This window comes from Fibrobacter sp. UWEL (assembly GCF_900142535.1).
Lineage (GTDB): Bacteria > Fibrobacterota > Fibrobacteria > Fibrobacterales > Fibrobacteraceae > Fibrobacter.
The window spans coordinates 115,343-230,685 of the sequence record NZ_FRBE01000001.1; the positions used below are offsets into that span (position 1 = coordinate 115,343).

Here is a 115,343-nt window from a genome sequence, read left to right on the forward strand (position 1 = left end):
GACGAAAGAGGCCTACGAGGCAGTTTTGCCTGCAGACTGTTATCCTGAGCGAATACCCGCATGTCATCCTGAGCAAGCGAAGCGCGTCGAAGGATCTAGCCTCCGCTTGGTCATAGACTTGGGTAATCCTCGAAATGCGGAGCCTTCCGTAGGGAATATTCCCGGCGTGCAGTATGTTTGCGTGGACAATCTGGAAAAGATTGTTTCTGAAAATCGTCGTCTTCGCCTGATTGAACTGGAAGCGGCCCAGAAGATTCTCCAGGAAGGAATTGATGAATTCCTCCAGTGGTATCGTATGGATGAAGTGGCCAAGCAAGTCAACATCCAGGCTGAAAAGATGATGCAGATGGCTGAGGCTGAATCAGAAAAACTGGTTCGTTCCTTGCAGGACATTTCCGCAGAAGACCGCGATCGCATCCAGATGATGTTTGAACGTTTCGCCAAGAAAATGGCCAGCGAATACCTCTATAAGGTGAAGGATAAGAATACTCCCGAAGATGTTCAGAAGTATTTGGAATGCCTTGGCAGAGTGTCATCCTGAGCGAAGTCGAAGGATCTAAAATGAAATTAAGAATTGCAACTCGAAAAAGTGCTTTAGCTCTGGCTCAGACTACTCAGGCCGCCGATGAAATCGTTGCCGTGAATCGTTCCTTGGACGGAGCCTGCGCTGACCTCACCTATGAACTAGTGTCCATGACCACAGAGGGCGACCGTCGTCTGGACAAGTCCCTGGCAAGTTTTGGCGGTAAGGGTGTATTCATCAAGGAACTTGAAGTTGCTCTTTTGGAAGGTCGTGCCGATATTGCTATCCATAGCTTAAAGGATATGCCCGCGGAAGTGCTGCCCCAGTTTAAGCTGGCTGCGGTTCTCAAGCGCGAAGACCCGCGAGATGCATTTTTGGCACGGGGCGGTAAAGACGGAGTCCGCTTTATGGACCTGCCCGCAGGAGCGAAGGTGGGTACCGGAAGCATTCGCCGTGTGGTCCAACTGAAGGCTTTGCGTCCCGATTTGGAATACGTTCCTATTCGTGGTAACATCCAGACTCGCATTTCAAAACTTGCTGAGTTGGATGGTGTAGTTCTTGCCGCAGCGGGTCTGAACCGTATGGGCCTTGCGGATCAGGTGACAGAATATTTTGATACAGACAAGATGCTTCCCGCCAGCGGTCAGGGCATTCTCGCTATTGAAACCCTCAAGGATTACGCGGCATCAATTCTCTCCCGCGTGAACCACGTTCCTACCTACTGCATTGCTGTTGCTGAAATGGCATTCCTGAAGGCTTTGGATGCGGGCTGTCAGTTCCCGGTGGCAAGCTTTGCGGAGTTTGAGGCGGGGACGGAAACTGCCTGCGGCAATTCTAGCGTCTTGAAAATCCGCGGTATTTACTGGGACGAATCTAGTCAGCGTCTTCTAAAAGCTGAAGATTCTATTTCCCTGGATTTGTCTGCTGAAACGGCCTTGCAGAACGCAAAATCATTAGGCGTCTCATTAGCTGAAAAAATCAAATCCCAGCTTTAATAAAAAAGGCTTCTACTTTTGTAGAAGCCTTTCTCTTGTTGCGTCTTATTTGTAACAGGGAATTTGACAAACAGGTTCACCTTCCTTGGCGTCGGTGGATAATTCGCCGGGGGCAAAGCTGCTGTAGTATTCGTAGAGATTTTCTTCCTTCAGGTTAGAATCGCTTTGGCTAGGCTTTCCGATAAGGTTTACCTTTGAAATAGAACTGCGAATCTTGAAGTTGGAACCATCGGACTGGCGTTCTGCATGGAAGAAGTGTATGTAATGAACACTACTGTCTTTCCACGCACCCTTTTCGTCGACCTTTGTGACGCAAGAATCCAGCATGGGGTCACCTTCGTGGCATCCGTGTGAATTCACTGCCAGATAGTCCATGCGGATGGTTCCGGTGGCAGGGAGATGAGTTCCGCCCAGATCTACGGCAAGAACGCCGTCAACGAAAATCCACATATCGTCATCGCCTGTGAACTGGAATATTTCGTTCGCATCCTTGTGATATTCAAAGGGGATGAAGCCCATGATGGTGAAGCCGTAGTTACGTAAATGGCTTATTCCAAAAGGAGATGTCATCGCTGCTTTAAAGGCCGCATCTTTATTTTTGGGGCCTCCATTGGTTTGCCAGAACTTACAAAGATCTGATGTACTTTTTCCTAAGAAATCCGTTTGAGAGGATGCGTACAGATAATTGTAGGGTGGACAGTTAATAGAAAGGGATTGAGGACCATATTGGTCTAAGCCGGGTTTAGATTCGATAAAATAAAAGTTTCCATCGTCTGAAACAGAATCCAGAGGGAAGAAACCTCCGTTATTCCAGTCCTTGCGAATCTCAACATATTTGGGGTCTAATGCAGACTGGCTTAAAACCATCGTGGTATTGGAACTCTTGTTGACGGATCCTTCATCGTGGAACCAATGATCAAAATATTCATTGTCGCAGGCAAGACGATTCCTTTCGATTTCAGGGCTGTAAAAATCAATTTCACCGTCTTCACTGTGCTTAAATTGCAACTGCTGCTTGACCATACCTGGTGTGATATAGACCGGTTTGGACCAAACGTGAACTTGGCAAATCTTGGAACAGGATTTCTCGCTATCGGGAGCGGAGATGTCCCAGGATTCCGCATTATCGGAACACAACTCCGCCGCTGAACCGCGCATTTTTTCTAAACCAAGAGGGTTTAATTCGGGATCTTGAGTGCATCGGGCAAATTCGCCATACCATGCGTACCCTTGTGCAGAACTGATGTTTGCGAGGTAGGCGGGAAGGGTTGTTGTTGCTCCGGATGGGGTCATGATTTCCTTGGGATATCCTTCAGAACCCATTGCCAAACCAAGTGCAGGTGATTGGACACTGCCGCATCCGTAGGTTGTATTGTCGTTTCGACGGCCTAACCACTCCGCATTTCCTAGATAAGAATCTAGCCATGTGTTGATTCCAAATCTTTCGTCTTTACCCATGCTGACTAAAGCTTCTTCCGTGAAGTTCTCGAAGTCCGGATGATTGACTTCAAAATCTCTGATGATGATGTCAAACTCCTGATCAGTATCGTTTGTTACGATTGCCAAAGGTGTTTTTTTGGAAAGATTCTTACTTGCTTGTGCGTAGGGGAATGTCTCGGAATTGTATGGTAGCAATTCTAGACCTTGAGCACATGCTTGGTCCTTGGACGCGCTTGTGGACTTTTTTCTAAATTTCGTCGTGAAATGAAGAATTACGGCAAAGTTTACTTGATTGGTGCTGGTCCTGGTGATCCGGGGTTGTTCACCCTGAAGGGCAAGGCTATTTTGGAAAAGGCTGAGGTGGTTGTCTATGACCGCCTGGTTTCTCCTGCGATTTTGGCCATGTGCAATGATAAGGCGCAAATGGTGGATGTGGGCAAGATGCCGACCCATCACAAGGTGAAACAGTCAGAGATTAATAAACTGCTGGTGAAGTTCGCCCAGGAAAATCCGGGTGCGACCATCGCACGTTTGAAGGGTGGCGATCCCTTTGTGTTTGGCCGTGGCGGCGAAGAATGTTTGGAACTGGTGGAAGCCGGCGTCGAATTCGAAGTAGTGCCTGGTGTAACCGCTGGAATCTCTGTGCCGGCCTATGCAGGAATTCCCGTGACCCATCGTGGAGTTGCCACAAGCTTGCATATTATCACCGGACATGAAAAAGATGAGAGACTTGCTTGTCATCCTGAGCAAGCGCAGAATAATGCGTGTCATCCTGAGCAAGCGAAGCGCGTCGAAGGATCTTCTGTCTCGGGCTTGGATTTTCCGGCTCTTGCCAAGTGCCCGGGGACCTTGGTGTTCTACATGGGCATTTCCAACATGGATTTTATTGCCCGCCGTCTTATGGAATGTGGCAAGGATCCTAAGACCCCTCTGGCATTTATTGAAAAGGGTACCACTCCTTACCAGCGTACTGTTTCCTGTACCTTGGAAACTGCGGGGGAGACTATCGTCCGTGAAAAAGTGGTTGCTCCGGCTATCACCATTATGGGTGATGTTGTTGAACTGGGCTCCTCCTTGGCTTGGCGCAAGAATCTGCCGCTGTCTGGCAAACGTTTGGTTATTACTCGCGCCGCAAAACAGGCTGGCGGTATTGCTTCGAAACTGAGTGCACTGGGCGCCGAAGTCATCGAAACCCCCATGATTGAAACTGCCACATGTCATCCTGTAGTCTCCATATGTCATCCTGAGCGCAGCGCGCAGCGCGAAGTCGAAGGATCTAGCAGAGTGGATTTCGCAGATCTCGCAAACTTCGATATCCTGGCATTCACCAGCACCAACGGGGTGGATTCTTTCTTTGAATCTTTGTTCAAGGCCGGCTTGGATATTCGTGTCCTTGCTGGAAAGAAGATTGCAAGTGTTGGTAAGATTACCGAAAAGAAATTGCTGGAACGTGGCATTCGCTGCGATTACGTTCCTGAAGACCATACCGGCGAAGGCCTGGGTAAACTCCTCGCTGAAAAGTGTGGCGACGCAAGAATCCTCCTCCTTCAGGGCAATCTGGCAGATGATACCTTGTTGAAACTTCTCCCGAAAGCAACTCGCTGGGTGGTATACGAGACGTTGCCTGTGGCAACAATGCCCGACTGGAAACGTGAAGCCGTTGCAACCGCCGACGCCGTTGTCTTCGCAAGCTCCAGTGCCGTGGAAAACTTTGTTAAGACTGTGGGTTGCCATTGCGAAACTGTTCTAACACAGGAATCTCGTAATTCGTATCTCATACCTCGTATCTGCTTCTCCATCGGCCGCCTTACCTCCGCCACAGCCAAGAAGTATGGTTTTGAAGTAATCGAAAGTGAAGAAACCACCATGGATTCTCTGGTGAAAAAAATCGGGGAATATTTCGCGGTATGAAAGTCGTCCTGATTATTGCCCATAACTGCATTCAACCCGGTGCATTCCGCGGTTTCGAGGCTGTGTTGGATGGCCTTCGCAAGAACATGCCCGGGGCGCGCATTGCAAGCACCAGCCTTGTGGATTTAGATAACGATCTTCGAGCCATCTTGCGTGAGGATGTGGAATCCGTAACTTTACTGCCGTATCTTCTTTTGAATGGCCGTCATTCCAAAGGGGATATCCCCGCCATTGTTGCTGATGCCCAGAAGGATTTCCCGCAGATTCCCATGACTCTTCTGCCGCCCTTGGGTGAATGGGATGGTTTCCCCGATATGGTGGTGAACCATGTTTGCAAGGTGAACCAGAGTGCTGAACCCCGACGTCATTCTGAGCGCCCCTCCCAATGTCATCCTGAACGTAGTGAAGGATCTCGCAGTTCCCTCTTCGCCATTGAAATGAATCTTGAGGGCAAGAACGTTCTCGTGGTTGGCGGCGGCCGCATCGCCCTCCGTAAGGTAAAAACGTTGTTACCCACAGGAGCCCACATTACCGTAGTGGCCCCGCTGTTTGATCCCGAATTCCATGCTCTTGTATCTAATAGTTCGGCAGGCTCACCAACCTTAGATAAGGTCCCTGAGCTCAGCCGAAGGGCCTGTTTCTCGTCTCTCGTTTTATTAGAACGCACTTACGAAACCTTGGATTTGCGGGGTGTTTCCATGGTGTTTATCTGCACCGACCAGCCGGCGGTAAATGCCCAGGTCAGCAATGATGCTCGTGCCCGCCGTATTTTGGTGAACAATGCCTGCGATTATCTTGATGGTGATTTTATTGTGCCTGCCCGAATGGACTTTGGCGAAAATATCACTGTCACCGTTTCCACCCAAGGCAAGGCCCCCAGCCTAGCTAAGAAACTGAAACAGAAAATCCAAACCGACTGGTCTACAGAACTGACCCAAATCGAAAAAGAATTTATAACTCATAACTCGTAATTTATAACTCATAATTCATCATTCATAACTCGTAACTCTTATGATCGTCCGTCCTCGTCGTTTACGCCGTAATGCCACCATCCGCAATATGATTGCGGAAACTTCCGTTTCTCCCGATTGCCTCGTTTATCCCATGTTCGTGGTAGAAGGGGAGGGCATCAAGGAAGAAATTTCTTCCATGCCCAACCAGTACCGTTTCAGCATCGATGAATTGCTGAAGGAAATCGAAACCTTCGGACCTCTGGGTCTTAAGTCTGTGCTTCTGTTCGGCATCCCGGACCATAAGGATGAAATGGCTACGGAAGCTTATGATGAAGACGGTATTGTGCAACGTGCAACCCGCGCCATCAAGGCCAAGTTCCCTGAAATCTATGTGATTTGCGACGTGTGCCTTTGCGAATACATGAGCCATGGTCACTGCGGTATCATCAAGGACTGCGATGTGGATAATGACCCCACCTTGGAACTGCTGGCAAAGACTGCTGTTTCTCAGGCTTCTGCTGGTGCAGACATGGTGGCTCCCAGCGACATGATGGACGGTCACATCACCGCCATCCGTGAAGCTTTGGACGAAGCTGGTTTTACCAATACTCCCATTATGGGTTACAGCGCCAAGTTCGCCAGCGCCTACTACGGCCCCTTCCGCGATGCAGCCGACTCCGCTCCTCATTTCGGTAACCGCAAGTCTTACCAGATGGACGTTCGCAACATTCGCGAAGCCATGCACGAAGTGGAATTGGACTTGGAAGAAGGTGCAGACATTGTCATGGTGAAGCCGGGCCTTGCTTTCTTGGACGTGCTCCGCGGTGCTGCAGAAATCAGCAACGTTCCCGTAGCTGTCTATAACGTGAGCGGTGAATACTCCATGGTCAAGGCCGCCGGTAAGATGGGCTGGATTGATGAAGACGCCATCATTCGAGAAAACATGATCGCTTTCAAGCGCGCCGGTGCCGATATCATCATCACGTATCATGCCAAGGAAATCTTGGAAAAGAATTTACTTGGGTAAATTCTCAATCTTGGAACGCCTGGTGAAACATCAGGTGTTTTTTCTTTCTTCTAGAATGTTGGATTAGGCTAACTTTTTCTATATTTGCCATCGATGCATCAAGAGTCCGTAATTAGAAGAATTGTTTCCTCGGTGAAGGTTCTTGATGTGGTGCTGTTTTGCGGAATTGTTGTAGCGGCACTTTGGCTGACCTTAGACAATCTTAAAGCCTCGGGCGATAGGATTGTGGTTCATGCAGGCGACCGGATGTATGAATTTAGCCTTAAGGAAGATGGTGTCCACAAGGTTCAGGGGCCTTTAGGTGAAACGGTCATCGAAATAAGGAATGGCCGGGCCCGCATCGTTGACTCCCCTTGTCCCAACAAGATTTGCATCCGTCAGGGTTTTGCGCACCCTCTTGTTTGCCTCCCTAATAAGATTGTTGTGGATGTAGAGGATTCGGAGGGCTTTGATGCGGTTGCGCGATAGGAACTACATTGCCTATCTGGGGGCGTTGACGCTTCTGTTCTCTTATGCTGAAATGTTCCTGCCTCGCACGGTGCCCTTCTTTAGGCTGGGGCTTGGAAATACCGTGGTCTTGTTGGCTTTCGGTTTGGATTTCCCGGCGTTTTTAGTTTTGCTCTTGATCAAGGCGGTGGCCTCTTCGTTGATGGCGGGTACCTTGTTTTCGCCCTTCTTTATTTTATCCCTTGCGCAGTCCGTGGCTTCGGGCGTTGTGATGTACGGGCTTTTTTACGGGACCCGTCGGATTCAAAAGTTCATCAGTCTTTATGGAATTTCCATGGTGGGGGCGGTGGCTAGCTCCCTGGTGCAAATCCTGTTGGCCAGTCTCTATTTGGGGGCGGGTTCCTATGCCTTGCTCGGCCCCATGATGCTCTTTTCCCTTTTCGCCAGTATCCTGACGGCGTTCCTAGCTCTACATTTGCATATTCCGAATCAAGCGCCTGTAATTTTGGAATCCGGTGAAAAACGGAAATCTCATTCGCCTTATAAAGTTTGGGGAATTGTTGCCGCTATTTGCGTTATGGCTGTGTTCACCTTGATGCAAAGTAATCTGATGGTGCTTGGAATCTGCCTAGGAATAAGTCTTGTGTTCCAAAAAATCTCTGGACGGCGGATCCTTTTGATGCCTCACATAACGCTCTGGATTTTTGTGTTGATTGCCAACATTCTGTCTCCCTCGGGCCGGGTGGTTTATAGCCTGGGACAATTCAACATTACCGAAGGGGCTTTGCTGACTGGCTTGAATCAAGCGTTAAAACTATCTGCAGTTTCAGCCTTGTCACAATGTGCAGCCAGTTTGCGTCCGGCTGGCGATTCTATCATTGCCTTGTCCCTCAAGTATTTTAGAGGCCTGAGCGATGTTCTTCGAAAGTCTCCCGGCAATATCTTCAAGAAGATTCGCTTGGCTTTAGCCGCCACACAAATTGAAGAATAATAACTTAAAGTGCTGCCGAATGTATTTTTAGTTTGTATATTTTGACTATTCTAATCCGCATACGTGCTGGCAAGTTTAACTCTCTGCTTGATGTTCGCGGCACGGGCTTTTTTTAATGCCCGCACAAAGCCGCAGGGTTCCTGGGTAAGCGCTACCTGGACAATTGACGTAGAGCACCTACAAACATTTTTCCCCATAACGGGTATTTTAACTGTTTGCGACAGAGTGCTCTCGCGTTTGTGACGAAGCGGAAAAGGCCGCCTTTCGGTGTTTTGAGACTCTCTTTTGCAGACGCAACAAGAGAATTCAAATGAATCGCGAAGAGTTTGCAAATCTTCTGAAAAATATTAAGAATGTACATGATAAGGGCGGAACGCCCGAGGATCTGGACGCATTCCTTCTGCCTTATGCCAACCGCAATGTTTACTTTTACAATGACGCTTGCGTCAAGAAGATCCTGGCCAGTCAGGAGAATATTCCCCTCACTGTGGATCTTGTGAACGCGTCCCTGGATTTGAAGGGGAGTGATTGTTTTGAGTGTCCTTCCCTGAGTAATCCTTATATTCCTGGGGAACTGGGTATCAAGAGTGTGGAACCGGATATTCTGCTGAGAAAGTCTCATCCTGTTTTTTGCGGGACGAAGCGGCCTGATGATGTGGTTTCTGTGGAGTTCCAGCACAATGGTGGTTCTATTTTTAGTGACCGGCTGATGCTTTACGTGGCACGCCATACCAGTCGGATGGTTGCTCCTGGTGATGTGGGGCCCCTTGACAATCTCAATCTGATTAGTTTTCAGCATTTTGATACGTACCCTTGGGAAGTATGTCGGGACTACCGTTATACCATCAAGATGAGGACCCAGAACAATCTTGTGTATTACAATAAGCAGACTATTACTCTCGTGGAAGTGAAGAAGTTTTTGGATCATGCAGATTATTTCGTGGATGATGATAGTCGCTTGGCCCAGTGGCTTCGTGTCATTGATGCCTTGAACCGCGAAGATGATGATGCTTTTGCCAAGTATGCGGGTGACCCCATTTTCCAGGCCTTGCATAAGTCCGTCAAATTGTGTAACTTTGACAGTGGATATTTGCTCAAGGAGTCTAAGCATATGACTGACATCGCCTACGAAAAGTATATTGCTGCTGAGGAAGGCCGTGCTGAGGGCCGTGAAGCGGGCCTTGCAGAAGGTCGTGCAGAAGGTCGTGCAGAAGGTCGTGCAGAAGGTCGTGAAGCTGGTCTTGCTGAGGGGTCTGCCGCAAAAAGTCGGGAGATGGCAAAAAGGATGCTTTTGGCCCATGAACCTGAAGACAAGATTGTCGCCTACACAGGTCTTTCTGTTGAAGAGATACGTCAGATTAAGTAAGGTGGCTCAAAATACATAATGATAAGCCTGGGGCAAGAGTGCCTCGGGCTTTACTATTTAAAGTCGCATTTCTTTGATGCAAAAAAAAGAACCTCCCGCCTGGAGTACTTATTAGGCAGGAGGTTCCGTTCTCGATTCGTAATGTCTTAGGTCTTATTCTGCGGAGCTGGAGGATGCCGGTTCCGGTTCTGCAGCTTCGGAAGAAGAGGAGGCAGGTGCTGCTTCAAACTTGACCTTTACAGTTGTAAGGGCCTGCAAGCCAGTAGCATCTTCGAACTTGAAGGTGAATTCGCCTCCTGCGGCAGGAAGGATGCTGGAATCAAAGACAATGTAAGGTGTAGTTGCAGAGAATGTGCCGCCATTTGCAATGGTTGTGTAATTGACGTTTCTGCCCTCGGTGACGCCGTAAGCGGTGAGCTTCAGGGTGGCCGCGCTGTTGACTGCGTCCACATTGAAGATTGCGGTTTCGCCTACGGTAAAGGTAACGCCTTCTGTAGTGAAATCGCTGATGGTTGTAGTATTGCCGCGGGGGCCCGGAGTAACAGTGACGTTACCCTTGCCTGCAGTTACACTGGCGCGGAAGGGGAGGAACATGTCGGTGTTCAAGGATACGTTGTGATTATCTTTGACAAAGTAAGTCACCTTGGTAATGCGCTTGCCGCTGAGTCCTGCAAACTGTTCGTAGGGAGGTACGCAGTTGTGGGGTTCTGTGAATTTGCTAGTGCTAAAGGCAAATTCGCGAGTCTGCAGCCAGATATGGCCAGAAGGAATTAGGCCGTACTTGTCGCCGAATTCATCTTCAATTACGACAGCCTGGATGTTGTCTGTGGTAACTTCGAATACGTCGGCAGCGGCGAACTCAACCATGTAGTGGCCCCAGGCGGAGGCTGCATTGAGAATGGCAGTAGACGGAGTGCGGTTGGATACTGCACCATAAGTTTTACTGATGGAACCGTCTGCATTTATGACCTTATAGTTTACAGGAGCCTTTGCATCGTCAGACCATGTGGCAGCCTTTACCAACTTGTAAAGATCGCTGGCGTCGCTTTCGGAACCATTGGCCATGACATCTTCGTAAAGAGCCTTGTTGATGGCTACGTCAACTTTGAGCAAACCCTTGAATTCGGTTGTTTCACCAACGATTTCGGTATTTGCTTGCAAGAATCTAGCGCCCTTTTGTGTGGTGGCGCTGGTAAATGCATCGTAGCCGTCCATCACTATAGATGCGCTGGGGGCCTTGAAGATTCCCTGGGTGGCGCTCATTTCGCCGTCTACGTCGTTAACTTCGCCATAGAAGAACTGTGCGAAGCTTAAATCTACAGTACCGTACATCAAGTCGGCAACAGGCGCTTCCTTGATCACTTCCACATCAATTGTGTCGTGGATGGTATCCTTCACCACGATGGTTGTCTTTACGGTGTCCATGGTCTTGATGACTTCGGTGGCGGATACGGTGTCATAGACCGTAACCACTTCGGTAACCTTGATGGTGTCGGGAACCTTGATGATTTCGGAAACCTTGACGGTGTCCTGTTCCTTGACAACTTCTGTAACCAGCAGAGTGTCGGTTACGGAAATTTCGTTTCCTTCGGAATCGTAATACTTGGTTACATCGTCACCGCAGGCGGTTAGACCGAATGTTAAGGCAGCAACAAAGCCTGCCGTTCTAAGTGCTAGAACGCTTTTTTTCATGTTTTCTCCGGATGTGAGGTTGTTTTACTTTTGGATAATCGTTTTGCTCTTGATTTGGTGGGTGAGTGTTAAAACGTCCTTGAGCCCATCGGTGTATGCGATGGTATGATCGTTCATGGTCAGGATCATTTGGAAACTTTCGTGATTGTTCTTCCAGAATTCAATGGCCTTATCTTTGCCCATGACGAATAGGCTTGTGGATAAGGCGTCGGCGTATAGCCCTGATTCGGCAACGATGGTGACCGAAGCTAATTCGTTTTCTACAGGTCGTCCTGTGTGTCCGTCAAAAATATGGATAAAACGCTTGCCGTTTTGTTCAAAGTAACGCTCGTATCCACCGCTTGTAATGACAGCCTTGTTGCAGACTGCGATGCCTCCAAGGGGCGCATCTCCCCAGGGGTTGTTAACGCCGACTTTCCATGGTTTGCCATCGGACTTGCATCCTAATGTCTGTACGTTTCCGCCAAAGTCTAAAATAGCGGAAGTAATGCCTTTTGATTTCATCATTTGGATTGCGCGATCACCGGCGAATCCTTTGCCAACGGCGCCCATGTCCATCATCATCCCTTTTTTCATTTGGATTGTGGCTGCTCCGGATTCGTCTTTCTCTGAAATCGTGACCATCGTGAAGTCGGTAAGGGTAAGGGCTTCTGCGATTTCGGGAGCCGAGGGAACCCTATACTTTTCGGTGGTGAAACCCCATAAATGAACGATGGGGTAGAGCGTTGGGTTAAAGGCTCCGTCTGTTTTCTGGGCCATGTTTAGGGAAAAAAGGAATAGTTTGGCGAATTCCGGTGGAATGGTGATGGACTTTTCTTCGCCACTGTTATCATGATTGAACTTGTAAATAAGGCTGCTTTCTTTTGTGGTAGAAAGGTTTGCCTCGAGACCTGCGATTATTGATGCAACGGAATCGTTGACCGCATCTGATTTTGGACCGTAACTCTTCAAGGTCATGAATGTGTTCATGGCTTCGAATGATTTTGCTGATGTCTTGAATTCCTGTGTGTTCGTAGAATCATCTTTTGAACAGGCGAAAAACATAGAACAGCAAAGAATTATGGCAAGTAGTCGAGTCAAGTTTTCCTTTTTGTATTTTAGATGTGGCTAATATAGTAAGTTTAAGCTAACTTTTAAAGATGTGCGGACTGAAAAAGTTAGAAAAAACTAATTTTGTAAGATTGGAGGGGCGATTATATGTGATGTTTTTGCAAAAACTCTAACATCTTTTCTACCTTTCCCATTATGAATCATTCTATTAGTGAAAAACTGTTTGCTGAAGCAAAGTCCCTGATGCCTGGTGGCGTCAATAGTCCTGTTCGCGCTTTTGGTAACGTGGGGGCGACTCCTCCGTTTATCGCCCGCGCCAAGGGCAGTCATATTTATGATGTGGACGGCAACGACTATGTGGATTACGTGGGCTCCTGGGGCCCCATGATGTTGGGCCATGCCCATGATTCCGTGATCAAGGCTGTGGCAGAAACAGCTCAGAATGGTTTGAGTTTTGGCGCGCCCTGCGGTCTGGAATCGGAACTGGCAAAGCTTGTGATGGAGCTGGTGCCCAGCATCGAAATGATTCGTATGGTGAACTCCGGTACGGAAGCTACCATGAGCGCCATCCGCGCTGCCCGCGGTTTTACCGGCCGCGATAAGATTATCAAGTTTGAAGGCTGCTACCACGGTCACAGCGACAGTTTGCTCATTAAGGCTGGCTCCGGCATGTTGACCACGGGCAAACCCAGCAGCAAGGGCGTTCCCGCAGACCTTGCCAAGTACACTTTGACGCTCCAGTACAATGACGTGGCCCAGGTTCGCGAAACCTTTGATGCCATCGGTGACGAAATCGCCGGCGTCATTGTGGAACCTGTGGCTGGCAACATGGGTGTTGTCCCTGCCACCAAGGAATTCCTCCAGACTCTTTCCGACGAAACCAAGAAGCACGGCGCCCTCCTGATTGTTGATGAAGTCATGACTGGTTTCCGCGTGGGCATTCATTGCGCACAGGGCCTGTATGGCATTAAGCCTGACTTGACCACTTTCGGTAAAATCATTGGTGGCGGCATGCCCGTTGGTGCTTACGGCGGTCGCCTGGATGTGATGCAGCAGATTGCTCCCTTGGGCGGAATCTATCAGGCAGGCACCTTGTCTGGAAATCCTGTTGCCATGGCAGCAGGCCTTGCCACCATGCGCGAGCTTAGCGGCAATCCCGAACATTATGTCCGTGCCGAACGTTCGACGACGAACCTGCTAAAGGGTCTCAAGGACGCAGCCGTTGAAGCGGGCCTCCCTATGACCACCAATCAGGTGGGTTCCATGGGTTGCGTCTTCTTCACCGAAGGTCCTGTAAACTGCTTTGCCGATGTTCAGAAGTCTGACTTGGAACTGTTCCGCAAGTACTTCCTGGGAATGCTTGACGAAGGCATTTACCTGGCCCCCAGCCAGTTCGAAGCCATCTTCGTCAGCTCCGCCCACACCGATGAAGACATCAACAAGACCATCGCCGCCGCCCGCAAGGTACTGAAGTCTTTATAAGTTTATATTTGAAGTAGTTTGGTTCGTTTTTGATGAAAAGTGTTTTTTATATCATTGTGCTTTTGCTTTTGTCTAGTTGCGCCACCATTATGAATGGTGGTGAAAAACAGCTGCATTTCCACTCAGACGAACCTCGAACTAAGATTAGTGTCTCGGCGCAGCATGCATTTCCTGTAACAGGAAAGGACGACGTTGCTATAAAAGTCAAGAAAGGCGATGTGATGGTCCTTGCCGAAAAAACAGGGTGCGAACCTAGATCGATTACGGTTCAATCCTCATTTTCGGGTGGTTGGTACATTTTAGGTAATCTCTTCTCTTTTGTTTACTTTGGTTGGATTTTTGATCCCATCCTAGGTGGAAGTTGGTATTATGACCAAAAGAGTTTTGATGTAACTCCGGATTGTGGTGGACATTCCTATTCAGAATCTGATGATGCTTGGAATCAATCCTTAATTGAGGATGATGAAGTTGCTCCTCCTGTGAATAAGAAAAAATTGAAGAAAAATAAGCAACCTGTTACGGTTCCTAAAGAACCAGCCCCTGTTCAGGTAGAATATCCAACCACATACGTGGCTGTTCTAGAAACAGTTTCTGGAGCGGATCTTTTGGACCATAATTCCAAACTGTTCTTGACAGATGTTATGCGTGATGCCGCCAGCCGAGCCCTTCCTGCAAAGCAGGGCTTTGTGGTTATGACACGCGAAAATATCAACGTAATGCTTCCTCCTGGTAAATCTCTTGAAGAATGCGAAGGTAGTTGCCTTGCTGAAACCGGCCGAAATATTGCTGCTGACTTTGTTGCTCAAGCTCGGATAGGGAAGTTTGCTAATTTCTTGACCATTACCGTGGAATTGTACGAGACGAAGTCCAGTAAATTGATTTCTAGCATTACTGCAAGAGCTTCTGATGAGGAACAATTGCTTGTAGAAATTGAAAATCACGCTGAAGAATTATTTGGCAAAGTTATAGAAAACAGATAGTTGCGTAATCAAATTTGCATAATCCCCACAAGGTGCTGAAGTCTTTGTAAGTGTCATCCCTTCGGCAAGCTCAGGGCAGGCTCTGAGCGGAGTGCGTAGCACAAAGTCGAAGGATCTAGTGGTCTGATAGTATAAATCTATAGCCTTCTCTATAAACATTGTATAACTTTGAGCCTTGCCCTCGGTATAGGCTCTTTCTATTTTTTGCGCCCGAAAAATTCACCCCGCAGGGGAGGTCAATGATGGAAAAGCGAACAAGTATTTTCTCCAATGCAATCATCTGGTTTGGCGTTGCCATTTCCGTTTCTGAAATCGTTTGCGGTATCGAAATCGGTGAGGCGGCCAAACTGAGTGATATCTGGTTCCCGCTGGTGCTGGGCCACGTTCTGGGTGGCATCATGCTTTACTTTGTGGGCCTGATTGGTGCCCGCGTTCGTGTGAACGCCATGGAAACTACCGCTTCCACTTTCGGCAAGTACGGTTCCAAATTCTTCGCCATCTTGAATCTCACTCAGCTTATTGGCTGGATTGCCGTGCTGAATGCTCAGGGTGCCATGGCCTTGGCTGGCTTGAATCTTCCTATTTCGTTCCCGGTGACTTGCGTAATTCTAGCTGTGCTTATTGCGGCTTGGGTTTTTGTTGGCCTGCGTAAGACTGCGAAGATTACCACGGTGGTCATGGGACTGTTGGCAGTTCTTCTGGTGGTGCTTACTGCAAAGCTTTTCGGTGTGGATGCAGCCGCTGCCTCCCACGCAGCTGCACCTGCTCATCAGTTTGGCTTTTGGACTATTTTCGAGATTTCCATCGCCATGCCTCTTTCCTGGCTGCCGGTGATTTCTGACTACACCAAGGATGTGGAAAAGCCTGTTCCAGCAACCATCGCTTCCGCCGTGGCTTATACTTTGGCCAGCCTCTGGATGTACTTCATTGGTCTGCAGATTGCTGGCCTTGGCCTGGGTGTTGAAAACGGTATTGCCCAGGCCATTCTCCTGGCTGGCATCGGTATTCCGGGTATTATTATCGTGGCCCTTTCTACAGTGACCACCAACTTCCTTGCTGCAAACTCTGCAGGCGAATCTGCCAAGGCCATCTTTAGCAAGTTGAATCCCAAGGTGGGTGGCGTTGTGGTTTGCGTCTTGAGCACCATTCTTGCCATCTGGGGCATTGTGGATCACTACATCAGCTTCCTCTACCTCATTGCCGCCGTATTTGCTCCCATGGCTGCGGTGCTTCTGGTTTCTTACTTCTTTGTGAAGGAACACCTGGACCAGAAGGGCTTCTGGATTTGGAACTTGATTTCCTGGGCAGTTGGCTTTGCTGTTTATGAAATTGCTGTGAACACCGGCGTGGATTGGATTGGTCCTACCATCCTGGCTGTCGCGGTTTCTGCGGCTCTGTCCTTTGCCGCAAAGCTAAAAAAATAACTAGCGGATAAATCCTGCGGACTATTTCATTGCTCTTTCAAAAATGTTTGAAAGGGCAATTTTTTATATTTGGGCGGTAATAAAAAGAGGATGACCATGATCGTTTCTTGGATGACCACCAATAAGTGTAACTTGACCTGTAAGCATTGCTACCAGAATGCTGGTGATACAAGGGCTCGTGAGCTTACTACAGAAGAAGGCCATAAGCTCATTGATGAAATCAAAAAGGCTGGTTTCAAGATCATGATTTTCAGTGGTGGCGAACCCATGACTCGCCCCGATATTGTGGAATTGGTGGAACATGCATCCCGCGTGGGCCTTCGTCCAGTATTTGGAACCAACGGCACAATGATTACTGCAGAAATGGCCCAGAACCTGAAGAAGGCTGGTGCCATGGCTATGGGTATTAGCATCGATAGTATTGATCCTGGTCGTCACAATAAGTTCCGTGGTTTGGATAATGCTTTTGAATTGACCTTGGCTGGCATTGAAAATTGCAAGGCCGCTGGTTTGCCCTTCCAGATTCACACTACCATCATGGACTGGAACCAGGGTGAAATCCTTGAAATTATGGACTGGGTCAAGGAAATCGGGGCTGTGAACCATCAGATCTTTTTCCTGGTGCCTGTTGGTCGCGGTAAGGAAATTGCGGATCACGCCCTTCATGTGGCTGAATATGAAAAACTGCTCCGCTCCATTATGGAGAAGAGCCGCACCTTGGGTATTCCGGTGAAGCCCACTTGTGCTCCTCAGTTCCTGCGTATTGCAGACCAGCTGGATGTAAAGACTCGCTACACTCGCGGTTGTCTTGCTGGTTTGGATTATTGCATTATTAACCCGGTGGGAGAGGTTCGTCCCTGCGCCTATATGACGGAAGTTGCTGGCGACGTGCATGAAACTCCCTTTGATGAAATCTGGGCTAATGCTGAAGTTTTCAAGAAACTCCGCACCAAGGCGTACGAAGGCTTCTGCGGTAAGTGTAAGTATAACGATCGTTGCGGTGGCTGTCGCGCACGCGCTGCCTATTATCACGATGGCGACTATATGCACGAAGATAACAACTGCGCTTACGGTCGTGGCGTAAAGTAATTAGAGGAAACGATGGCTGACGTAAAAGAAGATGAAATTTCTGAACTCCGTGAAAAGGACCGTGAGCATGATTCCCGCCTGGATTCCTTGACCGCACAAAACCAGACCCAGGATTTTAAACTGAAGTCTCAGATTGCCAAGGACAAGGAACACGATTTCCGTCTGGATTCTCTTGTGAACAAGAACGGAGCCCAGGATGCGGAAATCCATCGCCAAGCGGTGAAAGACGAAGAACATGACATTAAGTTCCAGAATCTGGAAGCCCGTTGCAATGCCATGGAAAAACAGATTCGTCACTTGATGAAGATGCTTCCTGAACATGTTCAACTGGATGAAATTCCCGAAGAGAATCCTAAGGGGAAGGTTTCTCCCGCGGCCATTGCTGCTCTTGTGTGTGGTGTAGCTGCCTTGATTCTTTCTGTAGTGAACCTTCTTGTTTGATCGGGTGGTTGCTTATGGACGACCTGAAAAAAGTAGGCGACATCGACCCGATGGAAATTGCAGCCAAACTGTTGGCGGAAGAGGATGAACGCTTTATGCGGCTGGCTCTTCGAGAAGCCCAGCAGGCTTTCGATGAAAAGGAAATTCCCATCGGCTGTGTCATCGTGAAGGATGGGGTAGTGATCGGTAAAGGTCACAACCAGATCGAGATGCTGAAAGATGCTACCGCCCACGCAGAAATCCTTACCATCGGTACGGCTGCGGGTGCTCTGGATAACTGGCGTCTGGATGGCTGTACTTTGTATGTAACGCTGGAACCTTGCCCGATGTGCGCCGGGGCTATTCTCAATAGTCGCGTTTCCCGTGTGGTTTACGGCTCTCCCGATACACGCTTTGGTGGCTGCGGAACGACCATCGACGTTATTACAGATAACGCATTAAAACGTCCTGTTCCTGTTACAGGAGGCGTACTTGCCGATGAATGTCTAGGAATACTGAAGGCCTTTTTCCAGCGGATGCGCCTAGAAAAAGGTGACTCTGGTAAAAAAGCCTAATTCAGGGGTCTCTCGGAACATCGGGAGACCTTGTTTTTTATAGTCTTTGCTACATTTTAGCCATGACTTTTATTAAATATCTCGCCAGCTCTGCTGCACTGTTTTGTTTATGTTCCTGTGATAGCGACCAGTACGTTCTTGCTTTCAATACGGAAAACGCACCGGTTCAAACTTATCACCTTGAGTCCAACCTGAATTCCATTCTTCCTATGGATTCTACCACCACTTCTCCGGAAGCGATGAACACACACCTGCAGGTCCGTGCCTCCAATAGCATGCTGACCTCTTACGACGATGGTTCGGCAAAGTTTGAACTGAAGGTGGACTCTGTGGACTACAAGTCCGACAAGCGTACCGTGGAAGAATTCCGCGAAATGGAAAAGGCTGTCTCCACCGAAAATTTCCAGTACAAGATGGCTAAGGATGGCATGATCAGTTCCGCCATTCTGGAAGATTCCTTGACCTTGGGTTCCGAGGCCTTGAATCTGGTCCGTCTGTTCCTCAAGATTCAGCCCATCCTTCCGGGTAAGGCTGTTGCCGTGGGTGAAACCTGGGAACGTCCCACCGAAATTCCGGGTCGTAACGGCAATACCACCGTCTACAAGACTTTCACCTTCCAGGACTACTACATTCACGATGGCGTCCAGATGGCTCGCGTCGGCATGAACCTGAAGTATCGGGAAACCGCTGATTCCACTTCCGACGTGCTGATGGAAAGCAATGGCTTCATCCTGGGCTCTGGCGATATTCTTTTCGATATTACCCACGGCGTTCTGGTGAACGCAAGCATTGAACTGTCTGGTGACTTGAAGATGAACGATATCGTGTCCGGAAGCATCATTCCTGATATGCATGTCATCCAGAAGATTAAGCTGAGGAGCGAATTTTAATGCGTTTTGCAAAGTTGACTAGCTGTTTTGCTGGGCTTCTTGCCCTGGCCTCTTTTGCCGTCGCTGGCGAAAGACCTTTCCCGCAGGTAGAAAACGGCAAGGTTTCCTTACTTGCTTCTGAAAGCCCGTACCTGTTGGAAATGGGTGTGGTGTTTTCCGCCAAGGATACTTTGGACATTGAACCTGGGGTGACCGTCCTTATGGGCGAGTATGCCAAGATTACCTTCCGTGGTACGGTTCGCATCCAGGGTTCCGAAGAAAAGCCCGTTGTGTTCCGTAGCCAGAATCCTTCCTTTAGCTGGAACGGCATTCATTTCATTTCTCTGAATCGCCCCTTCGAAGTAAAGAACCTGCTGGTGGAAAATGCTTTCCGCAATACGGTTTTCCGCTCTAAGGGCATTTTCGAAAACGTTCGTTTCGTGAACAACTACTATGGACTCTGGCTGGACGAAGCTCCGGAAATTTTCCTGTCCCGCTGCGAATTCGTTCGCAACCGCTTTGCTCTTTCCGCACGCGCAAGTAAGGCTATCTCTGCTGAAACCAAGATTTCCAATAACGTCTATGGTCTTTATCTGGAAGCTGGTGGCCAGTTTGAAGGGGATCAGTCTCTCGTGAAGAACAACCTGGAATCTGATGTCCGTAAGGAATCCGAAGAACTGGCAAGCCAGAACAAGCGCGTAAACCGCTCTATCTGGCAGCGTATCGAAACTGCATTCTAGGAGCCTAAGTGCAAGATTCCTTCCGCAGATCCATTCGTAAGATGACGGGCAATAGCGTCCGTCTGAACGTGCGCCCGAACCGTTCATCCATGGTGGCAAATTTGTCACAGTCCATGATGGTGACGTGGTCTATCGTTCTTTACGAACATCTGGATGCCATGCTGAACGATCCTACGGCAAATGTGGGATCCTCGGAATTGATTTCCTACAGTGAAACTGCATGGAAACTTGCTGATGCTAGCTTCCCTCAGATCATTGCAGATGCCAATAAGCTTTACGATGAATTCCGCACGAAGTGGATTCAACGTTTTTCCACCGAAGAAGTGACTCGCTTGCTTCTGGAAGGTGGAGACTTCCTCCAGCATGATGAAGAAAAGGGCTGGACGCTTACCGTCAAGAATAACAAGCAGGACATTAACGCTTTCTATTCCGCTACCATCCATTTGCTGGTCAGTGACGCAGAACCGCTCTTTGTCCGTATGCACGGTCGCGTGATGCAACTGCAGGAAAAGCTTTGCAAGTACTGGCATGGGGAGTCCGCTGTGGATGCGGTTTCCAAACTCTTGCCCAGTCTTGAAGCGTCCCTCAGGGATAAGGAAAACGCTATGGTGGTATCCTTGCGTGGTTCCTTGAACGCTCTGGCCAAGAAACGTTTTGCGGCAGCCTTTGCAACAAAGGGAACCGGACACTACTACACGTCGGCGGCGTCCTGTGCACGTAATGTGGGACGTTACTGGAATCCCCATTATGCTTACGAAAATGGCTTCCTGGCCTTTACTGATGATTTTTGCGATTATGCCCGCGGGCTTACGATTCAAGTGATTGAATGGTACCAGAGTAAGTGGGCGCTCTTCCTCCGCGGATTTAACCGTGGTCAGTTGAATTTGTTTGAAACAGTGGCCTCTCCTAAGGCCTAAGCAGGTGAAAAATGAAGAATACATTCACATCCGTCTTGTTGTTAACTGTTGTGGGCCTTGCTGTTCTGGTGGCAGGCGCTAGTTATTTTGGCGCACCGCTGTTTGGCTGGATGATCATGATCGCCATCTTCGTGGTGTTCATCTTGGAACAGGTCGTCGCCCTCAAGAAGATTAAGCAGGTGGCTGCAGAAAATGAAGTTCTTGAAACTAGCAAACATCGCGGCATTTACGGCATCTCTGGCGATGGCGTTGTGGCAAAACGCATTGCTCTTGCCAAGAGCCTCCTGAATAAGAAAATCCGTCTGGATTCTCCCATCGCCTACGAAGTGCTGAATAACAACGTGGATATCAAGGTTCCCCGCAGTTCCGGCGGTACGGTGATTCTCCTTGGCTTGATGGGTACCTTCTTCGGTCTCATGGCGTCCATCGCTACAGCAGGTGGCGCTATGGATACTACCACACAGGGAACTCTGGATACCATCCAGCACTTGTTCCAGAACATGAAGGGTATCTTCGGTACTTCTCTTTGCGGCTTGTTTGCTGCCTTGATCTTGAATGCAACCCGCAGTTTGATGATTTCCGCCCGTGATAACTTTATGGCTCGTTTGGATGCCTTGACCTTGAATATGCAGGGTGATGTGTCCGAAGAAGAATCTGACAAGACGGGTCTGGAACGTTTGTTCGAAAGTGTGGAAAAGAATCTCGCCGCTGTAACTGCTTCCGTTCAGGAAGGCCTTACGGGTGTTGTCAATAAGGTAGGGGAGGAACTGTCCGCAACTACCGCCAAGATGAACGATAGCGTTTCTGCTTCCGTGGATCAGGTTTCTGCAAGTGTGAACGCTTCCGTCCAGAAGGTTTCCGCAGAAATGTCCGCTTCCGTCAAGACCTTGAATGAATCTCTCGCTTCTGCCATGAGCGGCATGAACGATGCTGTGAAGGATCTGGGTGGTTCTGTCAGTGCATCCATTTCTACCGCCTTCGCTCCTATGGAGAACAGTGTGAAGGCTCTGTCTGCTTCTGTGGAATCCATTCCCTCTAAGCTGGACGAAAAGCTGAACGGTCTTTCTGCAGCTCTGGATTCCGGCTTGGGTGACATTGCTGGTGGCGTAAAGGCAGGCCTCAATGGTGTGGCAGATGATGTGAAGTCCGCCTTGAGTGATGTTTCCGGCAGCGTCTACGATGGCCTCTATAAGGTCAGCGAATCTGCTCAGAACTCTCTGGCTGATTCCTCCAGCAGCATTGCAGAATCCATTGCGGATCAGGTCAAGCAGTCCAACGAACAGTGGAATGAATTCATGCAGCGTCTGGAAGAACGCGCTACCTCCAATGTGGATGCACAGCGTGAAGGTCTGGAAACTCTCAAGAATGTCGCCCTTCAGGTGGCTGAAAAGGCTCAGGCCGGTTCTGCAGAACTTTCCGCTTCCGTCTCCGAAAAGCTGGGTACTCTTTCCAACGACATTCTGGCTGCCTTCCAGAAACTTTCCGAAACCTCTTCCGTATTGTTGGAAGCCCAGAAGGCTCTCACGGAAAGTATCGACAACCGTGTGGTCAAGGAAAAGGAAGCTACCGACGCTCTTGGCGGAAACATTGTGGAAACCGCAGAACTCATGCGTGTGAACCAGTCCGAACTGAGCGCTAACTTGGAAATGCTCCGCGCCGGTCTGGAAACCATCCTCGAAAAGCTCAGCGGTGATACCGCCGAACGTGACGAAGAAGAAAACTTCATCGAACACTTGAACCAGTCTCTGGAAGCCTTCCACGAACGCGCCAGCGAAGTGCTTATGGAAAATGCGGTCAAGACTCAGGAAATCCTCCTGGAAGTCCTGGAACAGACCCAGCGTGTGGGCCACTCCGCTTCTGTTGCATCCTCCGCAAGTTCCGAAGAATCCAAGGTCGAGGAATAATCTATGCGTTTCAAGAGAGACGAAAACAGCAATCCCTGGATGGCCTATACCGACTTAGGTGTAGCCCTGGTTTCGCTGTTCATTCTGGCTTTCGTAGCTATGGCTACCCTCAAGGAACAGAAGGCAGAAGACTTGACCCGTACCGAAGAAGAAGTGCTGAGCTGTCAGGAAGAAATGCGAAAGATTGCGGCTGAACGTAATGCCCTTCTTTCCAAGAGCTTGCAGACTTCTATTGAGGCAGGCCTTATCGCTCTTGAAGGTGGTAAGATTCAGATTCAGGCCCAGTTCCTGTTTCCTATCAATGGCGCAGACTTGACCAACGAAGGCGTTAGCGTGATTCGCGGAATCAGCAAGGGTCTTCTGGAAGCCATGGATTCTACAGACGTCATCATGGTTAGTGGCTTTACGGATGATACTCCCATCAAGTCTAAGTCCTATACCAACTGGAACCTTTCTACGGAACGTGCGGTCAATGTGGTGAAGACTTTGATTAAGGAAGGTTTCCCGCCGGAACGCCTGTTCGCCGCAGGCTTTGGCGAACACCAGCCCAAGTATCCCAACGATACGGAAGAACATCGTCGCTTGAACCGTCGTGTAGAAATTGGCGTGACCCCGCTCCAGATGATGGAAAAGTCTAACTAGGTTTGTGTAGATGCAGGCTCGTCTTGAAACATTGAAACAGTCCATTGATGCTATCCGCAAGAGCGGAAAGCTTCCTCACTGGCGTATGGTTTATGCAGACAACCTGCTGAATCGTGCCGGTGAATATGTGGCTGTGGATCGTCTGCCCGAAGCAAAAATGGTGGCCGATAAGCTGGACCGCTGGATTTCTACCCACACGCCTAAGGTGGAGTCCAGTAATCGCTTTGCTGAAAATCCCATGGTCTTCTGGAATGCAGAAATCCTGGGTGGCATTTCTGAACGCATTAAGAAAACTCTGAACGAAAAGCGTGCCCTCGTTCCCAATACGGAACGAGAAACGATTTTACGCCGTTTGAACCTGGTAGAAAGCTGGGTGAAAGAGGGTAACGTCCTGGCGGCTCACGAAGAACTTCTTTCCCTTCGTGGTGCTTTAATTTCCCGTTTGCGTCGAAGCTATCGTGCTCGCCTGGTTGCTGTTGATTTGTACCAGGGGAATGTGGTTCAGCCTGCAGGTAGCCTGGTGGGCCTGTACAATGCCCGCCATACTTTGGAAGAAACCTTCCATGTGGTGGGTGAACGCGATCCCATTTGGGTCGAAGACTTCCTGGAAATCTATAACGACCTGTTCCGCATCGTGGAACGCCTGGTGCCTCAGGATAAGAAGTAACTCCTCAAAAAGAATTTGCAGCTTTGTTGACGTGCAAAAGCTATTCCTACAAAAATACTTGTAGGTCTTTTTGTGTGCCAAAACACTTTTAACAAAAATATTTGTAGGTCTATTAGTGTGCAAAAGCGCTTCCAACAAATTTCAAACCCAAGAATAGCCGGGGTAGTTGCTTGTTATGCGGACTGCTTGAAAGACCTTGGACAGATTGTTCCCGATCGGCCGGCGCTACCATTGAATAAACTGCATAAAGCCCGAATTGAAGCTTACAACAATTGCCATAAGGCCCTGGAATCATTGAAAGGTTTTGTTTCTCATAGTGAAAATCCCTGGTTTGAGCCCTTGGATAATGCCTTTCGGCGGTCTCTGTATCGAGTTCAAGTATCCCTTGCAAGGTCAATTTTAGATAATGCTTTCGCGGTGGCGTCTTCCGTCCCGTGGAATGAAAAGGATCTGTTCTCCTTGAATTCCCGCATGGAACAATTTATTGCCTTGAGCAGGGATTGCCACCAATGGGAACGTTTCAATGTGGAAGCGAAACGCGTCCGAAAGAGTAAGAACCATATGGCAGCCCGTAGAAATTGCGTTGTTGTTTATAGGTGCATTCTGGAACTGGCAAAAAACTATTCGGTCCAGGGAGACAAAGAGTGCTCGGAATTTCTCTCCTGGCTAAAGACTGCATCGCATACTACAGATGAATGCACAGGCCGTAGCTAGAAATAACCATCTCCTAAAAACAATGAAAAAACGCCATACGAATCAATCGTACGGCGTTTTTATTAAAGTTCCTTGATTTCCTCAGGAGAGAGACCTGTAATTTCAGCGATATCCTTGATGGCGTAGCCCTTATCGCGGAAACCCTTGGCCAATTCCTTGTTCTTGGAATCTGCTCCCTCGGCAAGTCCTTCCTTGAGTCCCTTCTTGTAGCGAATGTTGAGTTCCTGTTCCAGAGTCATATAAGCCTTCCTTGCTGCGGGGTCCATGCGGTACTTTTCGACCAGCTTGTGGATGCGCTTCATCTTTTCGGATTCGCACTTCTTGGTGGCGAAATACTGCATGTATTCGCGAGTTGCCTCGTCGTCCATTTCGGAGTACTTCTTAAAGATATAATAATTCTTGTAGCAGAGGTCTCCCATCAAAATATTCGGGTCAGATTCCTCGCGGTTCTGGAACTTGTAAACGGGCTTTCCCTTCTTGAAAATGTCGGAAGGGCAGATGAACAGGATGTACTGTTCCTGGAGTTCCTCGTAGTCTGCGCCCTTGGCCAGGGCGTCCAAATCACACATCCCCTGATAATAACGTGCCCGCTTGGGAAGTTCCCCGGTATTCTCCATCTGCAGTTCGATATCAAACTGCCGGCCCACCTTAGTCGCGCCACCAGCGCCAGAAATGTCCTCGCGAACATGCACGTCAAAACGGACGCTCTTGTGGAAGGGATCCTCCTGGGACGCAGCCTCCGAAACAACGGAAATCTTATCAATGTTGACCTTCAGAACGTCCTGCAGGAAATCTCTGGCCACGTCCACATTGCTGAACACCTTCGTAAACATGAAGTTGTCCGTGATGTCCAGCTCCTCATAGGGCTTCATTTTGTATTCACTCATTATACCTCCGAGTAAAAAATGGTTTTACTCCTAACACGCTTTTTTGGAGGCGTTTGAATGGATTATTTTTGAAATATTTTGTTTACGTAATGAAAAAGGCCGCGATTCAATCGCGACCCTTTTCTAGATCTTAGCAGGAGCCTTTTGACTTAAGCCTTTTTAAACTTCCTAAGCAATGCTTCTGCCTTTGTGAACTGCTGCTTTACAGACTTGGGACCGGTACCACCTTCGATGTTACGGCGGCTTACGCTGTATTCGAAAGTCAGGGTCTTCTTCATCTTCTGCACATCGGGAACGCCGGCGGCTGCCCAAGATTCGTCGGACAGGTCCGTGAATTCTTTACCCTGGCGGGCGGCTTCGCCCACAAGGCTACCAACCACATGGTGAGCGTCACGGAACGGAACGCCTGCTTCTACCAAAAGGTCAGCCAGGTCGGTAGCCAGCAGCGCCGGCAGCATCTTGGCTTCCATCTTGTCGAAGTTGAAGCGTGCGGATTCCAGAGCTTCCTTCATCACGCGGAGAATCACCTTCACGTTGTGAACGCTGTCGAATACGGGTTCCTTGTCTTCCTGCAGGTCGCGGCTATAAGAAAGCGGTGCGCCCTTTGCAAGAGTGTACATAGCGGTGAAGTTGCCCAGCATACGGCCAGACTTACCGCGGATCAATTCCATGGAGTCCGGGTTCTTCTTCTGGGGCATCATGGAGGAGCCGCTGCTGAATGCATCGTGCAAAGTGAGGAAACCGAATTCGCTGGTGCTCCAGTTTACGAAATCTTCGGCGTAACGGCTCATGGTGTTTGCGATGATGGCGAGGTCGGCGTTGAATTCCAGCATCATGTCGCGGTGGCTTACTGCGTCGATGGAGTTGGGGCTTACATCCTTAAAGCCAAGTTCAGCAGCCACGAGAGCGCGGTGGTAGGGGAATGCGGAACCAGCCATGGCGCCGCTACCCAGCGGCAGCTGAGAATGCAATTCCAGGAAGTTGTCCAAGCGCTTAACGTCGCGGCTAACTGCGAAGAACATGCTCATGAGGTAATGGCTGAAGTAAATGGGCTGAGCCTGCTGCAAGTGAGTGTAGCCCGGCATCAGCTTGCCGAAGTACTTCTTGGAAAGATCCAGTACCACGTCCATCAATTCGATTTCCAGGGCGCGGATTTCTGCAGCACGGTGACGCATGTAAAGCTTGAAGTCGGTGCAGACCTGGTCATTGCGGCTACGACCGGTGTGAATCTTCTTGCCCAGGGCGCCGATGCGTTCGGTAAGCACGCGTTCCACAGCCATGTGGATGTCTTCGTCGGAAGGCTGCCACAGGTTCTTGCCTGCGTGGTAGTCGTCCAGAATGGTCTTGAGACCGTCGCAAATCTTCTTGTATTCTGCCTTGGTCAGCACGCCGGATTCAACCAAACCTTTGCCGTGACCGATGCTGCCTTCGATGTCTTCTTCAATGAGTTCTGCGTCGAAGTGGAGGCTGAAGGACAGATCCACCATGGACTGGGCCATACCGCTAGCGAAGCGGCCGGTCCACATGTTGGTCTGGGTTCCCTTCTTGGATTCTTTCTTTGCAGCGGGCTTTGCTGCAGCTTTAGAAGACTTTGCCATAAGATGTTCCTTAAAATACAGGTCTAAACTTTTACGGGGTAAATATAGAAAAGCGAGCCCCTAATTTACATCAAAGCGTATTTCAGCACGAATAGAATGCTGAGAATTCCCATGACGTAGTTTACACGCTTGCGCTTGCCGGTCAGCAGATTAATCACCGTGTAGCTTACCACACCCAGCATAATGCCGTCGGAAATGGAGTAGGTGAGGGGCATGCCTGCAATGCAGATGAATGCGGGGATGGCTTCACCGTAACTGCTGAAGTTAATCTTCACCACAGAGCTTACCATGTAGAAGCCCACAATCATCAATGCCGGAGCTGTGGCAAAACTAGGAACTGCAAGGAAAATGGGAGCCAGCAGAATGGATGCCAGGAACAAGCCCGCAGCGCCAACAGAAGTAAGACCGGTACGTCCGCCTGCAGCAACGCCGGAAGCGCTTTCCACGTAAGTGGTGGTGGTGGATGTGCCGAGAATTGCGCCAGCAGAAGTGGCGATAGAGTCTGCGCACAAAGCTCCGTTAATGCGGGAAAGCTTGCCATCCTTCAGGAATCCGCCCTTCATGGAAACGCCAATGAGGGTGCCCAGGGTGTCAAACAAATCCACGAAGAAGAATGCAAACATCACTACGAAGAAATCCAGAGAAGTCACCAGAGACCATCCCTGTCCAACGACCGCACCGCCCTGGGTGTGAGTCCAGGAACCGGAATTGAAAAGTGCACCGAAGGTAATGCCAAATTCGCTGAAGGTATTGCCCAGATCGCTAAAGTAGTTTCCAAAACGGGGAACGATGGAGAAGAATCCTGCAGCGGGATTGGGTGTGTAAATGCCCACCAGTTCAGAAATAATACCCAGGAACCATGTGGCGAAAATGCCCAGCAGGATGGCTGCCTTCACCTTCTTCACCACCATAACGGCGGTCAGGACGGTGCCAATCAGTGCCAGCAATGCCCAGATACCTGTAGTATGGAAATCGCTATTATGGAAGCTTACCATGCCCACCAAAGTCGCGTCATTATTGACAATCACCTTGGCGCCCTGTAAGGCGATAAACGTAATGAACAAGCCGATACCTACCGCAACAGCAGTCTTCAGCGAGATGGGAATGCTATTGAAGATTGCGCGACGAACAGGAGTCAGGGACAGAATCAAGAAAATCAAACCTTCCACAAATACAGCCAGCAAGGCGAACTGCCAGCTATATCCCATGGTGAGCACCACGGTATAGCTAAAGAAGGCGTTCAGGCCCAGACCCGGAGCCAGCACGAAGGGATAGTTACTGAAAAATGCCATGAGAAGAGAACCCAGGGCTGCAGCCAACGCTGTTGCCAGGAAGATGCCTCCCTTAGGCATGCCGGAAGCGGAAAGAATTCCTGGGTTCACAGCCAGAATGTAGGCCATGGTCATGAAGGTTGTAAGACCGGCCAGCATTTCCGTACGGACGTTGGTCTTGTTGTCTGTCAGCTTAAAAAGCTTTTCGACGAGGTTGTTCATTTGGTCCTCCTATCTAATTAATGTCCCGGGAAGTGGGTGAGGCTTTCGATCTTGTAGCCCTTCAGCTTTTCGCGTCCTCCAAGGTCGTCAAGTTCAATAACGAACAGGAACTTTTCTACGGTTCCGCCCAAGGATTCTATGAGCTTGGCGGCCGCTGCGGCGGTTCCACCCGTAGCTAGCAGGTCGTCTACAATAACAACTTTTTGACCCGGCTTGATGGAATCCTTATGGATTTCTATAGAGGCTGAACCATACTCAAGATTATAATCCACGCCAACGGTTTCGCGGGGGAGCTTGCCCTTCTTGCGGACAGGGACGAATGCCTTGGTCTTTAGGGCTGCTAACGAAACTCCAAATAGGAATCCTCTGGCCTCCAATCCTGCAACCACGTCAAAATCAACCCCCTTCAGGGAGCGGGTCAGTGCCTTGAGTGTCAATCTCAGACCTTGTGCATCATCCAGAATTCCTGTGACGTCACGAAATACGATACCCGGCTTTGGAAAATCCGGAATGCTGATGATATAATCTTCAATCTTCTTTGTCATAGTTTTTTCTCGACGGTTGCAATAATCTTGTCTCGTTCGCCGCACCAGTCGGGTGCAATCAGCAGCTCGCTAGGAGATTCCCCGCTGAAGCGTTCAATAGCCACGTCCATCCCGATGATTCTGATCATTTCGGCGACCGCATCGCAGTATTCATCAAATGTCAGGAGCTTGATTTCTCCGTTGCCGAAATCTTCTGCCATGGCGGTTCCCACCACAATGTGCAGGGGATGGATCTTGACGGCGGCCAGGTGCATGTCGCGGACAACCTGTGCGGTATGCTTGAAATCATCCATGGTCTCGCCGGGGAGGCCCACGATTACGTGGGTGGTCACCCACAGCCCTGCTGCCTGGCAACGGGCCACGGCATCCTCAAATTCCTTGAGGGTGTGCCTGCGGTTAATACCTGCCAAAGTCAAGTCATTGGCGGTCTGCAGGCCGATTTCTACGATAATAGGCTTCTTCTTGTTCAGAGCCGCTAAGTAGTCCACCTTTTCCTGTTGCAAACAGTCCGGGCGAGTGCCGATGGCAAGCCCCGCTACTTCCGGATGTTTAATAATCGGGTCGATGATTCCCTTCAGGTGTTCCAGCGGGGCGTGGGTATTGGTATAGGGCTGTAAATAGGCGAGAATACCTGCGTTAGGATATTTTCCTCGAAGCTTGGGAACGAACTTTTCTAGCTGTTCCTGAATACTCACTTTCGCCTGATCGAATACGGGGCTGAAACTGCGGTTGTTGCAGTAGCTGCATCCAGAAAATCCTTTGGTTCCATCCAGATTAGGGCAACTCATACCGCCATTCAGGGGAAGCTTTCGGACCTTGAGATAGTTTGGGAAAATCTCAAGAAGCAAGTCTCGATAAGGTTTGTACTTCATGCATCAAAATTAAATAAAAAATGCTGGATGCAAGTTCCAGCAATAAAAAAATGGGCGAGCCGAAGCCCGCCCAAAATTTCTTTTTCTAACTCAAGATTAGAAAGTCAGCAGCATGCCGAAGTTGCCAACCAGGCCTGCCCATGCAGCAGAGTTCAGCTGATCAGCAATGGATGCTTCCAGAACCAGGTTCTTGTACTGGAAACGGACGCCTGCATTTGCCATGGGAGCGTTGGTGCGCATGGAGAATTCAGAAACGTCGGTCTTGGAAGCCTTGGTTTCAGAGCTGTAGTAGCCCAGGACCTTCCAGTCATAGTTTGCGCCACCATAGAGGATCCAGTTTTCGTTCAGAGTGATTTCTGCGAGAACGTTGGGGGTGGTGTACAGACCGAAGAAGCTTCTGTCGCTAGCAGTTTCATCGAAGAAGATGAGGGGGAGGCGAGTGTTGGTACCGATGAAGACCTGTGCCATATCAGAGCTCAGCACGGGGAATGCAATGTTTGCATAGGGCTGGACTTCGAAGAAGGAGTCGTCGTTGGTGGTTTCGGTAGTGGTGTTGCCTGCTTCAACGATACGTTCGCTAGCCTGACGGAGAATGTTCACACCTACAGACCAGAAGAAGGTCTTGGCGGAAGGACCGTTAGAAATGTTCACGTTCAAGCCAAGATCCCAGTAATCGTTGTCGGTTTCCTGAGCGTCGGTTTCGGTGTCAACTTCGTCCTGGAAGGTGAGCCAGTAGGCATTTGCAGTAAGGTCAAATGCACCCAGGTTCATACCGAACTTCAGGTTGATGACATCGCCAGCACCAGTGGTGGAAACGGAAGTTTCGTTGTCACCGGCTTCGGTGTCTTCCCAAGTCTTGTCCAGAGCGAAGTCTACTGCGAAACCCATGCCGCTAAATGCCATACCGACGGTAACGAGGCCCAGGTTGCGGAGGTTTGCTTCGTCATACTGGGGGAGACCCTTGGTAATATCGACAATGCCAGCTGCAATGCCGTCAAATGCTGCCAAGTAGGTGATGCCACCCTTGGTCAGTGCCAAGGTAGCGGTTTCGCCAGACGGTTCCACATAGAGGAGGTTGCTGCCGTACATCTTGTAGGGAGAAAGCATGTTGCCGCCGATAGTTGCAGCACCAGCTTCGTTACCAACCATGTTGTATGCGTCGCCGTGGAGAACGCTGAATACGCCATTGGGCTGTGCAGCCGGAGCGTCCTGTGCAGTAGCTGCCTGAGCAGGAGCAGATTCCTGTGCCGGGGCAGACTGTGCAGCCGGAGCGGATTCTTCTTCGTATTCGTCGTCTTCGTAGTCCTGAGCGATTGCTGCGGACATGGTCATTGCGGTAGTAAGGGCAATAAGTTTGAAGTTCATATAATCTCCCATAAAAAATCTGGTATTAAATATAGAAAGGGAATAGTGTTTTTTTGTGTATAATTTGAATTAACATGGTAAACTTAATTTCATATTTACTTTATATGAAAAAGAGGACCCGCTTTCGCGAGCCCTCCTAGCAAATTATGTAAAAGAAAAGATTACTTCTTCGGTTCAATCTTTTCCATGCCGCCCATGTACGGACGCAGCACTTCAGGAATCAACAGAGAGCCGTCCTTCTGCTGGTAGTTGTCGCAGATGCCGACCATGACGCGAGGAGTAGCAAGGCCAGAACCGTTCAAGGTGTGGATGAAGGTGTTCTTGCCGTTGATCTTGGTCTTGATGTTTGCGCGACGTGCCTGGTAGTCTTCGAAGTTAGAGCAGGAAGAAACTTCCAACCACTTCTTTTCGACCGGAGCGTAGACTTCAAGGTCGTAGCACTTTGCAGCACCGAAACCGAGGTCGCCCTTGCAGAGAGCCAGACGGTGGTAGGGGAGGCCCAGCTTTTCAAGGAGCATTTCGGCAAAGCGGGTCAGTTCTTCGTGATCTTCGTAGGAGTGTTCCGGATGAGCGAAGTACACCATTTCAACCTTGTTGAACTGGTGGAGGCGCAGGAGACCGCGGGTGTCCTTACCGTAGGAACCAGCTTCACGACGGAAGCAAGCGGAGTATGCGCAAATACGCTTGGGGAGTTCGGATTCCGGAATGACTTCGCCAGAGTAGAGGTTGGTCAGAGGAACTTCTGCAGTGGGGATGAGGAACAGGTCGTCATCCTTGTCGCAGCGGTACATGTCTTCTTCGAACTTGGGGAGCTGACCAGTACCACGCATGGTGTTACGGGTTACCAGGTACGGAGGAGTGAATTCTTCGAAGCCGGCCTTCTGGTGTTCGTCCAGGAAGAACTGGATCAAAGCGCGTTCCAGGCGAGAGCCCAGACCGCGGTAAACGGGGAAACCGGAACCAGAAATCTTTGCGCCGCGTTCGAAGTCGAAAATGCCAAGGCGTTCGCCCAAGGTCTTGTGGTCCACGCGTGCGAAGTCATCGTTCTTGGTGTAGTAGTCAAAGGGAATCGGACCGTCTTTTTCAACCTTGTTGTCGTCGGAATCCTTACCTTCGATGGAGCGGGGAGCGATGTTGGGGACGTGCATGAGCATTTCGGTCTGCTTGTATTCCAGATCCTTCAGCTTCTTGTCCATTTCGTCAATCTTGTTGCCCAGTTCGCGGGTAGCAGCCTGAGCGGCGTCGGCGTTTTCGCCCTTCTTCTTCAGTTCACCGATGAGCTTGGACTGAGCGTTGCGTTCGCTCTTGAGGCGTTCCACTTCGGTGAGGAGGGGGCGGCGTTCTTCGTCGATGGCGAGAACATCGCGCAGGCTCACGGTAGTATACTTCTTTTCAGTTTCAGCAATATAATATTCCGGATTTTCGCGGATCTTCTTAATGTCAAGCATTTTATGCCTCGGTTAGATAAAAATTTTCCCGTGTAATTATAGCAAATTCCTGCAATGTCATCCTCGACCTGATCGAGGATCTAGCATTTTTGTTTATTTGAGGATCACTTTCTGGGTGGTTAAATTTGTTTTTACAATATACACGCCAGGCAGTTTCATCTGGAGTTCAAGGAATCCGTTAGAAACAGAACGTTTTACCAGATTGCCGTTCAGGTCAAATACTTCAACGGTTCCAGATATATGGTTCAGCTGGATGGACTTTCCCTGTACCGTAATTTGTGAATTTGTTCTTAATACGGTGGTCAGGCCGTCTTTACCATCGGAACTGCTACTTGCTAAAGCGGTATTGCTGCTGGAGGATTCCGTGATAACGCTACTAGAAGATTCTAGGGGGCCTGTCATAATGGGCCCGTTCATAATGCTTTCGCCGATGATTTCGGCCATGGCCTTTGCGCCTTCTTCATTGGGATGGACGCTGTCGGCCTGCAGCCATTCACGCTTGTTAAGTAGAGAATGAAGGTCGATTACATTGACGCGCTTCTTCTCTGCCACTTCCTTAATCATGGGGTTGATTACGTTCACGATCGCAGAGTCGGTGATGAACCATCCGAGGTTGTTGGCGTAGGGCTGCAGTGTTACGTAAATCTCGGGCGTATGATTGTTGTGGAGGAAGGTGTCAATAAGGGCTTCGTAGTCCTTTTTCATCTCGGCAATCAGACTTTCGCGAGTATAATTCTTGCCCTGGCTATCCTGCTTGTATTCGTAGAAGTAATAGTTGTAGTTCCCTTCGCTTCCGCTGAAGAAATACTTGCTGTCATTTGTACCCAGTTCAATGATTACGATGTTGGGTTCAAAAGCGTATGCCTTTTTGAATTCGGGCTGTGTCCAGTAAGACTCCTGGGAGGCCTTGTGGAACATCTTGCCGGAGTTTCCATAGTTTTCAACTTGGTAAGTTCCTCCCAGAACGTATTGTAAATGCTGGGGATAGGTGGTTGCGCCGTTCAGCCCGTAGCCGTAGGTAATGCTGTTGCCTACACAGGCAATTCTCGTTTGTGCAGAAGCATTTACTGCAAATAAAGCGGAAATCATTGCGGCTGTTGCAAGAATTTTAAAACCCATACTGAACCTCTCTTTACGGGGAAAGTTAATAAAAAAAGGCCGATTTGGGGTGTTGTAATCCTTTACAATGGTTATTTATTCCGGCTTAGAATATACGGAGCGTTGAGGTATATATTGTAGGCAGGGTGAGAACAAACTGCATAAAGTGCAGCATTAAAAGGAGTGTTAAAATGAAATTTCTTTCCTTATTCTTAGTCGCAGCAACCGCTACTTTCGCACAATGGGGTGGTGGCGGCGGAAAATCTTTAAGCGACTACAAGAAGGTTTCTGTTTCGGGCCGCGATGTCTATGTGTACGCACCGTCTGGCCTTGCTGACAACAGCCCGTTGCTTCTTTCCTTGCATGGCATGGACCAGGATCCTAATTATCAGCAGCAGAATACCCACTGGGAAGCGGTTGCTGACACTGCAGGCTTTGTGGTGGCTTACCCTAAGGGCGGTACCGGCATGAGCACCTGGGACATTCAGGGCGATACGGATACTAAGTGGGTTTCTTCTATTATTGACCAACTTGCCAAGGATTACAAGATTAACACCAATCGTGTCTATCTTTCAGGCTTCTCCATGGGCGGTATGTTCACGTACCATTCCATGAGCAAGATTGCTGATAAGATTGCGGCCTTTGCTCCCTGCTCTGGACCCAACGTGTATGGTGCATCCAAGGCTATGCGCCCCGTACCTATTTTCCATATTCACGGAACCAACGACGATGTGCTGCAATACAGCATGGTCGAGGATTTCCTGAAGAACTATCGCGATCAGTTTAACTGCCCGGCAACGGCTGAAGTCATTAGCAATTATCCCAACAGCGAAAACCAGGGTACCATGTATACTTGGGGCCCCTGCGATGAAGGTGTATATGTGAAGCACCTGAAGCTCCAGGGCCGCGGTCATAGCCCCTCCAAGGCTGATGTTTCCGACATCTGGAACTTTGTGAAGGAATATTCCCTGGACGGTAGTTCTCCTGCCGCAGCGATTGTGGTTCCCACCAACCGTGATACCGTTTTCAATGGCACATTCTCTGACTCCCTGAAGTTGGCTGGCTGGAGCCTGACTGTTCACAGCGGCGAAGGTACCTTCAAGCATTCTGACGGAAAGGCCGAAATCAATGTGACAAAAGCCAGCACCAACGCCTATGACGTTCAGGTGATCCAGAATGGTATGCATTACGAAAAGGGCCAGAGCTACAAGCTGACTTTTGACGCTTCCGCTTCTGCAGCTAGAACCCTTGAAGTGAATCTGGAAAAGGATTCTAGCCCCTTTACTAGCTACCTGGGCGAAGCAAAGACCTTCGACTTGACTACCGCAGCCAAGATTTACGAAATCAAGTTCACCATGACCGAAGATACCGACGAAAACGGTCGCATTTCCTTTAACGCAGGGCTTGCTACCGGTTCCGTGTACATCGACAACGTGAAGATTGAAAAGATTAGCGCCGCCGATGTTAATGGTCCTGGCACGGATGGGATTATAGTAAATCAACTCCTGCTGAACGGCGAAAGAACTTACAGTGTTTACAACCTGAAGGGCGCCTTTGTTTGCAAGTTTAGCACTCGTCTTGACAACATCCAGACGATGCTGAACGCAAAGAACCTCACCAAGGGATTGTATATCGTAAAAAGTGGGGATTTGAACAGAATTTTCTCTGTGAAGTAGAAAAACGATTCGGTCACAAATAACTAAATTATTGGGCGATGAATTACAACTTTAAAATGAAAGTAGTTCCCGCCCTTTTTTGCATTCTAGCCCTGTTTGTTTTGGCTGGATGTTACAGCTTTACCGCTAGTACACTACCCAGCCATATCAAGACGGTAAACATCCACGATGTGGATGATAAGACCATGGATGCAGTCCTTGCCAATGATATCCGTACGGCTGTTCTTGATATGTTCAAGAAGAACGCTGGCGGTGTTCGTGTGGTTAATGGCGAAGCTCATTCTGATTTTGAAATCACGTTGCTGTCCTATACCAATAAGCCTATGGATTATAACAGCAATAGCGATGTGGAAACTTACCGCGTTACCATTCGTGTGGGCGTCAAGTTCTACGATAACGTGAAGGAACGTATCATTTATGAAAATAAGTCCCTTTCCGCAGAAGGAACTTATGATATTCAGGCTAACGAAACCGAAGACCGTCACGGCCAAAAACGCGCCATCGAAAAACTCCAGGACCTCATTATCACTAACGCTTTGGCAAAGTGGTAGCCAGATGTCATCCTGAGCGAAGTCGAAGGATCTAGTTAAATAAAGTCCTTAACAAAAACTTCTTCTTCATTGAGCAGAGCCTCTGTCAGCGTACTTCCCTTATAAGTCAATTTCAGGCTAAAGAAGGGTTCGCCTCGTTCCAGCAAGGCTAAGAAAATCAGGTCCCCATCCCAGTGGGGAAGTTTCGCCACGTCTGCCTTCGGGACCCATTCCAAATTGCCTTCGTCGCATTCTTTCAGGTCTCCCGTCCACTGTGTGGCGGTAAACAGGTGCATGAATTCTGTCTGGTCCATGCCATCGCTAATGAAGGTCACGATGCCGCGATACTTGGGCTTGATCAGCGTTAAGCCGGTCTCTTCCAAGGCCTCTCGCTTAATACAGTTTTCGGGTGATTCCCATTCCTCGAACTTGCCGCCGATACCAATCCATTTGTCCTTATTGATATCGTTCTTCTTCTTTACGCGGTGAAGCAGCAGGTACTTGTCGTCCTGTTCAATATAGCAGAGGGTGGTGTTGATCATGACGCAAATCTAGAAAACAAAATAAGAGGCGGTCAGGGATATTCCTAGACGATAACGGTCCGGATCCATGTCTAGAACGCTGTAACGTCCTTCGATGGCAATGTCAAACTTACTCTGTCTGTAGCTAATATAGGCGGTAAGGCCGGCTTCTATCGCAGACCATTCGTTGTTGTCTCGTACAGGAATCCAGACATCTCTGGCGATGAATTCCTCTATACCGATTCGTACGAATTCGCCAAGGGGTAGCTGCTGGATAAAGGAAACGCCACCTGCAAAAGTAACAAACCATAGAGCCGGTAAATCCCCTAAATCGTCTACATCATAGCGGTCGTCTTTGTCCTCGTACTCTTCGTCATCGTCGTCATCACTAAGGAGACCAATGACGCTTAGAGTTCCAATCAGCCAAGGTGCGGAAATCCATGTACGGACTCCGTAATACTTGTCGCCAAAACCTGCAGTAAAATAAGGTGATGGCAAAAGTCCTGCGCCCCAAGTTAGGCCGTTTTTTGAGAAAAGGTATTCTAGTGAAGCTGGAAAATCCCAGCCATCATCCTTGACTGCGTATTGGGAAAACTCTCCGCGAACAGTAAATGCTTGTCGGCTTTCTCCGGGATACTTTGCGCTACGTTCCGTAGCATCCATGAACGCAGCGGTGCTAGGCGGGTGCATGGTGCAGCCCGTCAACAAGAGTAAAATCGTTATGGATACAAGTAAGTAGCGCATACTTGTAATATAGGAAAATTAGCTCATCACTTGGTTCTTGCCGTTTTCCTTGGCTTTGTATAACAGCTTGTCCGCTCTAATAATCCAAGTATCATACCTATCGCCAGGAGCGTAGTTCGATGCTCCTACCGATATTGTAAAATGAATATCTCCACAGTCTTCTTTAACGGGAGTTCTTTCGACCTCTTTTACCAAACTTTCCAAGATATTCTTGGGATCGTTCTTTCCGCAGATAAGGAATTCTTCACCGCCCCAGCGGCTGATTGCACAGTCCTTGCAAATCTTTTTCATGATTTCTGCCAGCGTTACTAGAACTCGGTCTCCTGCGGCATGACCATATTTGTCATTGATTTTCTTGAAGTTATCAATGTCTAGCATGGCGATCCAGAGCTGTGACGAAGAATCTTTTTCTTCAATGCTTTTTTGAAGGATTGTTCTCATGTTGAAACGATTTGACAACTTCGTCAATGCGTCATAGTTTGCTTGAAATTGAAGTTTCTTTTCGGACTCAATGATAATTCCTGTGGTCAGTTTTGCAAACCCGATTAAAAAACAGCAGACGCTGGTTAGATTGATTCCTAGGAATACAAGAGTGGGTATTCCTTCCACCCTATAGATTGGACCGTTTTTTACTGAATATAGGGAGGATAGTAGGCAGACGATAACGATGATGGCGGAACAGAGGTTTGGTTTAGGGTCTTCTCCACCATATTTTGTTTGCATATACTTGATGTAGTATATCAACGGAATGGTGGAAAGAGAATACAGCTGAAATCCGTAGTCGTAACCAAGGTATATAGTGCAGACTGCCATATAGATGGTCATCATGGCATATATAGACCAGGTTGCCTTAATGAATTGATATTTTTTGATCAATAGGTAATGCGCTAGATAGACTACGCACACAAAGATTGAATAATATACTAGGAACATAGCTCCGATTAAGGAGTAGACTAGCATCATCAATACCACAAGCGACAAGATGACCGTGTTTGTGGCAAAGCTCAACTTCTGAATGTCTTTTATGTTCTTGATCATAATTCTTTTTCTTCAAGAAATATAAAAGAAATCAAAGAAAAAAGACCCATCTTTTGATGGGTCCATATATTAATTTGGATGCTTTTCTGCTAAAAAAGCTTAATGCACTCCATTTCCTTCGGGGACGTCGCAGGTCACTGCCTTGCCGTCGATTTCCAGAGCGATGGCTTCGGCGCCTTCGCCTGCGGTGCAGAACACTTGGCCGTTCTTGACGGAGAGAGCGATCTTTTCGAAATCCTTCAGCTTCAGTTCGCGAGGTTCGCTGGGAGCGATTCCCTTGAACAATGCGCGGTCACCGGGCTTTGCACCTTCGGGCACTGCCACCAGGCGGCACTTGTGGGATTCGGCTTCCAAGTCGCCAGCGAAGAGCATACCTGCGCTCATGATACCGCGAAGCGGTGCGGGCTTCAGGTTTGCGAACAAAAGAATCATGCGATCCTGAAGTTCAGAAGCTTCGTAGCTAGCCTTAAGGCCGGAGCAAACGGTGCGGAGTTCGCCTTCGCCTGCGTCAACCTTGAGAACGTACAGAGAAGTTGCATCCGGATGGTCTGCCACTTCAACGATCTTTGCGGCGCGGAGGTCCATGGCGGCAGGAACGTCAGCTGCGGTCAGCGGCTTGTTCTGCTTGGGCTTCTGCTGCTGTTGCTGCTGCTGGGGCTTCACTTCTTCGTCGATGCGGGGGAACAGGGGCTTGCCTTCGCCGAAGACTTCGCCACCCTTCAACAGACCCCAGACCAGGTCTTCGGCACTTTCGAACTTGGTGCCCAGCATGGTCAGGCCTTCTTCTGCCTTGGTGGGGATTACCGGCCAAAGCATGCAAAGGCTGAGGCGAACAGCTTCTGCTGCCACATAAAGAACGGTTGCCAGCTCATCCTTGAGAGCCGGGTCCTTGGCCAGCTTCCAGGGAGCCTTGATTTCAAAGTAGCGGTTGATGCTACGGACCAAGGTCATGATGTTTTCGATGGACTGGGACAGACGAGCCTGGGGCAGGTCCTGCTTTATGTCTTCGATGACCTTCTTGGCCAAGTTCATCACGTCGTTGGCGGCGTCATCCATAGCGCCTGCAACGGGCAGCTTGCCTTCAAAGTTGGTGAGGACCAGCTTGTGGACTCGGTTCAGAACGTTGCCCAGGTCGTTTGCCAAGTCGGCATTAATGCGACGGACAAAGGAATCGTGGGTGAAGTTTGCGTCCTGGCCAACCACCATTTCGCGGGCCAAGTAGTAGCGGAATGCGTCGTTGCCGTACTTTTCCATGTAGTCCATGGGCTTAACAACGTTACCAGCAGACTTACTCATTTTTTCGCCGCCGTTCACCAGCCACCAGCCGTGAGCCAGAATGTGCTTGGGCAGAGGAATGTCCAGAGCCATCAGCATAGTGGGCCAGTACACGCTATGAGTGGTAAGAATGTCCTTACCGATCAGGTGATAGGTGGCGGGCCAAATGGGAGTGCCATCGGCATAAGTCTTGTGGAAAGCGGTAGATGCGCTTACATAGTTCAAGAGAGCGTCGAACCAAACGTAGGTCACATAGTCCTGGTCGAAAGGCAGAGGAATACCCCAGGAGAGGCGAGCCTTCGGGCGGCTGATGCAAAGGTCGTTCAGGGGCTGACGCAAAAAGCCCAGGATTTCGTTACGACGGTAGTCGGGAACGATCCAGTCCGGGTTGGTGTTCAAGTGATCAATGAGCTGCTGCTGATACTTGCTCATCTTGAAGAAGTAGTTCTTTTCCTTCAGCCATTCCACCGGGCGGTGGCTAATGGGGTCGCACTTGTTTTCGTCCAGTTCGTCTTCAGAGAAGAAACGTTCTTCGCCGACAGAGTACCAGCCTTCGTATTCCTTGGAATAGATTTCGCCCTTGTCCCACAGCTTCTGCAGGCATTCCTGCACATAAGCCTTGTGTTCAGGGTAGGTGGTGCGGATGAAGAAGTCGTTGCAGATGCCCATCTTCTTCCACAGATCTTCGAAACGGTGGTAGTATTCGTCCACATGTTCCTGCGGAGTCACTTCGCGCTTGGCGGCGGCACGCTGCACCTTCTGGCCGTGTTCGTCGGTACCGGTCAGGAAGTAGGTCTGGTATCCAAGAATCTTGTGGAAGCGGGTAAGAATGTCTGCAAGGACGGTGGTGTAGGAATGACCGATATGGGGCGCGTCATTCACATAATAAATCGGAGTAGTAACGTAAAAGTTCTTCATATGGCGCCAAATTTAGCAAAAAAGGGGAGTGGTCTTACTGGTAATATCTGATTTGGTACTTGTATTTCTGGAATTCCTTGAAGTCTCCGGTTTTAGAATCCTTCCTAGAATAGACACTTTCTATAACATTCCCGAAATCATCGGTGGTAATGCGGGTGACCGCATGTAAATTTCCTGCGTAGTCGTAGTATTCTTCACGAACCAGCTTTCCGTCTTCATATTTCAGGAATTTGGTGAATCCTCCAGATATAATCTTGGAAACTCGACCGTCCTCGCCGTATTCGTATTGAGTATGTTCCTGAGTGTCGCTAATGTCGCTGGAATAAACCAGGTCCACAATTTTCCCGTCTTGATTTCGCTGGATGGATTCGTAGGAATAAAGCTTTCCGTTGTAGGACACGCTTCTTTCCTTCACTTTCTTGCCGTCAGAATCGTATGTGAAGGAAACCGCATCTTTCCCGTGGTATTGACCTTCAATTTGGATGGAAGAAATGTTGTGTTGTTCGTTATAGATTCGTTCCAGCTTGTGGGTAAAGGGGTAAATAACCCTCAGATCCTGTGCTTTGCCGGTTTCATCTACGAGAAAACTGATTTTATAGATCGCAGTGGATGTATCCTGTCTGGTGTAATACCAGCGGGTGCCTCCGTCTTCCTTTTTCTGGGAACTTGCGATGATGGAATAATTCTTTTTCGTATAAGCTTCCCTACGTAACAAACGTCCGTCGTCATCTAGTATACTTTTTCTGCTGACAAGTGCTTTGCCCAGCGAATCCTTCACGTTCCACTCGGTTTCTACTTTGTCCTTGTTCCAGACCTTGAAAAAGGATGCTTTAAGATGTTCGGCACCGGCGGAATCGATATGAAATAGCTCTGCACTTAAATTCTCCACGTCTCCTATGAGCGCACGGTTTTCTTGGTCTTGAGGCTCTATGTAAGGCATGACTTTGCCTTGCTCGTCAAGAATGCTGAAAAACGTAAATGCCTTGGCCACTTGTACGTTGGAACATCCGTACAACGAGAAAAGAAGGAAAGCTGTTAAAAGCTTTCCTGCTAAATAAAAAAATGAATGATTGTTCATTTGTTTGTGTTTTAGAAACTGTTTGTATTAAAATTAATGCCAATGTTGAAGAACAAAGCGGGAATGAACTGGATTGGAGAAATTGCAAGACCCAGTTCAAATCGGTTGATTCCGGAGTCCACAAACAGGGATGTCTTGGATTCAATGTACTTCATGCTTTCATTGACCGGAATAGTAATGGCTTCGCGAAAACCATAGGGTGTTTTGCTCTTCATATAGTATTCACCAAACAGTTTAACTCCGTGAATCAGCTTGGTTTCAGCTTCTTCGGTATCGTCGTCAGAATAACTCCAGCGGTTTTCCTTTTCTTTACCTACTGTCGACCAAACGTATGCTCCGTAGCCTGCGCCAAATCCAAGACAGGTGCCGCTTGTGGCGGAACAACGGACTAATCCAAGAGAAACTTCCCAGTTGACGCCCATTTCGAGGAGGCCTTCAATGATTGCGGAGGAGTCACGGAATGCCTTGCTGTCTTCCAGGTAGTTGTCTGTCAGGTAGCCGATATTAAGGCCGACTGTACCGATTAACTCAATTTTTTTGTTGTGGGCAACTGTTCCCCAGGGCATTGCGGAGTACGCTTCCTGGTCGTATTCAAATTTTCCATTCTTGGCGGATTCGTTCAGGGACGGGTATTCTTCCTTGGTAACTACTTGACTCCAGGGTCTTGTAAATTCCTTGAATCCGTGGCCATCGCGGACGAAATCTTTGATTTCATATCCGGAATGGACGATGATGGAGTCTTCCTGGAGAAGAGCGCTTTTTCTGGAAATGCTATGGAGAATTCCATTACCGCCCCAGATCAAGGCGGTGCCATCGTTTACAAACTGGAATCTCTTGCCTTTTCTCGGGTTGATATTGATGGATTCCAGAACTCCGTAACGAAATACAAAACTGAAGTTCCCCGCAATTTCTTCTACTTCATTCTTGATTTTCGTCAGGCTGTCATTTCCAAAGGCTTCGGTTCTCTGTCTTGCCTGCTTCTCGGATTCTGCCTTCACAATATCCATTAGGGGAGAATTGGTGAAAAATCCAGGAGAATAGACGTCCTTGTCGAAAAGATCGGAACATTCTTCCGTCCACTTTTCAAGAATACCCTTTATTTCTGCAGTGTGGTTTTCGTCGAAATGGATAACAAGACTGTCATTTTGATAGTCTGCCTTAAGGTACTGCTCGGGGGCATATTGGGGTAATGCCAGGACGGTGAGTTTCTGGATACATTCGCTGGCGTGAACTTTCAAGTTCATGTTATCCTTCTGGTCTGCCCATACTGCAGATGTCAGAAGGCTAGAGATTGCCATAACTTCAAGAACTCTCTTGAACATGCACATTCCTCCTTTAAAGCGTGCTTTTTTCGGATGGGAAATATAACTTTTTCTAATATTCACCCCGATAACACAAAAGTATTACTTTGTAATTTATGCTGAAATTGTACTTGACCACCTGTCCGGACGACTTTGCCGGTGAATATGACGATATCGAGGAAATGTTCAAGCGGGGTCTTTCCCGTCTTATCCTCAAGAAACGTCGTGGGACCGCCGATGACTATGAACGCTGGCTGTTGTCCTTGCCCATGGAATATCGTGAACGGATTTGGGTGTGGGGTACTCCCGATACGGCGGAACAGCTGGATGTCCGTGGCTGTGTGGCAGAAGCAGGTTCCTTCATGGGGGAGGTTCCCGAGTCCTGGAAACGGGTAAACTGCATTGCCTTCTGCCGATCCCTGGAACAGGTGAAGGATTTACCTGACTGGGTGGCGGGTGCCCTTGTAGGCCCTCTTTATCAGCCTTTTTCCGCCCTAGAACCGATGAATACTCTGGTCTCTAGCGCTTGTGTTTTAGAAGACCTTTCTACAAAACTGTCTGAACTGGGCAACAGAATTCCGCTCATTATGTTTGGTGGAATAGACCAGGATAATTTACAGGATGTGAAAAAACTGCCTGTTTCCGGGGTGTCCATGCTAGGGGGCGTCTGGAACTACGCTGATTCCATAAACGCCTTCATAAAGACCTCCAGAATGGTTTAAAAATCGGGACTGTGCTCTATATCACAGAGCTGTTCTTACTTTTTTCTTCTGCACTTGTGTTTTTTTACGAAAAACGGCAGTTTCCATTCCAAATTGGAATAAAATAGTTTGTCCCATTTCAAAATCTTAACATATATTATGGGCATGGATAGCTCATTTGCTAAGATTCTCGTTATTGACGACACCAAAACCAACATTGAAGTGTTGGAAGGAATCTTGTGCGGTGAATACGACATGTATGTTGCCCTCAACGGCAAAAAGGGCTTGGCTTTGACCGAAAAGGTTAAGCCGGACCTCATTCTCCTGGATGTGATGATGCCGGAAATGGATGGTTATGAGACCCTCCGGCAGATGAAGGCTCGGGGCCTCGTGGATGATACCCCGGTTATTTTCCTTACCGCAAAGGCTGACGCCAAGAGTGAACAGACGGGTCTGGATCTTGGTGCCGTAGACTACATCGTAAAGCCTTTTAATCCGGATCTTGTACGCCTGCGTATTAAAAATCAGCTGGAATTCAAGCATCAGCGTGATCATCTCCACGAACTGGTGGAAGAAAAGACTCTGGATTTACGTAAAACCTTGAAGGTCATGCTTACCAGTCTTGGCGCCTTGGCTGAATATCGCGATACGGATACGGGTGAACACATTAAGCGCACTCAGGTTCTTGTCCAGATGCTTGCTGAAAAGCTGAAGAACCATCCGGACTTTAGCGCTGCTATTCCGAGTAAGGAATATATCGAATTTTATGCAACTGCAGCTCCCTTGCACGATATTGGCAAGGTGGGCATTCCCGATGAAATTCTCCACAAGCCTGCAAAGCTTACGGATGAAGAACGTGAAATCATGAGCAAGCACCCCCAGATGGGCTATGACGTTCTGTCTAACGCTACTCGTGAATTGGCAGATCATCCCCTGGTAAAGATTGCGGCAGAGATTATCCTGAACCATCATGAACGTTGGGATGGCATGGGATACCCGAATAAATTGAAGGGGACTGATATTCCAGTCGGTGCCAGACTGATGGCCGTTGCCGATGTCTATGACGCCCTGGTTTCCCGTAGACCTTATAAGGAACCGTTCCCTCACGAAGTTGCTGTAGCGGAAATCCAGAATGGCCGCGGTACTCAGTTTGATCCCATTGTTGTGGATACCTTTATGGAACTTCAGTCCCAATTGCCCGCTCTTTATGAACGGTTTAAGGACGGGACGATTTAGGGAGCTGTCCCATGACTCATAATCCCTTAAATGACAAGCGTCGTCGCTTGAGATGGCGCATTTCTTTTGTTTATGCCATCCCCATGCTGGTGGCGTCCATCATCTTGGTGGGTTTTTTCTACTTCATGGTCCGCTCCATGTTCGTGACTTCTGCATATTCTTCTGCAGAAAGTAGCCTCAAGAACAAGGTGGTCTATAACGTCGAAAAGCTTTTGACGGACTATGAAAATAATTTCATGGATCTTGCCAAGAAGACCCAGTCCTATAAGGAAGGTATCGTTAAGGGACAGACTGTCAGACAGGTCCTTAGGGACGATGGCGTCATTGATGTCTATTACGGCTCTAGCAAGGGTGATTACTATTCCTCCCGAGCATTGAAGCTGGAAAGTGGTAAGTCCGAATTCCGTACAACAGCCTGGTATCTGGAAGCTGCCCGAAAGAAGGGTCTTGCTTTTACTGGTCCTAACGTCCGTCGTGATCTAGGCAAGATGACCATGACTCTGTCTCATCCTGTCTGGGATAAGAACAAGAAGGTGGCTGCTGTTGTGGCTGAGGATCTGGACTTGCACAAGGTTCGCACGTCCATGGGTTCCCTGGCTCGAGATGAAGGTGGTATCACCTTACTCCTAAGCAAGGAAAACGACAACCTGATTACCTATTTCCCCTATGAAACCAATATGGGTAAGGTGGTTCAGGATACGGTGGAACACCTGCTGGAAATGGTTTCGGGCAGTTTTAGTTCGGATACCTTGAGTGCCGCAGAAGTTCTTCGTTTTGAACGGACTAATGAACATCACCAGCGTATGGTATTCATGGTGGTGAGCTTAAAGAATAAGCCGTTCTATGTGATTCATGCGGCTCAACAGAACCGTATTGTGTCTGGTGTGGAAAACCACATTTACGCATTTATTCTCCTGGTCATCTTTGCTGTGATTATTTTGATGGGAGCGGCAGCCTTCGTGTCCCATATGTTGTTCAGCCGATACATCCAGAGGGACTTGAGCGACAGCGTGAGCTCCAGTAACATGTTCGATACCCTGCTGGGAAGTGATAACTTCAGAATTATCTTGACTAATGATACCTTTGATATTCTCCATGCAAGTGCCTATGTGGTGGACTTCCTTAACGATGGAGAAGATATTAAGGGGCAAATCCTCTTTAAGTATATTGATTCTGACCAATTCAAGAAGTTTGCCCATCGTGTGGCCATGGGCGGTGAAATGCATGCCAGCGAGCGCAAGATTCGCGTGCCTGTGAAGAGCCCCGATGGGGAAGTGGCATGGTGGGGTATCTTCTTCCAGGTGCTGGTGGAAGATAACGGCGAAATGCGTTATCTGTTCATCATTACCGATGAAACCAGCGGTATTCAGAAGGATACGATTCTTGATACCATCATGATGTCTGCGGATCATTCCATTCTGGTGATTTTCGACAGATACTTGAAGGTGACCTACATTTCCAAGCAGCTGGCGGATTTCTTTGGCTGTGAATGGAAATCTCTCATTGGCCTGAAGTTGGATGAACTGAAGGATATTGGCCTGCCGGAAGACATGATTCGTTCCTTGAAGCGTTCCTTCAGTAAGCAGGATCTCTGGAAGGATTCCTTTGAATTGAAGTCCGAAGCACTTCATACTAGTGTATGGTTCCGCGGTGAAGCCTGTACCCTAAAGATGCAGGAAACTCTGGTGGGCTACATGCTTTCCATGATCGACATTTCCGAAGTGGTGGCTGCTCGTGAGATTGCAGAACAGGCAACCCAGGCAAAGAGCGAATTCCTGGCCAACATGAGTCATGAAATCCGTACGCCTATGAATGCCATTATCGGTATGGCTCACTTGACTTCCGAGACCCAGCTGGATGAACACCAACGAGGATTTATTGATCGAATCAGTGCGGCAGCCAAGTCCCTGCTGGGTATTATTAATAATATTCTGGACTTCTCCAAGATTGAAGCCAAGAAGCAGGAACTGGAAATCACTCAGCTGGTCCTTCAGGATGTGCTGGGCGAAGTGGCTGCCCTTGCGGAAGTTCGTATTGCAGGCAAGCCTATCGAGCTGATTGTGGACATTGATCCGGAAATTCCGGAAGTCCTGATGGGTGACCCCCTGCGAATCTCCCAGATCTTTACCAACTTGATTAATAACGCTACCAAGTTTACGGAAAAGGGAAACATTACTCTCCGCGTTGAAATGCTCCAGCGCAATGTCACCAGCGTTAAACTTTCCTTTAGCGTTATTGATACGGGTATCGGTATGACGCCGGAACAGCGCAACCGTCTGTTCAATGCCTTTACTCAGGCGGATGGCTCCACCACACGTAAGTATGGCGGTACCGGTCTTGGCCTGGTTATTTCCAAGTCCCTGGTGGAATTGATGGGCGGCCAGATGGAAGTGGAAAGTACTGCTGGTGTGGGCTCCAGATTCTTCTTTACCATTACTCTGCCGATTGCATCTTCTGCCACTGTTCAGCCCAAGTGGATGGACGTTAATGATTTCAAGGGTAAGAACATCCTTCTGGTGGATGACTGCGCAAACTTGAGAACTGTTCTTCGTCGTTACTTGACCATGTTGCACTGCGTGGTTGAAGAAGCATCCTCTGTGGATGAGGCCCTGGATTTGATTCAAGTTCACGATGAAGCGGGGGAGGATCCTTTCGATTTGTTCCTGGTGGACTACGAAATGCCTATCCTCAACGGGTTTGACTTTGCCCATGGCTTAAACGAAAAGATGGTGAATGTGCCCAAGGTGCTGATGCATCCTATCCACTTTGACGAAAGCGACATGAGCAGGGCTCTGGGCCTTGGGTTCGGTAGTTGTGTTCCCAAACCACTCCAGATGAGCACATTGTTGAGCTCTATGCAGGAAGCCGTGGGTCTTGAGCCTACTTACAAGAAGGCGAAGAAGAAGGAAAAGAGCAAGATTTACTTTAAGGAAGCCAAGATCCTTCTGGTGGAAGATAACCAGATGAACCAGGAACTGGCGGTATCCCTGCTGAATAGCGTTGGCCTGACGGTGGTCGTGGCTAACAACGGTAAGGAATCCCTGGACATGCTGAAGAAGGACGCCTTTGACCTGGTTCTGATGGATATTCAGATGCCTGTCATGGATGGCCTTACTGCCACTAAGGAAATTCGAGCCCGCGAAGATGAATACTTCAAGAAGGTGCCGATTCTCGCCATGAGTGCTCGTGCCTTCCAGAAGGATACGGAAGAATGCTTTGCAGCCGGCATGAATGCCCATATTGTGAAGCCTATTGATCCGTCTCTCCTTTACGAGGAAATGGCCAAGTTCCTGGCAGTTGCTTCTGAAACTCCGTTGATTGCCTCTACTGAATCTGAAAAGGAATCCCTTACACCTGAAGATCGTGAGTTTGTCGCTCAGTTCCAGAAGGTTCGTGATTTCGATGCGGAAACAGGTTTCTATCATGCCAATAGCAGTCGCAGTATCTACCTGAAAATAGTGCAGGGCTTTGTCCGCGATTATAATAACAGCTGTTTCGAACTACGCCGTATGCTGGAAAATCACGACTATGAACCGTGTTCACGTATGGTTCATACCATTAAGGGCTTGTGTGGTACCATTGGCGCCGGGCAGGCACAGAAGCTAGGCTCGGATTTGGAAGAACAGCTTTCCCAGAATAGCTGCAATATGGCTCTCTTTGGTGCATTTGAAAATAGCCTGAAGAATCTGTTGCAGGACTTGCAAGTGGTTCTTGCCAATGTGGTTCAGGAAAATACGGATTCCGCCCCGAAACAGGCTGATCCTGAAGCTCAGGAAAAGCTGCAGGCTGCAGTTGATGCCTTGAAGGATGCCTTGGATAATTGCTCCTCTACCCTTTGTAAGCGCATTCTGGATGATGTGGAATACATTTCCTTCATGCCGGAACAGGAACGCTTGCTGCGTAAACTGAAGGAACAGATTGAGGATTACGACTTCACGGAAGCGGGCGATACTCTGGAAGCTTTGGAAAAAACGCTAGCTTAAAATCTTTGGTTCGCTAATGCAGAACCATTGCAGCCATAAAGGCTAATGCCACGATAATTGCTGCGGCAATTGCGATGGGATTGGCCTTTTTCTTTTTGTTTCCGTTCAGGTCTTCGCCAAACTCGTTCTCGATGATTTCCTCGTAGTCGGGAAGTTCCTCGCCTGCGAACTCTGCACCGTCTTTCCAGCCGGTATTCTTGTCGCTACCGCAGTGGCGGCAGAAGGTGGCGTCGGGCTTGATTTCGGCTCCGCAGTGAGGGCAAAGCATGGTAACGGAATTGTCTTTCATAGCAGTCAATATACAAAAAGCCTTGGCGTTTCTGCCAAGGCTATAGTCTGCGAAGTAAGAATTACAGAATGTATTTCAGGTGCTGCTTCTTTTCTTCGTCGGAAATAACGTCCTTCAGTTCTCCGGTATTGAAGTCATAGCGGTAGATGAACTGCTCGTTCTTGCGGGTCTTGGGGCGGTTCTCGTCCACGACGTCAAAGAAAACGATGGAAGTGTTTTTCATGAATTCGTAGCCGAGAATTCTCTTGCCGGGAATGGAGACTGTCTTTAAGGTTCCCTGGTTCAGATCGTAGAAGTAGAAATCGCCTTCGTCATCCTTGTTCAGGAAACCGTCCTTGTTGGTATCGTTTTCGGTTCCCAGGAAAGTGAGGTAACGCTTTTTACCCAGGCGGAAGTAGTTCAGTTCCCAGCCGGAGAAACGCTTTTCCATGAGAGTCTTGTGGATGCCTGCCTCGCCGTTTTCGTAAACCAGATTCACGAAGTTGGTGGCGTAGAAAACCTTCACGGAAGTGGTGTCGGGGATTTTCTTGGGCTTTGCTATTTCCTTTTTCTCTTCCAAGGCCATGGAGGTAGCCAATGTTTCTTCGCCAGGATCATCAAAAACGACTTCGTCAACACCGCTTTCCATAAACCTGAAACGTTCCGTGAAGCGTTCCGGCTTTTCCATGGTTCTTGCTTCTACAGGAATGACAAATTCCTTCTTGTTGTTATCCAGGATGAACATGTTCTCGTAGGAAATGTATTGCCTGATTTCCTCCTTCTTGGCGTCCTTGGCCGCCTCTTCCTTAGAGAGGCTACCATTATTGCGGTCGTATTCCGGATAGCTCCTGGGCAAAGCCTCGCAGATCATAAAGAATGCCGCCAGGCACATGACAATCAGCGTGGGAATGGAAATGATTGCGAAAACAACGCGGTTATACTTTTGAAGCTTAGACATAAATCCTCCTTTTTTTATCCCTCATAAACTATAAAAGAGCTGATAGGAATGACTCGAATAATGAGTAAAACTTCCGAAACGAAAAAGACCCGCTCTAGCGAGCGGTCTTCCGTGAAAAAAGGTCACTTGGTTAGAAACCAAGTGACCTTTTTGAGAGCGAGTGCTACCGGAGGTTTTATTCACCTGCGATTGTGCACGAGCGGTCTATTACAGCTTGTCGTTAGAACCAAGAACGTCAACGATCTTGTGTTCGTACATCTTCTGCATGTTTTCACGAGCCGGCTTCAGGTACTGACGCGGGTCGAAGTGATCCGGATGTTCGTTGAAGTACTTACGAACAGCAGCGGTCATAGCGAGACGAGAGTCGGAGTCGATGTTGATCTTGCAAACAGCAGACTTAGAAGCCTTGCGGAGCTGTTCTTCAGGAATACCAACAGCGTCCGGCAGACGGCCACCGTTTTCGTTGATGGTCTTAACTTCGTCCTGAGGAACGGAAGAAGAACCGTGGAGAACGATGGGGAAGCCCGGGAGCTGCTTTTCGATAGCTTCGAGAACGTCGAATGCCAGGGGAGGCGGAACCAGGATACCGTCAGCGTTGCGAGTGCACTGTTCCGGCTTGAACTTGTAAGCACCGTGAGAAGTACCGATGGAGATAGCGAGAGAGTCGCAACCAGTACGGGTAGCGAAGTCAACAACTTCTTCCGGCTTGGTGTAGTGAGATTCTTCAGCAACAACTTCGTCTTCAACGCCAGCGAGAACACCGAGTTCAGCTTCGACGGTAACGTCGTGAGCGTGAGCGTATTCAACAACCTTCTTGGTGAGGGCGATGTTTTCTTCGTACGGAAGAGCAGAACCGTCGATCATGACAGAGGAGAAACCGTTGTCAATGCAGTCCTTGCACAGTTCGAAAGAGTCACCGTGGTCGAGGTGGAGAACGATCTGCGGATTTGCGCAGCCCAGTTCCTTGGCGTATTCAACAGCACCCTGAGCCATGTAGCGGAGGATGGTGCCGTTTGCATAGTTACGAGCACCCTTAGAAACCTGCATGATGACCGGAGACTTCTGCTTAACGGAAGCCTGAACGATGGCCTGCATCTGTTCCATGGTGTTGAAGTTGAAAGCCGGGATAGCATAGCCACCAGCAACAGCCTTTGCAAACATTTCCTTGGTGTTAACCAAGCCGAGTTCCTTGTAAGAAACTGCCATTTTGTACCTCTTGTTTTGTTTTTTGGCGACTGACGCCGCCGGTTTAAGATTACGGGCTTCAATTTAGCAAAAAAGCAGCCGTTTGTGAATGTCCTAATTAAAAATTAGTTCACCCTCGGCTGCTTTTTGCGTATTACAATTTGTGAATACTACTTGGCTGCAGGTTCAGCTGCCGGTGCGGGCTGTTCTGCTGCGGGCTTCTGTGCCTGCAGAGCCTTATCCTGGATCACCAGGTCCACGCGACGGTTCTTCTGGCGACCTTCCTTGGTTGCATTGTCTGCAATAGGCATGGTCATACCCAGACCCTTGGCGGTAAGGCGGCTCTCTTCGATGCCCTGATCCACCAGGAACTTCATCACGTTGTCAGCGCGCTGCTGGGACAACTTCATGTTGTGTTCTTCGGAACCAGTGTTGTCGGTGTTTCCTTCGATGGAGACATTGAACTGCTGGTAGACGGAAAGAATACCGGCAACCTTGGCGAGGCTGGTCTTCAGGTCCTGCTTCAAGTCTGCCTTGTTCACGGCAAACAGAATGTCGGACATGGAAAGGATAATACCGCGGGCGTCCTTGGACACCTGGATCATCTTGGACTGAAGTTCGTTCAGCTTGTTCATTGCTTCTGCCTGGCGGGCTTCTGCCTTGGCGCGTTCTTCGGCAAGAGCCTTCTTTTCGGCTTCCAGTGCGGCCTGTTCAGCTTCCAGCTTCTTCTGGAGGTCGGCTTCACGTTCGCCGGCAGCCTTCAGCTTTGCTTCCTGGGCAGCTGCTTCTGCCTGGAACTTTTCCTGGTTCTTCTGCATTTCGGCCTGGAGGCGTGCTTCCTGGTCCTTCATGTTTTTCTTTTCGGCTTCCAGGTCGCTCACCTGACCGCTACGGGCGGTGTTAATCTGTTCCTGAATAGCTTCGATGGAACGGTTGGTGGCTGCACGCTTCTGCCAGTTTTCGGCAATCTTGTTGCGGAGAGTCTGGGTTTCTGCCTGAAGCTTTACGATGGCGGCGTACTTCTGGCAGTTGTCTGCCAGGGCTGGAATGCGGTCGGAATCTTCATCGTCGGCAATGACTGAGAAGAGTTCGTTGTAGACGCCCTGTGCCTGAGCCAGGGTCAATTTTGCAGAAAGTGCGTTTGCAGGAATGGATGCCTTTGCGGAATCAAGTGCTGCCTGGCATTCGTTCAGGGGAGAAGCAAAGCTCATGGATGCTGCCAAAAGGCCCAGAGAAATAATCTTCTTGTTCATTACTTGCCCTCCTTCTTGGTTTCCTTGTCCAGAATGCTCTGGTAGATCAGCTTTCTTTCGACGTCGGCGCGGAGTTCGTTTTCCACCTTTTCGTTTTCCTTCTTGACCTGGTCGCGTTCAGCGGTAGCCAGAGCCAAGCGGACTTCCAGGTCAGCCTGTTCGGCGAGAGCCTGTGCCTGTTCTTCTTCGCCGTCAGCCTGCAGGGCCTTGGCGGAATCAAGCTTCGCTGCTGCACTTGCGGTGGTTGCTGCGTCCAGCTTGCTGTCGTTTGCCAAAGTCATGGTGGCTTCGGCCTGACCGAGGGAACGGGTGGATGTATTCTTATTTCCTGCACAGCCGGTAAGGGCTAAGAGTGCAGTCAATGCAATACTACTAGCGATATACATTGCCTTCATGAGGTCACTCCTTTACTCAAATTTTTGCACTAAAACTACAAATTTTTGTGAATAAAATATCTTACTAGACCCAAAACTTTTTTTACTTGATGTGAAAGATTGTTTATATATATTTACCGAAGGTGTACAGGGCAGGAGTTTTTTATGATTACTAGCAGTTTTCGCTTGATGGGTGGGGTGGTTCTTTCCTCCCTTCTTTTATTTACTTCCAGTGCTTTTGCCAAGGTGGACTATCATTTGAACAAGGTGGATAATCCCTCCGAAGACGAACTGGATGCCTATGCGAAAATCACGGCTGCTATGGATTCTGCGGTGTATATGTACAATAAGTACACCCATATGACCAAGCATATCGAAGTCCACTACAATACTGGAGTGCAGACGGCTGATGCTAGCTACAATGGAACCATGAGGTTCGGCAAGAATCGATCTTACATGAATGTCCGTACGGCGATGCACGAAATGGGGCATACTATGGGGATGGGTACCACCAGCGAATATACCGCCATGCTGAAGGATGGTGTTTTCCAGGGGGAAACCGCCCAGGCCAAGCTTAAGGAACTGACCGGTGACCCAACGGCTGTTCTCAAGGGGGATTCCCAGCATTTCTGGCCCTATGGCTTGAATTATGATTCCGAGTTACACTCTGAAGAGGACTTGATTATCCACTGTCAGGTTGTGGAGGCCATGTACCAGGATATCTTCAAGGAAAAGTTCTACATGGAAGCCCGCGTGAAATACCTTGCAGATGATAAATGTATGGGCATTACCGCCTGTAATGGATTAGAAATGATGGACTGTTCCGCCGAAGGTACGGTGGCGAAAATCTGGAGTGTGGGGGATAATCCTGTCACTTACCGCTTTGAATATGGGGAACGTGTCATTGATATTCCCAATGAATCTACCGCAGCAGGCGTTGTAGCAAGTACGTATACGTGGAACGCCGGTGCGCATCAACGTTATGTCCTTGAAGTTGCACCGGTAAATACGCCCAATGCATTCTACCTGCAGAACTACAAGAGCAAGCTTTATCTGCTTCCCTCGGGCAAGAATGTAGTCCAGGATGAACGGGGCCGCGATATGGAATCTGGAATCTGGGTTCTAACTGAGGTGACCAGCGTGGATCCTGTGGAACCTCCCGCAGATACGACAGAAACACCTGATGTCGTTGCCCGTAAGGTGGGCGTCCATCCCGCAGGAAAACTTTCCCGTCAAAAGTTCGACGCCATGGGCCGTTCCTTGCTGCATGAGCGTAAATTAAACCGTTTCCTGAAGGTGTTTCAGTAAGGAATGCTCGATCTGAAAGGCTTGTTCAATACAGGCCTTTTTTTGTATGTGGACGTTCCTGATAATGATTGTGTGAATGCAAAAAAGCACTTCTCAAAGAGAAGTGCTTTTTAGCGGGATAGACGAGGCTTGAACTCGCAACCTCCGGCGTGACAGGCCGGTGCTCTAACCAAAATTGAGCTACCACCCCAAAATCGTTTCCGATTTTTCGGTAGTGGGCGATAACGGATTCGAACCGCTGACATTCTGCTTGTAAGGCAGACGCTCTGAACCAGCTGAGCTAATCGCCCCTATAAGAATAAAAATCTTTCGATTTTTGCTTCTTGAAGGTTTACTTATCTTCTTTCTTGCCCTTCCAGAGAATTCCCAAAGGAATAATCACCAGGTAGGCGAGGCAGAGAATAAGAGGTGCAACCGTTAAGGAAACCGGGTTTTCCGCAGGACCTGTTGCCAGGCAGAGGAAACCGATGACCAGAAGGACAACGCCAAGAGCAACAAGAAGAAGATTCTTTTTTGTCATGTGTCACCTACCGTTTCACGATTACGAAGCCAAATATACAAACATATGATGTATTGTCAAGGCAAATGGAGCAAAAAACTCAATTTTTTTATAAAAAAAGCGAGACTTTTTAGGTCTCGCTTCTTTTTTTACGTCCAAAGTAGTTTTATCTCTGTCCGGGGTACTTCACGCGAGTGTGGTAGGTTCCGTCCAGACTGTTCAGGAACGCCTTTTCCAGCTTGGAAAGATCCTTGATGGAAAGGTTACTTTCGTTGAACTGACCTTCCATATAGCGACCTTCGATGGTCTTGTGGATCATGGCGCTGAGGGCTTCGGGAGAGGTGTCTGCCATGGAACGGCTGGTGGCTTCGATAATGTCTGCCAGCATGAGGATTGCGGTTTCCTTACTCTGGGGCTTGGGACCCTTGTAGCTGAAGTCTTCGATTTTCACTTCGCCGCCCTTTTCCTTGGCGTTTTCCAGAGCCTTGTGATAGAAGAACTGGATGACGGAGGAACCGTGGTGTTCCTGGATACCGGCAGTAACAAGTTCGGGGAGCTTGTAGTCGTTCTTAGCCATAGTAACGCCTTGTTCCACATGGCCCACGATAATCTTGACAGACTGCTGGGGATCCAGATTGTTGTGGGGGTTCACGCCTTGCTTCTGGTTTTCGGTAAAGTATTCGGGACGCATGGTCTTGCCGATATCGTGGTAAAGGGCCATGACGCGGACCAGCAGGGAATTGGCGCCAATACTGTCTGCCACCTTTTCTGCAAGGTTAGATACCTGAATGCTATGATGGAAGGTGCCGGGTGCCATTTCGGAAATGCGCTTCAGGGCGGGGCGGTTAAAGTCTGACATTTCCATGAGGGTAAGCACAGTGGTAATACCGAAGATCTTTTCCATCAAGTGAATCAGTGCCACGGATGCAAGTGCGGTACAAATCATCACGTTGGCGGCGCCAATAATCAAGTTATGGTAGAATACATCGAAGGAGAGACGGTTACGGAGCAAGAGCATGAGGGCGACTACGGCGGCCATGGTAATGACGCCTGTAAGGATGCCCCACAGGAACTGGACGCGGTAACGCATTCTTGCCAGGGGATAGGTGGTTGCGAAAATCACGGCGAAAGCGCAAATGCCTGCAGCCAAGTCATAACCCGTAAGGATTCCGAAAATGAGGGAGGACATGGTGGTGAATGCAAGGCCTATGCGACGGTCGTAAAGCACTGTTGCAACAACGGGTGCCAACGCAAAGGGGTACAGCCACATGATATCAAAGTTTTCGGAGAAAAGAGGAATTTCTACTTCCAGCTTGGCGATATTTCCAGAGAGGTGATGGACCAGCCAGAATACAATGAGCTGCATGAGGGTAAGAACCATGAGGCTCCACAGCTGGCGGGGATTCTTGAACATACCGCGGGAAGGCGTGAATACGAAGAACACCATGAAGAAAGAAATGATCACAACGAAGATGAGTGCGTTGCCGTAAACTGCGGTAAAGGTTCTGGAGTTTTCTTCTCTCTGCTGCGCAATCTGGAGGGCTTCGATTTTTTCGAGAATGTCCTTGGTGACGGGAGCGCCCTGGGCCACAATTTCCATACCGCGGGGGATCATACCTTTATTGAGGGTCACCTTGCTGCGGGCTTCTGTGCGGCTGGCCTGTGTTTCCTTTTCCAGGTAGTAGACGTTGGGCTGGACGAACAGGAACAAGGTTTCATAGAAGGCGGAAAGCAGTCCCTGGTCTGTGGGGAAGCTGTTCTGGAGTTGTGCGAATGCTTCGTCAATGCGACGCTGCACCGGCTGCACGTTGGCTACTTCCACCGTCACGTTTTCGTTATCCTTCAGGAGGGTGATGTTGGGGCGGGAATAGATGATGTGCTTGACGTTCTGGGATAGATTGTAGTTGCCGATGAACAGCTGGAGTGCAGTTTCATTGGGAGCGATGACCGTATTGGAAACGCCCTTCTGCAACATCTGGTTAAATACGGAAAGCAGGGAGTCGCGGGCCTTGGAGTTTTGGCTCAGGGGCTTAATGGCGGTGGTAGAAATTCTCTGTTTCAGGCTTTCGTAATAGCGACCGGCCTGGCTCACCTTGGTCTGGATGGTAGAGTCGGATCCTTCCGAGTTATTGGCCTGGTTAATCTGATGCTGGAGGCTTCCGTACTGGGCGACCTTCTGCAGGAAGCCTTTCAGTTCGTCATACTGACGCTTGGATTCGTCGGAGTTGTATTCGAAAATGGCGTTCACCTTTTCGGCGGCGCGATTACGTTCCGCTTCAATTTCCTGAGTAGACTTCGGAACTTCGAAATTGAAAGGGGCAATAATGGTACGCGGGCTTGCCTGACCTAAGTGAGGACGTTCCGCCTGGAGGGCGATGTTCTTGTCCGGAAACAGGACAATGGCGGCGATGACAATCAGCGCCCAGCCAATGAGAAGGTGAATCTTCATCTGTTTCTTTTTCATCTTTACAACTCTCTCTACTTGTCTTTTTGCTCGTAGGCCATGAGGATGTCCTTCACCAGGTGATGGCGTAGAACGTCGGTGGCGGTAAAGTTAATTTGTGCGATTCCGGGAATGCCATTCAGAATCTGCATGGCGTGGACGAAACCGGATTTTTGCCCCTTGCCTAGGTCCACCTGGGTGGCGTCACCGGTAATGATGGCCTTGCTGTAAGGACCAAGACGGGTGAGGAACATTTTCATCTGTTCGGGGGTGGTGTTCTGGGCTTCGTCCAGAATAATAAAGGCGCGCTTTAGGGTGCGTCCGCGCATGTAGGCCAGCGGAGCCACTTCAATGGCGCCTGCTTCCTCGTAACGGCGGAGTTTTTCTGCGGGGAGCAGTTCGGATAGGCTGTCCTGGATGGGGCGAAGATAAGGCGCGATCTTTTCCTTCAGGTCGCCGGGCAGGTACCCTAGGGATTCGCCGGCTTCCACTGCCGGGCGGACCAGGCAGATGCGTTCCACTTCATGACGTTCCAGGCTGGCTACAGCCAGAGTGACTGCCAGGAAGGTCTTGCCGGTTCCGGCAGGGCCTTTGGCGAAAATGACGTCATTCTTTTCCACTGCCTTGACCAGTTCTGCTTGTGCAGGGGTCTTTGCGAATACGGAAACGCCCAGACGATTGCGGAAGATGGGGGAGGAAGGAATTTCTTCCCCTTGGACTACCCCTGTCAGTTCTAGAGGTTCCAGGAGTCGTTCCACCTTCTTGGCCGTGATGGGTCTTCCATTTCGGGCTGCAATTTTCAGCTGGTCCAAAACGGCGAAAACGCCGGAAATATCACCATCTTCTCCGGCGATGATGGTAAGACCTGGAAGTCTCGTCTGTATTTCAACGGAAAAACGGCTCTCCAGCAATCGGAAAACCGTTTCATTCTCGCCTGAAATAGTACGTTTCAGGTCGTCTGAAATTGAATAGCGCTGTACTTCGCTCATCAAATTATTCTGCGTCTTCGGCAGTAGACATACCAAGCTTGTTCTTGGCGTCGAAGATTTCCTTACGGAGCTTGTGGTTATCTTCGTTGATAGCGGTAGCTTCCTGTTCGGTCTTCTTCAGCTTATTTTCGTCGATGACTTCCTTAGGAGGTTCCTTCTTCTTCTTTGCAGAGGTCTTGGCACCACCAGAAGTTTCAGCAGCTACATCATCATCATCGTATTCTTCGTCAGAACCGCCGTTAGAACCAGCGCAAGCAGTAAACATTGCAACGGTCATAGTTGCGACGATCAATTTCCAATTTTTAAAAAGAGACATTTATTCAGGCTCCATTCTAGTCTGTGATGGCTAAAATATATATAACTAAATCTTGAATAAATGTAAAATTCATAAAAAAATAGGGCAAATTTGGACAAAATCCCGAACAATTGCCTTTGGATTGCCTAATTTTTGTGCCGTAAGAGGTAAAATCATGTCTGTTTCTCCCTATTCGCAAGTTTTTTTGTCTTCTACCAACTACAATTCCAAGAGCTTGTACAAGAAACGCCGCAAAGCAATGATGAAGGAACTGGATTCCTTCTGCGTTTTTGCTGGAATGCCCCTGGATCCCGGTGGAGAAGAGGCTTTTTCCCAGACTTTTACCCGCTTTATGCAAGAGCCAGCGTTTTTATACCTGACAGGGATTAATCAGGCGGAGTGCTACCTCCTGCTGGATCCGAGAGACGGGGCGGAAATCCTGTTTGTGCCGCCCAAGGACCCTTTCAAGGAATTCTGGAACGGAAAGCGCCTGGGATATCTGGATGGGGACAATGAGGTATCTAAGGTGACGGGCTTCGAGGATGTCCGCCCGGTGGATGAACTGTTCGAGACGATTATTGCGAGAGCCAAGAAGAAACCCTCCTGCGGGCATGCCTACGCCTACTATTTCGAGAAATTTCCGGGAGACCATAACGATCAGTTCCGCAAGGAAATGCAGAAGGCCCTGAAGGGGACGGGTGTTACTCTGAAAAGTGCCGCTTCCATCCACTGGAAGTTGCGCCTGCCTCTGGAAAAGGAACGCATTCTGGATGCTCGTAAGGCGCAGGCCGCGACGGAAGATGCTTTCCGCAAGGTGCTTGGCTCCATGTCTCACTTGACCAACGAACGCCAGCTGGGACTGATGTTGGACTACGAAATGCAGCGCCGCAGTGACGGCGATCTGGCTTTTCCCACCATCGTTGCTGGGGGTGAAAACGCCTGCTGTCTCCACTATGTAAAGAAGGATGAACCTTTAAATAAGGGAGACTTGGTCCTGCTGGATTTTGGTATCCGTATGGGAACCTTGCATAGCGATATTTCCCGCACCATTCCCGTAAATGGCAAGTTCAATCCCCTCCAGAAAATGTTGTACGAAATCGTATTGGACGCTCAGACGGAATACCAGAAGTATGTACGACCGGGCGTATCCTTAAAGGAAATCGGGATGGTTCCTTGGGATTTCATCATGGATGCCTTGGAATCCAGGCTTGTCAAGGGCGCTAAGGGGGCGTATGAACTTCTTTACGATAAGCGCCCTCACGGGGTCAGCCATTTTATAGGCGAACAGATCCATGAAGGCAGTCCTGAATCCAGGTCCCTGGATGTGGTTCTGGAACCGGGAATGCTAATTTCTTGCGAACCTGGCCTATATGGCGAATTTTTCGCAATTATCGGCGGAAAGAAGTACATGGAGAAGATTGGTATCCGTATCGAAGATGATCTTCTCATTACAAAAACCGAATTTGACAATATCTCCTCCAATATTCCTAAATCCGTAGCGGATTTGGAACGGCTAATTCATTAAATCTGGCGAAAAAGCTAAATTTGCGACGCATTCAAGTTTTTTAATGAGGTAACTCATGTGGAAAGTTAAAGGTGCTGTTCGCTACTTTTTGTCCATCCTTGCAACGACCTTTGTGCAGATGGCTGTGTTTATTTACGCCCAGAAGATTCTTTCCGGCTCTTTTGCCGACGCCGCCAGCGGTCAGACCTGGCAGAACTTCATGCTGCAGATTTTCTTCATCGCCCCTTATGTGGTGATGGTCTTCTTCGCAGGTTTCTTCACCAATAAGTTCTCCAAGAATAAGGTGCTGGCCTGGTCTTCACTGATGATGACCGCCTTTATTATCGCCCAGTCGGTGCTTGTGACCTGCGGCGTTCCCCGTGTGGCCTTCTGGCTTTCTATCGGATTGAGCTGTGGCTTTGCCATTCATAGTGCTGCCAAGTACGGTATCGTGAAGGAAATGTTTGGTGTTCGTAACTTGAGCTACGCCAACGCCTTCCTGCAGATCTTTAGCCTGATTGGTTTGATTCTTGCTTCCTGGTTCGTGATTGTGGGTGTGAACTTGATTGATGTGGCCCAGCTGAAGAACTATGAAGCGGTCCACCGCATTACCTCTCATTCTGTAGTGATTCCCTGGATTGTGACAGGCGTTAGTGTTTTGGGTACGGTGGCAAGCTTCCTAGTTCCCAAGGTCAAGTATGAAAACAAGAACGTGAATATGTCCAAGGTGAAGAAGCACCTGAGCCTGGGCTGGCGCGTTCCCACCCTTCGTGCATCCATTATCGCTCTGTCCATGTTCTGGGCCTTGGCTCAGGTGTTCGTCTTGATGTTCCAGGATGTTTCTGGCTCTCATACCATCAATATGATGAGCACCTTTATGCCTTTTGCTGTTGCAGGCCTCATGGTGGGCGCTATCTTTGCCGCTTCCCGCTCCAAGGACTTTATTGAAACGGGCTTTATCCCTATGGGCATGGTGGGCGTGTCCGTGTGCATGTTCTTCGTGCCGTTTTTGGTCCATCCGGCCGCTCTTATTGTACTTTATTCTTTGATTGGCTTCTTCGGCGGTATTTTCCTGGTGCCGGTGAATGCCTTGCTCCAGTACAATACCCGTCCCAATAATTCCGGTTCCGTACTTGCTTTTGCCAACTTGATTCAGGCTGTGGTCCTGATCTTGTTCCTGTTCCTCTACTCCTTCATGGTCCACTATACGGAAATCCGTCCCCAGCTTTATTTCCTGGGTCTGGGTATTATTTCTGCGGTTGTGTTCTTCTGGACCATCTCCAACTTGCCTCAGGCAACGGTCCGTACTCTGCTGCGTCTGGTGTTTAACCGTTATCGCATTCGTGTTCAGGGCGTTCAGAACATTCCTAACGAAGGTCCGGTGCTGTTGGTGGGTAACCATCATAGCTTTATTGACTGGGCCATGATCCAGATGGCATCTCCTCGTCCCTTGTGCATTGCTAGCAATAAGGACCATTTCGAACGTTGGTACCTCCGCGCAATCCTGAAGCGCTTGGGTATGATCCGTATTGACAATCGCCATCCCGCAACCGCCATGGAAAAGATCCATGAGGCTCTTCTTGCGGGTAAGGCTGTGGTGATTTTCCCCACTGGTGAAGTTTCCAAGTCTCCTCATGTGGAACCGTTTAACATTGATTATTCCAAGGCTATTGAAGGTACGGAAGCCTCCATCATCCCGTTCTACATCCAGGGCCTTTGGGGTTCCAACTTCAGCTATAGTGGCTCCGATATGTATGGCGCCTCCTCTGACCGCGCCGTTACCGTAGCCTTCGGTGAATCTATTCCTGCCACCACACCTCCTAACGAGGTTCGTGCTATTGTTCGTAAGGTTTCTATCGACGCCTGGAAGTATGCGGTGGACTATACCCGCCCGATTGCCGACTCCTGGATTCGTACCTGCAAGCGCTATGTGAAGAATGGCCCTGCCATCTATAGCCCCGATGGAGGTCACCTTTCTGGCTTTAAGCTGATGGGTGCCGTGATGGCTTTCCGCGGTCTTCTCAAGAAGAAGCTGGGTAAGAAGGAACAGAATATCGGTATTATGTTGCCGCCTAGCCCTGCGGGTGTCATCGTGAACCTAGCCCTCTGGGTCATGGGTAAGACCAACGTCAACCTGAACTACACTTCCTCTGTAGACAACGTAAAGTTCTGCTGTGACAAGGCGGACGTACAGACCGTGATTACCAGCCGTCAGTTCGTAGAAAAACTGAAGGGCCGCGGTAACGATTATTCCCAGGTGGCTTCCGACAAGGTTCGTTTGTTCTATGCGGAAGACCTGATGAAGGAAATTCCCAAGGCAAAGATTGCCTTCTTCCTGGTCCTGTGCATCATTATGCCGTCCTGGCTCATTCGTATGGTGTTCTGCAAGCGCACCTCCATGAATAGCAATGCGGTAATCGTGTTCAGTTCTGGTTCCGAAGGTACTCCTAAGGGGGTTGAACTGACCCAGCGTAACCTGATGGGCAATATCCAGCAGTTGGCATGTATCTTGAACGTGAGCCGCGGTGACGTGATGCTTTCTGAATTGCCGCTGTTCCATAGCTTTGGCCTGACGGTGACCACCTTGCTGAACTTGACCGAAGGTTGCCCCATTGTGGCGGTTGCTGACCCCACGGACGTGAAGACCATGGCCCGCGTCTGCTGCGAATTCCATGTGTCCCTCATGGTGGCAACGCCTACCTTCCTGAGAGCATTTACGGTTAGCCGCTATGTCCATCCCTTGGTCTTTAAGTCTGTTCGTCTGATTATTGCCGGCGCAGAAGCCATGCGTCCGGAACTGTCTACAGCATTCCGCCTGAAGTTCGGTAAGGAAGTGCTGGAAGGTTACGGCTGTACGGAAACCGCTCCGGTGGCCTCTACCAATACGGAAAACACCTTGATGAATGACTATACCACCTTGCAGGTCAATAACAAGCCTGGTACGGTGGGACCCGCACTTCCGGGCACTCAGTTCCTCATTGTGGATCCGGACACCAATGAACCGCTGCCTACGGGTGAAGCGGGCATGATCTTGATTGGTGGCTGCCAGGTGATGAAGGGCTACCTGAAGGATCCGGATCGTACTAATAGCGCCATCATCGTTAAGGATGGTACTCGCTACTATCGTACCGGCGACAAGGGCTTCCTGGATGAAGACGGCTTCCTGACTATTGTGGACCGCTACAGCCGATTTGCAAAGCTGGGTGGCGAAATGGTGAGCTTGGGTGCTGTGGAAAAGAAGATTCAGGACACCAAGGTTCTGGAAGGTTATGATTACTTGATCACCACCGTTCCCGATGCCGCCAAGGGTGAAAAGATCGTTCTACTCTATCAGGGTGATAAGGAGCCGAAACAGCTTCTCTCTGAATTGCGTTCCGGCGACTTCCCGCCCATTATGTTGCCCTCTGCTGCATTCCCGGTGGAAAAGGTTCCCAAGCTGGGTACCGGCAAGGCGGACTTTACTACCGCCAAGAAGGTGGCTCGCGAATTGATGGGGATTAAGTAAGGGGCCGGAGAATGAAGGGTTTATCACCAATAAGAACTGCTCGCGTGATTGCCGGAGCCTTTGCGATTTCCGGCGGTATCCTGCTGACTGTATGCCTGCTGCTGATGAAACTGCTGGGTTTTCTCCCGATGGCTCAGGGAATGGTCCGCGATGGACTCGCTCTGTACAATAGTTTCTCTGGACGTCTGGCGGTATCCAATATTGCGGGCCACAAGGAATTGCTGGAACAGTTGAACAACATGAAACATTTGCTTCCTTCCGACGCTTTGGTAGGGACGATTCATGTGGTGTTGGTAGTTCTTGTTGTGGTGGCCGCTCTTATTCTTGCCGCTGCCGTACTGGGATTGGTAAGACCTTCCTTGATGATTTCCATTATGCTGAAGATTAAACTCCTTTCCGTGGTGGATGAAAACGGCCAGGAAGAAGTGGATAATGGCATTGCCGTCATGATGGAAAAGCTGGGGAATGTGAAACTGAAAACACTTGCTATTCCCGGCGCTATTGTTGCGGGCCTTGTTGTAGTGGGCTTTAGTATTTATGGTATCTCCAGACTTACTGCTCCCACTCCAGAAGAATTGCTGGTGGATTTGGAACAGAAAGCTACGGAGTACGTGACGGCCCAGAAGGCTTTCTTTGGAAAGAGCAAGAGGATCGGCTACGCAACGGACCTTTCTCTTCCGGAGTCTGCGGAAACGGATGCTTTTGAGTACAAAATAACGGACAACCGTTTTACTGCAACGAACCGCGTTGAATTGTACGGTTGCGCTGTTGGAAACGTCTGGACGGTGTCTTCCTATGCAGATGGCGTGTTCAGCAAGGAACTGAAATTCTCCAGAAAGCCTCCTCAGGATCCTGCATGCGCAAAACTTTTGCCGGACTTTAAGAACGTGGGACGGGCGAGAAAACGCTAGAACCTTGTGGAAATTTCTGAATGAAAAAGACCCGCTGGAGGTAAACTCTAGCGGGCCTTTTCATACCCGGGCCGCGACTCGAACGCGGAGCTAATTCTTAGGAGGAACTCGTTTTATCCCGTTAAACTACCCAGGCAACAACTATGGGCGTCCTACAAGGTAAGATGGCCATAAGCGGAAACAAATATAGTATTATTTTTTTATCTTTTGGTTGTGAATAAAAAATACGTCCCCTTTATTGTGATTTTCTCCCTGCTGCTACTGTTGCCGTTTACGGTGCAGACTGTGGCGGATTTGCGTGGCGAGAAGCGTTTTGTTTCTTTTGATATTTTTAAGGATGTGGTGTACACGCCTTTCAAGAGGGAATCCTCCATGAATGAGGGGGCTGCCAAGCTGGACAATACCTGGCGTAGCGCTCGTGAAGCTATTGCTGGTGGTACTGATGCTGCCGAGGCCTTGGAACCTGTGATTGCGGCTCTTTCTGACTTGGAAGCGGTTGCCTTGACTGTGAATTCTTTTGCCCAGCTGGACTCCGCGGAAGCGGATTACAAGCTCTTGAAAAGTGCGGACACATTGTTGGCTGCTCTGGAAGATGAACCGGAAAGCTTCCCTCAGGTGGATTCTGTCCTGAAGTCTGTAATCAATCGTTTTGGCGAATATTCCCTGGCTCGCATTTTTGGCGGAGTCAAGTATTATGGGATTTGGCAGGGTAAGTATCTGCGCGCTTTTGAAAAGAAGGTGGAAGATGAAAACGCCCTGGTGCTGGCTATGCGCCCTAAGTACCAACTGGCGGTTTGGACGCTTTTCAGTGACCCAGGCGAAAAGGTCGTCCTAGGTGATAAGCAGCAGGAGGGTGATCGCTGGTTATTTTATAGGCAAGATGTGGAATTTCTGGTCCGTCCGTCTCCCTTCGATGTGCGTGCGGCTAAACTGGACAACCCGCTGGAAGCCGTTACTAAGTTCCGCGACCAGCTGAAGGCCAAGGGTGTGGAACTGCTGGTGGTTGTGGTGCCGGGCAAGCCCTCCATCTATCCGGAACGTCTCACGGGCGTCCAGAGCGATTCTTATACTGCAGGACACGGCAAGAAGATGTTGGATACTCTCGCTTCCCTGGGGTTCAACACGGTGGATCTGTATTCCCCCCTGTGGGCGGCTAAGTCAGATGACAACAAGCTGGGCGCACTCTACCTGAATGATGATACCCACTGGACTCCGCGCGGTGCAGAACTTGCCGCCGAAGTGATTGCAAAGAAAGTCCAGCAGATGGGGGAGTCCGGTCTTGATCTGGGTGCCGCTAATATGGATTACGTGACCGCCGATAGCCTGGCGGATCGTATGGGCGATATCGGGGAAATGAGCGGCTTGAACAAGCACAATGTTTTCAAGATCCAGCAGGTGACGGGTCATGTGGTTTCTCAGCAGACAATCACAGAACGCGTGATACCTCGTGTTGATTCCACTGTTGTTGACTCTGGCTCTGTAGCATCTGTAGATACTGCTGCTCGGGATTCTGTGGTATATGACACCACCCGCGTTCCTTTTAAGGATGATTTCCGTAAGGCAAAAATCTTGATTTTGGGTGACAGCTTCAGCCGCATTTACCAGACGGATGCGCCGGTGAACGCTGGCTGGATCGCCCATTTTGCAAAGAACATGAATCGTCCGGTGGCAAGTATCGTCAGCGATGGCGGTGCAAGTACGTTGGTCCGCGAAAAGCTGGCTCGTAAGGCTGGTGTGCTGAAGGGTAAGAAACTCCTCATCTGGGAATTTGTGGAGCGAGACCTGCGCTTCGGAGCCGAAGGCTGGAAGGACGTAGATTTTTAGATATGAATTATGAATTACGAGTTTCGAATTAAGAATCACTAATTACGAACTATTTATTTTGGATTTTTTATGGCAAGACATGGAACTCCCACTCCGGGGCAGGCAATTTTGGAAGGTATCGAATGGCTCAAGATGGACAAGGCTGAATTTGGCCGCCGTCTTGGTGTAACGCCCGAGGTGCTGGAAGCTCTTATTGCTGGTACTCAGACTATTACGCCAGAGCTCGCTTCTGCATTGGAATCTGTAACGGGTAGCCCCGCTGCATACTGGAGAATGCTGGATCGCAAGTCCCGTCAGGCTTCTGCCGCAGCCCCCTCTGAAAACGCTTAAGGTTTTTTATGAATATTGTTGATGCTGTCTCCTACATGTGTGATTTGGCCAAGGGTCAGGCTGAACAGTTTGATGTAATCGCTAGCACCTCTCATTCTGAAGGCTTGTCCGTCTTTCAGGGCAAGGTTCAGAATACTGAAATTTCTGATTCCGTAGGTCTTGGCGTCCGTGTGATTAAGGATGGTCATCCGGGTTATGCCCATACGGAACGTTTGACGAAGGATGCCATTGCCCAGACCTTGAAGGATGCTCTTTGCCACACCCAGTGGACCGAGACCATCGACATTACTTTGCCCAACGCAGTGGAAGTTCCGAATACTTATCCTAACTACAATCCGGCCTTGGAATCCTTGACTCTCCAGCAGATGAAGGATTTCTGTATTGAACTGGAAAAGCTGACCTTTGCAAAGTCCAAGGACATCGAAAACATTCCTTACCTGGGCGCAGACATGAATTCCGCTTCTTCCGTCATTGCCAATAATACGGGCCTGATGTACAAGGGTAAGTCCAATTACGCCGCCGTAGGCGCTGGCGCTGTTGCATCTCGTGATGGAATCAAGAAGCTGGGCAATTACGTGAAGTCCGGTCGTGACTGGAATGAATTCTCCATGGATGAGGTTGCTTCCAAGGCTGCAGAATATGCAACGGAATTGTTTGGTGCCAAGAAGATTGAAGGCGGCAAGATTCCCGTAGTGTTTGATCAGCGTATTTCCGCTCGAATTCTTGGAATGTATACTTCGCCCTTTATCGCAGAAGCCATGCAGAAGGGACAGTCCCGCTTGGCAGGGAAGGAAGGCGAAAAGATCGCCGGCGAAAAGTTCTCCATCATTAACGACCCTATGGGCGATATGTTCCAGCATAAGATTCGCTTTGACTCCGAAGGCTGTGTCGCCAAGCGTGTGGACGTGGTAAAGAATGGAGTGTTCACTAGCGCGCTGTACAATCTGGAAACCGCCGCGAAGGCTGGCTGTGAAACTACGGGTAACGGTTCCCGTGATTTCGGCAGCAAGATGGGGACCTGCTTCAATAACTTGTTGGTACCTCCTGGAACCATGTCTACCGCAGAACTCTTGAAGTTGTTCCCCAAGTGCTTGCTGGTGGTCCGTCTGGAAGGTGGCTCCGGCTGTAACGCTGTAAGCGGTGAACTGTCCATGGGCGCTCACGGTTTCTGGTGCGAGAACGGTGTCATTCAGCATCCGGTGGATGGCGTCACCTTGAGTGGAAACATCTTTGACATCTTCCAGAATATTGTGGAAGTGGGTAATGAATATAAGGATGCCTTCAGCTCCTATCAGGTGCCTGCTCTCGCGGTAAGCGAATTAAGCGTCAGCGTATAAAAAAAGAGCCTTAGGGCTCTTTTTTATTTATGAATTACGAGTTATGAGTTGTGATTCGCTAGTGTGAAAAAGTGCGACTTGATGGTGCTGCACTAGTTTTCTGGCTTTGATGCTTTTTTCTGTTTCTCGCGATAGACTAGAATGATCATCCAGATGATGCCGGCGAGAATCATCAAGCTGCAGAGGGTTTGACCGCGGCTCATGCCAAACAGGTCGTTACGTCCCAGGTGGGCGTCGGACTTGCGGAAGAATTCGATGAAGAAGCGGAACAGACCATAGCCCATGAGATACAGGCAGGGCATCTTATCCTTCAGGAACTGTACCTTGCGGAGGTTATACAAAATCACGAACAGAACAATCCCCTCGAAGGTCATTTCGTAAAGTTGGCTGGGGTGGTGGAGGATGGGGTTTTCCACAAAGCTGTCGTGGGCAAGGGGGAAGTACATGCCAATGGGGCTGGTGGTTACTTCACCGAAAAGTTCTCCGTTAATAAAATTGCCGAAACGACCCCAGGTGTAGGCCAGCGGGGCTACCATGAAGCCCACGTTCAAGCCTTTCCACACGTCCATCTTGTTCTTCTTCAGGCCGATGATGATGAAGATGATTCCAAGAATCAAACCGCCGTGGTAGCTCATTCCGGCGATGCCCGTGAAGTGGAAACCCATGGCGTCGTGGGTGACCGGCAGGATGATTTCGGAGGGATTGGCCAGGTAGTAGCCCGGCTTATAGAAGAATACGTAACCCAGGCGTGCGCCGATGATGATGCCTGCAATAATCCAGGTGAAGAGGCTGTCGATCTGATCCTTGGTAAAGCCAATCTTTTCCTTCTTGTTCACGTAGGTATAGGCGGCGTAGGCGGTGGCGAAGGCGAAAATGTACATGACGCCATACCATTTCACCTCGAAACTACCCAAGGCAAAGGCGGTGCCGTCCATATATGTGGGAATCAAGTTCCACCAAGATAATTCCATGTTCTACTCCTATAAGGTTGGTGTATGAACCGACCCACTTAAATTACTTTTTTTCATTTCCCCAGAGGGCCTGGTGCGCCCAGTAATTGATCACCATTGCGGAAACCTGAGTGGTGGGCTGGGGACGGATTCCCTGAGGATCGTAAACTTGCATGACCACCAGGATGATTGCCTTGTTGGGGTCATCCTTGGACTGGGCGAATCCCATGAACCAGTCGTAACGTCCGTAGGGATCCTTGCCGTCCAGAGATCCGGTCTTGCCGCCGATGGTCAGGGCGTTATAGTTCTTGCGGGCCATATGCCTGGTGGAAATATTCTTGCGGGCGGTTCCGTGCGTGATGGAACGGATCATGGCCTGACGAAGACCGTAATAAGTGTTCTCGCTAAACTTGCCTACGTCCAGTGCCAGACGGCTCTTGGGGGCGAATCCATCCAGGTTGGTAGCCCAAGGAATTTCCAGCGGCTTCTTCATGAGGATGGCGCGGACCTGTGCGGCTGCCTGCAGGGGAGACAATGTGGTGGCGTCTGTAAAACCGCATGCCACTTCCGCCAGGCCATAGCCTGTATCGGGAGGTGCGTAGTTGGACTTGTTGGGAATACTTCCCGGATAGGTCATGTTGTAACCCAGGTTCTTGGCGGCTGCCTTCAGTCGACTTGCGCCCACATTCAGACCGATAATACCCAGAGGGGGATTGTAGGAATGGGCATAGGCATCCTGAAGTTCTGCGGTGGGACCCTTGTAATTTTCCGGAACGCGAAGCTGGTTCTTGTACAAGTGATGGGCACGACCAATCAGCGGGATGGGGGTGTTTAGAGAATAACGGTTACTTTCCATGGCCGCTGCGATGGTCACAGTCTTTGCGAGGGAGGCGGCAGGGAAGGTGTTGCGGATGAGATAGTCCGGCTTATTCTGGACCTGGCCATCTTTCTGCTCGCCCCAGGCGATGATTTCGTTACTCTTGGCGTCCACCACCAGGATCATGGCATGCTGGGGCTTGAAGGACCTGAGCATATTGTCGATTTTTTCTGCCAGGAAGGGATTCTTCTGACTCTTGATGTGAGTGTAGTCAATAGTTACTGGCTTTTCCTGTTCTGCGGGGACAGGTGCCGTGGCGTCCTGTTGTGCTGCCTGGGAAATGTTTTGGGTGGCGTCTTCAGCATTTGCAACTGTTGAAACCGAGGAGGTGTCTTCTCTTTCTTCCTCGGCCATCGCTTGCTCTTGAGCCTTGACGGTCTCATCCATTTCGTTTGATTCCTTGCCCTTGGAAAGGCAGGAACCGATACCTACGCAAAGGAGTACAAATACAAAGATGGCAATGGCGCGGTTACGCATGCGGGCCGCATGGGAAATCTGCTTTTTGGGTTCGATATAGGGCTTGAGGGACATTTAAATACGTTCTTTGAAGATTGTCTTGCGGTAGTATTCCAGTTCTGCAATGCTTTCGCGGATATCATCCAGTGCCTGGTGGCGTTCCATTTTCTGGAATTCGGGCAGGTTCGGATACCAGCGGAAAGTCAGTTCCTTGATGGAGCTTACGTCGATATTTCGATAGTTCAGCCATTCGGAAAGTTTGGGCATGTACTTATAGATAAAGCGTCTGTCCTGGGTAATGGAGTTCCCGCAAAGCAGGTTGCCGCCTTTTTCTGTGTAAGGCTTGATCAGGTCCAGAACCATCTTCTCGCAGTCAGCGACGGTCAGTTTCGACTTGCGGCAGCGATCCACCAGACCACTTTGGGTGTGATGTCGCTTGTTCCAGTCGTCCATGCCTTCAAAAACATTTTCGGGCTGATGTACGGCAAGAACCGGTCCCTCGGTAATCACCTTGAGATTTGGGTCGGTCACGATGGTGGCCACTTCAAGGATTACATCCTTGTCGGGGTTGAGACCTGACATTTCAAGGTCTATCCAGACGAGATTGGGGGAACTTTTCCATCTTACCATAGTGCGGCAAATTTAGCTTTTTTGATGAAAAAGACTGATTTCCCATGCCGTTCGTCAGCCTTTTTAGCCCTTTTATCAAAAACTTACATTTTGTATACATTAAAACACTTTAATGTAAGTTCTTTGTTTGCTATATTTGGCGTAGCTAAAACAAACTAATAATCTCAACATTTGGGTTAAGAAATTATGGAAGAAGTTGTAATCACTGGTATGGGCTGCGTTTCTGCCCTTGGCAACACTCCCGACCTTCTCTGGGACAACCTCCTGGCTGGTAAGTCCGGCATCACTCCGATTACTCGCTTTGATGTTACCAATTTCACCACCAAGTTCTCTGCCAGCGTCAACGAATTCGTTGCAGACGAATACTTCTCTGCTCGCGACCAGTCTCGCTATTCTCGCAGCATCCAGTATGCCGTTTATTCCGCATACAAGGCTCTTGCTAATGCTGGTGTTGACCCTGCTGCTGAAGATCCGAGCCGCGCCGGTGTGATTATCGGTTCCGGTATCGGTGGTATGAAAATCTATACCGACACTTGCGTTGCCTATGCAACTCGCGGTCCTAGCCGTGTGTCTCCGTTCTTCATCCCTATGGCAATTACTAATATGCCTGCTGGTGAAGTTTCCAACCGTATCGGCTGGATGGGCCCCTGCTTCGCAGTGACCTCCGCTTGCGCTACTTCCAACCACGCCATTGCCGCTGCATACGACGCCATCCGTCTTGGCCGTGCAGATATCATGCTGGCCGGTGGTGCTGACGAAACCGTTAACGAAGTTGCTGTTGCTGGTTTCTGCTCCATGAAGGCTCTTTCCAAGCGTAACGACGATCCTACTACCGCTTCCCGCCCCTTCGATGTTGATCGTGACGGTTTCGTGATTGGTGAAGGTGCTGGTGTTCTCGTTCTCGAAAGCCTTTCTCACGCTCAGAAGCGTGGCGCAAAGATCCTCGCTCGCGTTGCTGGCGTTGGCATGAGCGCAGATGCTCACCACATGTCCGCTCCCCGCGAAGATGGCGAAGGCGTTCGCATGGCTATCGAAATGGCTCTCCGTGATGCTAAGATCGCTGCTTCCGACGTTGGCTACGTCAACACCCACGGTACTTCCACTCCCCTTGGCGACGTTGCTGAATGCTCCGCTCTTGAAAAGGTCTTCGGTCTCCGTGATACCCTCAAGATCAACTCCTCTAAGTGCATGATCGGTCATGCTCTTGGTGCTGCTGGTGCTCTCGAAGCAATCATCACCATCAAGTCCCTCCAGAACCAGATGATCCACGCTACCACCAACGTGTTCAATCAGGACGAACGCATCCACTTCGACGTTTGCGCCAACAAGAACACTGCTCATAGCTTCAAGTATGCTATGTCCGATGGCTTCGGCTTCGGTGGTCACAACAGCGTTGTGCTCCTGGCTCGCGACTAATAAGACCGCTCGGCTTAACTTCACATGAGTACATGTGTTTGAGCCTCGCTCTCACAAAAACGCCCGCTTTAAAAGCGGGTATTTTTGTTCACGGAAAGTTCGCGTTAGCACTTGATATAATCTTCTTGCCATCTTGGGGTTGTGCCCGGGATGGCTTTTTTTTATTTTTTGCCCCGTGAAAAATTGGATTAGAAACATTTTGATTGGCGGTCTGGTATTTTTTGGAACCGCACAGGCGAATAATTTTCTTGGCCCTCTGACTTGGCGTGATTCCACTTGGGATTACCGCAGTGAAGATCCTGAGGATTCCGTAAGGACGTTGAACCCCCTGAAGCTTACTGGGGTGGCTTCTACCACTCTTATTGCTTATGGTGCTGCCTACTGGTTTGTCTTTGACAAGGGCTGGTGGGGAGAAAATGGCAGCGATTTCCATTTTGAAAATGATTTCGATTATGCCCTGAACTTGGATAAACTCGGTCATTTTGCATCTGGCGTTGTGTTGGGCGAATTGTTCTACGAAGGTTATCGCTGGTCGGGTGTTTCTGAATTCTACTCCTATTTGTTTGCCGGCCTTTCCGCTATGTCTACTCATATTGCTGTGGATGTGAAGGATGGGTTTGCTCCTAGTTGGGGCTTTAGCATTTTTGATGTGCTTTCTGGTTCTATTGGCGGTTTCTTGCCCATGGCGGAACGTTATGTGCCCTTGTTCAAGTACGTGGATCTTAAGTGGAGTTACTGGATTAACACGAAGGTTTATTACCGACAGAATCATCAGGCTTCTGATGGTATCTTTACGGATGACTATGTGAACCAGACTTATTGGGCTAGTTTCAAGCCGTATCGCTTGCTGCCGGCTGCTGCCCGTAGGTATTATCCTAGCTGGCTTGCCATTGCTGCTGGTATCAGTATTGATGAGGGTGTGTTCATCAAGCATTATGAGGGAACGCCTCATAGAGAGGTTTATATTGCCCTGGATTACGATTTGGAAGCTTTAAGACCTCAGAGCCGTTGGGCTCGATTCCTGGTGAAGACCCTCAATTACTTCAAGTTGCCCGCTCCTACCGTACAAGTATATCCCGACGTCAAGTGGTTCTTGATGTATCCTATTAAGTTTTAGAACGTGGGGAAAACTCGGGATAGGGGGCTTTGGTAGTAGCCTCTCCGCTCGGCTCACTTCGTTCACCCGCTTCGCTACGCTTGCGGACTCGCTCCGATTCTACCACCAAATCCCCCTAGTACGTCCCACGTCTTAATAGGCTGTGGGGCTTTTCGCTGGCGTAGGGATGGCTCGGGATGCAAAAAAGTCCAGCCCATAGGGCCGGACCTTTTTGAGAGCGAGCGCAAATCGTAGGTTTTAAGCCTTACGTACTGCGCGAGCGGTCTTCATTAGAAATTAAAGACGGTTTCAACACCCATCTTGAAGCCAACATCTTCGTCGTCGTTGTTGTCGCCAACGGGGATGTCAAACATACCGGTTGCCATGATGGAAACGTTTTCGACGGGGTCGATGTAAACGCGTGCACCGCAGTCGAGGGTGGAGATGTCTGCGTCGTCATCGAGAGTGTTGGTGTGGAATTCAACGGGGATACCGATCTTGATGAATTCAGCAAACTTGAATGCCGGTTCTGCGTATGCGAACATGTATTCCGGAACGTCGTTAGCGATTTCGTTACGGTTCAGATCGTCGTCAGAGAGGAAGGCATAGAAGAAGGAAGTCTTGATCTGGAAGATGGAAACTTCGAAGCTGGGTTCAACCAAGATAGCGTGAGCGACAGAAGTCATGTCGACGTTGCCGCCGTCTGCCAGGTAGTCAGCATGGAAGCCGTAAACAGCGCGGAAGCTGAAGCCACCGAGGTTCAGGCCTGCGTCGATACCAGCATGGAGTTCGTTGTGTTCAGCTTCCTGGTAGGACTTGTAGTCGAAGTACGGACGGAGGTGCTGACCAGCATAGTTGAATTCGTATGCGGCATGGAAGTTGTAGTTAGCGTCGTCATCTGCGGAAACACGGAGGTCGTTGGAGTTACGACCGAAACCGATGCCCAGTTCCAGACCAGCGAGGCCAACCTGAATACCGCGAACGTCGTGGTCGATCATGCCAGCAGCCTGCTGGTAGGTCTTGGTGTAGTTGTAGTAAGCCTGGAAGCCGCCTTCACCGAAGGAGAAGTCGCCCATCTTCACGAAGAAGAAGTCAGCGGGCTGGTACTTGATGAATGCAGAGTTGTAACCGATGCCTGCATTTTCGGTGTTGGTTTCGCCTTCGAGAACCAAACGTGCAGACCACTTGTCGTTGAACTTCACGTCGGTGTACAATTCAACGTCGGTGAAGTATTCGTGCTTGAGGTCGCCATCAGCAAACAGGTCGTTGGTGTATGCGTCAACTTCGACCATACCGGAGAACTTGACTTCCATGTTAGCCTTGGAAGTACCTTCGTTCATGGAAGCCTTCAGAGCGTCCATTGCATTGCCAGCTGCGTTTGCAACTTCGGAAGGATTGGTGTCTTCAGCAGCGGGAGCAGCTTCAGCGGCAGCCTTTTCTTCTTCAGCCTTCTTAGCTTCAGCAGCGGCCTTTTCTTCTTCAGCCTTCTTAGCTTCAGCAGCAGCCTTTTCTTCTTCAGCCTTCTTGGCTTCAGCAGCAGCCTTTTCTTCTTCAGCCTTCTTAGCTTCAGCGGCAGCCTTTTCTTCTTCAGCCTTCTTGGCTTCAGCAGCAGCCTTTTCTTCTTCAGCCTTCTTAGCTTCAGCAGCCTTAGCTTCGTCTGCAGCCTTTACGGAGTCAGCCTTAACTTCAGCAGCGGGTTTTGCGGGGGCTGCGGCGGGAGCTGCAGCGGGGGCCTGAGCAAATGCGCCAGCGGCAGCGATGCCGAGGACGATTGCGGAGAGCTTCATCTTGTTCATCTCTATCTCCTTGATAGTTATTGTGAATTCCGATGTGTAATTTAGTTAGATTATGGGATTTTTGCACCCCTCTATTGAATTTTTTGGTACTTTTTCGTGGGGTGAAATAAATTTGTATCTTTTTGATACGCAACGACTTTACGGTTTCAGTATGAAGTTTACACGTTTTGTTTTAGGCTTTTCAATTCTTGCAACAAACCTCTGGGCATTGCCTCAGACGGGAACCTTTTTTGACTCCCGAGACAACAAGACTTATAGGACCGTAGTAATCGGTTCCAAGACCTGGTTTGCGGAAAACTTGAGCTATAAGACCAAGAGCGGTAGCGAATGTTACGACAGTAAGGACGCCAACTGCCAGAAGTATGGTCGTCTCTATACATTTGAAGCCGCCAAGAAGGCCTGTCCTGCTGGTTGGCATCTTCCCGAGAATGAGGAATGGACCTGGTTCAAGACATTCATCGAGGATAGTGACGGTAAGGAAGCCGCCTGGATGAGCCTGAAATCCCGAGACAAGTGGGATGGCTCAGACCGCTACGGCTTTGATGTGGTTCCCGCGGGAAAGGCTACGGATGAATTCCTGGAACTTGGCGTATCCGCCCATTTCTGGAGTGCCACTGAAGAGGACGGAGACGCCTACGGTTGGCATCTGGCCCCTCCCGGCGATTTTTCCCGTGACTTTGACATTAGCACCAACATGTATTCGGTGCGTTGTCTAAAAAACTAGACTAGAGAACCTGCGGACCTGGTTTAGAACTTGTGGTCCCAGCTGAAAGCAATGCGGTAGAAGGACCATTCCCGTCCGGTTTTCTTCAGCAGCGGTTCTTCGTCGGCATTTTCGTGATCCGTTGCAAAGCTGCGTCCCCCTTCGAAGGTAATGAGGGTCATGAGTTCGTTCTTGGCGTTCAGCTTGAAGTTCATCAGGAGGCTCAGGTCAATCCACATAAAGTCGCCGTCAAAGCCCTGGTAGACTTTCTTGTAGTCTGCCGGATCGTAGTGTCCGTAGAATTCTGCCATGAACCCCACCATCTGGAGGGCGATGGGCATCTGGTAGCCTAGGACCGCCGTCACATCGTACTGCCAACCGTTTGCTTCACCGGGGAAGACCTGCCAGGACCATAGGTCTCCGTCATCCACGCCGGTAATGCCTTCGTAAATCCACTTGTAGGAAGCCTGCATTACCACATGGCTCCAGTCTCCTTCGATCAGGGCGCCCGTATCGAACTGGAATGTGGCCTTTGCCCAGTAGTCGTAGTAGTAGTTTCCGAAGGGAGTCAAGCTCTTGTATTCCTGTTTCTTCAGACTATAGACGCTCATTCCGTCAAATCCCAGTGGATTCCAGCCGGTGCCGATGGAGCCGCCTGCGGAAAATACCAGGAAGGGTACGGGTGTAAAGTCCAGGCCGACCAGGGGGCGGATTGTCAGGGGGGACAGTTCAAAGATTCCATTGAATTTCACATTGGCGCCTTTCAGGAGCCAGTGTTCCCCTAGGGGGGTGGGCAAGGTGTAGGTGGCGTTGAAACGGGTAACTGCCTTTGCTCCGCTAAAAGGTCCGTTCAGTCCTGCAAAGTGATCATCTCCAGCTTCATAATCTACATCGGTGTAGATGGCGGCGATGGTGGTTAGGGACAAGTCAAGATGACTCTTGGTACTTTCGTCGGCTTCGCCTGCAAAGAGTGCGGCAGGTAGGAGAGACAATGTAAGCAATTTCTTAAACATTACGAACACACCTTTATTTAATCCTTCTTGAAATAAAAGATAGTTACAAATTGACTTTTTGCGGAAATTCGTTTGTATTTAGGCATTTTTTATAAAATAATGCGAAAAATGTTCTCATTTTATTTGATTTGTTTTTTGAGAAACCCATTAGCAATTTGCTAATGAAAGTAAATATTTCTAAAAGTAGGCTGTTCTCAAAATAAATAATGTATTTTCTCATTACTCACGATAAATGAGTAAGGGATTGTGATTTATGGGTAGACCTACTTTAGGGCGTGCTTTGGGCATGCTCGCTTTTTGGGTTGTTGCCGCTTTTGGCTTGGCAACGGGTGCGGAAACTTCTTCTGAAACGTCAAAAACCATCGCGTTTTATACTCCATGGAGCAACACAAATGCGGTTTTGTTTGTGGATGGCGACTCTGTTGCTACCATGACTTCCCTCAAAAATTACTGTGGATGGTTCAAGGCGGATGTGACTGTCCCCGCTAATGGCCTAAAGGTGTATTTCAAGCAGACCGTCGGTAGAAATTATGTGGGTTCCGAAGGTATGACTTTGGATGAGCCGACCATTGCTACTGAAATTGTCCTGGATTCTGTAGCCGCTCTGACGGATACTGTCTGGGTACAGGGGTATAAGACCGGCGCTCCTTCCCAATTTTCCCAGTTCCCTGGGGTTTTGGGGGATTGCCCTCTGAAAAAATTCCCGGTAACCATGTTCGACTGGCTCCACGGAGACAAGGGTGATGGCAATGGCGCTGGCAAGAATGGCGATCCTGCCAATGGAATCAGCGCGGACTTTGGTTCCGGTGGGTGCAATAGTGGCGATAGAGCTGGTTCTAATTTTACCGCTTCCAGAGTGTATGGCGATTCCGTCTACAAATACATGGGTGGTATGGTGGAACGTGAATTGGGCGCAAACGGTGTACCGGTAATGGCTGATCCGTTCCCTACAAATTGCAAGAATACTAATCACTTGAATGAATGGTTTCTTCCGGAATCTCTGGCGGTAGATGCAAATGGCAATACTCTCACCAATATGACTTGCCGCGACCTTTACATCTCTATGGATGATGAAGGTTTTTGGCTGGCGGAAGTATCCAAGGATAATATTTCCGAAGGAAATGAGTTCAATAAGGGCGGTATGTTCCTTCTGGATGATTTTAAGTTCCTGGACGCGGAAGGAACCGTTGCTAATCCTTACTTTGAACAGGTGAGAGGCTCTGATGGAAGAAAGCATAATTTTGGATTTACCATGAAGATTCAGGCTACTTTCGAATATGTGCCTGGACAGTACTTTGATTTCCTGGGTGATGACGACGTGTGGGTTTTCATCAATAACAAGTTGGTGGTGGATATTGGCGGTCAGCATGGTCAGATTCCAGGTGCCGTAGATCTGGACACCATCGGACAGAATAATCCCGCTGAAAAGCTGGTCCCGGGACAGCTATACAATTTCCACATTTTCTACGTGGAACGCCATACCGGATCTTCAAATTTCAAGATGCGTACGTCTATCGATCTGCAGGTGGATGCTTCCATTTTCGTGACCTCTGAAGAGAGAGGGGATGAGGTTGTCTATGACGTGTGGCAGATTAATAAGCGTAACAAGTTTGCCTGTGGAAACGATGTAAGCAACCAGGATACTGTCATTACGGGTGGTGCATCCAACTATAGATTGACCGGTGGAAATCTGGTAAATCCCATTGTGTTTGAACCGGGCTCTTACTTCGATGGTGGCCTCGTGATTTCCAGTGACTCAACGTTTAGTATTAACGTGGAGGCCATCAAGGCGGCTGGAGCTCTTGTCCCGGGACATTATTTCCTGGAAGTTTCCCTGAAATCTGATCCTAGCCAGTCTACTCGAATTGAAATTGTAGTTCCTATCTATGACATTCCTACGGTGGCTTTTGCAAGCGAAGAATGGAATGTTCTCGGAAAGGAAGTTTCTGGCGATACGCTGCAAATTGGCGACTGGGCTTATGCCACCTATAAGGTGAACGTAACTTTCCTGGAAGAGTGGGCTACGGTGAATAATTATAACAGGAAAATCAACCTGGCATTCTCTGATCCCAACATTGATATTCTGGATGCTGAAGATGGAAAGAAAATCACTTACGTCAATCTGGATTCCAATGGTCGAGCCACCTTCTACGTCCATGCTAATGCTCCTGTTGCTGGTGTGACTTTAACGGCGAAGGGCGCTGCTGCAGGCAACTCTGTCTGGAAGAACTTGAATTTCCCGGAACCGCCTATACCTCAGGTAGTGAAGGCTATTGTGCATGATCGCAATGGAGATGGACGTGTGGATAGTCTTCATGTTCAATTTGACCGAGCTATCAATAGCAAAACCGTTTTAGATTCTATCCAGTTTACATTTGGTGAATCCTTCATGACCACCACAAAGTTCAAAATCGTGAACGGAATGGAATTGATTGCTTTGGCAGAAGATGTAAATCCTACGATGTGTGCTAATGAGAAAAATTGTGGATTTGGCAGCCGTCAGTTTACGGGAGGTTCTTCTGGCTTATATACGGGTTCCTTGAATAGCTGGTTTACCTATTCCGATAACGGGAGTAAGAGCCATTTCTATAAGGAAGATGAACCTATTGCTGATGGTGCGGGGCCGATTATCTTGAGTGCTGTAAAGACCAAGGGGGATGATGGCAATCGATACCTTTCCCTCACCTTTAGTGAAGTTATTTCCGAAGAATCTCGACAGAATATAGCTACGCTTCTTGAATTTATTTGCACGCGCGGGGGCGTGAACGAAACACCGGAAGCCCCTGCTGCTCAGACTGGGTTTGGAAGTAAGATGGTGCTGGTTTATAGCTCTGTAACAGATGATATGGTGCTGCCTACTAGTGGAGATCGAGTTCGTTTTGCTCTAGGATTGAATTACGTTCGTGACTTGGTTGGAAATGGCCCCCATGCCAATAACCCGTGGGCTGTAGTCACAGGTGATCAGGAATTGAAAAATCAGAATCCTAGTGTGATTACAGTGGGCGAGGACCCTTATGGAATTATTGAGAACGAACGGATTACTCAGCCTTTCCTGGTGGCAGATAATGGTCAGACCGTTCAGCAAATTGGCGACTCCTTGGGTGTTCAGGGGAGCCTGGTGGATTTCGATATGGCAAAGATCATGATGGAAGAGTCGCAGAATGCGGTAAATGCTTTTGACGCCTTTGTTGAATCTAGACTGGGTAGTACTACAACTTATGACACCGCCATCACTTCCATTAGCGCCGATGAGGCCTTGGTAATGGTTTTCTCTGATATTCGCACCGGCGTGGTAGGGGAAAACTTTAATTTCAGTACTGCTACTGTGACGGCCATTATGGATGGATCCATTACGGAATTGAATTACTCAACCATGATTCCTGCAGAGGAACAGGAAATAATTTCTAGACTGGTTCAGAATAATATTGACGCCAATACGGATACCGTCATTACAGTGAGCAATATTTCCACCGTGACCCAGTCCGATATTTTTGAACAGGTGAGATCAGGTGCCCTGGATAAGGATTTGGCTGCTGCAGGTGTGAACCAGATTCTGGTAAATGCCATTAAGAATGGTGAGGTAGATGAATTCAATATTGAGTCATACCGAAATGGTTCTAAATCCTTGGTTTCCGACGATGCTGTTTTTCTTGTCTATCATACTTATTACTATACCCAACTTGGTAACTATGTGGGTGGTACTTCTGGCCGCATTAAGTGTTCCGATCCCTCTGTGTATGGAGAGCGTGGCTGCTTGGAAAACAAAGGCAGGCTGTTCCTGGCTTGGAACATGCGTTCGGATGATGGTCGTCTTGTGGGAACAGGGGCCTATATCTCCCGACTAGAACTGAAAATAGTGATGAACGGAAAGACTATCTTGCGCCAATCCGATGACACGATTATTGGCGTACGTAGAGGGAAGGACATTAAATAATCCTTGACATATACTGCACAAAAGTGTATTTTTGTGCAGTATGAATAAGTTGGATGCAGAACAGCGGGAAGCTGTAGAAAATACCGAAGGTTTTGTTCGTGTGATTGCAGGTGCGGGGTCCGGAAAGACTCGTACCTTGACTCAGCGCTACCTCTACCTGGCCAAGGAGCTGGGAATTTCTCCATCCAACATTCTCTGCGTCACCTTTACCAACAAGGCTGCGGGCGAAATGAAGAGCCGTATCCGCACTATGCTGAAGGGTGACGATTCCGGCTACATTTCTACTTTCCATGGCTTTTGCGTTCAGTTCCTGCGAGAGGATATTCATGTCCTGAATTATCCCAAGGAATTCATGATCCTGGATGAAGATGACCAGAAGGCTTTGCTGAAAAAGTCCTACGCCGAGCTGGGCCTGCATCTAAATGACCTGAAGATCAGTAGCGTCATGGATTTTATTGGCGGTCGCAAGGCCAACGAGACGGATTACGTTTCCCTCTTTGCGGAAAAGAACGGGGAGGACTTGCTGGAACTGATTGAGTCTGCGCCCGACAAGTGGCATAAGGTTTATTACCGCTATCTTTACGAACAGCGCAAAAACTTTGCCCTGGATTTTGATGACCTGATTTTAGTGACGCTTTATATCTTGAAGCGTTTCCCGGAAAAGCTGGAGAAGTGGTCCAAACGCATGATGTATATCATGGTGGATGAATTTCAGGATATTGACGGTCAGCAGTATCAATTGGCGGAACTGTTAAGCAGCTACCATAAGAATCTATTTGTGGTGGGGGATCCGGACCAGACCATTTATACTTGGCGTGGTGCCGATGTGAATCGTATCCTGGATTTTGACCGCCATCATGAGGGTTGCAAGACCATTCTCTTGCAGAACAACTACCGTTCTACGCCCAGCATTTTGAAAGTTCCTGATTCCGTCATCAAGAATAACGAGTTCCGTATTGAAAAGGTGCTGCGCCCCATGCGCTCGGGCGGCAAGACTCCTGTTTTCTATCACGCCAAGAATACTCGCAAAGAGGCTGAATGGATCGTTGAACGCATCCAGCAGGCGGTGGAAAATGGGGTGGATTACAAAGACATTGCGGTTTTGTACCGCATGCATTCCCAGTCTCGTTCCGTGGAAGAAGCCTTGATGAGTAAGGAGATTCCCTATAAGGTTTATAGCGGGATTGGCTTCTATCAGCGTCAGGAAGTGAAGGATGTGCTTTGCTACCTGCGTATATTGGTGTATGGCGATGACTTAAGCTTTATGCGTGTGGTAAATACGCCCAAGCGTATGTTTGGCCCCAAGAAGCAGGCTATCCTCCAGAATTATGCTGCCAGTCGCGGGCTTAATCTCTACGACGCCCTATTAGAAATTTATGTGGCTGCTGCCGCCGAAGATGCCGCGGTAGAAAACGAAACGGTCAAGCCTGATCTGGATTGTTCCGCCTTTATGTCCCGTACGAAAGTCGGGGAGTTTGTCCAGCTGATTGAAAAGTACCGTAGCGCCTATAAGGATATGGCTGTAAGCGATGTCTTGACCAAGATGCTTCGTGAATCGGGCTACGAGGAAATGCTCCGCCTGGATGGGGACGATGATCGCCTCAGCAATCTGGCAGAATTAAAGCAGGGCGTCATGGAATTCGAGAAGAACTTCGAGGAAGACGCTACTCTGGATGAGTACCTGCAAAATATCGTGCTGTTCACTAACGCGGATGTGGATTCTCAGGTCCCTGAGCTTGCCGAAGGGAACGGTGGTTCGGCGGGCTCACTAACCTTAGATCGCAAGAATAAGATTCAGCTCATGACCATCCATAACGCCAAGGGTCTGGAATTCCCCTACGTATTTGTGTGCGGCCTGAACGAGGGCTGTTTCCCGGTGAAGCGTGTGAAGAACAAGGTCCAGCTGGAAGAGGAACGCAGGCTAGCTTACGTGGCCTTGACCCGTGCGGAAAATGTTCTCTGCATGAGCGATTCCGAGGATAGCGCCGGCGGTGACGTGCAATGCCGTTATCCATCCCGATTCCTGCTGGAAATGAACATGGATGATCTGGATATTGTCCAGGGATTTAGCGACGAATGGTATCGGGCTGCCAAGCAGCATATTGCGGAAGTGGATCGCAATCGCGAGCTGGGAGAGGGCCTGAATCTAGATGATTCCGGAGTAGACGGAGTTTCCGGCAAGAAGGCTCCCGTGGCGAAGTTTGCCGAGGGGGACCGTGTGGTCCATAAAATTATGGGCGCCGGTACCATCGTTGGCATCGACGCCGAGAATTTCTATTACGAAATCAAGTTCGATAAGATTGCGACCCATAGGGCCATACAGTTTGATTATCCGCTAGAAGCTGAGTGATTAAAACGTAATAGCGGCAATGACGCCCATGAGAATACCTGCGTAGACGCCGCCTAACAGGTCATCAGCCATCACGCCCCAAGCGCCGGGGAAAGCTTCGAACTTGTGGATGCCCAGAGGCTTCAGAATGTCAAAGAAGCGGAATAGTCCAAATCCAATTGCCAACAGCCAGGGGGCTGCCAGAAGGGCGGAACTGCTGACAAAGGCAAATGTCATAAAGATTCCGCACACTTCGTCAATGACAATCCAGCCCGGATCTTCCGTCTGGGTGTCGTTCATTGCTTTCTTTACGAAAGGTATTGCAGCAAAAAAGACGATGAGGGCGGCTGCGAGAAAAGCGAAATTGATGGTCAGGTTCCCGAGGGGAATGGAAATGTCCAAGCAGGGGCACTTGCTAAACAGCAATGCCATAGGGTAGGCGACGATGGCTGCAGCCAGGCTTCCCATGGTGCCGGGAGCCTTGGGACTCATGCCGGAGCCAAAGAAGGTACAAATCTGTGCGGAGATGAAATCTGTACCGCGCCACTGGTGAGGCACGCGCTTCTTGCCATATTTTTCTTTCAATTCTTCTTTATTCATATTCAATGTCATCCCCGGCTTGACCGGGGATCTAGCTATTCATCGTAAATTCCTGGTTCGCGCCAGTCTTCGTCACGCTTGCTGTTAAAACTCTTGTCGGAAACGCTTTCTGCCGGATGGGCGGGCCAGGGCGATTCAACCACCTCCTTGATTTGCGCGGCCTGGGCCTCGCGCTTCTTGTGCCAGGTGGCCAGCTGTTCCTTGAACGCTTCTCTCAGACGTTCCATGCCAATATTCTCTCGGGCACTGACCTGAATGGCTTCGGGATAATTTTCCGACAGTTCCTTTCGACGTTCTTCATCGCAGACTTCCACCTTGTTGAATACGCGGAGTCTAGGCGTTTCCGGACTGATGATCCCTTCCAGCGTCTTGTGGGTCACTTCCAGATGTTCCCTGTAGTCGGGTGCGCTACCGTCTACCACCTCAAGGATACAGTCGGCGTGGGCGGCTACCCCAAGGGTGCTCTTGAAGGTTTCGATTAAATTGTGAGGCAGCTTGCGGATAAATCCCACGGTGTCGGACAAAATGATGCTTTCTCCATCCAGGAACAGCTTGCGTGTGGTACTGTCCAAAGTGGCAAACAGCTTGTCTTCCACATAGACATCTGCGCCTGTCATACGGTTGGTAAGAGTGGACTTACCTGCGTTGGTGTAGCCGACGATACCCACATGGAAAATGTCACTGCGATTCTCTGCCTGGCTTTCTCGGGCGTCTTCAATTTTTTCCAGCTTCTTCTTCAGTTCCTGAATTCTTTTACGAATCAGTCGGCGGTCCGTTTCCAGCTGGGTTTCACCAGGACCTTTCGTTCCGATACCGCCGTTGTGCTGGCGGCAAAGGTGAGTCCACGCACCTGTTAGGCGGGGCATCATGTACTGCAACTGTGCCACTTCCACCATAAGGCGGCTTTCGGCAGTAACTGCATGCTTTGCAAAGATATCCAGAATAAGACCGGTACGGTCCAAAACTTTTATTCCGGGAAGTCGTGCTTCCAAGTTACGCACCTGGGAACCAGAAAGGTCATCGTCAAACACCACCATCTTGGCATCGTTTTCTTCCAGGGCAATCTTGACCTGGTTCACCTTGCCTTCACCAATCAGCGTTGCTGCGTTGAACTGCTGGACGCGCTGCAAAAAACTCTGGACGACTTCTGCACCGGCGGTTTCTGCAAGTCGGCCTAGTTCCGCCAGCTGTTCTGTGGCAAGCCAGGGGCGAACCTTGGGAGTTGCGATTCCGATCAGGATGCAACGTTCCTTTTCCACCTTATTTTCCTTCAGGCCTCTTTCCCCACGGGATTTGCGGGGCTTCTCGGATTCGGTAAATTCGTCGGCGTGCTCACTGTCGAGCCCACGGTTGAATTCCAGGGCGTTTCCACGATTTCGCTGGTTGTCTTGTCTGCGCACTCAGTAGTTCCTATTGGTTTTATACTGCACTAATATAGCATAGTGCGAGAAATTGTGGCGCCGCAATAATTATATTGTAGCCCATGGGAATGAAGTCTTTATGCTGTATATTAGTTCTTTTTTTGATGCTTCCGGTTCTTTCGTTCGGTGCTTCCAAGGCGGCCAAGAAAAACGAGGTGAAGGATCCGCGCGACAAGCAGGTTTATAGAACCGTTAAAATCGCAGGAAAGACCTGGCTTGGTGACAATCTGAACTATAACTCCGAAGGTAGTTTCTGCTTGAAAGATGATGACAACAATTGCGAAGCCTATGGCAGGCTGTACACTTGGGATGCCGCCCAGGTTGCGTGCCCCGCAGGTTTCCACCTGCCCTCTCACGACGATTTTGAATCACTCTGGACTGCTGCCGGTGCGGACTTCAACGCCGGTTATTTAGTCAAGACGACTTACGGCTGGAAAGGCAATACCAATGGCAACGATACGCTAAAGTTCAGCGCCATGGCCGCAGGCAACCGCTTTGACGATGGTACTTACGGTAACCTGGAAAAATTCGCCTTCTTCTGGACCTCCGACGATAAGCTGGAAGGAATCGGGGCGGGGAATGCTCGCGTGTGGTATCTGACCAACAAGTCCATGGCCTTCAGCTATACTAGCAAGCCTAAGGACTTTGGTTTTTCCGTCCGTTGCGTGAAATAACTATATTGGGAATTCATGAAAATTCGCTTGACCACAGAAACGAAAAACAGACTGAAGCGCTTCCGCAAGAATAAGCGTGCCTTCTGGTCCTTGATCGTCCTGGTGGTGGCTTACCTCCTTTCCTTGACCAGCCCCTGGACTGTAAACGACAAACCGCTTTACATGAGCTCCAACGGAAAGTCCTATTTCCCTGCCTTCGCCCGCTATAGCGAAAAGGATTTTGGTGGAACTTACGATACGGAACCGGATTATGCGCTCCTAATTGCAGAGGCTGATGAATGCCATGCGGATGGCTTTACCGGTTCCAACTGCGATGATATCTGGACCATCATGCCGCCAATTCCTCACGATCCTTTGAAGGCGGATTTGGATGATGATGGAACTCCGCCTTACGCTCCCAGCGGCAAGCACTGGCTGGGCACAGATAGCAATGGACGTGATGTTCTTTCCCGATTGATTCATGGCTTTAGAATTTGCATTAGCTTTAGTTTGCTGCTGACTTTGCTGGGAACGTTCCTAGGCATTGTCATTGGCGGTATTCAAGGCTACCTCGGGAAGTTCTGGGATACGGGTATGCAGCGTATGATTGAAATCTGGTCTTCGCTGCCTATGCTTTACGTGGTGATTCTCATCGGTAGTATTTACGGTCGCAGTTTCTGGCTTTTGATCCTCATTATGGCAGCCTTCAACTGGATTTCCCTCAGTTACTACATGCGTGGGGAATTCCTGAAGTTGCGTAATATGACTTACGTCCAGTCAGCCAAGGTGCTGGGACTTTCCCATCGTCATATTTTCTTTAAGGAAATTCTGCCCAACGCCATGACCCCGGTGGTGACCTTGTTCCCCTTTACCCTTATTGGCGGTATCGGTAGCTTGACTTCCCTGGACTTCTTGGGTTTTGGCCTGCAGCCTCCCACACCTAGTTGGGGCGAGCTTATGAGCCAGGGATTGAACAATCTTTACGCTCCCTGGATTTCTGTCAGCACGGTTCTTGCTCTTTTCGTGACTTTGCTCTTGACCACTTTCGTTGGGGAAGGCGTCCGCGATGCTATGGACCCCAAGTCCGGAGATCGATATGAGTAAAGTCCTTTCGGTAAAGAACTTGTCTGTTGCCTTTGGTTTTTCTAAGGGCAAGAAGGGTGCTTTCGTTTGCAAGGAAGGAACTCCCTTGCAGGTGACGGATCGTGTCAGCTTCGATATCCACAAGGGTGAATTCTTTGCCCTGGTAGGGGAGTCCGGTTGCGGCAAGAGCGTGACCGCCATGAGCATCCTGCGCTTGCTCCCGCAGCCCAGCGCCCAGATTGTGGACGGCGAAGTCCTGTTTAACGCAGATGTCATCCCGAGCGAATCCTCTCATGTTATCCCGAGCGAATCCTCTCATGTCATCCCGAGCGAAGCCGAGGGATCTGTTGACCTTGCGAAGCTTCCTCTTACAGAATTACAGAGAATCCGCGGGTCCGAAATTGCCTGTATTTTCCAGGAACCCATGCAGGCTTTGAATCCTGTTCTATCCATCAAGAAGCAGCTGTTGGAAGTCTGCAAATCTCTCGATACCATTCGAGAACAGTTGAAGTCTGCAGGCTTTACCGATTCGGAACGTGTGCTGGATTCCTATCCTCACGAGCTTTCCGGTGGCATGCTCCAGCGTGTGTGTATCGTCATGGCGCTGCTGGCTAATCCCAAACTGATTATCGCCGATGAACCGACCACTGCGTTGGATGTGACGGTCCAAGCTCAAGTTCTTGCCGTTCTGAAGGAGATGGCCTCCAGGTCCGGTACCGCAGTTCTTCTCATTACTCATAACATGGGTATCGTCTCTCAGTACGCCGATCGCGTGGCTGTCATGTATGCAGGTCGCATTGTGGAGATGGGCGGTGTGGATGACGTCATTAACGATCCGCTCCATCCCTATACGAGAGGCTTGCTGGCCGCTATTCCCGAAAGCCATAGCCAGATGAAGAACCTGAAGTCCATTCCCGGTTCTGTTCCGCACCCTCGGGACTTTGTATCGGGCTGCCGCTTCGCCGATCGCTGCGAGCGCTGCATGCAGGGCTCTCCCGAACTTCAGGCCAAGTGCCGCTCTACGGAACTTCCCCCGAAGGCGGAAAAAGACGGACACTGCGCCTTCTGCTTTAATCCGTAATTTCAATACATAACGAAAAGGGCCGCGGATTCACCGCAGTCCCTTAATAAATCATAATTCGTATTTCATAACTACTTAAACGCTTCGCACCACTTGGGAACGATTTCCGTTGCCTTGCCCTGGATGCTTACGTCCGTGTAGGGATCGGAAGCGGGAACTTCCAGATTCAGGCAGGTAACCTTTGCTCCGTGGGAATGTGCATAGCTCTTGAAGCCTGCCGCAGGATAGACCACGCTGCTGGTTCCGATATAGACGAATTCTTCGCATTCGGAAAGAGCCTGCTGGATTTCTTCCATGTAGTGAGGAGTTTCTTCGAAGAAGACGATGTCCGGACGGCTCATGGCTCCACAGAAGGGGCAGATGGTGTCCATGGTTTCATCTTCATAATAGTTAAAGCGGTGTACGGGATTTCTCTCGCAGCTTAAGCTCTTGAGGGAGCCGTGCATGTGGAGTACCTGACGGCTGCCTGCACGTTCGTGAAGGTCATCCACATTCTGGGTCACCAGCAGGAATTCATCGCCAAGACGGCGTTCCAGTTCCACCAGAGCCTTGTGGGCTGCGTTGGGCTGATGGTCTGCCAGACCTCTACGCAGGAAGTTGTAGAAATCCTTCACTCGCTTGCGGTCACGCTGGTAGCCGCGAGGGGTGCAGACGTCTTCAATGTTTTCATGTTCCCACATACCGTCGTTACCGCGGAATGTGCGGAGTCCGGATTCTGCGCTAATGCCTGCGCCAGTCAGTACGACAAGACGTTTCTTCATAGCGGCCTCCTAGGATAATCCCTCAAAGAACAGGGCCTCTGCAAGAATGCCTCGTTCAAAGTCGGGGAGGTAAAGACTTTCGTTTTCGCCGTGGGCATTGCATTCCGGATCTTCCAAGCCTGTAAGGAGAATGGGAATGTTGCCGAAGGTGTTGCGGAACAGTTCTGCTCCAGGAATACTTGCGCCACAGCCAATGAACTTGGTGGGGCTTTCGTAGGCGGTAGCCATGGACTCGCTCATCAGCTTAAAGAAAGGATGGCTGGTGTCCGTCACAAAGGGATTGGCTCCGTCTTCCGTTGTAATTTCGCAGGTGATACCAAATGGTACCTGCTGCTTGATAAAGTCTACCAGCAAGTCGGTGCAGCGGTCTGCGTCCATGCCGGGAGCAAGACGTATACCGATGCGGGCATAGGCGCTGTCTTGCAGCACGTTGCCGGCGTTCTTGCGGTTGCCCACTTCCATGGCGGTAACCGTAATGGAGGGTCTACGCCAGTTGGCCAGGAGAATTTCATCTTCAGGAACCAGGAGTTTTGTTTCCGACAGTACGCCGCCATCGTTACGGAAAATTTCTTCCGTCATGCCCAGGCTCTTGTAGGATGCCAGTTCTTCTGCTGTAGGGGGTACAAGACCGTCTTCGAAGTGGGGAATAAGAATGTTGCCCTTACCGTCGGTAAGATTTGCAATGATGCGGCAAAGGACCTGCCCGACGTCAGGAATGGGGCCGGACCAGGATCCGGAGTGGAGCGGGGCCTTGGTTGCCTTCAATTCTACGGAAACGGCGCTCATACCACGAAGGGTGGTGGTAATGGAGGGGGTACCGCGGGCGAAGTTGCCCAGGTCCGCTACGATTACGGCGTCGCACTTCAGGAGCGCGGCATGTTCCTTGAGAATCTGAGCAAAGCCTGCGCTTCCGGATTCTTCCTCGCCTTCGATAATGAACTTCAGGTTCGGTCCCTGATCCTTCTTTGAGGCGCGTACCAGCTCGAGGGCTGCCAGATGGGTGATGATGCCAGCCTTGTCATCGGCGGTACCGCGGCCGTAAAGGCGTTCCCCATCGGCGCTGAGGGTGGCTTCAAAAGGCTTCGTATTCCACAGGTGCTCACGCATGGGGGGCTGCACATCGTGATGGGCGTACAGCAGGATGGTGGGCTTGTCGGGGGAGGTCAAACTTTCGCCATATACCGTATGGCGGCCGCTTTCTGGAGTAAGGAACTGGATGTTCTTGAGGCCTGCTTCTTCGAACATTTTCTTGACGGCTTCAGCGCTATCCAGCACGTATTTCTGATCAAAATTGTCAAAACTGATGGAGGGAATACGCACGAGACTGGACAAGCGGTCGATGTAGCTTGCCATGTTGTCGTGTACAGTCTTCTTAAGTTGTTGATCCATAGAGCTTTTCATTCACAAAATAATCAAATATTCCTTAATAGAAAATAGTAAAGAAAGGGCCATTTGGATTTAACAACCATATATTTTATATTTTTGTAAGTAGAGTTTAGCCCCAATGGTGATTAAAGTCACTTGATACAAATAAGGGAACCCGAAAATGGCTTTTAATTGCGTGAATCACGAATATTATCTGCGCTTTAGCGACCGAGTTTTGGCTTTTATTCGTAAGGTTTTTCATAACAATCCGGAATTTAGACACGATTCCCTGAAGCATGTGGCAAGATTTGCTCCCATTATCCCCTTCATGAGCGGTCGACCTTCCAAGAAAAAGAATTTGAAGAGGGTCATTTCTTTCCCGGACCATAGCAATTCCCTGTACCTGGGCTGTCCCATTATCCTGGCCGCTGGTGCCAACAAGACCGCCAAGCGCATTTGTGATTACGCCAATATGGGTTTTGGCGGTATTTCTGTGGGTACCGCTACCCGCAATTATCGCGAAGGTAATACTCATCGTCCCCGTATCGGCTTTTTGGAAGAAGACCGCGCCATTCACAACAGCATGGGCTTGAACAACGAAGGCGTTGAAGTGATTGCCAAGCGAGTGGACCAGCAGTTGACCAAGGCTCACAAGGTGGGCATGTGCGTAGGCGTTTCCGTGGCGGAAACTCCGGGTCTTACTGACGAAAACGAAAAGCTGAAGGACGTGGTGGAAAGTTTCTCCATTGCCTACAAGGCTGGCGACTATATCGAAATCAACGTGAGCTGCCCCAATACGGGCGAATCCCGCGTGGATATGGACTTGACCCTGACGGAAAAGATCTTTTCAGAGATTATGAAGTTCCGCAATTCCCAGACTCTTCGTAAGGCTGTTTATGCCAAGATCAGCCCGGATCTTTCCGAACGTCACCTGGTGAACATTATGGACATGCTGGTCCGCTGTGGCGTGAACGGCGTTGTGGTGGGAAATACTTATCCCACCAAGAAGATGAGTGAACTTCCTGTCCAGACCAAGTTTGAAAACTTGACGCCCCTTCGTGCCGATGGTGACTGCGGTGGTATGTCTGGCCGCCCCCTTTACGAAAACATGATGTGGAACGTGAAGTACATTCGCGAACATTACCCCCAGATGAGTGTTATTGCCTGTGGTGGTATTGACCATGGTTTCAAGATTTACGACCTGATCAAGATGGGCGTGGATGCTGTACAGTGCTACTCTGTGGTAGCTTTCCGCTGGATGGCTGCTCATGCCATGCGTAAGGAACTGGAAGTGGCTCTTGCAGAAGAAGGCTACAGGAGTTTGCAGGAGTACGATGACCGTAATCCGAAGGTCACCAAGCTTCAGTAATCTTGCCTTAGGGGGTCAGGTTGAGACTACTTCTGTTCATTCTTGCTTTTAGCGTTTCCGCCTTCGCAGGTTATTTCCTGGAAGAAGACATTCCTGCCCAGAAGAATACTCGGGAGATTTCCCCCTTGCGTTTAGGCGTTGGGGCTGACTTAGGTTTTTACCTCAATTCTCCGGACTTAGGGCTGGATCTATCGGGCGAATATCGAATTCATAAAAATCACTCGCTGGATTTATTCGCTGGGACCCTGTTTGGTGGGGAAATGTACGAAGTAGGGTTGAATTGGAGGTTTTTCTTCATCACCGGCCTGGAAGAGTCTGGCCATGATGACTTCCTCAGAATCGGCCTGTCTGGAACATATTTTGAAACGGATGGGGAAGGGAAGTTCCCGCCCAGAATTTCCGTTGGCTATGGACGTGATTTCATGTTCCTGAAAAATGCGGACTTTCTCTGCCGCCTGGAAGTGAGGGCTTCCTACCTGTTGACGGATTCCTATAGTGATCATGACGAGGACAGTGTGGTTCGAAGGACGACGCACTTTATTGCAAATCTATCCTTCGGGGTATTCTTCTTCTAGATTTTTACGTCATTCTGAACTTGAATCAGAATCTGCTTTTAGAGGTTTTAACGTGAAAAGACTTTCGGTATTATTGCTTCTGCTTGCTTCCTATGTATGTGCCACCCCCTGGCTGGGGGCTACCTTCAAGCGTGTCACTCATGAGAATCATCTGGCCCTTCGCATTATTGGCGTCCATCCGGAGTCAGGCTGCTTTACCGCAGGTGTTGTGGCGGATGACTTGATCGTTGGCATTCAGGGAAAGGTTCTGACGGATATTTCTCAAGTTCAGGATGCAGTTTCCAAGGGCAAGGCTGGACAGACCATCAAGCTGGACGTAGTTCGCGCTGATAAGAAACTTTCCCTGAAGGTGAAGCTGACGGACCGTCCCGATGATATTAGCAGCCTTACTGGTTCTGCCATCGGAAGCAAAATTGCGAAATTTGGGGAGAATTTCTACCAGAACTCTTCAAAACGTAAGGAAAAGCCAAAGGCAACCCTCCTGGATTTCTGGGCAACCTGGTGCGGCCCCTGTCGCAAGACCTTGCCGGTTCTTGCTAGCGTTTACAACAAGCATTCCAAGGATGGACTTGAAGTCATTGGCATTTCTAGCGAAGATTTGAACACCTTGAACGCCTTTTATGGTCAACACGCCTCTCCCTATCCCCTTTATAGGGATGCATCTCAGGATTTATGGCGTCGTTATGGCATCCGTGCGGTGCCAACTTTGATGCTTTTGGACCAAAATGGCTATATCAAGCAGGTTTGGAGTGGTGCTCCTAGCGAAGCAATGGTGGAAAAGTTGGTCCTGGAAGTCCTGCAGGAGGCCCGTTAAGGCTTCGTAAAGATAAATTAAGAAGACAGATAGCCCATTAATAGTTAAATTCCGGGTATGAAATTCGATTTCCTGAAAATTGCATGTGCCTTTGCTCTGACAGCTTCTTCCAGTATTTTTGCTGCTGGGGAGGCTCCATCGGAATATTTTGACTGCTGGTTGGAAAAACCCTCTAATATTATCCCCTCGGAACGTACCCGTATTGGTGCCGACAAGAAGGATGTGAATGTTTGTGGTTGCTACCGAGTCAGTGAAAAAGCTGGCACACCCAAGCAGGTGACCAAGGTTTTCAGTATCCCAAAGCCTCGTGTAACGGACTGCTCCGGTGAGTCCTGCAGTAACGAAATGGCTATGAAGCAGTGCATTGACTATGTTCAGTCCGCAACTGCTACCTTGAGAGACTTTGGCATGGGCCACAGGATGGAAGGTTCCATTGCTACCAGTTTTGACGGTGATGGCTGGCAGGCAACTCCCTTTGGCGAATATTACGAGAAGAATGCCGAAAAGGCTGATGATATTAGCTGTTTCTTCAATATTCATGAACGTCCCAATGCACCTGTAGATAACCGCCTCCATCCGGAAAACTTTGCTTTCTCCGGTATGCCCAAGAAGATGGTGCCCTCTGCCTTGGGTCGCTTTACGGACTATAGCGATATCCGCTGTCTGGATAACGGCGAACTGACGGGCTTCTCCTTCAATGGTTATAAGGAAAACCTCCGTCATGTGGACAAGGAAGGCCGTCTTCAGGGCGAAGAAATCGGTTACTTGAACGATCCTTCCTACCCGAGACAGCAGGATTCCAAGTGGGGACAGGTCATTTGGACTTCCAACCACAAGAACGGCATGCGAGAAGGCAAGTCCTATTTCTACAAGTCCAGCGTTCAGGACGGTAGCGACAAGAATTACTACTTCAAGCATCTTGAAGTGCCTTACAAGCAGAACTTTAAGGATGGTATGGCACACATCATTGCCGATAACGGCTTTGTGATGGCTGATGTCCCCCTGAAGCGCGATGGTATTCACGGTCGTATGACGGTGAACAATCCCTTCAAGAAGAAGAAGATTACCTTGACCTTTAATGCCAACCAGCTGGAAGGCTTTGTGGACTTCGGTGATTTTGGTGGTGTGTACCACAACGGCCTGCCTAACGGCCTCTTTACCTTCTGGGCCATCAAGGACACCTGCTACCAGTGGATGCCGGGTGAGACTGTTTGCCATACAGAACGTATCCGCAAGACCCAGTGGGGCTCCTATAAGATGGGTAAGTTCAGCGGCAAGATGGAATGTTGGGATGGCACCAAGGGTGGTGTCGACCTGCTCTGCCCGGAACTGCCTGCTGATTCTCTGATTCCGGCTTCTGTCCGTGATTCTATCGCTAAGCTTGATTCTGCTGCCACTAAGGGCGATTCTGCTGCTATGGCTGCCGTCAAGGAAGGCAAGATCAAGGAAATGAAGGAAAAGGCCGAACAGATTCGTGCCAATGCAGCAAAGGCTCGCGAAGCAGCTATGAAGGCCGAACTTGCTGCCAAGCAGGCTGAAGAAGAAGCTGCCAAGGCAGAAGCTGAACTCCTCAAGGAAGAAAATCCTGCAGAAGCTGCACCTGCAACTCCCGCCCCTGCAAGAGACGTGTCCGCTGGCTGGGAAGACGATGACGATGATGAGGAAGAAGCTCCCGTAAAGGCAAAGCCCGCCAAGAAGAAAAAGGACAAGAAGTCCAAAAAGGACAAGAAAAAGTCCAAGAAATCAAAAAAGAAATAATGACGGTCCTCCTGAGGAAACTCAGGATCAGCTGTAAAAAAATCGAGGTTTTAAACCTCGATTTTTCGTTTATTCATTTCATGACTTAATCTTGAAAAGATTTAATCGTGGATTGAATTCTTTAAGCTTTCAATCAAGCGAGCGAAGCTGGGGTCTGTTTCCATTTCCTTCTTGATGCTCTTGATGGCGTGAACCACAGTGGAGTGGTCCTTACCGCCAAAGCGGGAACCGATGCTCTGAAGGCTGATGGGGGAGCATTCGCGCATGAGGTACATGGCTACCTGACGTGCCTTGGAAATTTCCTTGGTGCCGCGGCCCGTTTCAATAAGCTTTGCTTCGGGAACTTCGTAATGCTTGGAGACGGCGTGAAGTACGGCGTCCAGGCTAACACGGCGACGGAGGGTAGGAGCGATTTCTGCAACCACCTTCTGGGCGATGTTCATGTCAATATCGTGATTCATCAAACTGGACTGAAGGGTGAGCTTGATGATGGCGCTTTCCAGGCAGCGGACGTTACTTGCGATGTTTTCTGCAAGATAGTGAAGGATGTCGTCGCTGATTTCCAGATGACGTTCCTCGGCCTTCTTGTGGAGAATGGCTTCGCGGGTTTCTACGTCAGGAGGCTGAATATCGACGGTCAGACCCCAGGCGAAACGGCTCACCAGACGGTCGGAAAGGTTCTTCACTTCTGCTGCAGGTGCGTCGGAGGTGAGAACGATCTGCTTGCCTGCCTGATGCAGTGCATTAAAGATCAGGAAGAATTCATTCTGGGTTTCGTTCTTGCCGGTCCAGTTCTGAATGTCGTCCACCAGCAGGATATCAACTTCGTTGCGGTAGAAGTCGCTCATCTCGGTGATGCGCTGTTCGCGCAGGCACTTCATGTACTGCTGGGAAAAGTCTTCGGAAGTCAGGTAGCAAACTCGCTTGGTGGGGTCTTCTTCCAGGATGTAGTTACCGATTGCCTGGAGCAGGTGAGTCTTGCCAAGTCCAGAAGAACCGTAGATGAACAGCGGGTTGTACTGAGTTCCGTCGGGATTGCGTGCAACTGCGAGAGCTGCGTTGAATGCCAGCTGGGCCTTGTCGCCGGGCACGAAGTTTTCAAAACGGAAACTGCCGGAAAGGGGAACGCTGGGCTTAACAAAATCCTTGAAGGTATTCTGGGAAGCGGACTGCTGGACAGCGGCTTCCTGCTGCTGGAAATCGAATTCCATGGCGCCTTCTTCATGGCTCACTTCCTTCCAGGCGAGACCAATCAGAGCCTTGTAAGCGCCATAGACGCCTACGTCCAGTCCATTGGGAACAGAAATTACGGCGTGGCCAGTGGTCTGGCTAGAGAGCTTGGTCTGAGCAAAATAGGTCTTATAGACCGTGTCAGAAAGCATTCCACGGAGATAATTCAAACATCTTTCCCATTCGACGGACATGGTATTTCCCTCTTCCTAGTTCAGCAAGTCGCTGAATTCAAATCTATCAACAATTGGATACCAAATGTAGTAAAAGTTGAGTAAATTGTTGATAAGTTTGACCCTTGAAGGTGAAAAAAAACATTTTTTTTACATGGTAATGACATTGTATCTCGTTGATACATAATGAGTTACTTGTTTGAGCACCTTTTAACCCCTTACTGAACCTTGTGTTCCCCAGGACCCTCTTTCCAATTTCTATATTTGGCTTCGTTATGGAAATTTTGGATACTTTGACGTATTGGTTTTGGATCCCGGTTCTTTTTTGGGTGGGTCTCTATTTCTGGTTTCATAGGGTGTCTTACCCCCTGTACATGAAAAAACTGGTGAAAAATGGCCAAAAGTGGGCCTATGTTCCACGAGTTCGTTCCTATTTCAAGCTTTTTGACTTGATTTTTACCCTGGTCATGGCTGCCGTTTCCGCCTTGCCTGCCATTTGGGTGATTTATAATTGGACGGATTTGGAATGGTTCTATGGTTTTGCCGTATCTCCGCTGTTCTTGATCGTGGGGGTGATTCTTTGCAAAATTGCGAAGAAGAGTACCGCTAACATGTATCGCAACGCCTACTTCCTGGAATATCGCAGGGTGCGTTATGAAAGTGAAAGTAAGGGAGATTTCCGCAGTGAAACGGATGTTCAGAATCGAACGATCTGGAGCTTCACCAAGAAGCTGAAGGAAGCGGAATCCAAGGGCCGCCTGTGGGAGATGGTGTATCTGATGAGCAAAACCAAGAAGATTCCACCTGATGTCTATGCGGAGACCATGTATGGCTAATATTCTTGAACAGGCTGGAGTGGGCGAGGCCGTGCTTTCCGGAAAGGAGGCGTGGGCTTATTCCGAAGATATTCTGTTGAAGGTTTCTAGAACTTTTGCCCTGAATATTAATGCGCTTAAGGGTAAGCTCCACAAGAGCATTCTCCTGGCGTACCTGTATCTTAGAATCGCGGATACGGTGGAAGACGATCCGGACATGAATGCTTCTGAAAAAGAGGCCCTGCTGGATAAATTCGCCAGTATTTTTAAGACTGCGGAGTTGAAGGACGAGGCCGTTAGCGCTTTTGAAGATGCCCTCCCTGCTAGCTGGCGTGCTCGGGCTACGGAACCTTATTTTGATTTGTGCCTGCATACTCATGTGGTGGTTCCGTTGCTGAAGGAACTGCCGGAAGTGTATGCCGCTCCCGTTCGTGACGTGACCATCGAAATGTGCGGTGGTATGGCCAAGTTCGCCAAGCGTCAGGAAGCTGCCTTAAGCTCCGGATGGTTTACTCTGGAATCTGTAGGTGATTTGGATGAATACTGCTATTATGTGGCCGGTATTGTAGGAAAACTCCTTACGCATTTGTTTGCCGCAGACACCTGCTTTATTAACGATGTCCGTAAGGCGGAAATGCAGAAGCTGGATGTAAGCTTTGGCCTTGCTCTCCAGATCGCCAACATCGTGAAGGACTGCCGCGAGGACTCCGAACGTCGAGTCTGTTTCGTACCCGAAGAAATTTGCCGCAAGTATGGCTTCGCTCATTCCTATGATATGTTCGTGGGGAATGATGTACTGTCTGGAATGTCTGCGGAGGATCGCGCCGACTTTGAAAAACGTCGTGCGGCCGTTATGGGTGAACTGGTCCAGAAGGCATGGAAACATCTGGACGACGCCATCGCCTATACCAAGCTCATTCCAAACATCAAGATGCGCACCCGTCTCTTCTGCCTGTGGCCGCTGTTCATGGCCGCCGAGAACATGAAGTTGATCGGTGATGGTTCCAGCATTTTCGCCTCCGACAAGAAGGTGAAGATTACCCGCGACACCGTGAAGCAGATTGTGAAATCCACCATGAAGCATTTCTACAGCGACAAGTGGATCGACAAGAGATATAGTGAGGTTCACTCCTAGTTGTCATTCTGAGCGAAGTGTTAAGTATGTTGCGTAATGTCATTCTGAGCGGAGTGCGAAGCACGTAGTCGAAGAATCTAGAGGATTTAATGAAGTTTTATAACAAGTTGCCGTTCCATATTGCAGTCATTATTTTCAGCATTGTCTCTGACCAGCTTACCAAGCTTTGGGCCTTGTCCCGCTTTTCCAATGAGACGGGTGCTCCTAATCATGATATCATCAATGTGGTGGGCGAGTTCATTCGTTTTCAGCTGGTGTTCAATAAGGGAGCGGCCTTTAGCAGCCGCCCTCAGGACCTGATGCCCTTCTTGCCGCCTTGGCTTTTCTTCCTGCTGATTTCCATTGTGGCCGCAGTGGTGCTGTTCTGGTTTTACAAGTCCATCGATAAGCGTGACTATCTGAGCCGCCTTGGCATTGTCATGATTATTGGCGGTGCCATCGGTAACTTCATTGACCGCATGCGTCTGCAGATGGTGGTAGACTTTATTGACTGCGACTTGCCTGATTTTATTATGACCCGTTTCCCCACATTTAATGTGGCGGATTCCTTCGTGACCGTAGGCGTGGCTTTTGTCCTTCTTTCTCCCTTCATCCTGAAGAAACTGCATAAGCAGATCAAGGAAGAGGAAAAAGCCAAGAAGGCAGCAAAGGCTGCTGCATCCGTACAGGCTACTGAAGAAAAATAAGGCCGAAGAATTATGAATTATCTTGTAGACGAAAAGAAGAATGGTGAACGCATCGATAAGTTCCTGACGAGCGTTCTGGAAAATGTTTCCCGCACTGATGTGCAGAAGATGATTGCTGCCGGCGACGTGAAGGTGGGTGGGGTTCCTACTCCCAAAAACTTCCGTGTGGAAACGGGCATGGTGGTGGTCTGTGGTGAAATTCCCGAGAAGGAAGCATCCACCTTGGAACCTCAGGATATTCCTCTGGATATCGTCTACGAAGATGATGATATCGTCGTGATTAACAAGCCTCGTAATCTGGTGGTTCATCCCGGTGCTGGCGTTAAGGATGGTACTCTGGCCAACGGTCTTCTGTACCATTTCAAGGAAAACCTTTCTACGGTGAATGGCGCTCTCCGTCCGGGCATTGTCCATCGTCTGGATAAGGATACTCCGGGTTTGATGGTTGTGGCTAAGAACGATAACGCTCACCGTCACTTGGCTCACCAGCTGGAAACCCGCACTCTCCATCGTACTTATAATGCTTTGGTGTGGGGTAGCCCCCGTGACCTGGAAGGAACCATTGACGCTCCCATCGGACGTAATCCCCGCAACCGCTTGAAGATGGCTGTGGTGGATGGCGGTAAGGAAAGCCGTACCCATTTTGAAGCCAAGAAGTTCTTTGCCTTTGCAACCCTTCTGGAACTGCAGCTGGAATCTGGACGTACTCATCAGATTCGTGTCCATAGCCGTTATATGGGTCATCCTGTTGTCGGTGACCCGCTGTATGATGGTCGCGATGGTTGCTTGAACCGCGTGCAGCCCCTTCTCCGTGAAGTGGCTGAAAAGGTTCTGGAAATCGCTCCCGCCCAGTTGCTGCAGGCTGTGAAGATTGAACTGATTCATCCTACCACCGGCAAGAAGATGAAGTTCAAGGTTCCTCTGGAAAAGCCCTTTGACCAGGTCCTGAAACTTTTGAAGAAGGAATGCCCTGCTGACGCTCCCGTCTTTGATGAAGATGAAGGCTTCCGCGACTTCGATCCGGAAATGCGTTTTGAAGGTGAACCTGACTTTGTTGATGAATATGAAAGCGATGAAGTCCTGGCTCTACTTCCGGAAGAAGCTTGCCCCTATAAGGAACGTAAAACTCGTGCAGAACGTCTTGCAGAACGTAAGGAACGTGCCGCTGCCCGCAAGGCCAAGGCTGCCGAACGCAAGCTGATTAAGCAGATGAAGGCTGCCAGCAAGAGGGGCGTATCCGCTGAAGACTTCGTGGAACCGGGTTACGAACCGACCATTGATCCGAACCTGTTGTAGTTCGGAAAAAATGATATAGATTTACTGTACCATGAATCTTGAATACGATGATCTAGTTGCCATCTTGAAGGAAATACCTTCCTGTATTTTCTTTAAGGATAGGGATTGCAAGTATGTATTTGCAACCCATTATTGGCATCACCTGAATCAGAAAGGTGAAAATTGGACCATCGAAGGTAAGACCGATCTTGAAATTCGCAAGAACAAAGAAAATGCAATGAAGGCTCTGGAAGCCGATAAGCATATCCTTGCCACTGGCGAAATGCAGGATTATGTCATTAGGGAAGATGGCGCTGATGGCGAGGAACAGTATCTTCGGCTGATCAAGAAACCGGTACGAAACCGCAATGGCGAAATCATTGGCATTGTGGGCCTGATCAATGATGTCACCAAGGAAACGGTACTGCAGAAGCAGCTGGATGGATACATCCAGGAACTGAAGGTGGCCAGCGAAACGGATCCGCTGACAGGTTTGCTGAATCGTCGAAGCGCCCTCGTCAAGTTTAAGCACATTGCAAATGCCAAAACCACTGGTGTCTATTGCCTGATGGACGTGGACGAATTTAAACAGATCAACGACGGTTATGGCCACGATGTTGGTGATGCTGTGCTGGTGCAAATAGCCCAGGCCTTAGGTTCTACCTTCCGTGACAAGGATGTGGTAGTTCGCCTTGGCGGTGATGAATTTTGTGTATTTTTGGCGGATGTCCATGATGTGGATTTTGCCGATACCATTATCCAGCGTTTTATTACGAAACTGAAAAATGTTCGAATTCCCGAAATGGGAGATAAGCTGATTTCTGTAAGTTATGGTTTGGCCGCGACCACGGTGGATATGCCTATAAAGGAAATGTACAAGGCGGCCGACGCTAACATGTACGAACAGAAAAGAGCGAAAAAGGCTTTATAAAATGGAATCTTATTTCTTTATTGGTGTTGCTGGCGTTGGTATGAGTGCCATTGCTCAGTACTTGTCTGGCCGCGGTGTTGAAGTTCGCGGTTCTGACCGTCAGTTTGGTGAATTTTTGGCTGGCAACTGTGAGAAACCTCGCGTCATGGAACAGCTGGAAGAATGCGGCGTCAAGTGCTTTGCCCAGGATGGTTCCGGCATTGTGGCGGGACTCACTGCGGTTGTTGTAAGTACTGCCATCGAAGATACCAATCCGGATTTAAAGCGCGCCAAGGAATTGGGCGTTGCTGTAATGCACCGCAGCGAAATGCTGGCCAAGATTTCTAAGGAAGCAAAGACTATTGCCGTGAGCGGTACCAGCGGTAAATCTACGGTGACCGCCATGATTTATCACATTCTGCAGTACGCCGGATTACAGCCTTCTGTGATGACTGGCGCTGGTCTTGTGAACCTTCAGAAAGATGGTAAGATTGGTAATGCAGTTAGCGGTGCTGGCGAATGGCTGGTAGTTGAAGCTGACGAAAGCGATGGAACTCTAGTCCGCTACGAACCTGAAGTTGGACTCATCCTCAACGTGGACAAGGACCACAAGGAAATGAGCGAACTGCAGGAAATCTTCGGCAAGTTCCGCAGCAACATTTTGAACAACGGCAAGACTCTGATTGTGAATGACGCTCACCCGCTGGCAAAGCCTTTCAGCCAGGATCGTCACAACGACTTCGGTACCGAAAGTTACGTCGGCGTTCAGGGAATCGATTTCCGCACCGATGGCCCGTCCATCATTTTCCGCTGCCGTCACAACAATGAACTGGTGAAGTTTACGGTTCCGCTGCCGGGCCGTCACAACATGGAAAATGCATTGGCCGCAACAGCCGCAGCACTCCAGGCCGGCGTAAGTCTGCGCACTTGCGCTGATGCCCTCAGTTCTTTCCCCGGCGTGTTCCGTCGTCATCAGATTCTTGGAACCTTCAACGGCGTTACTCTGGTGGATGACTTCGCTCACAATCCTGCAAAGATTTCCGCCAGCATCAAGAGCGCCCAGAGCTTTACTGCTGGCCGCGTTCTTGCCTGGTTCCAGCCTCATGGATTTGGTCCCACTCGTTTCTTGCGCAATGACCTGGTGGAATTCATCAACAAGGCCCTGCGCGGTGCCGATGGTGAACGCGCTGCCGATTCCATGTACTTCAGCGAAATTTACTACGCTGGTGGTACTGTCACTCGCGACATCTCCGCAGGTGATTTGGCTAACGATTTGACGAAATTGGGTTCTGACGCGATATTCATTGAGAATCGTGATGAATGCGCCAAGGCTATGGTTTCTGCCGCAAAACCCGGTGATACCATCTTGCTTATGGGTGCCCGCGATCCTAGTCTTGAAAAATTTGCACAAAGTGTCCAGAAATTGCTGGAAAATAAGGCATAAATCAAGATCGTTTATCAAATACAGACTTATTTATTTGACAATATTCATTGAATCTCCGATAAATATATCGGAGATTTATTTTATGTTCAGAAAAGTAATTAAACTAGATGCGTTTAAAAATTATGGTATAACAAGTCGAATTCCACAGGAGTGTGCATTTATAGAAACACTTCCTCAATCGGGTCGATTTTTACCTTTATTTTTTCAAGTTGAAGGTTTTTTGCAATCAGAATCATTAGAAGAATCATTAAAGAAATTTTTAGATAGAGAATGTCCGGAAATAAATGATTTTCTAGATGGCAAATCTTTTATGATAGATGATTGTTCTTTTGTGGTGAATTCTTATAGAGATGTTTTTCCTTCGGAAATTGCTGCATTGCAAAATTCAAAATTGATGATTCAAAATCAAAGTCCCTATATTGAAATACTTAATTTCTTTGATGATTGTGATTCGCCTGATTTTATTGAAACAGAAATCCAAAATGATTCTTGTAGAATAACGAATTATAAAATAGATTGCGATGCCACATCACGGCAGAAAGTATCGTTTATCGTTCATTTTGATTTGAAAATTCAGTTGAAAAAAAGAATACAGAGCTTGCCGTTAGAAAATTTTTTAGCGCCGATTCCTATTCCAAATAATATTCGTTTTTATAATGTCTTGAAAGTCGTTCTAGAAAATTCTGGACAGTTCTATATCAATGAAAAAAAATGCATCAAGTTGAAAAATCGAAATCTAGAAGATTCTGAAAATTCATTTTTATGGGATATTCGTGATTATTTAGGAAAAACATCATTGGTCGATTATTTCAGTTTATTGCAAAATGAAATTGTGAATTCCTATTGGAAAGATAAATTGAATTTTTTCTCGGAATATAGGAAGGATGGTTTTGATTTATGTGGAAAACGGCTTTTATTTAGAGAATCATCAAATAATCCGGAATTAAATGCGCTTTATATTGATTTCCCCTTAAGGATGAAATCGCCTTTGTTAAAAGAACGTCTTGAAAAATTACTAGAAGGACTCGGCGCGGGGCTTGAAAAAATACAGTCGGGGGAAACGTTCCGTTCTCAATCCATAACCCATCCAAATAAAATATGCAAGGATTTATATATCCGTTTTTTAAAATCAAAAGAAGAGCCTGCATCTCAATTTTTAGATCGCCGGCAGAAATTTATAGACGGAATGAAATCCATCCAGGACGGCCTGCAATCGGCCTTGCAATATCTTGAAAAAGAAGTGTGGAACAAGGAAAATGATAATCCAGTAGATCATTTAGGCGAAATTTATTTACAAACCATGCGTTTAGATCCGATAGTATTCTCAGAAAGTGAAGTCCCTGCGTTGAAAAACTACGCCTGTCAAATGATCAGCGGGACTCTTCTGGAAATATAGAGGATGAAATGGCTCGATTGTCTTTTAAATACAATGTCTTTAAAAATGAGGGATATAAAAACAGGGAACGGAACTCTACGGCATACATTCGCTTTATGGAGTATCCTGACGGCACACCGTTTCGTGGAACTTTTGAAGAGTACATGGATCTGGTGGAAAAGAATCCGAAACTCTTTAATTTCCCTCCTCTGGTGATTGAAACCACTGGATTTCTAGCATGCAGCAATCTCGGTAAAATTTGCAAGTCCCTTGCCATTAGAAAGTGCAGGGATTTAAATGGTTTCCTGGATGGAAATGCAGTTTCGCTTAAAAAGAATGTCTTTTCCATTCAAAGTTATGCCAGTCTTTTTCCGGATAAGGCTTCTGCCCAACGTTGCTTCAGCCGTATGATGGCAAATCATAGTCCCTTCATTTGTGTCAAGCCTCTTTTTGACGGAGTCTATCCTCAGACGGTATGCATTCACGAAGACTCTGTCAAGGTTCTTGGATTTACAAAGGAACCTCGCGACCATGACGACAAGGTGCATTTCCAGGTGCGTTTCGATATGGACGTCTCCTTGAAAAAGATCGTGCCTCCCATGGAAAAGTCTTGCCTTAAGAGTCCCATTTGCTGGGAACATCATAAGCAATTCTATAGTCTTGCCAGAACGTTAAATGACCATCTGGATCATTTCTATTTTGTTGAATATCTTGATGCCGTGATGCTTAAGAACGAATCGGATGAAGAATCGGATCGGACCTTCTGTATGGAATTTCAGAATCAGATGGAAAATTGCCTTGTTGGGGATTACATCCGTACGCTTCATCCCTTCCTTGGGTCCAGCGAATGGCGGGATAAACTGATGTTCTGGATCAATCCCGAAAAGTTTGATTTCAAGAAACCTCCCTATCAGTACATTTACTCCGGTTTCTATAACTTCATTTATGAAGTGCCCCATCCGACTTGCTCCAACAATTTGAGGTTGCACGTCAATTGGCATATGGACAGCCGACTGATTAATAACTTGAAAACTGCGTACGAGCAAATTGAGAAGAAAACCATGGAAATGATATTCTCCCGTATGCCCTACACGATTCAGGTGGGAGAATTTTATTTCGTAGCTCAAATTCGAGATGTGCGGACCATCCAGAAAATGGAAGAACATTGCCTTCATGTTTTTAACGCCATGAAGAACTTCTATGATTACATCCAGCAGGAAATGATTTCGAGGGGAGAGGATTTCCTCCAGCACATTTCCCGAGTGGTGTTGGAACAGATCAAATTGGATCCTCTTGAATATGCGGAGTCCGATAATCCCCATATCAAAAAATTAGCTACCGCTTTGGTAAACGGTAGCTATTATGGAGAATAATCCCTGCGGGTATTAACCCGCTTGTATTTTACTTGCTTTCGTGCTTGCTCATGCAGTGCAAGCTTCCGCCTTCCTCAATCACAGTGCGGCAGTCGATGCCAATCACCTTCAGCTTGGGGAATACGCTTTCGAAATACTTCTGGGCGATTGCGTCCTTGGGGCTCTTGTACTTGGGGAAGATGAGAGCGCCGTTGGCATGAATGTAGTTCATGTAGCTAGCCGGAAGAATCTGTCCGTCGTCCAGAACGCGCTGGGGAGGCAGGGGCAGAGTGTCCACCTTTGCCTTCTTGCCGTAGTGAGCCTTCATGAATTCTTCTATCAAGTGTTTTGCTTCGGCGAGAATAGGAGTGTTGGGACTCTTCTTGGAATCTTCCCAGCACATGACCACGCGATCCTTGGCAACAAAGCGAGCAACGTTGTCGATATGACCGTCGGTGTGGTCGCCGTGGAGACCGTGGGGGAGAATCAGCAGGGACTTGAGACCGAATGCGTTGCAGAGAGCCTTGATCACCTTGGTCAGGTCCTTGTCTGCATTGCGGTTCTTGCCGATGAGACAGTCCAGAGTGGTAATGCCCAGACCGTCGCCGTTCACTTCGATAGCGCCACCTTCAAAGATGTAAGGAACGCTCTTGTCCATCTTGTAGCCGAAAGCTTCTGCAATGGTAGAGGGGATGGCGTTGTCGAGGTTCCAGGGAGGGAACTTGGCGCCCCAAGCGTTGAACTGGGTTTCGGAAATTACAGTCTTGTCGCCCTTCTTCATAAAGAACGGACCGTAGTCACGAATCCAGATGTCGTTGGTCTTGAGGAAAATGACGCTGACGGGGAAGGGGCGGTCTGCCAATGCAAACTTTTCTTCGAAGGTCAAAAAGTTCTTGGAAGGAACCAGCACGTTCACTGGCTGGAATTCGCTGATGGTGCGGATCAGGTTGATGTAAAACTTACGGATGTTAACGCCGCGTTCGCCGTACCAGTTCTTTTTGTTGTGGGGGAAGGCGAGCCAAGTAGCTGCCTGTTCTTCCCATTCTGCAGGATATCTAACTGAATTTGCCATAAATAAGTCCTTAAAGATAAGGGTATAGGGTGCAGGGGATAGGGTATAGAGATTAGAAACTAGAATCTAGAGATTAGGGTATAGGGTGCAGGATATAGATGATTGCTGGATAAGAACCTTACGGAATTCAAAAAAAGGACGAAGCATCCGGACAAGTTAGCACTTGCATCTAGCTGCCCTAGCCCCTAGAAACTAGACCCTAGCCCCTATTATTCTTCACACCAAATTTTCAAGATGTCGCCGTACAAGTCAACGCGGCGATCGCGGAAATGCGGCCACCAGCGGCGATTGAATTCGGTTTCGCCTAGGTCAATTTCCACAATGGATGCACCCAGGAAATCGCATTCGCACTTGTTAATCAAGAATCCATCCGGAGCGGCCACAAAGCTTGTGCCCCAGAAAGTCAGTTCCCCTTCGGTACCGATGCGGTTGGCGCTTAGCACGAAGGTGCGGTTTGCAATGGCGTGGCCGCGCATCACGGTCACCCAGCTGTCCTGCTGGCGCGGGTAAAGTTCCTTAGGTTCAGATTTCATCCAGCCGATAGCGGTGGGGTAGATTAGCAAGTCTGCACCCTTCAGGCTCATGATGCGGGCTGCTTCCGGGAACCACTGATCCCAGCAAATCAGAACGCCAATCTTACCTGCGGAGGTCTTGATAGGTTCAAAGCCTGTGTCGCCAGGAATGAAGTAATACTTTTCATAGAAGGCAGGATCGTCGGGGATGTGGCTCTTGCGATAGAGACCAGCGATGCTTCCGTCACGTTCAAAGACGAAGGCGGAGTTGTGGTAGATGCCGCGGGCGCGCTTTTCAAAGAAGGGAAAGACCACTACTGCGTTCAATTCCTTGGCAATTGCCTGCCATTCCTTGACGATGACGTCATCCTTTTCGATGGCCATGTCAAAGAAATCTGCGTTTTCTTCAAACGGGAAGTAGGGTGTGTGGAACATTTCGGGGAGAATGACGATGTCAATTCCCTGGCCCTTCAGCTTGAGAGCTTCGGCCTTGTACCATTCATTGTTGGACTTGGTATCACCAGTCCACTTTCCTTGGAGGGTAGCGGTCTTAATTTTCTTCATGCTCAAAATGTAGAATTTTATAAGACCGTCAAGAACAATCTCTATTGGATTGTATCCTGAACCATACCTGTTTCGGATTCACCTGCAAAAATATCAAAGGTCATGGAACCGATGACTGCGCCGTTACGATAGGCGGTTTCTACGCGATACTTTCCCGGGGGAGCGTTCTTTTTGCGGGAATAGCTGCGATAACCTTCGTCACGGCCACCCTGCACCACCATTCGTTCAGAACTTATTTTATCTACAAGTTTGAACTTCCCTGTACGAGGGTCGGCATAGTACCAACGGTACTCAATCTCTGCCTTCAAATCCGTAGGGGCGTATACGGAAGAAACGAAATAGATCATGGGATCGTCGCCTTTATGGACGCTAGGGGCAACAAGGCCTACTTTTTGCCAGAAAGAGGGTGCGTCCAGTTCGCAGATGTACGTCTTGGTGTCCAGGTTCTTACAGGCTGCTTGTTCCTTCATAACCAAAGGTACGGGAGGAACCAGGTTTGCCATGTAGGAGATGATGAGTAGAACGCAGATTACTGCAGGCGCGATAAGCACATAGAAACGATATTTGGAAATCTTCCATACCAGGGCGCATACGCCGAAAGACAAAAGGGTACTAATAAAGAACCAGATAAAGCCGATGCGATTCACCAAGTGAGGAATTGCAAAATTCAGGAACATGGTTCCCAGCAGGCAGAACTGTGCTAAGCTGATGGCGAAACTTTCGTAACGCTTTTGCAGGAATTCGTTACAGACCAGCAGTACGGCTAGCAGGACCACCAGGATGAAGGTGGTGAAGGATCCGCTGCTCTTGAAATAGCACACCACCAGGGCGCTGAACATGCTACCAAAGCAGAATTGGATTGCCCAGGAAAACCTTTGTTTCCAGGCTTCGCTCCACTCGCGGTTTAAAAATCCATGCTTCTTGGGAGCGTCTTCGTCCAGTACGGCTGCGTTATGGGCCGAAAGCAGAATGGTAATGATCAAGGCGCCCAGGTAGTAGGCTACCAGGAAGAGAATATCAAAGCCGTCAATACGTTGACCGAGGGTGATGGAGTCCCAGCTGAAACCGCCCAGGAAGGCGATGGCCGGAAAAAACTTCTCAATTTTCTGGACAAAGGGTTTTGCGCGGAGGTTATCTACGAATTGCATAGTTGAAAAATACAAAAAATTGCTAACTTTAAGCCCGAAAAATTTGACTTACAATCCGTCTGGATTTAAAGGATCGTTATGAAACTCTCTAAGTACTTCTACGTCACGCTCCGCGAAACGCCCAGCGATGCTACCATGCCCAGCCACATCTTCCTGATGCGCGGTGGTTATATCAAGCCGGTTTCTACTGGTATCTACTCCATGATGCCTATCGGTTTTCGCGTGATCCAGAAGATCACCAACATCGTCCGCGAAGAAATGAACAAGATCGGCGGTATCGAAGTGGACCTGCCCGTGGTTCAGACCGCAGACCTGTGGAGCGAATCTGGCCGTTACCAGGCCATTGGCGAAGAACTGCTCCGCTTTAAGGATCGTAACAACCACAACATGGTTCTTGCCATGACTCACGAAGAAGCCATGACCGATATGGCTCGCTACGTGCTGAACAGCTACAAGCAGCTGCCCTTCATGCTGTACCAGTTCAAGACCAAGTACCGCGACGAAGCCCGTGCCCGTGGCGGTCTGATCCGCGTCCGTGAATTCCTCATGAAGGACGCCTACAGCTTCCATTCTTCTCAGGAAGACCTGGACAAGCACTACCAGGAAGAATACGATGCATACCTCCGCATTTACCGCCGCGTGGGCATTGAACCCGTGGTCGTGCAGAGCGATACCGGCATCATGGGCGGTAAGGTTGCCCACGAATTCATGCTGGACACTCCCAACGGCGAAGACTACCTGATTCTCTGTAAGAAGTGCGGCTACCAGGCCAACCGCGAAATCGCAAAGTTTACCCGCGAAACCTACAAGGGCGACGCAAACGCTATGCCCGAAAAGGTTGAAACCCCGCACTGCCCGTCTATCGAAGAACTGAGCGCATTCCTGAAGATCGACCCGAAGTCCACCGCAAAGTGCGTGTTCTTCGACTTCGAAGGCAAGCTCATTACCGTTATGGTTCCGGGCAACCTGGATGTTTCCGAAATCAAGCTCCACAACCTGCTGAAGGCCAAGGAACTTTACCCCGCAGACGACACCCTCATCAAGGCTTGCGGCATGGTTCCGGGCTTTGCTAGCCCCATCGGTTCTCACGACACCCGCATCATCGTTGACGAAGCTCTGGCCGACGCATGCGATCTCGTGATGGGCGCTAACGAAGAAAACTACCACTTGCTGCACTGCACTCCCAAGCGCGACTTCCCGGCATTTGAAGTTGCCGACATCGCCGAAGCACAGGGTGGCTGCAAGTGCCCGAGCTGCGGCGAAGGCCTCTCCGAAACCCGCGGTATCGAACTGGGTAACATCTTTAAGCTGGGCACCAAGTTCTCTGAATCCATGGGTGCCAAGTACCTCACTGCCGAAAAGACCACCGCTCCTGCAATCATGGGTTGCTACGGTATCGGTATCGGCCGCTTGATGGCTTCCGTTGTTGAAAACAGCCATGACGACTTCGGCCCCATTTGGCCCAAGTCCATTGCTCCTTTCCAGGTGGAAATCGTTCCCATCGGTAAGGAACCGGAACTGGTAGAACTTGCAGAAAAGTTCGAAGCAGAACTTGAAGCTGCTGGCATCGACGTCCTGGTGGATGACCGTGACGAACGTCCGGGCGTTAAGTTCAAGGATGCTGACCTGTGGGGTTCTCCGGTCCGTATCGCTATCGGCAAGAAGGGTCTTGCAAATGGTGAAGTGGAATGGAAGTTCCGCAACGAAAAGGAATTCACCATGGTCAAGGTGGAAGACGTCGTTGCTAAGGCAAAGGCTTACTTCGCTGAGTAATGACTAGGGAAGGCTCCGCCCTCCCTAAAACCCTCCTTTCCCAAACGTAGGGATGGCTCGACCCCCTTTAAAATAGTCCTCGGTTATAGGCCGAGGGCTTTTTTTTATCTTATTCCGCCTTTTTAGTCTTTAAGAGATGCCTAGAATTATTATCTTTGTGATGCAAAAATTTCAAGGAGCAACTAAATGCTGAAATCTACACTGCAACAGACCGATCCGGCTATCTACGCTATCATCCAGGAAGAAGCCGAACGTCAGGAATATGGCATCGAACTGATCGCCTCCGAAAACTACACCTCCAAGGCCGTCATGGAAGCTATGGGCTCCGTGCTGACCAACAAGTACAGCGAAGGCTACGTCGGCAAGCGCTACTACGGTGGTAACGAAGTGATCGACAAGATGGAAGCTCTCGCCATCGAACGTTGCAAGCAGCTCTTTGGTTGCGACCACGCCAACATCCAGCCCCTTTCCGGTTCTCCCGCAAACGCAGCTGTTTACATGGCTGTCCTCAAGCCGGGTGACAAGGTCCTGGGCCTCAAGCTCGACCACGGTGGACACCTTTCTCACGGCCATCCGGTGAACTTCTCCGGTATGCTCTACAACTTCGTCCAGTACGAAGTGGATAAGGAATCCGGCCGCATTGATATGGAAAAGGTTCGCGAAGTTGCTCTCCGCGAAAAGCCCAAGATGATTCTCGCAGGCTTCTCTGCTTACAGCCGTAACCTGGACTGGAAGAAGTTCAAGGAAATCGCCGACGAAGTTGGCGCCCTCACCATGGCTGACATTTCTCACGTTGCTGGCCTCATCGCTGGTAAGGCTATCGAATCTCCGGTTCCTTACTTCGATATCGTCACCACCACCACTCATAAGACTCTCCGCGGCCCCCGTTCTGCAATCATTATGTGTAAGGACAAGATGATCAAGAAGATCGTCAAGGGCGAAGAAAAGGAAGTTTCCCTGCCCAAGGCAATCGACGCAGGTCTGTTCCCGGGTATGCAGGGTGGTCCCCACGATCACATCAACGCTGGTAAGGCGGTTGCATTCCTCGAAGCTCTCCAGCCGGAATTCCAGACCTACGCTCAGAACATCATCAAGAACGCTAAGGCTATGGCCGACGAACTGATGAAGCTGGGTTACAAGATCATTTCCGATGGTACCGACAACCACCTCATGGTTGTGGACATGACTTCCAAGGGTATCGGCGGTAAGGATGCTGAAGTTGCCATGGAAAAGGTTGGCATCTCCTGCAGCCGTTCTACCATTCCGTTCGACACTCGCAAGCCCATGGATCCGTCCGGTGTTCGTCTTGGCACTGCTGCCATCACTACCCGCGGCTTCGACGAAGAAGATTCCCGCGAAGTGGCTCGCATCATCGACCGTTGCATCCAGAACAAGGACAACGAAGAAGGCCTGAAGGCTATCCGTCAGGAAATCGTCGAACTCTGCAAGAAGCACCCTTTATATAAGTAGTGTCGCTCGTTCGTCACGATAATAACCTGCGTTCAGCGACACTACCGTCAAGAACACAGTGCGTACTCTCGGGATGAATTAGGATTACTTCCAGAATTAAACAGCTCCAAGTCAAGTACTTGGGGTTGTTTTTTTATATTGCAGTCCATGACCGCAATTAAGCTGGAAAACATTTCCTACAAATATCCGAAGGCTACTAAAGAAGCTCTTTCCCTGGTGAATCTCGAAATTCCCGAGGGGAGCTTTTTTGCCTTGCTTGGACCCAATGGGGCAGGGAAGACTACCATGCTACGGCTTCTTTGCGGTCGTTTCGGAGCATTCTCCGGCGAACTGAAAATTGACGAAAAACTTCGCGGTCCTAATGGTTTTCTGGACCCGAAATCCTATGGCATTCTTCTTGAAAATCCCGGGACTTATCCCAAGCTTTCCATCGAAGAATACGTGAATTATTTTGCGGGGTTTTACGGTGTTTCCACATCTCGCGAGAGAATGTCGGCCCTTAGCCAAAAACTGGAACTGCCTGATCTCTCGACTCGGCTCTCCGCGCTGTCCCTAGGCAATCGTCAGAAGGTTCAAATCCTAAGAGCTATGATTCACAATCCCAAGCTCCTGATTCTGGATGAACCGGTAGCTAACCTGGATCCGGTATCCCGAGAAACGGTGTGGAACTTGATTTCTGACTGGCGCAAGCAGGAAGGCGGTACGGCCATTGTCTGCTCCCATATCCTGGCAGAAATGGAATCGGAAGCCACGGATTTCGCCATCATCAATAGAGGCGCTGTCCTTAAACAGGGCCGCGTGTCGGAATTAGCTTGTGATAAGAAGTCCTTCCAATTGGAACTGCCCCAGAACATGACGGAAGAACAAATCCGGACGGCCTTAGAAAAGGCTGGTCTTTCTGGAATTCAAATTAAGCAGTCCAAAACCAGCTTGTCTGACTTGTACCGCAATACGGTTCAATAAATTACAGGAGTAGACCTCTAGAAGGTCTGGGAAAGGTCAAAGGCGAATCGTCCCCAGTGGAAGGATTCTGCATTCCAGTTATCCAATGTTTTCTTGAAAGCGTAGTCCAGGCGGAAGGTGAGGAACTGCCAACGATAGCGCAGGCCGAATCCAAAGCTTTCATCACGAGCGTCCTGATATTTCGGGTCGTGATCGGTAACGTAAGCCCAGTCGTAGAATTGTACAATCTGCCATTTGCGTAAACTCTTGAGGGGGAGTGTCCAGCGAATTTCTTCGTTGAATCGCAGGTAGCGTGGTGTAAGTCCTGTGTATATGAGGGTGTCGCCATTATCTTCTTCTTCGTAACCGGCGTAAATACTGCGGAAACGGTAGCCGCGTACGGATCTGGATCCACCCTGGTAGAAGATTCGTGCGTCATCTTCGATTGCCTTGGCAAAGAATTTACCCACACTGCCGCTCAATGCTCCGTTAAAAGTCCAGAATAAGGGGAAGTAAATATTTGCCGTTATTTCACCGTAAGTATAGGGATTTCCGCGCATGTTAAAGGAACTGAGATCGCCGTCCCAGTTGGTGCCAGCGCCAATGGTAGGTGCTACTCGAATACCCTTGGTGGGGTTGAAGTAATCGTCGGTATAGTCGAAGGTCAATGCAATTTCGCCTTTCAGTTTCAGCAATTTATCTTCCAGTAGGGAGTCTCTCTTTACTGTTAATTCGTTCCCGTCTTGATCTAGAGAATCAGCCTTGCTTACCACAAATACGGTATCCTTGTTTTTGGAAACGTATCGTGTATCGATGGTCCCGCGGAATCGAATATGATTGGTGATGCCGAAGGTAATGTCTCCGCGGTTGATGATTTCGTAGCGTTCTTCGTAACGGTCGCTGTAGGCTAACTGTTCGATTTTTTCATGGTTCAGGGTGAGGCGGTCATCAAAACGGATTGCAGTGGGGATGATGCTGAAAGATGTTCCAAAGAGTAGCGGATTTGCATAGCCTATGGACATTTCCTGCTTATGTTGTGCCACAAGGACGTTTGCAGAAAATTCGTTGAATCGTCCAAAGAAGTTCTTGTGTCTTGCTTGTGCTTGAGCGCCAAAACCGTAGATTTGTTCGTAGAAGAATCCATAGCGGGTGTCCCCGGGAATACGCTCGGTCACCTTCACATGAACGTCGGATAAACCATCCGCCCTCAGGGAGTCTGTAAGCTTAATTTGTGTAAATAGCTGGGTCGAGAACAGCTTTGACTTGAAGGAATTGTATTGGTTACCGTCAATCACTTCGCCGGGCTTGATTCTCCAGAGGGAGGATAGCCATGCGGTATCCGTAAGGCCTGCTTCAGAAATACTGTCCTTTTTGCCGGGACCTGCGGTGCGGTGGGTTTCGCTGATTACTCCGCCCATCAAGACCTTGGGGCCAGTTTCCACATTGACTTCAACGCGAATCTTCTTATGGGTAGTATCAATGTATTCTGTGGAGGATACGTAAGCGTGGAGATATCCTTCCGCACGGAATGCGTTCTGGATGGTCTGCAAGTCTTCTGCGATTTCTTCGTGGCTGTAGTAACGATCCTGTGCAGTATTTAAACCGCTTTTATCGAGTTCCACTTGGATGCCTTCAGGAGCTTTCACATCCACGCCACTAAATCGATAACGTTCCCCATCTCGAATGTAAATGTTGTAGCCACGCTGGAATTCGTTGGGATTGATAAAGTCTCTCTGGATTTCCAAGGCTATATCTGAACTGAAGTAGCCCATGGTATAGTAAAGTGCTTTTACGTTTTCCAGGGAAAGACGCATAATGAAGTCTTGCTTGGTGGTATCCATCTGCCCGAATTTTGCGGGTACATCCAGCTGTTCTTCAATTTGGTAGCTGGAAAATACTTTGTTACCGTAGATGCGGACATACCAAGGATTCTTATCGGGTTCTTCTGCGAAAACCGTGAGCACAAGTGCGAGTATCAGGAAAATTACTTGCTTCATTTCTTGTCCTCCTGTTCCTTGTTCTCCATATCAATATCTTCACAAGATCCAAGTCCAAGTAGACAGGGGTTCCAATAGCGGTAGGAATAGTTAATACCGATGTTCTTTTCCACACGGTTTTCGTTTCCGACGGTACCTGTATTGGTCAGGTATTGCTTTTCAATGAGCATTGCGTTCAAGGAAACGGTGGGGGAGAGATGGTTCTGGTGGCTGTATTCGGCTTCCTGGAATACAGGGAGGGTGTAGTTCAGACCGAACTGCAATGCTTGATCGTAAGTGGGGTTGTCACTCTGATCCTGAGTATAACCGAATACGAGGCTCATGTTCTTGATCCAGCGATCCATGGAAATAGGAATCTTAAAGTAGCTGGAATCCTTATCACTGGTGGTGGTATTGTCGAAGATCATCACCTTCATGTCGATGTCGCCGATGTAGTCTCCGCCAAGGGTCTTGTTTGCTGTTGCGGAAATGACCTTACCGATGGCCTTACCCGCAAGCTTGTTCCAGTCCGTAGATTCGTCGCCGCCATCAGCAATACATCCCAGGAATACGTTATAGTAGATAGAAGCGGTGGTTGCTTCTGTTCCGCAGTTGGAAGAAGGCATTGGCTGGGGGTTGCTGATGGTTCCCTGAATGTCCAGGTTAATGGGACAGGTTTCCGTTTCGTTTTCATTAGTCTCGG

97 protein-coding genes and 3 tRNA genes (2 of these 100 running past the window's edge) are annotated in these 115,343 nt (G+C 49.1%); 56 read left to right on the top strand and 44 right to left on the bottom strand.

All coding sequences use genetic code 11. The features are described from left to right. Both hemA and hemC read left to right on the top strand, forming a co-directional pair. Positions 1 to 541 carry the 3' end of a glutamyl-tRNA reductase gene (hemA, locus tag BUB59_RS00495; protein ID WP_073224587.1) on the top strand. The gene continues 749 nt to the left of window position 1, outside the view, so the window shows 541 of its 1,290 coding nt (coding positions 750–1,290); the start codon falls outside the window, past its left edge; the stop codon is at positions 539 to 541. Positions 542 to 561: 20 nt separating this feature from the next. Beyond that, positions 562 to 1,518 (top strand): hydroxymethylbilane synthase, encoded by a 957-nt coding sequence (gene hemC, locus BUB59_RS00500; RefSeq protein ID WP_234979879.1) that lies wholly within the window; start codon positions 562 to 564, stop codon positions 1,516 to 1,518. Positions 1,519 to 1,563: 45 nt separating this feature from the next. Here hemC and BUB59_RS00505 read toward each other — a convergent pair whose 3' ends face one another. Continuing rightward, on the bottom strand, positions 1,564 to 3,084 hold the full coding sequence (locus tag BUB59_RS00505) for a fibro-slime domain-containing protein (RefSeq protein ID WP_073224589.1): 1,521 nt from the start codon (positions 3,082 to 3,084) through the stop codon (positions 1,564 to 1,566). A gap of 138 nt (positions 3,085 to 3,222) precedes the next feature. Here BUB59_RS00505 and cobA point away from each other — a divergent pair, with 138 nt between their 5' ends. The 6 genes from cobA to BUB59_RS00535 all read left to right on the top strand — a co-directional run bounded on the left by cobA (position 3,223) and on the right by BUB59_RS00535 (position 9,653). Then, positions 3,223 to 4,869 carry a uroporphyrinogen-III C-methyltransferase gene (gene cobA, locus BUB59_RS00510; protein ID WP_073224590.1) on the top strand — a complete coding sequence of 549 codons (1,647 nt, stop codon included), beginning with the start codon at positions 3,223 to 3,225 and terminating at the stop codon, positions 4,867 to 4,869. After that, a complete protein-coding gene (locus BUB59_RS00515; protein ID WP_073224592.1) occupies positions 4,866 to 5,840 on the top strand; it encodes an NAD(P)-dependent oxidoreductase in 975 nt (324 codons plus the stop codon). Before cobA ends, BUB59_RS00515 begins: the two co-directional genes overlap by 4 nt. A gap of 40 nt (positions 5,841 to 5,880) precedes the next feature. Beyond that, positions 5,881 to 6,849, top strand: coding sequence for a porphobilinogen synthase (hemB, locus tag BUB59_RS00520; protein ID WP_073224594.1), 969 nt, complete (start codon positions 5,881 to 5,883; stop codon positions 6,847 to 6,849). A 93-nt stretch (positions 6,850 to 6,942) separates the two neighbouring features. Further along, positions 6,943 to 7,317: a NusG domain II-containing protein gene (locus tag BUB59_RS00525; protein ID WP_143160152.1), complete on the top strand. Its 375-nt coding sequence runs from the start codon at positions 6,943 to 6,945 to the stop codon at positions 7,315 to 7,317. Continuing rightward, positions 7,301 to 8,287, top strand: a complete 987-nt coding sequence (locus tag BUB59_RS00530) for a Gx transporter family protein (RefSeq protein ID WP_073224598.1) — start codon at positions 7,301 to 7,303, stop codon at positions 8,285 to 8,287. The genes BUB59_RS00525 and BUB59_RS00530 overlap by 17 nt, the downstream gene beginning before the upstream one ends. A gap of 310 nt (positions 8,288 to 8,597) precedes the next feature. Then, entirely contained in the window at positions 8,598 to 9,653 is a 1,056-nt protein-coding gene (locus BUB59_RS00535) for a PD-(D/E)XK nuclease family transposase (protein WP_073224600.1), read from the top strand. 153 nt (positions 9,654 to 9,806) lie between these two features. Here the strand turns inward: BUB59_RS00535 and BUB59_RS00540 are convergent, their stop codons facing one another. Together BUB59_RS00540 and BUB59_RS00545 are read right to left on the bottom strand one after the other, a co-directional pair. Then, a complete protein-coding gene (locus BUB59_RS00540; RefSeq protein ID WP_073224602.1) occupies positions 9,807 to 11,345 on the bottom strand; it encodes a hypothetical protein in 1,539 nt (512 codons plus the stop codon). Between the two features lie 24 nt (positions 11,346 to 11,369). Further along, positions 11,370 to 12,389 (bottom strand): FAD:protein FMN transferase, encoded by a 1,020-nt coding sequence (locus tag BUB59_RS00545; RefSeq protein ID WP_073224931.1) that lies wholly within the window; start codon positions 12,387 to 12,389, stop codon positions 11,370 to 11,372. Between the two features lie 201 nt (positions 12,390 to 12,590). Between BUB59_RS00545 and hemL the strand changes: the two genes are divergently transcribed. The 13 genes from hemL (at position 12,591) to BUB59_RS15095 (ending at position 24,818) form a co-directional block, all read left to right on the top strand. After that, positions 12,591 to 13,877, top strand: coding sequence for a glutamate-1-semialdehyde 2,1-aminomutase (gene hemL / locus BUB59_RS00550; RefSeq protein ID WP_073224605.1), 1,287 nt, complete (start codon positions 12,591 to 12,593; stop codon positions 13,875 to 13,877). A 29-nt stretch (positions 13,878 to 13,906) separates the two neighbouring features. Beyond that, positions 13,907 to 14,857 carry a hypothetical protein gene (locus tag BUB59_RS00555; RefSeq protein WP_143160153.1) on the top strand — a complete coding sequence of 317 codons (951 nt, stop codon included), beginning with the start codon at positions 13,907 to 13,909 and terminating at the stop codon, positions 14,855 to 14,857. Positions 14,858 to 15,096: 239 nt separating this feature from the next. Then, a complete protein-coding gene (locus BUB59_RS00560; RefSeq protein WP_234979880.1) occupies positions 15,097 to 16,281 on the top strand; it encodes a cytosine permease in 1,185 nt (394 codons plus the stop codon). Between the two features lie 96 nt (positions 16,282 to 16,377). Next, positions 16,378 to 17,370: a putative heme d1 biosynthesis radical SAM protein NirJ2 gene (nirJ2, locus tag BUB59_RS00565; RefSeq protein ID WP_073224935.1), complete on the top strand. Its 993-nt coding sequence runs from the start codon at positions 16,378 to 16,380 to the stop codon at positions 17,368 to 17,370. A gap of 12 nt (positions 17,371 to 17,382) precedes the next feature. Next, positions 17,383 to 17,811 carry a hypothetical protein gene (locus BUB59_RS00570; protein ID WP_073224609.1) on the top strand — a complete coding sequence of 143 codons (429 nt, stop codon included), beginning with the start codon at positions 17,383 to 17,385 and terminating at the stop codon, positions 17,809 to 17,811. A gap of 14 nt (positions 17,812 to 17,825) precedes the next feature. Next, complete coding sequence (tadA, locus tag BUB59_RS00575) at positions 17,826 to 18,365, top strand: tRNA adenosine(34) deaminase TadA (RefSeq protein WP_234979881.1); 540 nt, start codon at positions 17,826 to 17,828, stop codon at positions 18,363 to 18,365. A 62-nt stretch (positions 18,366 to 18,427) separates the two neighbouring features. Beyond that, on the top strand, positions 18,428 to 19,255 hold the full coding sequence (locus BUB59_RS00580) for a hypothetical protein (RefSeq protein WP_073224611.1): 828 nt from the start codon (positions 18,428 to 18,430) through the stop codon (positions 19,253 to 19,255). After that, positions 19,255 to 19,974 (top strand): right-handed parallel beta-helix repeat-containing protein, encoded by a 720-nt coding sequence (locus BUB59_RS00585; RefSeq protein ID WP_073224613.1) that lies wholly within the window; start codon positions 19,255 to 19,257, stop codon positions 19,972 to 19,974. Before BUB59_RS00580 ends, BUB59_RS00585 begins: the two co-directional genes overlap by 1 nt. Before the next feature lie 8 nt (positions 19,975 to 19,982). Beyond that, positions 19,983 to 20,891, top strand: a complete 909-nt coding sequence (locus BUB59_RS00590) for a hypothetical protein (protein ID WP_073224615.1) — start codon at positions 19,983 to 19,985, stop codon at positions 20,889 to 20,891. Positions 20,892 to 20,902: 11 nt separating this feature from the next. Then, a complete protein-coding gene (locus BUB59_RS00595) occupies positions 20,903 to 22,795 on the top strand; it encodes a fimbrial protein (protein ID WP_073224617.1) in 1,893 nt (630 codons plus the stop codon). A 3-nt stretch (positions 22,796 to 22,798) separates the two neighbouring features. Then, complete coding sequence (locus tag BUB59_RS00600) at positions 22,799 to 23,437, top strand: OmpA/MotB family protein (RefSeq protein ID WP_073224620.1); 639 nt, start codon at positions 22,799 to 22,801, stop codon at positions 23,435 to 23,437. A gap of 10 nt (positions 23,438 to 23,447) precedes the next feature. Further along, the gene (locus BUB59_RS00605; protein ID WP_073224622.1) at positions 23,448 to 24,104 is read left to right on the top strand and encodes a hypothetical protein; all 657 of its coding nucleotides are present in this window, start codon (positions 23,448 to 23,450) and stop codon (positions 24,102 to 24,104) included. A gap of 417 nt (positions 24,105 to 24,521) precedes the next feature. Next, positions 24,522 to 24,818, top strand: a complete 297-nt coding sequence (locus BUB59_RS15095) for a hypothetical protein (RefSeq protein ID WP_143160154.1) — start codon at positions 24,522 to 24,524, stop codon at positions 24,816 to 24,818. Positions 24,819 to 24,880: 62 nt separating this feature from the next. On the opposite strand, the gene BUB59_RS00615 is transcribed toward BUB59_RS15095, so the two are convergent. From BUB59_RS00615 to BUB59_RS00650, 8 genes are all read right to left on the bottom strand, one after another. After that, the gene (locus BUB59_RS00615; protein ID WP_073224626.1) at positions 24,881 to 25,705 is read right to left on the bottom strand and encodes an Rpn family recombination-promoting nuclease/putative transposase; all 825 of its coding nucleotides are present in this window, start codon (positions 25,703 to 25,705) and stop codon (positions 24,881 to 24,883) included. Between the two features lie 149 nt (positions 25,706 to 25,854). Beyond that, entirely contained in the window at positions 25,855 to 27,303 is a 1,449-nt protein-coding gene (argH, locus tag BUB59_RS00620; RefSeq protein WP_083540092.1) for an argininosuccinate lyase, read from the bottom strand. A 65-nt stretch (positions 27,304 to 27,368) separates the two neighbouring features. After that, positions 27,369 to 28,796, bottom strand: a complete 1,428-nt coding sequence (locus BUB59_RS00625) for an NCS2 family permease (RefSeq protein ID WP_073224628.1) — start codon at positions 28,794 to 28,796, stop codon at positions 27,369 to 27,371. Between the two features lie 17 nt (positions 28,797 to 28,813). Next, positions 28,814 to 29,341 carry an adenine phosphoribosyltransferase gene (locus BUB59_RS00630; protein ID WP_073224631.1) on the bottom strand — a complete coding sequence of 176 codons (528 nt, stop codon included), beginning with the start codon at positions 29,339 to 29,341 and terminating at the stop codon, positions 28,814 to 28,816. After that, positions 29,338 to 30,213, bottom strand: a complete 876-nt coding sequence (locus BUB59_RS00635; protein ID WP_073224633.1) for a tRNA modification radical SAM protein MnmL/YtqA — start codon at positions 30,211 to 30,213, stop codon at positions 29,338 to 29,340. Before BUB59_RS00635 ends, BUB59_RS00630 begins: the two co-directional genes overlap by 4 nt. 96 nt (positions 30,214 to 30,309) lie before the next feature. Beyond that, positions 30,310 to 31,578: a hypothetical protein gene (locus tag BUB59_RS00640; RefSeq protein ID WP_073224635.1), complete on the bottom strand. Its 1,269-nt coding sequence runs from the start codon at positions 31,576 to 31,578 to the stop codon at positions 30,310 to 30,312. 161 nt (positions 31,579 to 31,739) lie between these two features. Further along, a complete protein-coding gene (gene serS, locus BUB59_RS00645) occupies positions 31,740 to 33,026 on the bottom strand; it encodes a serine--tRNA ligase (protein WP_073224636.1) in 1,287 nt (428 codons plus the stop codon). 93 nt (positions 33,027 to 33,119) lie between these two features. Then, positions 33,120 to 34,145: a GDSL-type esterase/lipase family protein gene (locus BUB59_RS00650; protein WP_073224638.1), complete on the bottom strand. Its 1,026-nt coding sequence runs from the start codon at positions 34,143 to 34,145 to the stop codon at positions 33,120 to 33,122. 170 nt (positions 34,146 to 34,315) lie between these two features. Here BUB59_RS00650 and BUB59_RS00655 point away from each other — a divergent pair, with 170 nt between their 5' ends. Beyond that, positions 34,316 to 35,800, top strand: coding sequence for a carbohydrate binding domain-containing protein (locus tag BUB59_RS00655; RefSeq protein WP_073224640.1), 1,485 nt, complete (start codon positions 34,316 to 34,318; stop codon positions 35,798 to 35,800). Between the two features lie 38 nt (positions 35,801 to 35,838). Beyond that, on the top strand, positions 35,839 to 36,351 hold the full coding sequence (locus tag BUB59_RS00660; protein ID WP_073224642.1) for an LptE family protein: 513 nt from the start codon (positions 35,839 to 35,841) through the stop codon (positions 36,349 to 36,351). Positions 36,352 to 36,386: 35 nt separating this feature from the next. Here BUB59_RS00660 and BUB59_RS00665 read toward each other — a convergent pair whose 3' ends face one another. The 6 genes from BUB59_RS00665 to BUB59_RS00690 all read right to left on the bottom strand — a co-directional run bounded on the left by BUB59_RS00665 (position 36,387) and on the right by BUB59_RS00690 (position 43,226). Then, on the bottom strand, positions 36,387 to 36,872 hold the full coding sequence (locus BUB59_RS00665) for an NUDIX hydrolase (RefSeq protein WP_073224644.1): 486 nt from the start codon (positions 36,870 to 36,872) through the stop codon (positions 36,387 to 36,389). Positions 36,873 to 36,881: 9 nt separating this feature from the next. Further along, positions 36,882 to 37,595 (bottom strand): hypothetical protein, encoded by a 714-nt coding sequence (locus tag BUB59_RS00670; protein WP_073224646.1) that lies wholly within the window; start codon positions 37,593 to 37,595, stop codon positions 36,882 to 36,884. An 18-nt stretch (positions 37,596 to 37,613) separates the two neighbouring features. Then, positions 37,614 to 38,633, bottom strand: a complete 1,020-nt coding sequence (locus BUB59_RS00675) for a GGDEF domain-containing protein (RefSeq protein ID WP_073224648.1) — start codon at positions 38,631 to 38,633, stop codon at positions 37,614 to 37,616. Positions 38,634 to 38,732: 99 nt separating this feature from the next. After that, positions 38,733 to 40,826: a methionine--tRNA ligase gene (gene metG, locus BUB59_RS00680; protein WP_073224650.1), complete on the bottom strand. Its 2,094-nt coding sequence runs from the start codon at positions 40,824 to 40,826 to the stop codon at positions 38,733 to 38,735. Positions 40,827 to 40,860: 34 nt separating this feature from the next. After that, positions 40,861 to 41,715, bottom strand: coding sequence for a hypothetical protein (locus BUB59_RS00685; RefSeq protein ID WP_073224652.1), 855 nt, complete (start codon positions 41,713 to 41,715; stop codon positions 40,861 to 40,863). Positions 41,716 to 41,915: 200 nt separating this feature from the next. Further along, the gene (locus tag BUB59_RS00690) at positions 41,916 to 43,226 is read right to left on the bottom strand and encodes a hypothetical protein (protein WP_073224654.1); all 1,311 of its coding nucleotides are present in this window, start codon (positions 43,224 to 43,226) and stop codon (positions 41,916 to 41,918) included. Positions 43,227 to 43,321: 95 nt separating this feature from the next. Between BUB59_RS00690 and BUB59_RS00695 the strand changes: the two genes are divergently transcribed. From BUB59_RS00695 to BUB59_RS00705, 3 genes are all read left to right on the top strand, one after another. Continuing rightward, a complete protein-coding gene (locus BUB59_RS00695) occupies positions 43,322 to 43,927 on the top strand; it encodes a beta/alpha barrel domain-containing protein (RefSeq protein WP_234979882.1) in 606 nt (201 codons plus the stop codon). 144 nt (positions 43,928 to 44,071) lie between these two features. Then, positions 44,072 to 45,142, top strand: a complete 1,071-nt coding sequence (locus BUB59_RS00700; RefSeq protein WP_083540109.1) for an HD-GYP domain-containing protein — start codon at positions 44,072 to 44,074, stop codon at positions 45,140 to 45,142. A gap of 11 nt (positions 45,143 to 45,153) precedes the next feature. Continuing rightward, the gene (locus BUB59_RS00705; protein WP_073224658.1) at positions 45,154 to 49,125 is read left to right on the top strand and encodes a response regulator; all 3,972 of its coding nucleotides are present in this window, start codon (positions 45,154 to 45,156) and stop codon (positions 49,123 to 49,125) included. A 13-nt stretch (positions 49,126 to 49,138) separates the two neighbouring features. On the opposite strand, the gene BUB59_RS00710 is transcribed toward BUB59_RS00705, so the two are convergent. From BUB59_RS00710 to BUB59_RS00730, 5 genes are all read right to left on the bottom strand, one after another. Then, positions 49,139 to 49,414, bottom strand: a complete 276-nt coding sequence (locus tag BUB59_RS00710; protein ID WP_234979883.1) for a zinc ribbon domain-containing protein — start codon at positions 49,412 to 49,414, stop codon at positions 49,139 to 49,141. 61 nt (positions 49,415 to 49,475) lie between these two features. Beyond that, positions 49,476 to 50,351 (bottom strand): hypothetical protein, encoded by an 876-nt coding sequence (locus BUB59_RS00715; RefSeq protein ID WP_073224660.1) that lies wholly within the window; start codon positions 50,349 to 50,351, stop codon positions 49,476 to 49,478. A 207-nt stretch (positions 50,352 to 50,558) separates the two neighbouring features. After that, positions 50,559 to 51,557 carry a class II fructose-bisphosphate aldolase gene (locus BUB59_RS00720; protein ID WP_073224662.1) on the bottom strand — a complete coding sequence of 333 codons (999 nt, stop codon included), beginning with the start codon at positions 51,555 to 51,557 and terminating at the stop codon, positions 50,559 to 50,561. Positions 51,558 to 51,706: 149 nt separating this feature from the next. Continuing rightward, complete coding sequence (locus BUB59_RS00725; RefSeq protein ID WP_073224664.1) at positions 51,707 to 52,789, bottom strand: OmpA family protein; 1,083 nt, start codon at positions 52,787 to 52,789, stop codon at positions 51,707 to 51,709. Continuing rightward, positions 52,789 to 53,184, bottom strand: a complete 396-nt coding sequence (locus BUB59_RS00730) for a DUF4398 domain-containing protein (RefSeq protein WP_073224666.1) — start codon at positions 53,182 to 53,184, stop codon at positions 52,789 to 52,791. The genes BUB59_RS00725 and BUB59_RS00730 overlap by 1 nt, the downstream gene beginning before the upstream one ends. Before the next feature lie 144 nt (positions 53,185 to 53,328). Between BUB59_RS00730 and BUB59_RS00735 the strand changes: the two genes are divergently transcribed. Further along, entirely contained in the window at positions 53,329 to 54,471 is a 1,143-nt protein-coding gene (locus BUB59_RS00735) for an RICIN domain-containing protein (protein ID WP_143160155.1), read from the top strand. 114 nt (positions 54,472 to 54,585) lie between these two features. Here the strand turns inward: BUB59_RS00735 and BUB59_RS00740 are convergent. The 6 genes from BUB59_RS00740 to BUB59_RS00765 form a co-directional block, all read right to left on the bottom strand. Beyond that, positions 54,586 to 54,661: transfer RNA gene (locus BUB59_RS00740), tRNA-Asp, on the bottom strand. 25 nt (positions 54,662 to 54,686) lie between these two features. Next, positions 54,687 to 54,761: transfer RNA gene (locus BUB59_RS00745), tRNA-Val, on the bottom strand. Positions 54,762 to 54,802: 41 nt separating this feature from the next. Then, positions 54,803 to 54,991, bottom strand: a complete 189-nt coding sequence (locus BUB59_RS00750; protein ID WP_073224668.1) for a hypothetical protein — start codon at positions 54,989 to 54,991, stop codon at positions 54,803 to 54,805. A 145-nt stretch (positions 54,992 to 55,136) separates the two neighbouring features. Next, the gene (locus BUB59_RS00755) at positions 55,137 to 57,434 is read right to left on the bottom strand and encodes an HD family phosphohydrolase (protein WP_073224670.1); all 2,298 of its coding nucleotides are present in this window, start codon (positions 57,432 to 57,434) and stop codon (positions 55,137 to 55,139) included. Positions 57,435 to 57,448: 14 nt separating this feature from the next. Beyond that, the gene (locus tag BUB59_RS00760; protein ID WP_073224672.1) at positions 57,449 to 58,402 is read right to left on the bottom strand and encodes a PhoH family protein; all 954 of its coding nucleotides are present in this window, start codon (positions 58,400 to 58,402) and stop codon (positions 57,449 to 57,451) included. Between the two features lie 4 nt (positions 58,403 to 58,406). Continuing rightward, positions 58,407 to 58,718 carry a hypothetical protein gene (locus tag BUB59_RS00765; protein WP_073224674.1) on the bottom strand — a complete coding sequence of 104 codons (312 nt, stop codon included), beginning with the start codon at positions 58,716 to 58,718 and terminating at the stop codon, positions 58,407 to 58,409. A gap of 154 nt (positions 58,719 to 58,872) precedes the next feature. On the opposite strand from BUB59_RS00765, the gene BUB59_RS00770 reads away from it, so the two are divergent. Genes BUB59_RS00770 through BUB59_RS00780 form a run of 3 tightly spaced genes read left to right on the top strand, consistent with a single transcriptional unit; the run spans position 58,873 to position 64,617 of the window. Next, entirely contained in the window at positions 58,873 to 60,222 is a 1,350-nt protein-coding gene (locus BUB59_RS00770; protein ID WP_073224676.1) for an aminopeptidase P family protein, read from the top strand. A 55-nt stretch (positions 60,223 to 60,277) separates the two neighbouring features. Then, complete coding sequence (locus BUB59_RS00775) at positions 60,278 to 63,706, top strand: MFS transporter (RefSeq protein WP_073224678.1); 3,429 nt, start codon at positions 60,278 to 60,280, stop codon at positions 63,704 to 63,706. Between the two features lie 11 nt (positions 63,707 to 63,717). Then, positions 63,718 to 64,617 (top strand): hypothetical protein, encoded by a 900-nt coding sequence (locus tag BUB59_RS00780; RefSeq protein ID WP_143160156.1) that lies wholly within the window; start codon positions 63,718 to 63,720, stop codon positions 64,615 to 64,617. Between the two features lie 63 nt (positions 64,618 to 64,680). On the opposite strand, the gene BUB59_RS15280 is transcribed toward BUB59_RS00780, so the two are convergent. Continuing rightward, a tRNA-Arg gene (locus tag BUB59_RS15280) sits at positions 64,681 to 64,753 on the bottom strand. Positions 64,754 to 64,830: 77 nt separating this feature from the next. Here BUB59_RS15280 and BUB59_RS00785 point away from each other — a divergent pair. The 3 genes from BUB59_RS00785 to BUB59_RS00795 all read left to right on the top strand — a co-directional run bounded on the left by BUB59_RS00785 (position 64,831) and on the right by BUB59_RS00795 (position 68,108). Then, positions 64,831 to 66,441, top strand: a complete 1,611-nt coding sequence (locus BUB59_RS00785) for an alginate O-acetyltransferase AlgX-related protein (protein ID WP_073224946.1) — start codon at positions 64,831 to 64,833, stop codon at positions 66,439 to 66,441. 69 nt (positions 66,442 to 66,510) lie between these two features. Then, the gene (locus BUB59_RS00790) at positions 66,511 to 66,771 is read left to right on the top strand and encodes a helix-turn-helix transcriptional regulator (protein ID WP_073224682.1); all 261 of its coding nucleotides are present in this window, start codon (positions 66,511 to 66,513) and stop codon (positions 66,769 to 66,771) included. 8 nt (positions 66,772 to 66,779) lie between these two features. Next, on the top strand, positions 66,780 to 68,108 hold the full coding sequence (locus BUB59_RS00795; protein ID WP_073224684.1) for a TldD/PmbA family protein: 1,329 nt from the start codon (positions 66,780 to 66,782) through the stop codon (positions 68,106 to 68,108). 92 nt (positions 68,109 to 68,200) lie between these two features. Here BUB59_RS00795 and lgt read toward each other — a convergent pair whose 3' ends face one another. From lgt to orn, 3 genes are read right to left on the bottom strand one after another with little or no spacing between them, the layout of a single operon-like run. Further along, positions 68,201 to 69,079: a prolipoprotein diacylglyceryl transferase gene (gene lgt / locus BUB59_RS00800; protein WP_073224687.1), complete on the bottom strand. Its 879-nt coding sequence runs from the start codon at positions 69,077 to 69,079 to the stop codon at positions 68,201 to 68,203. A gap of 43 nt (positions 69,080 to 69,122) precedes the next feature. After that, positions 69,123 to 70,466 carry a penicillin-binding transpeptidase domain-containing protein gene (locus BUB59_RS00805; RefSeq protein WP_073224689.1) on the bottom strand — a complete coding sequence of 448 codons (1,344 nt, stop codon included), beginning with the start codon at positions 70,464 to 70,466 and terminating at the stop codon, positions 69,123 to 69,125. Next, entirely contained in the window at positions 70,467 to 71,021 is a 555-nt protein-coding gene (gene orn, locus BUB59_RS00810) for an oligoribonuclease (protein ID WP_073224691.1), read from the bottom strand. 186 nt (positions 71,022 to 71,207) lie between these two features. On the opposite strand from orn, the gene fabF reads away from it, so the two are divergent. Both fabF and BUB59_RS00820 read left to right on the top strand, forming a co-directional pair. Continuing rightward, positions 71,208 to 72,437, top strand: a complete 1,230-nt coding sequence (gene fabF / locus BUB59_RS00815) for a beta-ketoacyl-ACP synthase II (protein WP_073224694.1) — start codon at positions 71,208 to 71,210, stop codon at positions 72,435 to 72,437. A gap of 175 nt (positions 72,438 to 72,612) precedes the next feature. Then, positions 72,613 to 73,554: a YfiM family protein gene (locus BUB59_RS00820; protein WP_234979884.1), complete on the top strand. Its 942-nt coding sequence runs from the start codon at positions 72,613 to 72,615 to the stop codon at positions 73,552 to 73,554. 269 nt (positions 73,555 to 73,823) lie between these two features. Here BUB59_RS00820 and BUB59_RS15450 read toward each other — a convergent pair whose 3' ends face one another. Continuing rightward, entirely contained in the window at positions 73,824 to 75,329 is a 1,506-nt protein-coding gene (locus BUB59_RS15450) for a hypothetical protein (protein WP_083540094.1), read from the bottom strand. Between the two features lie 151 nt (positions 75,330 to 75,480). Here BUB59_RS15450 and BUB59_RS00835 point away from each other — a divergent pair, with 151 nt between their 5' ends. Next, positions 75,481 to 76,053 (top strand): FISUMP domain-containing protein, encoded by a 573-nt coding sequence (locus BUB59_RS00835; protein ID WP_159433299.1) that lies wholly within the window; start codon positions 75,481 to 75,483, stop codon positions 76,051 to 76,053. A gap of 23 nt (positions 76,054 to 76,076) precedes the next feature. Here BUB59_RS00835 and BUB59_RS00840 read toward each other — a convergent pair whose 3' ends face one another. Continuing rightward, the gene (locus BUB59_RS00840) at positions 76,077 to 77,045 is read right to left on the bottom strand and encodes a hypothetical protein (RefSeq protein WP_073224700.1); all 969 of its coding nucleotides are present in this window, start codon (positions 77,043 to 77,045) and stop codon (positions 76,077 to 76,079) included. 286 nt (positions 77,046 to 77,331) lie between these two features. On the opposite strand from BUB59_RS00840, the gene BUB59_RS00845 reads away from it, so the two are divergent. Both BUB59_RS00845 and BUB59_RS00850 read left to right on the top strand, forming a co-directional pair. Next, entirely contained in the window at positions 77,332 to 80,979 is a 3,648-nt protein-coding gene (locus tag BUB59_RS00845; RefSeq protein WP_073224703.1) for a fibro-slime domain-containing protein, read from the top strand. A gap of 40 nt (positions 80,980 to 81,019) precedes the next feature. Beyond that, positions 81,020 to 83,329, top strand: a complete 2,310-nt coding sequence (locus BUB59_RS00850) for an ATP-dependent helicase (protein WP_073224705.1) — start codon at positions 81,020 to 81,022, stop codon at positions 83,327 to 83,329. On the opposite strand, the gene BUB59_RS00855 is transcribed toward BUB59_RS00850, so the two are convergent. Both BUB59_RS00855 and hflX read right to left on the bottom strand, forming a co-directional pair. Beyond that, positions 83,330 to 83,908: a phosphatidylglycerophosphatase A family protein gene (locus BUB59_RS00855; RefSeq protein ID WP_073224707.1), complete on the bottom strand. Its 579-nt coding sequence runs from the start codon at positions 83,906 to 83,908 to the stop codon at positions 83,330 to 83,332. It abuts the gene before it with no gap. A 35-nt stretch (positions 83,909 to 83,943) separates the two neighbouring features. Then, on the bottom strand, positions 83,944 to 85,308 hold the full coding sequence (gene hflX / locus BUB59_RS00860) for a GTPase HflX (RefSeq protein WP_234979885.1): 1,365 nt from the start codon (positions 85,306 to 85,308) through the stop codon (positions 83,944 to 83,946). Positions 85,309 to 85,433: 125 nt separating this feature from the next. Between hflX and BUB59_RS00865 the strand changes: the two genes are divergently transcribed. The 3 genes from BUB59_RS00865 to BUB59_RS00875 are packed head-to-tail and all read left to right on the top strand — an operon-like array spanning position 85,434 to position 88,146. Next, positions 85,434 to 86,003: a fibrobacter succinogenes major paralogous domain-containing protein gene (locus BUB59_RS00865; RefSeq protein ID WP_073224709.1), complete on the top strand. Its 570-nt coding sequence runs from the start codon at positions 85,434 to 85,436 to the stop codon at positions 86,001 to 86,003. A gap of 15 nt (positions 86,004 to 86,018) precedes the next feature. After that, positions 86,019 to 87,086: an ABC transporter permease gene (locus BUB59_RS00870; protein WP_083540097.1), complete on the top strand. Its 1,068-nt coding sequence runs from the start codon at positions 86,019 to 86,021 to the stop codon at positions 87,084 to 87,086. After that, on the top strand, positions 87,079 to 88,146 hold the full coding sequence (locus BUB59_RS00875) for an ABC transporter ATP-binding protein (protein WP_234979886.1): 1,068 nt from the start codon (positions 87,079 to 87,081) through the stop codon (positions 88,144 to 88,146). The genes BUB59_RS00870 and BUB59_RS00875 overlap by 8 nt, the downstream gene beginning before the upstream one ends. A gap of 71 nt (positions 88,147 to 88,217) precedes the next feature. Here the strand turns inward: BUB59_RS00875 and BUB59_RS00880 are convergent, their stop codons facing one another. Both BUB59_RS00880 and BUB59_RS00885 read right to left on the bottom strand, forming a co-directional pair. After that, positions 88,218 to 88,907 carry an NAD-dependent deacylase gene (locus BUB59_RS00880; protein WP_073224711.1) on the bottom strand — a complete coding sequence of 230 codons (690 nt, stop codon included), beginning with the start codon at positions 88,905 to 88,907 and terminating at the stop codon, positions 88,218 to 88,220. A gap of 9 nt (positions 88,908 to 88,916) precedes the next feature. Next, on the bottom strand, positions 88,917 to 90,296 hold the full coding sequence (locus BUB59_RS00885) for a M20/M25/M40 family metallo-hydrolase (RefSeq protein WP_073224713.1): 1,380 nt from the start codon (positions 90,294 to 90,296) through the stop codon (positions 88,917 to 88,919). Between the two features lie 157 nt (positions 90,297 to 90,453). Here BUB59_RS00885 and BUB59_RS00890 point away from each other — a divergent pair, with 157 nt between their 5' ends. Genes BUB59_RS00890 through BUB59_RS00905 form a run of 4 tightly spaced genes read left to right on the top strand, consistent with a single transcriptional unit; the run spans position 90,454 to position 94,788 of the window. Beyond that, positions 90,454 to 91,641 carry a beta/alpha barrel domain-containing protein gene (locus BUB59_RS00890; protein WP_073224715.1) on the top strand — a complete coding sequence of 396 codons (1,188 nt, stop codon included), beginning with the start codon at positions 90,454 to 90,456 and terminating at the stop codon, positions 91,639 to 91,641. A 20-nt stretch (positions 91,642 to 91,661) separates the two neighbouring features. Beyond that, positions 91,662 to 92,216 carry a hypothetical protein gene (locus BUB59_RS15105; RefSeq protein ID WP_073224717.1) on the top strand — a complete coding sequence of 185 codons (555 nt, stop codon included), beginning with the start codon at positions 91,662 to 91,664 and terminating at the stop codon, positions 92,214 to 92,216. Positions 92,217 to 92,268: 52 nt separating this feature from the next. Continuing rightward, positions 92,269 to 93,030, top strand: a complete 762-nt coding sequence (locus tag BUB59_RS00900) for a redoxin domain-containing protein (RefSeq protein ID WP_073224719.1) — start codon at positions 92,269 to 92,271, stop codon at positions 93,028 to 93,030. Between the two features lie 57 nt (positions 93,031 to 93,087). Then, positions 93,088 to 94,788, top strand: a complete 1,701-nt coding sequence (locus BUB59_RS00905; protein WP_073224722.1) for a hypothetical protein — start codon at positions 93,088 to 93,090, stop codon at positions 94,786 to 94,788. Positions 94,789 to 94,889: 101 nt separating this feature from the next. On the opposite strand, the gene dnaA is transcribed toward BUB59_RS00905, so the two are convergent. Further along, positions 94,890 to 96,212, bottom strand: coding sequence for a chromosomal replication initiator protein DnaA (gene dnaA / locus BUB59_RS00910; RefSeq protein WP_073224724.1), 1,323 nt, complete (start codon positions 96,210 to 96,212; stop codon positions 94,890 to 94,892). Positions 96,213 to 96,466: 254 nt separating this feature from the next. Here dnaA and BUB59_RS00915 point away from each other — a divergent pair, with 254 nt between their 5' ends. The 8 genes from BUB59_RS00915 to BUB59_RS00950 all read left to right on the top strand — a co-directional run bounded on the left by BUB59_RS00915 (position 96,467) and on the right by BUB59_RS00950 (position 105,204). Next, positions 96,467 to 97,027 (top strand): hypothetical protein, encoded by a 561-nt coding sequence (locus tag BUB59_RS00915; RefSeq protein WP_073224725.1) that lies wholly within the window; start codon positions 96,467 to 96,469, stop codon positions 97,025 to 97,027. Beyond that, positions 97,020 to 98,141, top strand: a complete 1,122-nt coding sequence (locus tag BUB59_RS00920) for a squalene/phytoene synthase family protein (RefSeq protein ID WP_073224727.1) — start codon at positions 97,020 to 97,022, stop codon at positions 98,139 to 98,141. Before BUB59_RS00915 ends, BUB59_RS00920 begins: the two co-directional genes overlap by 8 nt. Before the next feature lie 89 nt (positions 98,142 to 98,230). After that, the gene (gene lspA / locus BUB59_RS00925) at positions 98,231 to 98,827 is read left to right on the top strand and encodes a signal peptidase II (protein WP_073224728.1); all 597 of its coding nucleotides are present in this window, start codon (positions 98,231 to 98,233) and stop codon (positions 98,825 to 98,827) included. A gap of 12 nt (positions 98,828 to 98,839) precedes the next feature. Beyond that, positions 98,840 to 100,123, top strand: a complete 1,284-nt coding sequence (locus BUB59_RS00930) for an RluA family pseudouridine synthase (RefSeq protein WP_073224730.1) — start codon at positions 98,840 to 98,842, stop codon at positions 100,121 to 100,123. 31 nt (positions 100,124 to 100,154) lie between these two features. After that, positions 100,155 to 101,033 carry a sensor domain-containing diguanylate cyclase gene (locus BUB59_RS00935; protein ID WP_073224732.1) on the top strand — a complete coding sequence of 293 codons (879 nt, stop codon included), beginning with the start codon at positions 100,155 to 100,157 and terminating at the stop codon, positions 101,031 to 101,033. A gap of 1 nt (position 101,034) precedes the next feature. Beyond that, complete coding sequence (murC, locus tag BUB59_RS00940) at positions 101,035 to 102,456, top strand: UDP-N-acetylmuramate--L-alanine ligase (protein WP_073224734.1); 1,422 nt, start codon at positions 101,035 to 101,037, stop codon at positions 102,454 to 102,456. A gap of 82 nt (positions 102,457 to 102,538) precedes the next feature. Further along, the gene (locus tag BUB59_RS00945) at positions 102,539 to 103,852 is read left to right on the top strand and encodes a hypothetical protein (RefSeq protein ID WP_073224736.1); all 1,314 of its coding nucleotides are present in this window, start codon (positions 102,539 to 102,541) and stop codon (positions 103,850 to 103,852) included. An 8-nt stretch (positions 103,853 to 103,860) separates the two neighbouring features. Next, the gene (locus BUB59_RS00950) at positions 103,861 to 105,204 is read left to right on the top strand and encodes a hypothetical protein (RefSeq protein WP_143160158.1); all 1,344 of its coding nucleotides are present in this window, start codon (positions 103,861 to 103,863) and stop codon (positions 105,202 to 105,204) included. Positions 105,205 to 105,232: 28 nt separating this feature from the next. On the opposite strand, the gene BUB59_RS00955 is transcribed toward BUB59_RS00950, so the two are convergent. The 3 genes from BUB59_RS00955 to BUB59_RS00965 form a co-directional block, all read right to left on the bottom strand. Next, positions 105,233 to 106,255, bottom strand: a complete 1,023-nt coding sequence (locus BUB59_RS00955; protein ID WP_073224740.1) for an agmatine deiminase family protein — start codon at positions 106,253 to 106,255, stop codon at positions 105,233 to 105,235. Positions 106,256 to 106,464: 209 nt separating this feature from the next. Beyond that, positions 106,465 to 107,331, bottom strand: coding sequence for a carbon-nitrogen hydrolase (locus tag BUB59_RS00960; RefSeq protein ID WP_073224742.1), 867 nt, complete (start codon positions 107,329 to 107,331; stop codon positions 106,465 to 106,467). Positions 107,332 to 107,372: 41 nt separating this feature from the next. Further along, positions 107,373 to 108,479 (bottom strand): DUF2914 domain-containing protein, encoded by a 1,107-nt coding sequence (locus BUB59_RS00965; RefSeq protein ID WP_073224744.1) that lies wholly within the window; start codon positions 108,477 to 108,479, stop codon positions 107,373 to 107,375. 78 nt (positions 108,480 to 108,557) lie between these two features. Between BUB59_RS00965 and BUB59_RS00970 the strand changes: the two genes are divergently transcribed. From BUB59_RS00970 to BUB59_RS00980, 3 genes are all read left to right on the top strand, one after another. Next, positions 108,558 to 110,252 carry a proline--tRNA ligase gene (locus BUB59_RS00970; RefSeq protein WP_073224747.1) on the top strand — a complete coding sequence of 565 codons (1,695 nt, stop codon included), beginning with the start codon at positions 108,558 to 108,560 and terminating at the stop codon, positions 110,250 to 110,252. A gap of 186 nt (positions 110,253 to 110,438) precedes the next feature. After that, a complete protein-coding gene (gene glyA, locus BUB59_RS00975; RefSeq protein WP_073224749.1) occupies positions 110,439 to 111,722 on the top strand; it encodes a serine hydroxymethyltransferase in 1,284 nt (427 codons plus the stop codon). Positions 111,723 to 111,869: 147 nt separating this feature from the next. Then, complete coding sequence (locus tag BUB59_RS00980) at positions 111,870 to 112,685, top strand: ABC transporter ATP-binding protein (protein WP_073224751.1); 816 nt, start codon at positions 111,870 to 111,872, stop codon at positions 112,683 to 112,685. A 17-nt stretch (positions 112,686 to 112,702) separates the two neighbouring features. Here the strand turns inward: BUB59_RS00980 and BUB59_RS00985 are convergent, their stop codons facing one another. Together BUB59_RS00985 and BUB59_RS00990 are read right to left on the bottom strand one after the other, a co-directional pair. Continuing rightward, positions 112,703 to 114,661 (bottom strand): BamA/TamA family outer membrane protein, encoded by a 1,959-nt coding sequence (locus tag BUB59_RS00985; protein ID WP_073224753.1) that lies wholly within the window; start codon positions 114,659 to 114,661, stop codon positions 112,703 to 112,705. Further along, positions 114,658 to 115,343, bottom strand: the 3' end of a protein-coding gene (locus BUB59_RS00990) for a translocation/assembly module TamB domain-containing protein (protein WP_073224755.1). 3,163 nt of this gene lie beyond the right edge of the window; 686 of the gene's 3,849 nt are visible here — the last part of the coding sequence; the start codon falls outside the window, past its right edge; its stop codon occupies positions 114,658 to 114,660. The genes BUB59_RS00985 and BUB59_RS00990 overlap by 4 nt, the downstream gene beginning before the upstream one ends.

What these genes read in the sequence shown, in the direction of transcription:
- BUB59_RS00980 (WP_073224751.1), top strand. Translation starts at nt 111,870, where the DNA reads ATGACCGCAATTAAGCTGGAAAACATTTCCTACAAATATCCGAAGGCT.
- BUB59_RS00905 (WP_073224722.1), top strand. Translation starts at nt 93,088, where the DNA reads ATGAAATTCGATTTCCTGAAAATTGCATGTGCCTTTGCTCTGACAGCT.
- hemB (WP_073224594.1), top strand. Translation starts at nt 5,881, where the DNA reads ATGATCGTCCGTCCTCGTCGTTTACGCCGTAATGCCACCATCCGCAAT.
- BUB59_RS00915 (WP_073224725.1), top strand. Translation starts at nt 96,467, where the DNA reads ATGGAAATTTTGGATACTTTGACGTATTGGTTTTGGATCCCGGTTCTT.
- BUB59_RS00970 (WP_073224747.1), top strand. Translation starts at nt 108,558, where the DNA reads ATGAAACTCTCTAAGTACTTCTACGTCACGCTCCGCGAAACGCCCAGC.
- argH (WP_083540092.1), bottom strand. Translation starts at nt 27,303, where the DNA reads ATGGCAAAGTCTTCTAAAGCTGCAGCAAAGCCCGCTGCAAAGAAAGAA.
- BUB59_RS00705 (WP_073224658.1), top strand. Translation starts at nt 45,154, where the DNA reads ATGACTCATAATCCCTTAAATGACAAGCGTCGTCGCTTGAGATGGCGC.
- BUB59_RS00560 (WP_234979880.1), top strand. Translation starts at nt 15,097, where the DNA reads ATGATGGAAAAGCGAACAAGTATTTTCTCCAATGCAATCATCTGGTTT.
- BUB59_RS00650 (WP_073224638.1), bottom strand. Translation starts at nt 34,145, where the DNA reads ATGGGTTTTAAAATTCTTGCAACAGCCGCAATGATTTCCGCTTTATTT.
- tadA (WP_234979881.1), top strand. Translation starts at nt 17,826, where the DNA reads ATGGACGACCTGAAAAAAGTAGGCGACATCGACCCGATGGAAATTGCA.
- BUB59_RS00750 (WP_073224668.1), bottom strand. Translation starts at nt 54,991, where the DNA reads ATGACAAAAAAGAATCTTCTTCTTGTTGCTCTTGGCGTTGTCCTTCTG.
- BUB59_RS00890 (WP_073224715.1), top strand. Translation starts at nt 90,454, where the DNA reads ATGGCTTTTAATTGCGTGAATCACGAATATTATCTGCGCTTTAGCGAC.
- nirJ2 (WP_073224935.1), top strand. Translation starts at nt 16,378, where the DNA reads ATGATCGTTTCTTGGATGACCACCAATAAGTGTAACTTGACCTGTAAG.
- BUB59_RS00840 (WP_073224700.1), bottom strand. Translation starts at nt 77,045, where the DNA reads ATGTTTAAGAAATTGCTTACATTGTCTCTCCTACCTGCCGCACTCTTT.
- BUB59_RS00580 (WP_073224611.1), top strand. Translation starts at nt 18,428, where the DNA reads ATGACTTTTATTAAATATCTCGCCAGCTCTGCTGCACTGTTTTGTTTA.
- BUB59_RS00880 (WP_073224711.1), bottom strand. Translation starts at nt 88,907, where the DNA reads ATGAAGAAACGTCTTGTCGTACTGACTGGCGCAGGCATTAGCGCAGAA.
- serS (WP_073224636.1), bottom strand. Translation starts at nt 33,026, where the DNA reads ATGCTTGACATTAAGAAGATCCGCGAAAATCCGGAATATTATATTGCT.
- lspA (WP_073224728.1), top strand. Translation starts at nt 98,231, where the DNA reads ATGAAGTTTTATAACAAGTTGCCGTTCCATATTGCAGTCATTATTTTC.
- BUB59_RS00765 (WP_073224674.1), bottom strand. Translation starts at nt 58,718, where the DNA reads ATGTCTCTTTTTAAAAATTGGAAATTGATCGTCGCAACTATGACCGTT.
- BUB59_RS00690 (WP_073224654.1), bottom strand. Translation starts at nt 43,226, where the DNA reads ATGTTCAAGAGAGTTCTTGAAGTTATGGCAATCTCTAGCCTTCTGACA.
- BUB59_RS00605 (WP_073224622.1), top strand. Translation starts at nt 23,448, where the DNA reads ATGCAGGCTCGTCTTGAAACATTGAAACAGTCCATTGATGCTATCCGC.
- BUB59_RS00870 (WP_083540097.1), top strand. Translation starts at nt 86,019, where the DNA reads ATGAAAATTCGCTTGACCACAGAAACGAAAAACAGACTGAAGCGCTTC.
- BUB59_RS00700 (WP_083540109.1), top strand. Translation starts at nt 44,072, where the DNA reads ATGGATAGCTCATTTGCTAAGATTCTCGTTATTGACGACACCAAAACC.
- BUB59_RS00525 (WP_143160152.1), top strand. Translation starts at nt 6,943, where the DNA reads ATGCATCAAGAGTCCGTAATTAGAAGAATTGTTTCCTCGGTGAAGGTT.
- BUB59_RS00950 (WP_143160158.1), top strand. Translation starts at nt 103,861, where the DNA reads ATGGCTCGATTGTCTTTTAAATACAATGTCTTTAAAAATGAGGGATAT.
- BUB59_RS00725 (WP_073224664.1), bottom strand. Translation starts at nt 52,789, where the DNA reads ATGAACAAGAAGATTATTTCTCTGGGCCTTTTGGCAGCATCCATGAGC.
- BUB59_RS00955 (WP_073224740.1), bottom strand. Translation starts at nt 106,255, where the DNA reads ATGGCAAATTCAGTTAGATATCCTGCAGAATGGGAAGAACAGGCAGCT.
- BUB59_RS00535 (WP_073224600.1), top strand. Translation starts at nt 8,598, where the DNA reads ATGAATCGCGAAGAGTTTGCAAATCTTCTGAAAAATATTAAGAATGTA.
- BUB59_RS00795 (WP_073224684.1), top strand. Translation starts at nt 66,780, where the DNA reads ATGAATATTGTTGATGCTGTCTCCTACATGTGTGATTTGGCCAAGGGT.
- lgt (WP_073224687.1), bottom strand. Translation starts at nt 69,079, where the DNA reads ATGGAATTATCTTGGTGGAACTTGATTCCCACATATATGGACGGCACC.
- BUB59_RS00835 (WP_159433299.1), top strand. Translation starts at nt 75,481, where the DNA reads ATGAAGTTTACACGTTTTGTTTTAGGCTTTTCAATTCTTGCAACAAAC.
- BUB59_RS00845 (WP_073224703.1), top strand. Translation starts at nt 77,332, where the DNA reads ATGCTCGCTTTTTGGGTTGTTGCCGCTTTTGGCTTGGCAACGGGTGCG.
- BUB59_RS00865 (WP_073224709.1), top strand. Translation starts at nt 85,434, where the DNA reads ATGCTTCCGGTTCTTTCGTTCGGTGCTTCCAAGGCGGCCAAGAAAAAC.
- BUB59_RS00855 (WP_073224707.1), bottom strand. Translation starts at nt 83,908, where the DNA reads ATGAATAAAGAAGAATTGAAAGAAAAATATGGCAAGAAGCGCGTGCCT.
- BUB59_RS00770 (WP_073224676.1), top strand. Translation starts at nt 58,873, where the DNA reads ATGTCTGTTTCTCCCTATTCGCAAGTTTTTTTGTCTTCTACCAACTAC.
- BUB59_RS00965 (WP_073224744.1), bottom strand. Translation starts at nt 108,479, where the DNA reads ATGCAATTCGTAGATAACCTCCGCGCAAAACCCTTTGTCCAGAAAATT.
- BUB59_RS00595 (WP_073224617.1), top strand. Translation starts at nt 20,903, where the DNA reads ATGAAGAATACATTCACATCCGTCTTGTTGTTAACTGTTGTGGGCCTT.
- hemL (WP_073224605.1), top strand. Translation starts at nt 12,591, where the DNA reads ATGAATCATTCTATTAGTGAAAAACTGTTTGCTGAAGCAAAGTCCCTG.
- BUB59_RS00585 (WP_073224613.1), top strand. Translation starts at nt 19,255, where the DNA reads ATGCGTTTTGCAAAGTTGACTAGCTGTTTTGCTGGGCTTCTTGCCCTG.
- BUB59_RS00850 (WP_073224705.1), top strand. Translation starts at nt 81,020, where the DNA reads ATGAATAAGTTGGATGCAGAACAGCGGGAAGCTGTAGAAAATACCGAA.
- BUB59_RS00655 (WP_073224640.1), top strand. Translation starts at nt 34,316, where the DNA reads ATGAAATTTCTTTCCTTATTCTTAGTCGCAGCAACCGCTACTTTCGCA.
- BUB59_RS00530 (WP_073224598.1), top strand. Translation starts at nt 7,301, where the DNA reads ATGCGGTTGCGCGATAGGAACTACATTGCCTATCTGGGGGCGTTGACG.
- BUB59_RS00635 (WP_073224633.1), bottom strand. Translation starts at nt 30,213, where the DNA reads ATGAAGTACAAACCTTATCGAGACTTGCTTCTTGAGATTTTCCCAAAC.
- fabF (WP_073224694.1), top strand. Translation starts at nt 71,208, where the DNA reads ATGGAAGAAGTTGTAATCACTGGTATGGGCTGCGTTTCTGCCCTTGGC.
- BUB59_RS00625 (WP_073224628.1), bottom strand. Translation starts at nt 28,796, where the DNA reads ATGAACAACCTCGTCGAAAAGCTTTTTAAGCTGACAGACAACAAGACC.
- hemC (WP_234979879.1), top strand. Translation starts at nt 562, where the DNA reads ATGAAATTAAGAATTGCAACTCGAAAAAGTGCTTTAGCTCTGGCTCAG.
- BUB59_RS00780 (WP_143160156.1), top strand. Translation starts at nt 63,718, where the DNA reads ATGAAGGGTTTATCACCAATAAGAACTGCTCGCGTGATTGCCGGAGCC.
- BUB59_RS00715 (WP_073224660.1), bottom strand. Translation starts at nt 50,351, where the DNA reads ATGTCTAAGCTTCAAAAGTATAACCGCGTTGTTTTCGCAATCATTTCC.
- orn (WP_073224691.1), bottom strand. Translation starts at nt 71,021, where the DNA reads ATGGTAAGATGGAAAAGTTCCCCCAATCTCGTCTGGATAGACCTTGAA.
- BUB59_RS00540 (WP_073224602.1), bottom strand. Translation starts at nt 11,345, where the DNA reads ATGAAAAAAAGCGTTCTAGCACTTAGAACGGCAGGCTTTGTTGCTGCC.
- BUB59_RS00920 (WP_073224727.1), top strand. Translation starts at nt 97,020, where the DNA reads ATGGCTAATATTCTTGAACAGGCTGGAGTGGGCGAGGCCGTGCTTTCC.
- BUB59_RS00875 (WP_234979886.1), top strand. Translation starts at nt 87,079, where the DNA reads ATGAGTAAAGTCCTTTCGGTAAAGAACTTGTCTGTTGCCTTTGGTTTT.
- dnaA (WP_073224724.1), bottom strand. Translation starts at nt 96,212, where the DNA reads ATGTCCGTCGAATGGGAAAGATGTTTGAATTATCTCCGTGGAATGCTT.
- BUB59_RS00660 (WP_073224642.1), top strand. Translation starts at nt 35,839, where the DNA reads ATGAATTACAACTTTAAAATGAAAGTAGTTCCCGCCCTTTTTTGCATT.
- BUB59_RS00775 (WP_073224678.1), top strand. Translation starts at nt 60,278, where the DNA reads ATGTGGAAAGTTAAAGGTGCTGTTCGCTACTTTTTGTCCATCCTTGCA.
- BUB59_RS00630 (WP_073224631.1), bottom strand. Translation starts at nt 29,341, where the DNA reads ATGACAAAGAAGATTGAAGATTATATCATCAGCATTCCGGATTTTCCA.
- BUB59_RS00935 (WP_073224732.1), top strand. Translation starts at nt 100,155, where the DNA reads ATGAATCTTGAATACGATGATCTAGTTGCCATCTTGAAGGAAATACCT.
- BUB59_RS00665 (WP_073224644.1), bottom strand. Translation starts at nt 36,872, where the DNA reads ATGATCAACACCACCCTCTGCTATATTGAACAGGACGACAAGTACCTG.
- BUB59_RS00960 (WP_073224742.1), bottom strand. Translation starts at nt 107,331, where the DNA reads ATGAAGAAAATTAAGACCGCTACCCTCCAAGGAAAGTGGACTGGTGAT.
- BUB59_RS00515 (WP_073224592.1), top strand. Translation starts at nt 4,866, where the DNA reads ATGAAAGTCGTCCTGATTATTGCCCATAACTGCATTCAACCCGGTGCA.
- BUB59_RS00600 (WP_073224620.1), top strand. Translation starts at nt 22,799, where the DNA reads ATGCGTTTCAAGAGAGACGAAAACAGCAATCCCTGGATGGCCTATACC.
- BUB59_RS00985 (WP_073224753.1), bottom strand. Translation starts at nt 114,661, where the DNA reads ATGAAGCAAGTAATTTTCCTGATACTCGCACTTGTGCTCACGGTTTTC.
- BUB59_RS00790 (WP_073224682.1), top strand. Translation starts at nt 66,511, where the DNA reads ATGGCAAGACATGGAACTCCCACTCCGGGGCAGGCAATTTTGGAAGGT.
- BUB59_RS00695 (WP_234979882.1), top strand. Translation starts at nt 43,322, where the DNA reads ATGCTGAAATTGTACTTGACCACCTGTCCGGACGACTTTGCCGGTGAA.
- BUB59_RS00675 (WP_073224648.1), bottom strand. Translation starts at nt 38,633, where the DNA reads ATGATCAAGAACATAAAAGACATTCAGAAGTTGAGCTTTGCCACAAAC.
- BUB59_RS00730 (WP_073224666.1), bottom strand. Translation starts at nt 53,184, where the DNA reads ATGAAGGCAATGTATATCGCTAGTAGTATTGCATTGACTGCACTCTTA.
- glyA (WP_073224749.1), top strand. Translation starts at nt 110,439, where the DNA reads ATGCTGAAATCTACACTGCAACAGACCGATCCGGCTATCTACGCTATC.
- BUB59_RS00615 (WP_073224626.1), bottom strand. Translation starts at nt 25,705, where the DNA reads ATGAGTGAATACAAAATGAAGCCCTATGAGGAGCTGGACATCACGGAC.
- BUB59_RS00570 (WP_073224609.1), top strand. Translation starts at nt 17,383, where the DNA reads ATGGCTGACGTAAAAGAAGATGAAATTTCTGAACTCCGTGAAAAGGAC.
- BUB59_RS00545 (WP_073224931.1), bottom strand. Translation starts at nt 12,389, where the DNA reads ATGTTTTTCGCCTGTTCAAAAGATGATTCTACGAACACACAGGAATTC.
- BUB59_RS00930 (WP_073224730.1), top strand. Translation starts at nt 98,840, where the DNA reads ATGAATTATCTTGTAGACGAAAAGAAGAATGGTGAACGCATCGATAAG.
- BUB59_RS00805 (WP_073224689.1), bottom strand. Translation starts at nt 70,466, where the DNA reads ATGTCCCTCAAGCCCTATATCGAACCCAAAAAGCAGATTTCCCATGCG.
- BUB59_RS00755 (WP_073224670.1), bottom strand. Translation starts at nt 57,434, where the DNA reads ATGAAAAAGAAACAGATGAAGATTCACCTTCTCATTGGCTGGGCGCTG.
- BUB59_RS00760 (WP_073224672.1), bottom strand. Translation starts at nt 58,402, where the DNA reads ATGAGCGAAGTACAGCGCTATTCAATTTCAGACGACCTGAAACGTACT.
- BUB59_RS00735 (WP_143160155.1), top strand. Translation starts at nt 53,329, where the DNA reads ATGATTACTAGCAGTTTTCGCTTGATGGGTGGGGTGGTTCTTTCCTCC.
- metG (WP_073224650.1), bottom strand. Translation starts at nt 40,826, where the DNA reads ATGAAGAACTTTTACGTTACTACTCCGATTTATTATGTGAATGACGCG.
- BUB59_RS00885 (WP_073224713.1), bottom strand. Translation starts at nt 90,296, where the DNA reads ATGGATCAACAACTTAAGAAGACTGTACACGACAACATGGCAAGCTAC.
- BUB59_RS00670 (WP_073224646.1), bottom strand. Translation starts at nt 37,595, where the DNA reads ATGCGCTACTTACTTGTATCCATAACGATTTTACTCTTGTTGACGGGC.
- cobA (WP_073224590.1), top strand. Translation starts at nt 3,223, where the DNA reads ATGAAGAATTACGGCAAAGTTTACTTGATTGGTGCTGGTCCTGGTGAT.
- BUB59_RS00640 (WP_073224635.1), bottom strand. Translation starts at nt 31,578, where the DNA reads ATGAACTTCAAACTTATTGCCCTTACTACCGCAATGACCATGTCCGCA.
- BUB59_RS00710 (WP_234979883.1), bottom strand. Translation starts at nt 49,414, where the DNA reads ATGAAAGACAATTCCGTTACCATGCTTTGCCCTCACTGCGGAGCCGAA.
- BUB59_RS00720 (WP_073224662.1), bottom strand. Translation starts at nt 51,557, where the DNA reads ATGGCAGTTTCTTACAAGGAACTCGGCTTGGTTAACACCAAGGAAATG.
- murC (WP_073224734.1), top strand. Translation starts at nt 101,035, where the DNA reads ATGGAATCTTATTTCTTTATTGGTGTTGCTGGCGTTGGTATGAGTGCC.
- BUB59_RS15450 (WP_083540094.1), bottom strand. Translation starts at nt 75,329, where the DNA reads ATGAACAAGATGAAGCTCTCCGCAATCGTCCTCGGCATCGCTGCCGCT.
- BUB59_RS00945 (WP_073224736.1), top strand. Translation starts at nt 102,539, where the DNA reads ATGTTCAGAAAAGTAATTAAACTAGATGCGTTTAAAAATTATGGTATA.